Source organism: Streptomyces sp. NPDC006140 (assembly GCF_040628815.1).
Taxonomy (GTDB): domain Bacteria; phylum Actinomycetota; class Actinomycetes; order Streptomycetales; family Streptomycetaceae; genus Streptomyces.
Window position 1 is genome coordinate 799,293 of record NZ_JBEXTS010000002.1, and the last position, 113,712, is coordinate 913,004.

Annotated in this window: 97 protein-coding genes and 9 pseudogenes (2 of these 106 running past the window's edge); 30 read left to right on the plus strand and 76 right to left on the minus strand. The window is 70.5% G+C overall.

The features are described 5' to 3' along the window. Both mptB and ABZ386_RS08770 read left to right on the plus strand, forming a co-directional pair. Positions 1-1,117, plus strand: partial view of a polyprenol phosphomannose-dependent alpha 1,6 mannosyltransferase MptB gene (gene mptB / locus ABZ386_RS08765; protein WP_358964323.1) — the 3' portion only. 278 nt of this gene lie to the left of the window's left edge; the window shows 1,117 of its 1,395 coding nt (coding positions 279-1,395); its start codon lies off the left edge, out of view; it ends in the stop codon at positions 1,115-1,117. Next, positions 1,114-2,499, plus strand: coding sequence for a glycosyltransferase 87 family protein (locus ABZ386_RS08770; RefSeq protein WP_351344133.1), 1,386 nt, complete (start codon positions 1,114-1,116; stop codon positions 2,497-2,499). The genes mptB and ABZ386_RS08770 overlap by 4 nt, the downstream gene beginning before the upstream one ends. An 11-nt stretch (positions 2,500-2,510) precedes the next feature. Here the strand turns inward: ABZ386_RS08770 and ABZ386_RS08775 are convergent. The 3 genes and pseudogenes from ABZ386_RS08775 to ABZ386_RS08785 form a co-directional block, all read right to left on the minus strand. Then, positions 2,511-3,395 (minus strand): annotated as a pseudogene (locus ABZ386_RS08775) (serine hydrolase); the annotation flags it as partial. A 111-nt stretch (positions 3,396-3,506) separates the two neighbouring features. Then, positions 3,507-4,649 (minus strand): transcription termination factor Rho, encoded by a 1,143-nt coding sequence (gene rho / locus ABZ386_RS08780; RefSeq protein WP_358964324.1) that lies wholly within the window; start codon positions 4,647-4,649, stop codon positions 3,507-3,509. Positions 4,650-4,906: 257 nt separating this feature from the next. After that, positions 4,907-5,734: a class I SAM-dependent methyltransferase gene (locus ABZ386_RS08785; protein WP_358964325.1), complete on the minus strand. Its 828-nt coding sequence runs from the start codon at positions 5,732-5,734 to the stop codon at positions 4,907-4,909. Positions 5,735-5,775: 41 nt separating this feature from the next. Between ABZ386_RS08785 and ABZ386_RS08790 the strand changes: the two genes are divergently transcribed. Then, entirely contained in the window at positions 5,776-6,501 is a 726-nt protein-coding gene (locus ABZ386_RS08790) for a class I SAM-dependent methyltransferase (protein WP_351344142.1), read from the plus strand. On the opposite strand, the gene ABZ386_RS08795 is transcribed toward ABZ386_RS08790, so the two are convergent. Both ABZ386_RS08795 and ABZ386_RS08800 read right to left on the minus strand, forming a co-directional pair. After that, the gene (locus ABZ386_RS08795; RefSeq protein WP_356503655.1) at positions 6,502-7,323 is read right to left on the minus strand and encodes an alpha/beta hydrolase; all 822 of its coding nucleotides are present in this window, start codon (positions 7,321-7,323) and stop codon (positions 6,502-6,504) included. Positions 7,324-7,366: 43 nt separating this feature from the next. Next, complete coding sequence (locus ABZ386_RS08800; RefSeq protein ID WP_356617572.1) at positions 7,367-8,200, minus strand: alpha/beta hydrolase; 834 nt, start codon at positions 8,198-8,200, stop codon at positions 7,367-7,369. A 178-nt stretch (positions 8,201-8,378) separates the two neighbouring features. Here ABZ386_RS08800 and ABZ386_RS08805 point away from each other — a divergent pair, with 178 nt between their 5' ends. Next, on the plus strand, positions 8,379-9,338 hold the full coding sequence (locus ABZ386_RS08805; protein ID WP_356503651.1) for a helix-turn-helix domain-containing protein: 960 nt from the start codon (positions 8,379-8,381) through the stop codon (positions 9,336-9,338). Here the strand turns inward: ABZ386_RS08805 and ABZ386_RS08810 are convergent. The 7 genes from ABZ386_RS08810 to ABZ386_RS08840 all read right to left on the minus strand — a co-directional run bounded on the left by ABZ386_RS08810 (position 9,274) and on the right by ABZ386_RS08840 (position 15,486). After that, entirely contained in the window at positions 9,274-10,059 is a 786-nt protein-coding gene (locus ABZ386_RS08810; RefSeq protein WP_358964327.1) for a GntR family transcriptional regulator, read from the minus strand. The genes ABZ386_RS08805 and ABZ386_RS08810 overlap by 65 nt on opposite strands. Before the next feature lie 130 nt (positions 10,060-10,189). Further along, positions 10,190-11,431, minus strand: coding sequence for a serine hydrolase domain-containing protein (locus ABZ386_RS08815; RefSeq protein WP_358964329.1), 1,242 nt, complete (start codon positions 11,429-11,431; stop codon positions 10,190-10,192). A gap of 117 nt (positions 11,432-11,548) precedes the next feature. Beyond that, positions 11,549-12,517, minus strand: coding sequence for an acetylxylan esterase (locus ABZ386_RS08820; RefSeq protein ID WP_356503645.1), 969 nt, complete (start codon positions 12,515-12,517; stop codon positions 11,549-11,551). Between the two features lie 179 nt (positions 12,518-12,696). Further along, the gene (locus tag ABZ386_RS08825) at positions 12,697-13,281 is read right to left on the minus strand and encodes a hypothetical protein (protein ID WP_351344163.1); all 585 of its coding nucleotides are present in this window, start codon (positions 13,279-13,281) and stop codon (positions 12,697-12,699) included. 324 nt (positions 13,282-13,605) lie between these two features. Further along, positions 13,606-14,361, minus strand: coding sequence for a ferredoxin reductase (locus tag ABZ386_RS08830; RefSeq protein WP_355722630.1), 756 nt, complete (start codon positions 14,359-14,361; stop codon positions 13,606-13,608). Continuing rightward, positions 14,354-14,959, minus strand: a complete 606-nt coding sequence (locus ABZ386_RS08835) for a sulfite oxidase-like oxidoreductase (protein WP_355722627.1) — start codon at positions 14,957-14,959, stop codon at positions 14,354-14,356. Before ABZ386_RS08835 ends, ABZ386_RS08830 begins: the two co-directional genes overlap by 8 nt. 65 nt (positions 14,960-15,024) lie before the next feature. Continuing rightward, positions 15,025-15,486 (minus strand): MarR family winged helix-turn-helix transcriptional regulator, encoded by a 462-nt coding sequence (locus tag ABZ386_RS08840; RefSeq protein WP_355722624.1) that lies wholly within the window; start codon positions 15,484-15,486, stop codon positions 15,025-15,027. Between the two features lie 266 nt (positions 15,487-15,752). On the opposite strand from ABZ386_RS08840, the gene ABZ386_RS08845 reads away from it, so the two are divergent. Beyond that, positions 15,753-16,556 (plus strand): putative protein N(5)-glutamine methyltransferase, encoded by an 804-nt coding sequence (locus ABZ386_RS08845; protein WP_358964331.1) that lies wholly within the window; start codon positions 15,753-15,755, stop codon positions 16,554-16,556. Between the two features lie 6 nt (positions 16,557-16,562). Here ABZ386_RS08845 and ABZ386_RS08850 read toward each other — a convergent pair whose 3' ends face one another. Then, positions 16,563-18,641 carry a SpoIIE family protein phosphatase gene (locus tag ABZ386_RS08850; protein WP_355722618.1) on the minus strand — a complete coding sequence of 693 codons (2,079 nt, stop codon included), beginning with the start codon at positions 18,639-18,641 and terminating at the stop codon, positions 16,563-16,565. A 253-nt stretch (positions 18,642-18,894) separates the two neighbouring features. Between ABZ386_RS08850 and ABZ386_RS08855 the strand changes: the two genes are divergently transcribed. The 3 genes from ABZ386_RS08855 (at position 18,895) to ABZ386_RS08865 (ending at position 21,990) form a co-directional block, all read left to right on the plus strand. Further along, positions 18,895-19,263 carry a hypothetical protein gene (locus tag ABZ386_RS08855; RefSeq protein WP_114257243.1) on the plus strand — a complete coding sequence of 123 codons (369 nt, stop codon included), beginning with the start codon at positions 18,895-18,897 and terminating at the stop codon, positions 19,261-19,263. Positions 19,264-19,382: 119 nt separating this feature from the next. Continuing rightward, positions 19,383-21,398 (plus strand): NADPH-dependent 2,4-dienoyl-CoA reductase, encoded by a 2,016-nt coding sequence (locus ABZ386_RS08860; RefSeq protein ID WP_355722615.1) that lies wholly within the window; start codon positions 19,383-19,385, stop codon positions 21,396-21,398. Between the two features lie 31 nt (positions 21,399-21,429). Next, complete coding sequence (locus ABZ386_RS08865) at positions 21,430-21,990, plus strand: PadR family transcriptional regulator (RefSeq protein ID WP_351344182.1); 561 nt, start codon at positions 21,430-21,432, stop codon at positions 21,988-21,990. A gap of 96 nt (positions 21,991-22,086) precedes the next feature. Here ABZ386_RS08865 and ABZ386_RS08870 read toward each other — a convergent pair whose 3' ends face one another. Both ABZ386_RS08870 and ABZ386_RS08875 read right to left on the minus strand, forming a co-directional pair. After that, positions 22,087-22,626, minus strand: a complete 540-nt coding sequence (locus tag ABZ386_RS08870) for a hypothetical protein (protein WP_114250226.1) — start codon at positions 22,624-22,626, stop codon at positions 22,087-22,089. Positions 22,627-22,850: 224 nt separating this feature from the next. Further along, the gene (locus ABZ386_RS08875; RefSeq protein ID WP_358964333.1) at positions 22,851-23,834 is read right to left on the minus strand and encodes a fibronectin type III domain-containing protein; all 984 of its coding nucleotides are present in this window, start codon (positions 23,832-23,834) and stop codon (positions 22,851-22,853) included. Between the two features lie 437 nt (positions 23,835-24,271). Between ABZ386_RS08875 and ABZ386_RS08880 the strand changes: the two genes are divergently transcribed. Next, positions 24,272-24,955, plus strand: a complete 684-nt coding sequence (locus ABZ386_RS08880) for a glycoside hydrolase family 75 protein (protein WP_356503633.1) — start codon at positions 24,272-24,274, stop codon at positions 24,953-24,955. Between the two features lie 140 nt (positions 24,956-25,095). On the opposite strand, the gene ABZ386_RS08885 is transcribed toward ABZ386_RS08880, so the two are convergent. The 4 genes from ABZ386_RS08885 to ABZ386_RS08900 all read right to left on the minus strand — a co-directional run bounded on the left by ABZ386_RS08885 (position 25,096) and on the right by ABZ386_RS08900 (position 29,188). Then, the gene (locus tag ABZ386_RS08885) at positions 25,096-25,515 is read right to left on the minus strand and encodes a PTS fructose transporter subunit IIA (protein ID WP_356503787.1); all 420 of its coding nucleotides are present in this window, start codon (positions 25,513-25,515) and stop codon (positions 25,096-25,098) included. 1 nt (position 25,516) lies between these two features. Continuing rightward, entirely contained in the window at positions 25,517-26,116 is a 600-nt protein-coding gene (dhaL, locus tag ABZ386_RS08890; RefSeq protein ID WP_351344192.1) for a dihydroxyacetone kinase subunit DhaL, read from the minus strand. A 49-nt stretch (positions 26,117-26,165) separates the two neighbouring features. Beyond that, positions 26,166-27,158, minus strand: a complete 993-nt coding sequence (dhaK, locus tag ABZ386_RS08895; protein WP_356527968.1) for a dihydroxyacetone kinase subunit DhaK — start codon at positions 27,156-27,158, stop codon at positions 26,166-26,168. A gap of 1,064 nt (positions 27,159-28,222) precedes the next feature. Continuing rightward, complete coding sequence (locus ABZ386_RS08900; protein ID WP_358964335.1) at positions 28,223-29,188, minus strand: WYL domain-containing protein; 966 nt, start codon at positions 29,186-29,188, stop codon at positions 28,223-28,225. A 91-nt stretch (positions 29,189-29,279) separates the two neighbouring features. Here ABZ386_RS08900 and ABZ386_RS08905 point away from each other — a divergent pair, with 91 nt between their 5' ends. Both ABZ386_RS08905 and ABZ386_RS08910 read left to right on the plus strand, forming a co-directional pair. Next, on the plus strand, positions 29,280-29,645 hold the full coding sequence (locus ABZ386_RS08905) for a VOC family protein (protein WP_351344201.1): 366 nt from the start codon (positions 29,280-29,282) through the stop codon (positions 29,643-29,645). A gap of 113 nt (positions 29,646-29,758) precedes the next feature. After that, positions 29,759-29,950 (plus strand): annotated as a pseudogene (locus ABZ386_RS08910) (leucine zipper domain-containing protein); the annotation flags it as partial. Between the two features lie 289 nt (positions 29,951-30,239). On the opposite strand, the gene ABZ386_RS08915 reads toward ABZ386_RS08910, so the two are convergent. From ABZ386_RS08915 to ABZ386_RS08970, 12 genes are all read right to left on the minus strand, one after another. Continuing rightward, positions 30,240-33,752, minus strand: a complete 3,513-nt coding sequence (locus ABZ386_RS08915) for an indolepyruvate ferredoxin oxidoreductase family protein (protein ID WP_358964337.1) — start codon at positions 33,750-33,752, stop codon at positions 30,240-30,242. A 61-nt stretch (positions 33,753-33,813) separates the two neighbouring features. Then, complete coding sequence (locus ABZ386_RS08920; protein WP_355715743.1) at positions 33,814-34,413, minus strand: TetR/AcrR family transcriptional regulator; 600 nt, start codon at positions 34,411-34,413, stop codon at positions 33,814-33,816. A gap of 8 nt (positions 34,414-34,421) precedes the next feature. Beyond that, positions 34,422-35,069 (minus strand): RraA family protein, encoded by a 648-nt coding sequence (locus ABZ386_RS08925; protein WP_358964339.1) that lies wholly within the window; start codon positions 35,067-35,069, stop codon positions 34,422-34,424. Beyond that, a complete protein-coding gene (locus ABZ386_RS08930; protein ID WP_358964341.1) occupies positions 35,066-37,534 on the minus strand; it encodes a glycoside hydrolase family 2 TIM barrel-domain containing protein in 2,469 nt (822 codons plus the stop codon). The genes ABZ386_RS08925 and ABZ386_RS08930 overlap by 4 nt, the downstream gene beginning before the upstream one ends. A 22-nt stretch (positions 37,535-37,556) precedes the next feature. Then, the gene (locus tag ABZ386_RS08935; RefSeq protein ID WP_358964343.1) at positions 37,557-38,651 is read right to left on the minus strand and encodes a Gfo/Idh/MocA family oxidoreductase; all 1,095 of its coding nucleotides are present in this window, start codon (positions 38,649-38,651) and stop codon (positions 37,557-37,559) included. Continuing rightward, the gene (locus ABZ386_RS08940) at positions 38,648-39,394 is read right to left on the minus strand and encodes a sugar phosphate isomerase/epimerase (RefSeq protein WP_356503624.1); all 747 of its coding nucleotides are present in this window, start codon (positions 39,392-39,394) and stop codon (positions 38,648-38,650) included. The genes ABZ386_RS08935 and ABZ386_RS08940 overlap by 4 nt, the downstream gene beginning before the upstream one ends. Beyond that, positions 39,391-40,011 carry an alpha/beta hydrolase fold domain-containing protein gene (locus ABZ386_RS08945; protein WP_355715728.1) on the minus strand — a complete coding sequence of 207 codons (621 nt, stop codon included), beginning with the start codon at positions 40,009-40,011 and terminating at the stop codon, positions 39,391-39,393. The genes ABZ386_RS08940 and ABZ386_RS08945 overlap by 4 nt, the downstream gene beginning before the upstream one ends. Positions 40,012-40,058: 47 nt before the next feature. After that, entirely contained in the window at positions 40,059-40,955 is an 897-nt protein-coding gene (locus ABZ386_RS08950) for a carbohydrate ABC transporter permease (protein WP_355715725.1), read from the minus strand. Continuing rightward, positions 40,952-41,809: a sugar ABC transporter permease gene (locus ABZ386_RS08955; protein ID WP_355715722.1), complete on the minus strand. Its 858-nt coding sequence runs from the start codon at positions 41,807-41,809 to the stop codon at positions 40,952-40,954. The genes ABZ386_RS08950 and ABZ386_RS08955 overlap by 4 nt, the downstream gene beginning before the upstream one ends. Before the next feature lie 308 nt (positions 41,810-42,117). After that, positions 42,118-43,425: a sugar ABC transporter substrate-binding protein gene (locus ABZ386_RS08960; RefSeq protein ID WP_358964344.1), complete on the minus strand. Its 1,308-nt coding sequence runs from the start codon at positions 43,423-43,425 to the stop codon at positions 42,118-42,120. A 587-nt stretch (positions 43,426-44,012) separates the two neighbouring features. Further along, positions 44,013-45,059, minus strand: coding sequence for a pyridoxal phosphate-dependent aminotransferase (locus ABZ386_RS08965; RefSeq protein ID WP_356503615.1), 1,047 nt, complete (start codon positions 45,057-45,059; stop codon positions 44,013-44,015). Positions 45,060-45,414: 355 nt separating this feature from the next. Continuing rightward, entirely contained in the window at positions 45,415-46,110 is a 696-nt protein-coding gene (locus ABZ386_RS08970; protein ID WP_355715713.1) for a TetR/AcrR family transcriptional regulator, read from the minus strand. 296 nt (positions 46,111-46,406) lie between these two features. Here ABZ386_RS08970 and ABZ386_RS08975 point away from each other — a divergent pair, with 296 nt between their 5' ends. Together ABZ386_RS08975 and ABZ386_RS08980 are read left to right on the plus strand one after the other, a co-directional pair. Continuing rightward, on the plus strand, positions 46,407-46,670 hold the full coding sequence (locus tag ABZ386_RS08975; RefSeq protein WP_358964346.1) for an AAA family ATPase: 264 nt from the start codon (positions 46,407-46,409) through the stop codon (positions 46,668-46,670). 164 nt (positions 46,671-46,834) lie between these two features. Beyond that, a pseudogene (locus ABZ386_RS08980) lies at positions 46,835-47,129 on the plus strand (acetyl-CoA C-acyltransferase); the annotation flags it as partial. Between the two features lie 266 nt (positions 47,130-47,395). On the opposite strand, the gene ABZ386_RS08985 reads toward ABZ386_RS08980, so the two are convergent. Then, positions 47,396-48,691, minus strand: a complete 1,296-nt coding sequence (locus ABZ386_RS08985; RefSeq protein WP_358964348.1) for a sensor histidine kinase — start codon at positions 48,689-48,691, stop codon at positions 47,396-47,398. A gap of 156 nt (positions 48,692-48,847) precedes the next feature. Here ABZ386_RS08985 and ABZ386_RS08990 point away from each other — a divergent pair, with 156 nt between their 5' ends. Then, positions 48,848-49,660 carry a hydantoinase/oxoprolinase N-terminal domain-containing protein gene (locus ABZ386_RS08990; protein ID WP_356503609.1) on the plus strand — a complete coding sequence of 271 codons (813 nt, stop codon included), beginning with the start codon at positions 48,848-48,850 and terminating at the stop codon, positions 49,658-49,660. A gap of 93 nt (positions 49,661-49,753) precedes the next feature. On the opposite strand, the gene ABZ386_RS08995 is transcribed toward ABZ386_RS08990, so the two are convergent. From ABZ386_RS08995 to ABZ386_RS09010, 4 genes are all read right to left on the minus strand, one after another. Further along, positions 49,754-51,256: an alpha/beta hydrolase gene (locus tag ABZ386_RS08995; RefSeq protein ID WP_358964350.1), complete on the minus strand. Its 1,503-nt coding sequence runs from the start codon at positions 51,254-51,256 to the stop codon at positions 49,754-49,756. Between the two features lie 777 nt (positions 51,257-52,033). Next, the gene (locus tag ABZ386_RS09000) at positions 52,034-54,523 is read right to left on the minus strand and encodes an FtsX-like permease family protein (protein WP_358964351.1); all 2,490 of its coding nucleotides are present in this window, start codon (positions 54,521-54,523) and stop codon (positions 52,034-52,036) included. Positions 54,524-54,571: 48 nt separating this feature from the next. Continuing rightward, the gene (locus tag ABZ386_RS09005) at positions 54,572-55,342 is read right to left on the minus strand and encodes an ABC transporter ATP-binding protein (RefSeq protein ID WP_358964352.1); all 771 of its coding nucleotides are present in this window, start codon (positions 55,340-55,342) and stop codon (positions 54,572-54,574) included. A 478-nt stretch (positions 55,343-55,820) separates the two neighbouring features. Then, positions 55,821-56,663, minus strand: coding sequence for an SDR family oxidoreductase (locus ABZ386_RS09010; RefSeq protein ID WP_358964354.1), 843 nt, complete (start codon positions 56,661-56,663; stop codon positions 55,821-55,823). Positions 56,664-56,801: 138 nt separating this feature from the next. Here ABZ386_RS09010 and ABZ386_RS09015 point away from each other — a divergent pair. Then, positions 56,802-57,394, plus strand: a pseudogene (locus ABZ386_RS09015) (transposase); the annotation flags it as partial. A 40-nt stretch (positions 57,395-57,434) separates the two neighbouring features. Here ABZ386_RS09015 and ABZ386_RS09020 read toward each other — a convergent pair. The 16 genes and pseudogenes from ABZ386_RS09020 to ABZ386_RS09095 all read right to left on the minus strand — a co-directional run bounded on the left by ABZ386_RS09020 (position 57,435) and on the right by ABZ386_RS09095 (position 74,666). Further along, on the minus strand, positions 57,435-58,643 hold the full coding sequence (locus ABZ386_RS09020; protein ID WP_358964356.1) for an amidohydrolase family protein: 1,209 nt from the start codon (positions 58,641-58,643) through the stop codon (positions 57,435-57,437). A 169-nt stretch (positions 58,644-58,812) separates the two neighbouring features. After that, a complete protein-coding gene (locus tag ABZ386_RS09025) occupies positions 58,813-59,121 on the minus strand; it encodes a fumarylacetoacetate hydrolase family protein (RefSeq protein ID WP_358964357.1) in 309 nt (102 codons plus the stop codon). A 2-nt stretch (positions 59,122-59,123) separates the two neighbouring features. Further along, the gene (locus ABZ386_RS09030) at positions 59,124-59,315 is read right to left on the minus strand and encodes a hypothetical protein (RefSeq protein ID WP_358964359.1); all 192 of its coding nucleotides are present in this window, start codon (positions 59,313-59,315) and stop codon (positions 59,124-59,126) included. A 23-nt stretch (positions 59,316-59,338) separates the two neighbouring features. Beyond that, positions 59,339-60,298, minus strand: a complete 960-nt coding sequence (locus ABZ386_RS09035) for an MBL fold metallo-hydrolase (protein WP_356502916.1) — start codon at positions 60,296-60,298, stop codon at positions 59,339-59,341. Positions 60,299-60,789: 491 nt separating this feature from the next. Next, positions 60,790-61,002, minus strand: a pseudogene (locus ABZ386_RS09040) (ISAs1 family transposase); the annotation flags it as partial. A 397-nt stretch (positions 61,003-61,399) separates the two neighbouring features. Then, on the minus strand, positions 61,400-62,713 hold the full coding sequence (locus ABZ386_RS09045) for an RICIN domain-containing protein (RefSeq protein ID WP_358964360.1): 1,314 nt from the start codon (positions 62,711-62,713) through the stop codon (positions 61,400-61,402). 219 nt (positions 62,714-62,932) lie between these two features. Next, positions 62,933-64,864 carry a glycosyl hydrolase 53 family protein gene (locus ABZ386_RS09050; RefSeq protein WP_358964361.1) on the minus strand — a complete coding sequence of 644 codons (1,932 nt, stop codon included), beginning with the start codon at positions 64,862-64,864 and terminating at the stop codon, positions 62,933-62,935. A gap of 99 nt (positions 64,865-64,963) precedes the next feature. Further along, a pseudogene (locus ABZ386_RS09055) lies at positions 64,964-65,332 on the minus strand (carbohydrate-binding protein); the annotation flags it as partial. 678 nt (positions 65,333-66,010) lie between these two features. Continuing rightward, positions 66,011-67,168 (minus strand): annotated as a pseudogene (locus ABZ386_RS09060) (family 43 glycosylhydrolase); the annotation flags it as partial. Then, positions 67,155-68,504 (minus strand): right-handed parallel beta-helix repeat-containing protein, encoded by a 1,350-nt coding sequence (locus ABZ386_RS09065; protein ID WP_358964362.1) that lies wholly within the window; start codon positions 68,502-68,504, stop codon positions 67,155-67,157. The gene ABZ386_RS09065 and the pseudogene ABZ386_RS09060, both read right to left, overlap by 14 nt. A 116-nt stretch (positions 68,505-68,620) precedes the next feature. Then, entirely contained in the window at positions 68,621-69,457 is an 837-nt protein-coding gene (locus tag ABZ386_RS09070; RefSeq protein WP_358964363.1) for a carbohydrate ABC transporter permease, read from the minus strand. Then, a complete protein-coding gene (locus ABZ386_RS09075; RefSeq protein WP_358964364.1) occupies positions 69,447-70,463 on the minus strand; it encodes a sugar ABC transporter permease in 1,017 nt (338 codons plus the stop codon). Before ABZ386_RS09075 ends, ABZ386_RS09070 begins: the two co-directional genes overlap by 11 nt. Next, a complete protein-coding gene (locus ABZ386_RS09080) occupies positions 70,464-71,747 on the minus strand; it encodes an extracellular solute-binding protein (RefSeq protein ID WP_358964365.1) in 1,284 nt (427 codons plus the stop codon). Between the two features lie 559 nt (positions 71,748-72,306). Then, on the minus strand, positions 72,307-73,176 hold the full coding sequence (locus ABZ386_RS09085; RefSeq protein WP_358964366.1) for an SGNH/GDSL hydrolase family protein: 870 nt from the start codon (positions 73,174-73,176) through the stop codon (positions 72,307-72,309). A 35-nt stretch (positions 73,177-73,211) separates the two neighbouring features. Further along, positions 73,212-74,282 carry a rhamnogalacturonan acetylesterase gene (locus ABZ386_RS09090; RefSeq protein WP_358964368.1) on the minus strand — a complete coding sequence of 357 codons (1,071 nt, stop codon included), beginning with the start codon at positions 74,280-74,282 and terminating at the stop codon, positions 73,212-73,214. Between the two features lie 186 nt (positions 74,283-74,468). Beyond that, entirely contained in the window at positions 74,469-74,666 is a 198-nt protein-coding gene (locus ABZ386_RS09095; protein WP_351344249.1) for a twin-arginine translocation signal domain-containing protein, read from the minus strand. Between the two features lie 758 nt (positions 74,667-75,424). Between ABZ386_RS09095 and ABZ386_RS09100 the strand changes: the two are divergent. Then, positions 75,425-76,092: pseudogene (locus ABZ386_RS09100) on the plus strand (rhamnogalacturonan lyase); the annotation flags it as partial. A 304-nt stretch (positions 76,093-76,396) separates the two neighbouring features. On the opposite strand, the gene ABZ386_RS09105 reads toward ABZ386_RS09100, so the two are convergent. The 12 genes and pseudogenes from ABZ386_RS09105 to ABZ386_RS09160 form a co-directional block, all read right to left on the minus strand. After that, on the minus strand, positions 76,397-77,635 hold the full coding sequence (locus ABZ386_RS09105; RefSeq protein ID WP_355713544.1) for a glycoside hydrolase family 5 protein: 1,239 nt from the start codon (positions 77,633-77,635) through the stop codon (positions 76,397-76,399). A 194-nt stretch (positions 77,636-77,829) separates the two neighbouring features. Then, a complete protein-coding gene (locus tag ABZ386_RS09110) occupies positions 77,830-78,714 on the minus strand; it encodes an alpha/beta hydrolase (RefSeq protein WP_356617584.1) in 885 nt (294 codons plus the stop codon). Positions 78,715-79,238: 524 nt separating this feature from the next. Beyond that, positions 79,239-80,240 (minus strand): PaaX family transcriptional regulator C-terminal domain-containing protein, encoded by a 1,002-nt coding sequence (locus tag ABZ386_RS09115; protein WP_356617585.1) that lies wholly within the window; start codon positions 80,238-80,240, stop codon positions 79,239-79,241. A 797-nt stretch (positions 80,241-81,037) separates the two neighbouring features. Then, complete coding sequence (locus ABZ386_RS09120) at positions 81,038-82,297, minus strand: NAD(P)/FAD-dependent oxidoreductase (RefSeq protein WP_358964370.1); 1,260 nt, start codon at positions 82,295-82,297, stop codon at positions 81,038-81,040. Between the two features lie 36 nt (positions 82,298-82,333). After that, positions 82,334-82,969, minus strand: coding sequence for a CoA transferase subunit B (locus ABZ386_RS09125; RefSeq protein WP_358964372.1), 636 nt, complete (start codon positions 82,967-82,969; stop codon positions 82,334-82,336). After that, positions 82,969-83,748, minus strand: coding sequence for a CoA transferase subunit A (locus tag ABZ386_RS09130; protein ID WP_358964374.1), 780 nt, complete (start codon positions 83,746-83,748; stop codon positions 82,969-82,971). The genes ABZ386_RS09125 and ABZ386_RS09130 overlap by 1 nt, the downstream gene beginning before the upstream one ends. 358 nt (positions 83,749-84,106) lie before the next feature. Further along, positions 84,107-85,072 (minus strand): fumarylacetoacetate hydrolase family protein, encoded by a 966-nt coding sequence (locus ABZ386_RS09135; protein WP_358964376.1) that lies wholly within the window; start codon positions 85,070-85,072, stop codon positions 84,107-84,109. Between the two features lie 93 nt (positions 85,073-85,165). Next, entirely contained in the window at positions 85,166-86,104 is a 939-nt protein-coding gene (locus ABZ386_RS09140) for a VOC family protein (RefSeq protein WP_356617589.1), read from the minus strand. A gap of 41 nt (positions 86,105-86,145) precedes the next feature. Next, complete coding sequence (locus tag ABZ386_RS09145) at positions 86,146-87,174, minus strand: amidohydrolase family protein (RefSeq protein WP_355713568.1); 1,029 nt, start codon at positions 87,172-87,174, stop codon at positions 86,146-86,148. Beyond that, positions 87,171-88,310 (minus strand): FAD-dependent oxidoreductase, encoded by a 1,140-nt coding sequence (locus ABZ386_RS09150; protein ID WP_358964378.1) that lies wholly within the window; start codon positions 88,308-88,310, stop codon positions 87,171-87,173. Before ABZ386_RS09150 ends, ABZ386_RS09145 begins: the two co-directional genes overlap by 4 nt. Before the next feature lie 113 nt (positions 88,311-88,423). Continuing rightward, positions 88,424-89,021: pseudogene (locus ABZ386_RS09155) on the minus strand (cyclase family protein). After that, positions 89,018-90,022, minus strand: a complete 1,005-nt coding sequence (locus ABZ386_RS09160) for a fumarylacetoacetate hydrolase family protein (RefSeq protein WP_356504653.1) — start codon at positions 90,020-90,022, stop codon at positions 89,018-89,020. The pseudogene ABZ386_RS09155 and the gene ABZ386_RS09160 overlap by 4 nt, the downstream one beginning before the upstream one ends. Positions 90,023-90,150: 128 nt before the next feature. Between ABZ386_RS09160 and ABZ386_RS09165 the strand changes: the two genes are divergently transcribed. Beyond that, a complete protein-coding gene (locus tag ABZ386_RS09165; protein WP_358964380.1) occupies positions 90,151-91,086 on the plus strand; it encodes a LysR family transcriptional regulator in 936 nt (311 codons plus the stop codon). Here ABZ386_RS09165 and ABZ386_RS09170 read toward each other — a convergent pair. Further along, complete coding sequence (locus tag ABZ386_RS09170) at positions 91,061-91,552, minus strand: substrate-binding domain-containing protein (RefSeq protein WP_356617629.1); 492 nt, start codon at positions 91,550-91,552, stop codon at positions 91,061-91,063. The two genes, ABZ386_RS09165 and ABZ386_RS09170, sit on opposite strands and share 26 nt — an antisense overlap. A gap of 291 nt (positions 91,553-91,843) precedes the next feature. On the opposite strand from ABZ386_RS09170, the gene ABZ386_RS09175 reads away from it, so the two are divergent. Next, a complete protein-coding gene (locus tag ABZ386_RS09175) occupies positions 91,844-93,094 on the plus strand; it encodes a DUF418 domain-containing protein (protein ID WP_358964381.1) in 1,251 nt (416 codons plus the stop codon). Between the two features lie 5 nt (positions 93,095-93,099). On the opposite strand, the gene ABZ386_RS09180 is transcribed toward ABZ386_RS09175, so the two are convergent. The 6 genes from ABZ386_RS09180 to ABZ386_RS09205 form a co-directional block, all read right to left on the minus strand. After that, the gene (locus ABZ386_RS09180; protein WP_351344291.1) at positions 93,100-94,950 is read right to left on the minus strand and encodes an acyltransferase family protein; all 1,851 of its coding nucleotides are present in this window, start codon (positions 94,948-94,950) and stop codon (positions 93,100-93,102) included. Continuing rightward, positions 94,947-96,038: an LCP family protein gene (locus ABZ386_RS09185; protein WP_358964383.1), complete on the minus strand. Its 1,092-nt coding sequence runs from the start codon at positions 96,036-96,038 to the stop codon at positions 94,947-94,949. The genes ABZ386_RS09180 and ABZ386_RS09185 overlap by 4 nt, the downstream gene beginning before the upstream one ends. A 157-nt stretch (positions 96,039-96,195) precedes the next feature. Continuing rightward, positions 96,196-97,425, minus strand: a complete 1,230-nt coding sequence (locus ABZ386_RS09190) for a HAMP domain-containing sensor histidine kinase (RefSeq protein WP_356673773.1) — start codon at positions 97,423-97,425, stop codon at positions 96,196-96,198. Next, on the minus strand, positions 97,422-98,165 hold the full coding sequence (cseB, locus tag ABZ386_RS09195; protein WP_358964384.1) for a two-component system response regulator CseB: 744 nt from the start codon (positions 98,163-98,165) through the stop codon (positions 97,422-97,424). Before cseB ends, ABZ386_RS09190 begins: the two co-directional genes overlap by 4 nt. Then, positions 98,162-98,848, minus strand: a complete 687-nt coding sequence (locus ABZ386_RS09200; protein ID WP_351344303.1) for a hypothetical protein — start codon at positions 98,846-98,848, stop codon at positions 98,162-98,164. Before ABZ386_RS09200 ends, cseB begins: the two co-directional genes overlap by 4 nt. An 83-nt stretch (positions 98,849-98,931) precedes the next feature. Continuing rightward, a complete protein-coding gene (locus ABZ386_RS09205; protein ID WP_358964386.1) occupies positions 98,932-99,639 on the minus strand; it encodes a phenylalanine--tRNA ligase beta subunit-related protein in 708 nt (235 codons plus the stop codon). A 159-nt stretch (positions 99,640-99,798) separates the two neighbouring features. Here ABZ386_RS09205 and ABZ386_RS09210 point away from each other — a divergent pair, with 159 nt between their 5' ends. Together ABZ386_RS09210 and ABZ386_RS09215 are read left to right on the plus strand one after the other, a co-directional pair. Continuing rightward, positions 99,799-100,383, plus strand: a complete 585-nt coding sequence (locus ABZ386_RS09210) for an XRE family transcriptional regulator (RefSeq protein ID WP_355713598.1) — start codon at positions 99,799-99,801, stop codon at positions 100,381-100,383. A 127-nt stretch (positions 100,384-100,510) separates the two neighbouring features. Next, on the plus strand, positions 100,511-101,479 hold the full coding sequence (locus ABZ386_RS09215; RefSeq protein ID WP_358964388.1) for a cupin domain-containing protein: 969 nt from the start codon (positions 100,511-100,513) through the stop codon (positions 101,477-101,479). A 69-nt stretch (positions 101,480-101,548) separates the two neighbouring features. Here ABZ386_RS09215 and ABZ386_RS09220 read toward each other — a convergent pair whose 3' ends face one another. Then, positions 101,549-102,670 carry a PP2C family protein-serine/threonine phosphatase gene (locus tag ABZ386_RS09220; protein ID WP_356504671.1) on the minus strand — a complete coding sequence of 374 codons (1,122 nt, stop codon included), beginning with the start codon at positions 102,668-102,670 and terminating at the stop codon, positions 101,549-101,551. 232 nt (positions 102,671-102,902) lie between these two features. Here ABZ386_RS09220 and ABZ386_RS09225 point away from each other — a divergent pair, with 232 nt between their 5' ends. Both ABZ386_RS09225 and ABZ386_RS09230 read left to right on the plus strand, forming a co-directional pair. Next, on the plus strand, positions 102,903-103,574 hold the full coding sequence (locus ABZ386_RS09225; RefSeq protein ID WP_351344318.1) for a TetR/AcrR family transcriptional regulator: 672 nt from the start codon (positions 102,903-102,905) through the stop codon (positions 103,572-103,574). A 113-nt stretch (positions 103,575-103,687) separates the two neighbouring features. Continuing rightward, positions 103,688-104,767 carry a low specificity L-threonine aldolase gene (locus ABZ386_RS09230; RefSeq protein WP_356673343.1) on the plus strand — a complete coding sequence of 360 codons (1,080 nt, stop codon included), beginning with the start codon at positions 103,688-103,690 and terminating at the stop codon, positions 104,765-104,767. A gap of 47 nt (positions 104,768-104,814) precedes the next feature. Here ABZ386_RS09230 and ABZ386_RS09235 read toward each other — a convergent pair whose 3' ends face one another. After that, the gene (locus ABZ386_RS09235) at positions 104,815-105,792 is read right to left on the minus strand and encodes a zinc-binding dehydrogenase (RefSeq protein WP_358964454.1); all 978 of its coding nucleotides are present in this window, start codon (positions 105,790-105,792) and stop codon (positions 104,815-104,817) included. Between the two features lie 134 nt (positions 105,793-105,926). Here ABZ386_RS09235 and ABZ386_RS09240 point away from each other — a divergent pair, with 134 nt between their 5' ends. The 6 genes from ABZ386_RS09240 to ABZ386_RS09265 all read left to right on the plus strand — a co-directional run bounded on the left by ABZ386_RS09240 (position 105,927) and on the right by ABZ386_RS09265 (position 109,737). After that, complete coding sequence (locus ABZ386_RS09240; RefSeq protein WP_351344324.1) at positions 105,927-106,271, plus strand: ArsR family transcriptional regulator; 345 nt, start codon at positions 105,927-105,929, stop codon at positions 106,269-106,271. Positions 106,272-106,356: 85 nt separating this feature from the next. Next, entirely contained in the window at positions 106,357-107,106 is a 750-nt protein-coding gene (locus ABZ386_RS09245) for an SDR family oxidoreductase (protein ID WP_351344327.1), read from the plus strand. A gap of 34 nt (positions 107,107-107,140) precedes the next feature. Further along, on the plus strand, positions 107,141-107,800 hold the full coding sequence (locus ABZ386_RS09250) for a TetR/AcrR family transcriptional regulator C-terminal ligand-binding domain-containing protein (protein WP_358964391.1): 660 nt from the start codon (positions 107,141-107,143) through the stop codon (positions 107,798-107,800). 84 nt (positions 107,801-107,884) lie between these two features. Further along, positions 107,885-108,454: a hypothetical protein gene (locus ABZ386_RS09255; protein ID WP_358964393.1), complete on the plus strand. Its 570-nt coding sequence runs from the start codon at positions 107,885-107,887 to the stop codon at positions 108,452-108,454. Positions 108,455-108,718: 264 nt separating this feature from the next. Continuing rightward, positions 108,719-109,036, plus strand: a complete 318-nt coding sequence (locus ABZ386_RS09260; protein ID WP_351344336.1) for a helix-turn-helix transcriptional regulator — start codon at positions 108,719-108,721, stop codon at positions 109,034-109,036. Further along, positions 109,036-109,737 (plus strand): hypothetical protein, encoded by a 702-nt coding sequence (locus tag ABZ386_RS09265; protein WP_358964395.1) that lies wholly within the window; start codon positions 109,036-109,038, stop codon positions 109,735-109,737. The genes ABZ386_RS09260 and ABZ386_RS09265 overlap by 1 nt, the downstream gene beginning before the upstream one ends. Before the next feature lie 74 nt (positions 109,738-109,811). On the opposite strand, the gene ABZ386_RS09270 is transcribed toward ABZ386_RS09265, so the two are convergent. From ABZ386_RS09270 to ABZ386_RS09280, 3 genes are read right to left on the minus strand one after another with little or no spacing between them, the layout of a single operon-like run. Next, a complete protein-coding gene (locus ABZ386_RS09270) occupies positions 109,812-110,063 on the minus strand; it encodes a non-oxidative hydroxyarylic acid decarboxylases subunit D (protein WP_356617601.1) in 252 nt (83 codons plus the stop codon). A gap of 32 nt (positions 110,064-110,095) precedes the next feature. Next, positions 110,096-111,526 (minus strand): non-oxidative hydroxyarylic acid decarboxylases subunit C, encoded by a 1,431-nt coding sequence (locus ABZ386_RS09275; RefSeq protein WP_356504679.1) that lies wholly within the window; start codon positions 111,524-111,526, stop codon positions 110,096-110,098. Beyond that, entirely contained in the window at positions 111,496-112,170 is a 675-nt protein-coding gene (locus tag ABZ386_RS09280) for a non-oxidative hydroxyarylic acid decarboxylases subunit B (RefSeq protein ID WP_358964398.1), read from the minus strand. The genes ABZ386_RS09275 and ABZ386_RS09280 overlap by 31 nt, the downstream gene beginning before the upstream one ends. Before the next feature lie 104 nt (positions 112,171-112,274). Here ABZ386_RS09280 and ABZ386_RS09285 point away from each other — a divergent pair, with 104 nt between their 5' ends. Together ABZ386_RS09285 and ABZ386_RS09290 are read left to right on the plus strand one after the other, a co-directional pair. Then, on the plus strand, positions 112,275-113,168 hold the full coding sequence (locus ABZ386_RS09285; RefSeq protein ID WP_358964400.1) for a helix-turn-helix transcriptional regulator: 894 nt from the start codon (positions 112,275-112,277) through the stop codon (positions 113,166-113,168). 213 nt (positions 113,169-113,381) lie between these two features. After that, a protein-coding gene (locus ABZ386_RS09290) for a family 78 glycoside hydrolase catalytic domain (protein WP_358964401.1) crosses the window boundary here: on the plus strand, positions 113,382-113,712 show its 5' end (the start). Its footprint extends 2,633 nt past the window's final position; the window shows 331 of its 2,964 coding nt (coding positions 1-331); it begins with the start codon at positions 113,382-113,384; its stop codon lies off the right edge, out of view.

The following is a 113,712-nucleotide window of genomic DNA, read 5'->3' on the forward strand; positions in this document are numbered from 1 at the left end:
GGCCCCGCCGCTGTTCAGCCGGGACGTCTACAGCTACCTCGCCCAGGGGGCGATGGTCGAGGCGCACATGGACGTGTACGCGCACGGGCCGTCCCGGCTCGGCGGCCCGCTCGCCGACGAGGTCGCCCCGCTGTGGCGGCACACCGGCGCCCCGTACGGCCCGGTGTTCCTCGCCGTCGCGGCGGCCCTGTCCGGACTGACACGCGGTGAACTGCCCGCCGGACTCCTCGGGATGCGGCTCGTCGCGCTCGCCGGCGTCGGACTCATGGCGGCCGCGCTGCCCCGCCTCGCCCGGCACAGCGGCGCCGACCCGTCCGCCGCCCTCTGGCTGGGCGCCCTCAACCCGCTCGTCCTGCTGCACCTGGTCGCGGGCGCCCACAACGACGCCGTCATGCTGGGCCTGCTCGGCGTCGGCCTGGTGGCGGCGCTCGGCCGGTGGCCGGTCCTCGGCGCCGTCCTCGTCACGCTGGCCGCCCTGGTCAAGGCGCCCGCCGCCCTCGGGCTGGCCGCCGTCGTCGTCCTCCAGGTCCGCGCGGGCCGCAGCCCGGCGAAGGCCCTCGTGACCACCACCGTCGCGGCCGCCGGGACGACCGTCGCCGCCACGGCCGCGGCCGGCACCGGCTACGGCTGGATAAGCGCCCTCAACACCCCCGTGTCACCCCAGAACTGGGCCCTGACCACCCTGCTCGGCCGCGCCACCCGCGCCCTGCTGGAACACCTCGGCAGCGACCTCGCGCCGCTCGCGGTCCCCGCCTGGCACGCGCTGGGCATCCTCGCGGCCGTGGTCGCCATCGCGCTGATCTGGCTGCGGCTGCGCCCATGGCCGGTGTACGCGCTGGGCCTGAGCCTCGCGGCGGTGGCCGCCCTCGGCCCGGCGATCCGCCCCTGGTACGCCCTGTGGGGCCTGTTCCTCATCGCCGCCGCCGCGCCCAGCACCTCCGTACGCCACCGCATGGCCGCCGTGACCGGCGTGCTCGCGCTGTGCGTCCTGCCCAGCGGCGGGCCCGCGGACACCGGCCAACTCGTGCTGGCCGTCTCCGGCGGCGCCCTCGCGGTCGTCGTGCTGTGGCAGGCCCACCAGGCGGAACTCGCCCCGGCCCTGGGACGCGCGGCATGACCCCGGCCCTGCCGCGCACCGACCGGGGGCGGCTGCTGCTGGTGCTCGGTCTCGCCACGGCGGTGACCGTCTTCACCGCGACCGTCCCGCTGCTGCGCGACTGGTTCGACCTGCGCGTCTACTACGGCAGCATCGACACCTGGGTCCACCACGGCGGCCGGATCTACGACTACCGCGTGCCGGGCACGACCTACGGCTTCACCTATCCGCCGTTCGCCGCGGTCGCCATGCTGCCGATGGCCCTGCTGGACCTGCGGACCGCGATCGCCGCCGCCCTGCTGCTCAACCTGGCGGCCCTGGCCGTGGTCCTGCGCCTGCTCGCCGGGCCGGACCGGCATCGCCTCGGCTGGTACGGCTGGGCCCTGACCGCCTGCCTGCTCGCCCTGTTCGAGCCGCTCCGCGACACCTTCAGCTTCGGCCAGGTGAACCTGCTGCTCCTCGCCCTCGTCCTCACCGACGCGGCGCTGCTCGCCACCGGGCGCGGACGTCTGGCCGGCGTCGGCATCGGGCTCGCCGCCGCGATCAAGCTCACTCCGGCGCTGTTCATCGGACTGCTGCTGGTGGCCGGACGCCGCCGCGCGGCGGCGGTCGCCACGGCCGTCGCCCTCGGGGCCACCGCCCTCGCCGCCTGGGTGGACCCGGACGCCTCGCGCTTCTACTGGACCGAGGCGCTGTGGGACACCGACCGTGTGGGCCGCCTCGGCTATGTCTCGAACCAGTCGGTCCAGGGCATCCTGGCCCGGCTGGGCGAACCGGACCGGGCGGTGTGGGCGGCGGCGGTCCTGCTGATCCTCGGGGTGTGGGCCGTGCGGGCCCGCCGGGCGGCCGTGGCGGGGGACTGGACGGCCGCGTTCGCCCTGACCGGGCTCGCCGCCTGCCTCGTCAGCCCGATCACCTGGGTCCACCATCTGGTGTGGCTGCTGCCGTCCTTCGCCGTCCTGCTCCGCACGGGGCACCTCCGGATCGCGGGGGCCCTGTACGCCGTGCTGTGCACCAGCGTGGTGTGGCTGTGGTTCGACGACGCGTCCGGCGTCGACGGGTTCCTGGGCAGCAACACGTACGCCTGGATCACCCTGGGCCTGCTGCTGTGGCTGCCGGCCGGTCAGCTCCGCCCTGGCCTGCGGACCGGAAGCCGCAGCACCAGCACCACGACCGACGCACCCAGCCCGGCCGCACCCGCGATCAGCCCCGCCTCCGTCCAGACGGACCCGGGCTCCTCGGGGACGGCCGCGGCGACCGCCGGGGGCGTCGTCGTCTCCGGCCGCTCGGGAGCGCGCGACGCCGCGAGCGAGCCCACCGCCTCGACCCGCCCGGCCGACCTGAACCCCCAGTCGAGCAGGGAACGAGCCTCCTCGTACACGGCCGAGCCGCCGCCCTCCTGAGGGTTCATCACCGTCACGACCAGGGTGCGCCCGTCCCGGCGCGCCGCCGCGACGAGCGTGCTGCCCGCCTTGCTGGTATAGCCGTTCTTGATGCCGATCAGCCCCGGGTACGGCTCCACGCCCCGGGCGCCGCTCAGCAGCCGGTTGGTGTTGCGGATCGGGTACGACCAGTCGCCGCCGCCCGGGAACCTGGCCTCGACCGTGGCGCAGTACCGGGCGAAGTCGGGGTTGCGCAGCCCCACGGCGCCGAAGACGGCCAGGTCGAAGGCCGACGACACCTGGCCCGGGGCGTCGTAGCCGTCCGGTGACACCACGCGGGTGTCGAGGGCGCCCAGCGACCGGGCCTTGGCCTGCATCCGCTCGGCGGTGGCCCGCCAGCCGCCGTTGAGTTCGGCCAGGACGCGCACGGCGTCGTTGCCCGAGTTGAGGAAGACCCCGCGCCACAGGTCGGCGACCCGGTACGTACGGCCCTCGGTGACTCCGACCAGGCTGCTGCCCGCGCCGATGCCCCGGAGTTCCTCCGCGCGGACCGTGTGCCGGATGCCCGCCGGCAGCGACGGCAGCACCGTGAGGGCGAACAGGGTCTTCAGGGTGCTGGCCGGAGGCAGCCTGCGGTGGGCGTCGCGGGCGGCGAGCACCTCGCCGGTGCGGGCGTCGGCGACCAGCCAGGACAGGGCGGAGACCGCCGGGACGCGGGGCGCCCCGGCGCGCGGGCGGACCTGGACGCCGGGGCGGTGCAGCAGCGAGGGGTGCGGGGCCGCCGCCCTGGGCCCGGCCGGGGCACTGGGCTCCGCCCCGCCGGGGTCGGCCGCAGCGGCGGGCACCAGGGCCAGGAGGCACGCCGCGCAGAGCGCACCGGCTGACACGACAGCCCGGGAAGAGAATCCGATGATCATATGATCAACGTAGAAACGGTTGTGCTCCGTACGGCGACGACCGGGCCGCAGACGGCGCGCGAGCACCCGGATGCCGCACGGACGGCCTCGCACTCGGCTCGGGTGCGTCCGTCAGTCCGCGGGCAGTGTCGGCTGGATGCGCCGCAGGAACGTCGCGTTGTCCGGTGTCTCGCGCATCCGATCCAGGAGGGTCTCCAGACCGCCCTGCCCGTCCCGGCCCTGCAGCACGCGCCGCAGACCGTGCATGGCGGCCAACTCGCCTCGCGGCAGCAGGAGTTCCTCGCGCCGGGTGCCGGAGGGCGTGATGTCGACGGCGGGGAACAGGCGGCGGGAGGCCGGTTCGCGGCTCAGGCGGAGTTCCATGTTGCCGGTGCTCTTCAGCTCCTCGAAGTAGAAGTCGTCGGCCCGGGAGCCGGTCTCCACCAGGGCGGTGGCGAGGATGGTGAGGGAACCGCCCTCCTCGGCCGACCGGGCGGCGCCGAAGAACCGCTTGGGGCCGGTCAGCGCGGACGCGTCGACGCCTCCGGTGAGGATGCGGCCCCCGGAAGCGGCCGCGTTGTTGTGCGCCCGGCACAGCCGGGTCAGCGAGTCGAGGAGCAGGACGACGTCCTCGCCGGCCTCGACGCGCCGCTTGGCCCGCTCGATCACGAGGTCGGCGAGCGCGATGTGCTGCTTGGCGCTGCGGTCGAAGGTCGAGGCGTACACCTCGCCCCGCACACAGCGCAGCATGTCGGTGACCTCCTCGGGCCGCTCGTCGAGCAGCAGCATCATCAGCCGGCACTCGGGGTGGTTGCCGGTGACGGCCGCCGCGAGCTGCTGGAGGAGGACGGTCTTGCCGGTCTTGGGCGGGGCCACGAGGAGCCCGCGCTGGCCCTTGCCGACCGGCGCGATCAGGTCGACGACCCGCCCGGCGAGCCCGGCGGCCGGGTGCTCCAGGCGCAGCCGCTCGTGCGGGTGCAGCGGCGTCAGGTCCTGGAAGTGCCGGCGGCCGCGCAGGTCCGCGGGCGCACGGCCGTCGACCCGTACGACGTCGGTGAGGCCGCGCCGGTCGCCGAGGGGGCCCTCGACGAGGTCGCCCTTGCGCAGGCCGTGACGGCGGATCAGGGCGGGGGAGACGGCCGGGTCGGCGGGCGTGGGCAGACCGTCCTCGGCGCGCAGGTGCCCCTTCCCGCCCGGGTCGATGTCGAGGACGCCGGCGGCGGTCCGGGGCTCGGTGTGCTGCTGGACGGGCGGGGTGTCGAGTGTGGTGGTCATGGTGGGGTGTCCTTTCACGGACGGCAGGCCTGGGACATGCGAAGGGAAGGGAAGGGGAGAGGGCCGCGAGGGGAGGGGCCTGGGGCACGCCTCTGGCGGCGGGGAACAGCACCTCGGCTACGACAGAGCACATCAGGATGCTGGAAAGGAGAGAGAGAGCGAAATGCAGAACCGCACCGGCGCCCACAGACAGGGGCGTGCACGAGTGCTGTCTCCAGGCTATCACCCGACGACGCGCCGGGCGAGGGGAACGGGTTTCAGCGCGTGGCCAGGAGCCCGTACAGCAGGGGGATCCGCGGCTCGGGCAGCCGCCACCAGCCGTACTCCGTACGGACCATCCGGGGCCAGCGCGGCCAGGGAAGTTCGTCGCTCTCGCGCAGTCGCCGCACGGCCAGTCCCGCTCCGGTCAACGCGTTGACGACCTCTCCGATTCCGTGCATCCACTCGTAACTGTCCGTGGCGCCCTCGACGGCCGGGCCGTCCGTGTACGTGTGGGTCGCGTCCCGGTGCACCGGACCACCGCCGCCCAGGTAGTCGTGGCGCAGCAGCAGTTCGGGACCCTCGCCCGGAGCGGGTTTCGGGCCGAGGGAGTTGAGCAGGGGGTGGAACTCGACGACGTACAACCGGCCGCCCGGCCGCAGCAGTCGCCCGACGGTCCGCGCCCACCGCTCCAGGTCGGGCAGGTAGCACAGCGCGCCCTTGCCGGTGTACACGACGTCGAACCGCCGCCCGTCCAGGGCCTCCACGGCGTCGTACACGTTCGCCCGGACGTATGTCACGTCGGCTCCGGCCCGCTCCGCGATGCCGCTCGCGGCGGCCACGGACGCCGCGGAGAAGTCGAGGCCGACGGCCCGGGCCCCGCGCCGGGCGAACGCGATCGCCTCCGTGCCGAGATGGCACTGCAGGTGCAGCACGTCACGGCCGGCCAGATCGCCGAGGTCCTCCCACTCGAAGGGCGCGAACCAGCGCTCGGGATCGAGGTCCTGGTCGAGACCGTAGAACCGGCTGGCGAGGTGGACGGGCGTACGGGCGTCCCAGTTGGCCTGGTTGACCCGCATCAGCCGGTCGTGCTCGGCGGACGTCATGGCAGACATCCAAACACAGCGCACTGGCCTAGGCTGAGTCGATGTTCAGCCCCGAAGGCCCCAGTCTGCGCGAACTCGCCGTCCAGGCGCTGTCGTCCGTCGAACGCGGCTACGACCTCCTCGCGCCGAAGTTCGACCACACGCCCTTCCGGACGCCCGACGCCGTGCTCGACGCCGTCGGCTCGGCACTGCGGCGCATGGGGCCCTTCGACGCCGGGCTCGACCTGTGCTGCGGCACCGGCGCGGGCATCGGCGTGCTGGCCGGGGTGTGCCGGGAGCGCGTCACCGGCGTCGACTTCAGCGCGGGCATGCTCGACGTGGCCCGGCAGCGGGCCCGGCCGGCGGGGCCGCCGGTCTCCTTCGTCCGCGCCGACGCCCGCGCCCTGCCCTTCGCACCCGCCTTCGACCTGGTGGTCAGCTTCGGGGCCTTCGGGCACTTCCTGCCGCGCGAGGTGCCCGGGCTGTTCGCGCAGGTCCGCTCCGTGCTGCGGCCGGGCGGCTGCTTCGCCTTCCCGCTGGTCGCCCCGCCCCGCCCGGGCTCGCTCGGCCACGGGATGCTGCTCGGCTTCGACACGGTGATGCGGGTGCGCAACGCCCTGTGGCGGCCGCCGTTCGTCATGTACTACCGCGCGGTCCGCTTCGGGGACGTCCTGCGCGCGCTCGCGGAGGCCGGTTTCCGGGTGGAGCTGTACGCGCTGCCGGAGTTCGGGCGGCGCCGGGACGGCAGCCCGCGGGTGCGTCTCGTCGCCGCCCGGCCCCCGGGCTAGTCAGCCGCGCAGGAAGTTCAGCAGATCGTCGTTGAACGCCTTCTCGAAGTCGCCCACCAGGCCGTGCGGGGCGCCCGGGTACACCTTCAGCGTCGCGTCCTTGACCAGCTGGGCGGTGCGCTGGGCCGAGGCGGCGATCGGCACGATCTGGTCGTCGTCGCCGTGCGCCACCAGCGTCGGCACATCGATCCGCCCCAGGTCCTCGGTGAAGTCGGTCTCCGAGAACTGGGCGACGCAGTCGTAGGCGCCCTTCAGCCCGGCCTGCATGCTCCACAGCCAGAACGCGCGCCGCACGCCTTCCGAGACGGCGGCCCCGGGCCGGTTGAAGCCGTAGAAACTCTCGCTCAGCTCCCAGTAGAACTGCGAGCGGTCCGCCGCCACGGCCGCGCGGATCCCGTCGAAGACGTCCTTCGCGGTGCCCTCCGGGTTGGTCTCCGTCCGCAGCATCAGCGGCGGCACCGCGCCCAGCAGCACGGCCTTGGCGACCCGCGCGGTCCCGTGCCGCCCGATGTAGCGGGCCACCTCGCCGCCGCCGGTCGAATGGCCCACCAGGACCGCGTCGTTCAGGTTCAGCGACTCGATCAGCTCGGCCAGGTCGTCGGCGTACCGGTCCATGTGGTTGCCCTGCCACGGCTGGCCCGAGCGGCCGTGCCCCCGGCGGTCGTGCGCGATCGCGCGGAAGCCGTGCTCGGCGACCAGGCGGGCCTGCCCGTCCCACGCGTCGGCGTTGAGGGGCCAGCCGTGGCTGAACACCACGGCTGGCCCCTCGCCCCAGTCCTTGTAGTAGATCTCGGTCCCGTCGGACGTGGTGAACGTACTCATGTGCATCCTCTCGGCGGGGGTCGGCGGGGGCGGCGGCAGACGATCAGACGAAACGCCGTACGAACGTCAGCGCGGTGTCCGCGACCTCCTGCCAGCCGTGGTCGATGGTCAGGGCGTGGCCCCTGCCCTTGATCTCGATGATCTCCGTGATTCCGGGATTGCGCCGCTGGCGTTTGTAGGAGGCGTTCGACAGCGCCCAGGGCACGGTGTGGTCCTTCTCTCCGGAGATGATCAGCAGCGGACCGCGCTCCGGGTTCTCGGTGTCGACCTTCGCCTCGGTCCACGGGTCGAGGTTCGCCGTGGCCGCCTGGAACAGCGGCGCGCCCGGCGCAGGTACGGCGAACGTCTCGTACAGCTGCCGCGCCTCCTCGTCGCTGACCGCGTTGGCGAAGGAGTACCGGAACTGGTCGAACGTGAGCGGCACGGCACGGTTGCGGTTCGCCGGGTTGGTGAGCACCGGCGCCGCCGCGCGCAGCGACGACACGGGCAGCGGCAGCACGCCCCGGAACGGCGCCGGGTCGATGGCGACCGACGCGGCGGACAGGCCCCGCCCGGCGAGAATCTGCGTGAGCAGTCCGCCGAACGAGTGACCGATGACCGCCGGCCTGCGCTTGAGGCCGCCGATCAGTGCCGCCAGATGGTCGGCGACCTGCCCGACCGTCTTGCCGGCGAGGACCTCGGGGTGCCGGTTGGCCTCCTCGACGGTGTCCGGGTCGTCCGGCCAGGACAGCGAGACCGGGGCGTACCCGGCCCGTTCGAAGTGGTCCGCCCAGCGGTCCCAGCTGCTGGGCAGCAGCCACAGTCCGTGGACGAAGACGACGGGCGTGCGGCCGGCGGCGTCGGCCCGCTCGATCAGCTCCTCGTCATGCGTGGTCATACGGTCGTTCCCCCTGGACTCGGTGTCGGTCACGGAGACCCGTGGTCGGTCACGGCCACCCTGGTAAACGTGCACAGGGCGTTCACCTCTGGCCGATACTGGCAGCGGAGACGGTCGGCGGATCGGCCCTGGGTGCCCGGTCCTCGACTCACCGTGCCGGGGGCGGAGAGGACTGGGGATGATCCTTCTGGACACAAGCGAGTTACCGGTGGACGAGCGGGTGGAGGCGTTCCGGGCCGCCCTGCTCACCGCGTCCGTGCCGTCGCTGGTCAGGATGGAGGAGGGCGGGGAGCGGGCGTTCGCACGCATGGAGCGGTGGCACTTCGGCGAGCTGGCGCTCTTCACCAGCGGCTCGTCCGGCTGGGCCGTCAGCCGGAGCCCCCGCTACCTGCGCCTCGAAGGCGCGCCGATGGTCTCCCTGTCCCTCCAGGTCCGCGGCACGGGCCGGTTCGGCCAGTCGGGCCGGCAGGAACGGGTGGCGCCCGGCGAGCTGATGCTCAACGACCTGACGATCCCCTACGACTTCGCCTGGTCCGGCCGCGGCGGCGCACAGGCGCTCCAGGTGCCGTACGACGCCCTCGGCGTGCCGCCGCGCATCGTCCGCCGGGGCGCCGAACGGCTGCGGGCCAGTCCGCTGTACGACCTGGTCCGCGCGCACATCGGCCGCCTCCAGGCCGACGCCGACACCCTCGCCGGCGACCCGGGCGCCGCCGCCCTCGGCTCGGCCACCGTGGAACTCGTGCGCGCGCTGCTCACCTCGGCCGCCGGCGTGGACGCCTACGCCCGGCCCGCGCTGGCCGAGTCGCTGCTCCAGCGCGTCCTCGCCTACGCGCGCACGCATCTGACGGAGCCGGACCTCACGCCCGCCCGTATCGCACACGCCCACAGCATCTCCGTGCGCGCCCTGTACCGCCTGTGCGCGCGTGCCGGGCTGAGCCTGGAGCAGTGGATCATCGAGCAGCGGCTGGAGGGCGCCCGGGCCAGCTTGGTCTCCCCGGCAGGGCGCACCCGGACCGTCGCGTCGGTCGCCCGCGCCTGGGGGTTCACCGACCCGAGCCACTTCACGCGCCGCTTCAAGGCGGCGTACGGCGTGACGCCCCGGCGGTGGCGGGCCGCGCAGTCCGGCCCGGCAGAGTGAACTCGTAGACGAGCGCGTCCTGCCGGGCGTCCACGACGAGGTCGGTGATCTCCAGCGGACGCGCGTACTGGTCGTGCACCCGGCGGGTGACCCGCACCGACGGCGTGCTCGCGGACCGGGTGATGGTGTCGCGGTGGTGCAGGGTCAGGCCGGCCCGGCGCATCCAGTCGTAGGCCCGCCGCAGCTGCGCGGCCGCCGTGCCGTCGGCGCGGTCGCGATAGCGGGCCAGTTCCTCGACCTCCGCCAGCGCCACGGCGGAGAAGGATGTCACGGCGGTCCGCAGCCCGCGCCCGTCGGCGGTCGCGTACCGGTAGCGGTGGATCAGCGTCGGACGTCCCGGGGCCAGCCCCAGCGCCTCTGCGTGGTCCGGCGAGGGCGGCTCCCAGACGACGGTGGCGCGGGAGACGGTGCCCGGTGTCGCGGCGCGGGCACCGACCGGGAAGGTGAGCGAGGCAGGGCTCTCGACGGGCGGGCCGGGCAGGGTCGCGTGGCTGCCGCGCCGGTCGGTGGCGACGAGGCCGTCCCGGCGCAGCAGCTCCAGGGCCTGCCGCACGGTCTCCCGGCTGACCCCGAAGTGCCCGGCCAACCGCCGTTCCCCCGGCAGGCGTTCACCCGGTGGGACGGTGCCGTCGCGCAGTTCGCCGAGCAGCTCCGACGCGATCCGTCGGTACAGGGGCTCCTCTTCGGTCAGCGGGTGGTCGGGCGGGGTGGTGCGGGCCATGCCGCGCCTCCTGTCGGTGACGTGCGGTAGCCGTGCGGGCTCGGTGCGCCACCAGGTCTAGCATTGGTCTAAACCAGCAGGGAAGGGCGGCCGGGCGGTTCGGCCGGAACCGGACCGCCCGCGCTCACCGTCACAGCGCGCCGTACAGGGCGTCCACCAGCGCCATCTTCCGTGGGTCGTCCGCGATATGAGGCCCCATCCGGTTCATCACATAGCCCAGGGACACCTCCGCCTCCGGGTCGGCGAGCCCGCAGGAGCCGCCGAAGCCGTCGTGTCCGAAAGCGCGCGGGTTGGGTCCGTAGGAGCCGTTGGTCCCGCTGAGCCAGAGTCCGAGCCCCGCCTCCGTCTCGGCGGCGAGCCCGGCGCCGAGCACCAGGTCCAGGCACCTGCCCTGACTCTCGCGCACCCGCTCGGCAGCCTCGGAGGAGAGAACGCGGTGACCGCCGTAGACGCCGCGCCCCGCGAAGACGGCGTACAGCTCGGCGACCGCGCGGGCGGTGCCGTGCCCGTTCGCCGCGGGGATCTCGGCGGCCCGCCAGCCGGGTGTGCCGGCCGCGGCGGCCGACACCGCCGGGTTGGTCACCGCGGCGATCGCCGCCGGAGTCAACTGCGCGAAGACCGCGGCCTGTTCACTGGTCGTCGCGACCGGCGGCTGGACCAGCTCGGCCGCCCGGCCGTAGTCCTTCCCCGGCAGGCCGATGGTGAAGTCGATGCCGAGCGGCCCGGTCACCTCCCGCTCGAGGAACGCCCCCGGCCGCAGTCCCGACACACGCCTGACGACCTCGCCGACCAAGTGGCCGTAGGTGAGCGCGTGGTAGCCGGAGCGTGTGCCCGGCTCCCACCAGGGCTCTGTAGCCGCGAGCCGCTGCGTGGTCAGCTCCCAGTCGCAGAGCTGCTCCAGGGAGTGCGGTTCCCGCAGCCCGGCCAGGCCGGCGCGGTGGGACAGCAGGTGCCGTACGAGGACCTTCTCCTTGCCCGCCGCGGCGAACTCGGGCCAGTACGCGGCCACCGGCGCGTCGAGGTCGAGCAGCCCCCGGTCGACGAGGACGTGCGCGCACAGCGCCACCGGGCCCTTGGTCGTGGACCACACGTTGACCAGCGTGTCCCGCTCCCACGGCCGGGAGCGTGCCGCGTCGGCCCAGCCGCCCCACAGGTCCACCACGGTCCGGCCGCCGACGATGACGGTCACCGCCGCGCCCAGCTCGCCCCGCTCCCGGAAGTTCTCCTCGAAGGCCTCGCGCACCGCCGCGAAGCGCTCGTCGCAGTGACCGTGCACCCGCGCCTCGCGCTCGGGCGCCGCGTTCTCGGGCGTCCCAGGCTCGGATGCTTCGGGCTCGGATGTCTTGTGCTCGGCTACCTCGTGCTCGGGCATGGGCCCCACCCCTCCGCCGGTCGTCTCGGGCCCGGGCCGCCCTCTCGCGGCCCGGGCGCCAAGAACGTACCGACTGGTCGGACCAAGGTGGAAGCCCGTCGGCGGGGAACGGCCGGATCAGATGTACGAGCGCATCCAGCGCAGCTTGGCCGCCTCCTGGAAGGGACCGCCGCCCTCGTGGTCGTTGAAGTCGTACACCTCGATCGCCTTGTCCTCGTGGCTCCAGGCGTTGAAGGCCGCGAAAACGGTGGAGGGCGGGCAGGTCTGGTCCTCCAGGGCGGCCGAGAAGAGCGCGGGGGCCCGGCCGCGGGCGGCGAAGTGGACGCCGTCGAAGTAGGACAGGGTGCGCAGGGCCTCATCGGTGCGGCCGCGGTGCGTCTTGAGGTAGAGGCCGATCTCCCGGTAGGGGTGGCGGTCCGTGAGCGTCGCCGCGCGCGGGAAGTCGCACAGGAACGGCACGTCCGGGGCGATGCCCGCGAGGTCCGGGACCAGGCCGCCGACCGCGATCGTGATGCCGCCGCCCTGGCTCGAACCGACGGCCACCGTGCGCGCCGGGTCGGTGAGGGGGTGCGAACGGGCCGCCTCCACGGCACGCACCGCGTCCGTGAACACCCGGCGGTAGTAGTAGTGCTCCGGCGCGTCGATGCCGCGCGTCATGAAACCGGGGTAGGCGGGCGCGCCGCCCACCGGGTCCGCCGTGCCGCCGCCCGCGCCCCAGGCGCTGCCCTGCCCGCGGGTGTCCATCACGAAGTGCGCCCGGCCCGAGGATGCCCACAGCAGGTGCTCGTGCGGCAGCCCGCGCCCTCCGCCGTAACCGATGAACTCCACGACCAGCGGCAGCGGGCCCTCCGCCCCGGCCGGCAGGGTCAGCCAGCCCTTGACCGGATGGCCGCCGAAACCGGCGAACGTCACGTCGAGCACCTGCACGGTGGACAGGCCGGTGTCGACCGGTTCGAAGCGGGCGTCCAGGTCGTGCTCGCGCGCCTCCTGCAGGGTCTTGGACCAGAACGCGTCGAAGTCCTCGGGCTCGGCGGACGCGCTGCGGTACTCACGGAGTTCGTCGAGAGGAAGGTCGAACAGTGCCATGCAGGACCACCTTGGGTGAGGAGCGGCTGCGAAGACGGTGCAGATGATCACATTACGGGGGCGGCCGGAGGAACGGCAGGGCTTTCCAGCGGTCTGCGCCCTTCGACGGCGCCTGCGCAGGGAGGGCAGAACACTGGCACGGAGCACCGGGGGCGGGTGCGTCTGCGGGCACGGTCGCCTCACGCGTCGCGATGCGTCCACTCCGGCTCCGTACGGGCCCAGGCCCGCTCCCACTCGGCCAGCCGCCGGCGCATGGCCACCCGGCGGACGAGGCCGTGGCCGAGCAGCACCACGAGCACCGCACCGCCCGTGGCGCACGTGCCGATCGAGAGGGTGTGCTGCCAGACCGCGGTGCCGTCCACCGGCGGATTCACGTTCCGCCCCCGGGAGTCGAACCAGACATCGACGGCCTCGCCCGGCCGGGTGCCCGCGGAGACCCGTGCCGTCGCCGTGCGCGTGCCCTCGCCGGGCTCCGTCCAGCGCACGGTCGCCCGGTAGGCCTGCTGCCCGCCGGCCTGCACCGACGGCAGTGGGCCGCCGTTCCGGTCGACCACCTCGGCGCGTACGCGATGCCGCTCGGCGCGCTGCTCCGCCGAGACCGACCGCGCCTCGCCGTGGGCCCACACGGCGGCCGCCACTCCCACCAGCGGCGCGACCACCGAAACCAGGACGGCGACCACCAGCACCGTCCACGCCTCGACGACGTCCGACCGGCGCCGCAGCGGACTGCGCCGCCATCGCCAGCCGGGCACCCGGGTTCGCATGTCGACCTCCTCGCCGTCACCGCTGCCGGAGGGCCGGACCGGTGGTGCGGTGGCGGCGCCGCCGCTCCCTTCGCGTCACGCCACACGTGCGAGTGTCCACACGGATCTGGTACCCCCTCCGACGCACATCGATCGCTCACGGCCTCGTCGCCGCCTGACGGGCCGGCTCGGCCCACGCCGTACGGAGGCGCAACGCCGCACGGGAGGGCGAAGCCCTGCGGCCGGGGTGCCCGGACCGGCCGGGGCGAAACACCGGGCTCCGCCCTGTGGCAGGGGACACGCCACGGGCCGCGGCAACACCGGGAGCAGCAGCCCCCGTCGGGGTCAGCCGAAGCGCTCGATCCGGATGCGGTCCACCGGCTGACCGGCCGTCACGAGCAGGCGGGAAGCGTGCTCTGCGAAGGAGTTGGAGCCGCACACATAGGCCTCCCACCCACCAGGAGGCTGCTCGGCCAGGAGCGGCGCCACATGGGCGGCCGCCATACGTCCCACCGGCACACCCTCCGGTGCCCGCCGCGTGAAGACGGGTGTCGTCTCCGCCCCCAACTCCCGGGCATAGATGAGCTCCTCCGGGCTGCGCGCGGACACCAGCATCCGCAGCGGCACGGCCAGGTTCCGCGCCCGGTGGTGGCGGACCATCGACATCAGCGGCACGACGCCGGAGCCGGCGCCGATCAGCAGCGCGGGCCGGTCGCCCGGCCAGGCGAAGAAGCCGCTCACCGGGCCCCGTACCTCGACCCGGTCGCCGACCCGGGCCACGGTGTGGAACCAGCCCGAGACCTCACCGCCCTCGACGTGATCCAGGGTCAGCTCGACGTGCCCGGAGGCGTCCGGCGCGGAGGCGATCGAGTAGTGGCGCTGGGCCGTGTAACCGTCCTCGGCGGTCAGCCGCACCATCAGGTGCTGGCCGGGCACATGACCCGGCCAACCGGGCACGGCGAACCGGAACGTGGAGGCCCGCGGGGTCTCCCGGCGGATCTCGGTCAGCGTCGCGGTCTGCCACACGGAGGCGGCCTGCTCGCTCACGGCGATGCGCCCGGGCACGGCGAACCGCGTGGGCGGAACGAAGGTCTCAGTCACCGGAGTACCTCTGCTCCTCCCAGGGGTTGCCCCGCTCGTGGTAGCCGTTCCGCTCCCAGAAGCCCGGCTCGTCGTGGTCGAGGATCCGCAGACCCGCGATCCACTTGGCGCTCTTCCAGAAGTACAAGTGCGGCACCAGCAGCCGCGCCGGGCCGCCGTGTTCGGGGGCGAGCGGCCGGCCGTCGTACTCCCACGCGATCCAGGCGCGCCCGCCGGTCAGGTCGGCGAGCGGGAGGTTCGTCGTGTAGCCGGTGTGGGAGTAGGCGACGGCATGGGTCGCCGACCCATGGGGCCGGACCACATCCAGGAAGGCGTCCAGGGACACGCCCGCGAACCGCACACCGAACTTCGACCAGCTCGTCACGCAGTGGATGGCGCCCTCGTACGCCGACGACGGCAGCCGGTGCGCCTCCTCCCAGTCCCAGGTGCGGGGCTCGGCCACCAGACCGTCGACGCGGAACGTCCAGTCGGCGGGTGCGAGATCGGGCGTGACCTCGGCGGACAGGACCGGCCAGTCGTCACCGGCGTCGTACTGGCCGGGCGGCAGACCGGGGTCGTCGACGCGCGGTCGCCCGGTGAAGCCTCGGGTGATGTGCATGGGGTGGTGCCTCCGGGGCCGGGCCGGCGGTGCCCCGCCGGCCGGCGAACTCAGTGATTGCGTATTCAACCGTACGTGCCGTGCGGCCGTGCGTCCTGGCCCTGCCCCTCGGGCCACGCGTTGTACCGCACGAGGTAGTCGGCGAACCGCGCCAGATCCGCCGCCGGCCAGTGCGCCAGCCGCTCCCGGAAGGCCGCCCGGCGGCTCTCGGTGACCTGGGCCAGGATGCGCCGCCCGGCCCGCGTCAGGTGCAGCACCTGGACCCGCTGGTCCTGCGCGTCGGGGCGGCGCTCGATGAGGCCGGCACGCTCCAGCGCGGCCACCTGGCGGCTGACCGTGGACTTGTCCAGGGCGTAGTGGGCGGCCAGGTCGGTGGCGCGGCACCCGCCGCTCTCCTCCAGGTGCCCGAGCAGCGTGTACGACACCAGCGACAGCTCGGGGTGCATCCGCCCGGCCGCGGCACGGGCGCGGCGGGCGAAGACCGTCATCTCCCGCTGGATGGTCTCCACGGCGTCGGCTGTGTGCACGGGACCTCCCTCACGGCGCTGCTGCGTCCCCTCCCATGGTTGCATGATCCAACCAGTTGCCCCGGCGAGCACCGTGCCGTGCCGGGCGACCGGCCCGTCGGGTAGTGTGGCCGCCGGCTGTGGACGGACCCAGCCGTGCGAAGCCGGGGAGGTGAGACCCATTACCGCTGTGTCAGCTCGGGTGCTCTCCTCTCGATGTCGCGCGGATCGCCGACCGTAGGCGTCCGCCGGAGCGCCCTTCGGTTCCCGAAAGGCTCTGGGCTTCCATGCCGTCCGTTTCTCCCGTACCACCGTCCACGCCGCCGTCCCGTGACTCCGTCGTCGACGCCCTGCGCTCCGCGGGCTGCGTCTTCGCCGAGGACGAGGCCGAGTTGATCCTCACCACCGCGCGCACGCCCGCCGAGGCCGCCGCCATGACCGCGCGCCGCGTCGCGGGCGAACCCCTCGAACTCGTCGTCGGCTGGGCCGAGTTCGCGGGTCTGCGCATCACGATCGAACCCGGCGTCTTCGTGCCGCGCCGCCGCACCGAGTTCCTGGTGGAGCAGGCCCTGGACCGGGCGCCCGGCTCGACCGTCGTCGTGGACCTGTGCTGCGGCTCGGGCGCCGTGGGCGCGGCGCTGGCCGCCGGACTGGGCCCCGTCGAACTGCACGCCGCCGACATAGACCCGGCCGCCGTGCGCTGCGCCCGGGGCAATGTCGCCGCCGCCGGCGGCCACGTCCACCAGGGCGACCTGTTCGAGGCCCTGCCCGGCGAGCTGCGTGGCCGGGTCGGCATCCTCGCGGCCAACGTGCCGTACGTCCCCAGCGGCGAGATCGGGCTGCTGCCCCTGGAGGCCCGCGACCACGAGCCGCTGGTCGCCCTGGACGGCGGCGCGGACGGCCTCGACGTCCTGCGCCGCGTCGCCGCCGAGGCCCCTCACTGGCTCGCGCCCGGCGGCTGTGTCCTGGTCGAGACGAGCCGGCACCAGGCCCCGGCCGCCGTCACCGCCTTCGAGCGCAACGGTCTGACGGCCTCCGTGGCCGTCTCGGAGGAACGGCACGCCCATGTGGTGATCGGCGTCAGACCGTAGCGTCGGTCAGTCCGGAGCGGTCGCCCGCGCGATGAGCAGCGCCACGTCGTCGAAGTTGTCCGGCTCGTGCAGCGTGCGCAGCAGCAGGTCGCAGACCTCCTCCAGCGGCCGGTCGGGGCCGTCGAGCAGGGACAGCAGGGTGTCGAGCCGTTCGTCGAGCGGGTCGCGGCGGGTCTCGACGAGTCCGTCGGTGTAGAACACCAGCCGGTCGCCGGGTTCGAGGTCGACGGTGGTCGTGGAGAAGGCGACGCCGCCCACGCCGAGCGGCACACCGGTCGGCAGGTCGAGCAGCTCCGGCGGCCGGCCGGCCCGCACGCGCACCGGCGGCAGATGCCCGGCGTTGGCGATCCGGCACTGCCGCAGGTGCGGGTCGTGGACGGCGTACACGCAGGTGGCGATGGCCTGCTCCAGCCCCGTGGTGATCCTGTCGAGGTGCTCCAGCAGCACGGCCGGATCGAGGTCCAGGGAAGCGAGGGTGTTGGTCGCCGTGCGCAGCCGGCCCATGGCCGCCGCCGCGGGGATGCCGCTGCCCATCACATCGCCCACGACCAGCGCCGTCTTGCCGCCGTCCAACGGGATCACGTCGAACCAGTCGCCGCCCACCTCGCTCGTGGCCCCGGCCGGCTGGTAGCGGGAGGCGACCTCCAGCCCGCCCGTCACCGGCGGATGGCTGGGCAGCAGGCTGCGCTGGAGGGTGAGCGCGGTGTCGCGGGCGCCCTGGTACCAGCGGGCGTTGTCGATCTGCACGGCGGCCCGGGCGGCCAGCTCGCGGGCCAGCAGCAGGTCGTCCTCGGTGAACGGCAGCGGATTGCGGGTGCGCTTGAGGTCCAGGGCACCCAGCACCTCGCCGCGCGCGATCAGCGGCACCGCCAGATAGGAGTGCACCCCGGCCCGCCCCAGCAGCTCGGCCGCCTCCGGGGACCGCGCGATGCGCACCAGGTCCTCGTCCTCGACCTCCGGCAGCATCACCGGTCTGCCGGTGCGCACGCACTCGGTGACGAGCCGGTCGGGCGCGTACCGGGCCGCCTGCCCGGGAGGGTCGGCCGCCTCCAGCGCCTCGGCGGAGTCGTACCCCTGGACGGCCAGCGCTCGGATCACGGCCGCCTCGGTGGGGCCGAGGCTGGTGCGCCGGCCCTGCACCACCGCGTCCAGCAGGTCGACGGCCGCGATGTCGGCGAGCTCCGGTACGGCCACGTCGGCGAGTTCGCGGGCCGTGCGGTCCAGGTCCAGGGACGTGCCGATCCGCCCCGAGGCGTCGGCGATCAGGGCCAGGCGCCGCCGGGCGGCCTCGGCCTCGATGCCCGCCCGGTACTGCTCGGTGACGTCGACGATCGAGACGGCCACGCCCAGCACCGTCCCGAAGGCGTTCTCCAGCCGGTACAGCGAGATCGACCAGGCGTGGTCCTGGTGGGGATCGGCCGGGGTGCGGCCGATCGTGGACTGGTCGACGACGGGCCGGCCGGTGTCCAGCACCCGGCGCGCCGCGCTCTCCAGGGCGTCGACGTCCATCAGCGGCACCACCTCGCGGGCCGTGCGGCCCAGGTGCTCCTCGGCCGGCACGCCGTTGATCTCCTCCAGGGCGGGGTTGACCGAGACGTACCGCAGCTCCGTGTCGAGGACGGCCAGCCCGATCGGGGACTGCGCGATCATCCGCGTCGACAGCGCCACGTCCCGCTCCAGCCGGTGCACGGTCGACTGGTCGGCGCACAGCCCCAGCGCGTACACGTCGCCCTGGTCGTCCAGCAGGCGCATGTTGCGGAACTCCACGAGCCGCGTACTGCCGTCCTTGCACCGGACGGGGAAGGCACCCGCCCAGCTCTGCCCGGTGCCCATGACATCGGCGAACAGCTTGACCACCAGGTCGATGTGCTGCTCGTGGACCATGATCCGGGCGGCGTACTGCCCGAGCGCCTCCCTCGCCTCGTACCCGAACAGCTCCTCGGCCTGTGGGCTCCACAGCACGATCCGGCCCTCGGCGTCCAGCACCACCGAGGCCACGCGCAGGACGTCGAGCAGGCCGCTCGGCCGCGCGGACCCGCGCACCGGCTCGACGCCCTCGGACTCGGGATACTCGGCTGCACTCATCCCACGCCCCGCAATCGCCGATCCTCGCGGCACGCCGTCACGGTGCCGACACCCCATGTTCTACCGCGCGGAGCCGTCCCTCCGAGGCCCCTTCCGTCACCTACCACCATCTCCCAACCCGGCGCGGGCCGCCCCGCAAGAACCGCCACCACGGCAGGGGCACTGCCGGTAGTGCTCGCCGGAAGGTGGTGCTTTGCTGGGGTAGGGGCGGATACGGCATGTGGTGGCCGCGAGAGGAGCGATCACGATGGCGATGAACCACGAGCGACCGCACCCCCACTCCGTCTCGGTGGAGATCAGCGGGTGCAGCAAGGACGACGCCCGGATCGTGTTCGACACGCTGTGCGCCTGCTTCGAGTCCGACCGGTGCGCCGACGACGTCCCCGAGGAACTGCACGAGACGCGCCCGACCGTGTGGCTCGGCACCTTCGACGTCGCCGACGAGCACGAGGGCGCGCGGCCGGCCCGGCTGTCGTCCTCCGTCGAGGCCGACCTGCACGGCGGCTACTGGGCGATCGAGCGGTTCCGCACCACGCTGGACTCGCTGTTCGACGTGCACGACCTGAGCACGGTCTCCGGCGACCAGGAGAAGGAACTGCACGTGCGCCTGCAGAGTCGCTGAGCGCCTGTGCCCCGCTGTGCCCTGGGTCACTGTGCCCTCCATCACCTTATGCAACTAGTTGCATAAACCGTCGGTAGTCCTCTACAACTGCGGGTACGACACCGCGCACGGAGGGCCCGATGAGCCGTTACCCGCACCTGCTGACCCCCCTCGACCTGGGCTTCACGACGCTGCCCAACCGCGTCCTGATGGGTTCCATGCACGTCGGCCTGGAGGAGGCCGAGGGCGGCTTCGCGCGCATGGCCGCCTTCTACGCCGCCCGCGCCCGCGGGGGAGTGGGCCTGATCGTCACCGGCGGCATCGCCCCCAACGAGGAGGGCCGGCCCTACGAGGGCGGCGCCAAGCTCACCACCGAGGCGGAGGCCGAGCAGCACCGGGTCATCACCGAGGCCGTGCACCGCGAGGGCGGGCGGATCGCGATGCAGATCCTGCACTTCGGCCGCTACGCCTACCACCGTGACCTGGTCGCCCCGAGCCCGCTCCAGGCGCCGATCAGCCCCTTCCCGCCCCGCGAGCTCACCGACGCCGACATCGAGCGGACGATCGAGGACTACGTCCGTGCCGCCCGCCTCGCCCGGCAGGCCGGCTACGACGGTGTCGAGATCATGGGCTCCGAGGGCTACCTCATCAACGAGTTCACCGCGCCGCAGACCAACCGGCGCACCGACCGCTGGGGCGGTTCGTACGAGAACCGCATGCGGTTCCCCCTGGAGATCGTGCGCCGGGTGCGCGAGGCGGTCGGCGAGGACTTCATCATCGTCTACCGGCTGTCCATGCTCGACCTCGTCCCGGGCGGCTCGACGCTCGACGAGGTGATCACCCTCGCCAAGGCCGTCGAGACGGCCGGGGCGACGATCATCAACACCGGCATCGGCTGGCACGAGGCCCGCATCCCCACCATCGCGACCTCCGTGCCGCGCGGCGCCTACACCTGGGTGACCAAGCGGCTGATGGGCGAGGTGTCCGTGCCGCTCGTCACCACCAACCGCATCAACACCCCCGCCCTCGCCGAGGAACTGCTCGCCGAGGGCGCGGCCGACATGGTCTCCATGGCCCGGCCGATGCTCGCCGACCCGGACTTCGTCGCCAAGGCCGCCGCCGGCAAGCCGGAGGCCATCAACACCTGCATCGGCTGCAACCAGGCCTGCCTCGACCACACCTTCAGCGGCAAGATCACCTCCTGCCTGGTCAACCCGCGGGCCTGCCACGAGACCGAACTCGTGCTCTCCCCGACCCGCCTGCGCAAGCGCGTCGCGGTCGTCGGCGCCGGACCGGCGGGGCTGGCCTGCGCGGTCTCCGCCGCCGAGCGCGGGCACGACGTGACCCTCTTCGACGCGGCGAGCGAGATCGGCGGCCAGCTGAACGTCGCCCGCAAGGTCCCCGGCAAGCAGGAGTTCGACGAGACGCTCCGCTACTTCCGCACCCAGCTTGACTGGCACGGCGTCGACGTCCGGCTGAACACGCTCGTCACGGTCGCGGACGTCGACGGCTACGACGAGGTCGTCGTCGCCACCGGCGTCACCCCGCGCACCCCCGACATCCCCGGCGTGGACCACCCGAGCGTCCTCGGCTACCTCGACGTCCTGCGCGACGGCGCCCCCGTCGGCGACCGGGTCGCGATCCTCGGCGCGGGCGGCATCGGCTTCGACGTCGCCGAGTACCTCACCGACAGCGGCGACAAGGCCCACGAGAACCCGCAGACGTACTTCCGCCAGTGGGGCGTCGACCTCGACTACCGCGCCCCCGGCGGCCTCGCCGCGCCCGAGCGGCCCGCCCCGCCGCGCACCGTCCACCTGCTCCAGCGCAAGACGTCCAAGGTCGGCGCCGGCCTCGGCAAGACCACCGGCTGGATCCACCGCACCGAACTCAAGCACCGCGGCGTCACCATGGTCCCGGGCGTGCGCTACGACCGGATCGACGACGCCGGGCTCCACGTCACGGTCGGCGAGGAGAGCACGGTGCTGGAGGTCGACACCATCGTGCTGTGCACGGGCCAGGAACCGCGCCGGGGCCTGTACGAGGAACTGCTCGCCGCCGGGCGCAGCGCCCACCTCATCGGCGGAGCGGACGTGGCCGCCGAACTGGACGCCAAGCGCGCCATCAAGCAGGGCACCGAGCTGGCGGCGGCCCTGTAGGGGGCGGGCGGCCCGTCCCTAGGATGACTCCATGTCACTCCCGCACGCGATCCTCACCGCCCTCCTGGAGAAGCCGTCGTCCGGGCTCGAGCTGACCCGCCGGTTCGACCGGTCCATCGGCTACTTCTGGTCGGCGACGCACCAGCAGATCTATCGCGAGCTGGGAAAACTGGAGGCCGACGGCCTCATCAGGGCCCTGCCGTCCGAGCAGCCGGCCCGCGGGCAGAAGAAGAGCTACGAAGTCCTGCCCGCGGGCCGCGCCGAACTGGCCCGCTGGACCGCCGCCTCCCAGGACCCCAAGCCGCACCGCGACCCGCTGCTGCTGCGGCTGAGGGCGGCGGCCGTGGTCGGCACCGCGGGCCTGGAGGCCGATCTGCGCCGCCATCTGGAGCTGCACGAGAGGCAGTTGGCCGAGTACGAGGAGATCGAGCAGCGCGACTTCCCGCCCGGCCGGGACAGCGCCGAGGACCGGCTGCGGCACCTGGTGCTGCGGGCCGGCATCGACCTGGAGACGTTCTGGACCCAGTGGCTCAGGCGCGCTCTGGCGGACTTCGCCGAGCTCCCGGACGGCGGGCCGGCCGGTCCGGCCTGACGAGGGTGTGCCTACGCCCGTCCGGCCGGACGACGACGTGACAGCGGCCCGCCCGGCCGGAGCGCTTCGGCAGGGCGGACCGCCGTCCGTACCGGATCAGAGCCGGTACGGCTTGTTGCGCCGGCGCAGGTACCAGGCCGTCGCGAGGAGGCCCGTGCCGACCAGCGTGCCGCCCGCCACCAGGGTGACGGTGCCGTAGTCCGTCGACGAACCGCCGACCCCGCCCATGACGCCGCGGGACGGCGAGGCGGTCGGGGACGGGGACCGCGTGGGGGAGGGGGCGGGGGAGACGACGACGGACTGGGTGCCCGCGGTGGTGCCGTCGGAGCAGATGACGATGACGGTGTACGTGCCCGGGGTGACGTTCGACCAGGCGGCGGACTGACTGGTGGACGTCCCCGACAGGGTCACCTGCCGCCCTTGGGCGAAGCTGCCCTGGCTGCTGGTGAGAAGCGAGGCGGTGCCCCAGCTGCCGTTGACCTGGGTGCATGTACTGGTCGTGACCGAGACCGTGGAGCCCGTGGTGCTCACGGAGATGCCCGGGCCCGCGGCAGCGGGCACCGCCGCCAGGGCGAGGGGCAGCGCGGCGGCGGCCACGGTCAGGCCGGAGCGGAGAACTGACGATGAGTTGCGCATGTGACTGCCCTCCGGCGGCACGGTTGGCGGTACATCCCTAGCGCCGCCGAGGATCGGGAACGCCCGTGCTGCCTCAGGGTCAGCCAAGGCGCCCCGGGCCCGGGCCGCACGCCGGGCGCCACCGTGCAGGTGACGACGTCCACCGCCCGGCCGACGCCGGACCGGCACGTCATCACCGCGGGCGATCATCGCGGGCGATCAGCGTGGGCGATCACCGCGGGCGGTCACCGCGGGCGCGTCGTCACCGTCCGCTCCGCGGAGAAGCCGCCCCAACTGCCGTCCGGCAGCATCGCCCGGATCCGGACACGATGGCTGACACCGGCCTCACGCCCCACGTAGAAGCTGTACGTCGCCCGGTCACGCGGGGCACGCCCGCCGAACACCAGGGACGTGACGGGGCGGCCGTCCAGGTGGAGCTGGTACTCGGCGACCTCGCCGTCCACGCGCGGCGGCACCCAGCTCAGATCGACGTAGTACGCCCCGCCCTCACGGTGGCTCGTCGCCCGGAAGCCGGTGGGGGCCGTGGCACGTCCGTCGCCGCTGCCCGGGGTGGTGAGGCGGACGGCGGGGGTGGCGGGGGAGACGTTGCCCGCCGCGTCCCGGGCCCGGACGGTGAACGAGTAGGACGTGCCGGGGCGCAGCCCCGTGACGACGGTGACCGTCTGGCCGCCACCCACGCTGTGGATCTTCGTGTCCCCCTGGTGGATGTCGTACGACACCACGTCCCGGGCGTTCGCCGAGGCGGACCAGGACAGCTGCACCGCCCGGCTTCCGGCGGGCCGCCCGCTGAGCGCCGAGGGGCGCGCCGGTGCGGAGCGGTCGTCCGCGACGGCCGCCGGTGTCCTCGCCCGGACCTCCCGGCTGCGCGGCCCGAGCCGCCCGTCGGCGTCCCGCGCCCGCACCGTGAAGGCATACCGCGTGGAGGGGCGGAGCCTGGTGACATCCACCATGTGCTCCGAACCCGGCACTTCCCTGACCTTCGTGGTGCCGCGATACACCTCGTAGCCGTCGGCCTCAGGGATGGCGTTCCACATGACGTGCACGCTCGTCGCGCTGCCCGCGGTGGCGGTCACCCCCGTCGGCGCACCGGGCGGAGCACCGCCGTGCCCGTCGTCCGCACCGGCCCAGCCGCAGGAGGCCACCAGCGCGAGACACCCGCAGAGCGCGACACGGCGAAGGAGAGAGAGCGGAGCGGAACGGCCTCGCACGGCACTGCCTCCCGGGAGCGGCGCTCGGGAATGGTCCGGACCAATATGGCGCGACTGACGCGACCACATCAAGAGGGCGGTGCGGGAGGAGTTCGACGGAGGAGGGACGCCCCGGGCGCGCGGCGAGGGAGCGGCCCGCGCATGCGTCACCCCGCCGTGCGTGACCACTCGGGAGAGTTACGTATGCTGAAGTTCCTCACGGCCGAACACCTGGCGGACACCAGGGAGTTCGGGCCTGTCGCGCGGACCGCTGTCGTCGCAGATCCCGCGCCGGCGCGGGTGGCCGGGCGGCCCGGGTCTCACACGGACTCAGGCGCCCGGCCCCTGTCGGAGGTTGGGGCCGTGCACCGTCCGGCCCTCCAGCGGTGGCCGCGTGACTGGCCCGGGGCCAGATTGGGCTGAGTGCCCGTCAGGTTCCTAGGAGAGGCTCCCGTATCGTGCGTGTCCGGTCCCTCACACTGGCCGCTGCCAGCGCCGCCCTGCTCGCCCCGACGACACCGCCCGCCACCGCGTCCCAGTCGGTGGCCTGGCGCGACAACCCCGTCCGCGCCGCCGACCTGCTCGCCCGGCTGACAGACTGCGCTCCCGTCTCCCGCGGCCGGTACCGCAGCGACCAGGGCGCACCCGCCGACATCCCGGTCTGCGGCACACGCGACGCCGTGTTCTGGAAGGCCGACATGGACATCGACTGCGACGGCCGTCCGGGACCCCGCTGCAACCGCCGTACCGACCCGTACTTCGCCGCGAGCACGGCCTACGCCCAGTCCGACGGGCGGCCGTTGAGCGCCGAGAACCTGCCCTTCATCGTCGTACCGGCACCGAGCCGCATCTGGGACTACCGGAAGCACGGCGTGACCGGCGGCTCGGTCGTCGCCGTCGTGTACCGCGACCGAGTGCGGTACGCGGTCGTCGGCGACACGGGCCCGCAGGGCATCATCGGGGAAGCGTCCTACGCGGCCGCCAAGGCGATCGGCATCCGCCCCGACCCGCATGGCGGCGGCGCGCCCTCCGGCGTCACCTACATCGTCTTCAAGAACAGCCGGGTGTCCCCCATCGAGGACCACGCGGCGGCCGTGGCGGCGGGAGAGCGCCTGGTCAGACGGTTCGTGGGCAGGGACTGAGCGGCTGACGGCCCGTCACGGGCACACCTGCGGTCGGACACGCCTGCGGTCGGATACGCCTGCGGCCGGACACGCCTGCGGTCGGGCATATCTGCGGCCGGGCGCACCGCCGCTGTGGCGGGCCCGGCCGCATCCGTGTCTCACACCTTCCGGTACGTGTACGCCTCCGCGGCGGCCGACTCCACCGCCGCCAGATCCGCCCCGGTGGCCGCCGTGACGACCGCGGCCACGGCGCCCTCCACGAACGGGGCGTCCACCAGCCGCGTCTCCTCCGGGAGTTCGTCGCCCTCGGCGAGCAGCGCCTTCACGGTGAGCACCGCGCTGCCCAGGTCGGTCAGGACGGCGACCCCGGCACCGCGGTCGACGGACGCGGCCGCCGCGGCGATCAGTTCGGCGCTCGTGCCGAGCCCGCCGCCCTCGGTGCCGCCCGCCGGGGCGACCGGCACCGCCGTTCCGCCGCCCGCCAGCCCCTTCGCCAGCGCGGCGACCGACGCGGCCACCTCCGCGCTGTGCGACACCAGCACGATCCCCACGAGCCGCTCGTCACTCCCGTCACTCACGTCACTCACCGGCGGCCTCCGCGAGTCCGGCGATCAGCAGCGCCGAGGACGTGGCCCCCGGATCCTGGTGCCCGATGCTGCGCTCGCCCACGTAGCTCGCCCGGCCCTTGCGCGCCTGCAGGGGCGTCGTCGCCACGGCGCCCTCCTCCGCCGCGGCCCGCGCCGCCGCGAACGACTCGCCGAGCGCGTCCACCGCGGGCACCAGCGCGTCGATCATGGTCTTGTCGCCCGGTGCGGCACCGCCGAGCGTCATGACCGCGTCCACCCCGGCCCGCAGCGCCTCGGTCAGCTGCTCCGCGCTGACCTCGGCGGCGTCCCCGAGCGCTTTGCCGGTGCGGCGCAGCAGCGTCCCGTACAGCGGCCCCGAGGCGCCGCCGACCGTCGAGATCAGCTGGCGCCCGGCCAGGGTGAGGACCCCGCCGGGCGTGCCGGGGGCCTCCTTCTCCAGGGCGGCCGCCACGGCCGTGAACCCGCGCTGGAGATTGCTGCCGTGATCGGCGTCCCCGATGGGGGAGTCGAGGGCGGTGAGCCGTTCCGCCTCGCGGTCGACGGACGCGGCGGTCGCCGTCATCCAACGGCGGAAGAAATCGGCGTCGAGCACTGGATCTCCTTGCCTGGTAGGTACGTGGTGATCCTCTACCCCTTGTGTCTCACACGCCCCAGCGCAGCCCCGGCGTCTTCACCGGCGCGTCCCACAGCCGCAGCAGTTCCTCGTCGACCTGGCACAGGGTGAGCGAGGCGCCCGCCATGTCCAAGGAGGTGACGTAGTTGCCCACCAGGACCCGGGCCACCGCGACACCGCGCTCGGCGAGCACCCGGTGCACCTCGGCGTTGAAGCCGTACAGCTCGAGCAGCGGCGTCGCGCCCATGCCGTTGACCAGGACCAGCACCGGATTGCGCGGCCGGAGGTCGGACACCACCGCCTCGACGGCGACCTCGGCGATCTCGCCGGAGGTCATCATCGCCCGCCGCTCCCGGCCGGGTTCGCCGTGGATGCCGATGCCCAACTCCAGCTCGCCGGGCGGCAGATCGAAGGTGGGGCTGCCCTTGGCGGGCGTGCTGCAGGCGCTCAGCGCGACACCGAAACTGCGGGAGTTCTCGTTGACCTGCCGGGCGATGGCCTCCACCCGCTCCAGCGGCATGCCCTCGTCGGCGGCGGCACCCGCGATCTTCTCCACGAACAGGGTGGCGCCCGTACCGCGCCGCCCCGCCGTGTAGAGGCTGTCGGTCACCGCCACGTCGTCGTTGACCAGCACCTTCGCGATCTGGATGCCCTCGTCCTCGGCCAGCTCGGCGGCCATGTCGAAGTTGAGCACGTCACCGGTGTAGTTCTTCACGATGAACAGCACACCTGCGCCGCTGTCCACGGCGGCGGCCGCGCGCAGCATCTGGTCGGGCACCGGGGAGGTGAACACCTCGCCGGGACAGGCCGCCGACAGCATTCCGGGACCTACGAATCCACCGTGCAACGGCTCGTGCCCCGAGCCTCCGCCCGAGACCAGCGCGACCTTTCCGGCCACGGGAGCGTCCCGCCGCACGATCACCCGGTTCTCCACGTCCACGGTCAGCTCCGGGTGGGCAGCCGCCATACCGCGCAGCGCGTCCGCGACCACGGTCTCCGGGACGTTGATCAGCATCTTCACGGGTACCTCCTGGTGAGACTAGCAGATGTACCTCTGACCTTCATTTTTGCAGGTCAGGGTGCGGCAGGCCAGTTTTCGATCTTGGCGGTTCCTGGCGGTCGGGGGCGGTCCTTGGCGGTACTGATGCTGACTTAATGCTGACTTTGGTGACGGGGTGTCAGTTCCCTGTTGTCGGTCGGTGGCGGCCGGTCGGAGCGCTGCTGCCGGAAAGTATCAACCTTGCGGCAGTGAACGTCACGGCGTCGTGCTCTTGGGCGTGCCCAACTGCTCAGTGTCGGCGTACTGGCCTGACCTTGCGCGGGACATGATGATGGGCGAGACGAGCGTGCGGTTGACTTGGCGTGGCGCAGGGGGTGGGGTCGGTCATGAGTTTTTCGCGGATCTCGGCACTGACTGGGAGCACGACGGGTCGACCCGGCATCGCTGGGTTGCCGACGTGCTGGAAGCGATGCTGGCTGAGCCGCACGGCGGCCCGGATCAGCCTCCCGAGTCCTTCTGCCGGCTCATCGGCTATCTGATGAGCCCTGCTGACGCCCTCAACGAGGGGGTGACCGCCCTCATGCCCTTCGTCAGCTCAACCAAGTACCGCTCCGGTAGGGATTCGAGGCGTTCTATGTTGACGACGGACACTGCTACCTCCGCCATATCGGCTCGAATACCGTCTCGACCCTGACGGCTCGACGAAGATCATCGAGCGGCCGCTGTCCGCAGCCACGAAGCCAGCCTGGCGGACTTCGGTGAGGAGGTAGCCGTACAGGAGGCTCACGACCGTGCCCCCTGTAGGGGGAGGATGTGGCGTCCAGTGCAGGTCCCGCAGGACGATCCCGTACCGGTCGCCGACGTAGATCGGCGCCTCGGGGACCTCGGCGCAGCGCAGGACCGCACGTACACGTCGGCCAGTTCAGCGGTGCCCTCGTCGCAGCACTCGTCGTTGCAGGCGAACGCCCACCTGGTGTAGTCGGAGAAGATCTGCAACAGGTCCGGGGCAGGCGGCCGGCGAGCCCTCCGCAGTCGGTCTGTGCCAGCAGCCGGAGCGCGTTCGCTTGACGTACTGGTATTGCGGGTCAGGACGTTGGTGACGGCGCATAGTGGCGGGCAAGGCTGGTGGCGAGGTCGCGGAGGTGAGTCCTGGCTTCGGTGGGGCCGTGCACCGTGATGGTGCTCCCGAACGGCAGTAGTGCTCGCACGTCCTCCAGATGCAGGAAGCGGATCGTCACCTTGTGGCCGGTGGCGGATTCGTCATGGTCGTCCCGGACGAGTCGTTGGCCAAAGATCCGTCGCGCTCGCTCGATCTGGGTCTGGTCGATGGTGGCGCTGACCTCTATCGCGTGGTTGTGTTCCCACTGATCGACGAGTGCTGCAGCGACGGTGGCCAGGGTCTGGTTCTCGCGGATCCGTCGTGGCTGGTCGACTTCTTTCCACGCCGTGATCCGTTCGAGTCGGTACATCCGTGGCACGCGAGCACAGTCGGCGACGAGATACCAGATGCCGGCCTTGGCGAACAGCCCGTAGGGATCCACGACCAGGTCGCGTGGGCATGACTCGCGTGGGCTGTCGTACTCGATCCGCAGCCGGCGACCTCGCCGCACTGGGCCGATCAGCGAGGCCGGAGTCGTGCCGGAAGCCCGTGACTGGAGCCAGGGACGGCTGTCCACGTGCACTACGTCGGTGAGCGGCAGCAGCTCATGGACTCGACGTGACTGTGTAGCGGCGAGCTTGGAGAGCGCGCGCCGGCTTTCGACCGATGCGTTGAGCTCCGCACGTTGCTTCTCGTCCAGCCCGGTGAGCGAGAGATGATCACGCTCGCCCGGCGTGAGTCGCGTGAGGTCGAGCCCGGACCCGGGCAGCATGGTCACGCCTCCGAGGCGGCCCCGTTGTGCGGTCACCGGCAGACCGGCGTCGCGAAGCCAGTTCAGGTCCCGGGTGATGGTTCGCAGGGACACCCCGAGCGCCGAGGCAAGTTCCTGTGTGGTCAGGGCATCCCTCGATGCGAGGAGCAGCATCAGGGAGAAGAAGCGGTCTGGCGTCACACACCAAGTTTTTCAGGAATTGCGACACGATACGGCGCATATTCCGATCAGGCTGGTGGATGCGTACCTACCACCTGTGGGAAGGACAACCATGACCACGTCCGTCGTGTCCATCGTCTATGTGAACGACGCTCCCGCCGCAGCTCGTTTCTACGGCGACCTCCTCGACATGAGCCCCTCGTTCGAGACTCCGGGATACATCACCTTCGACCTCGGGCCAGGCGCTGACCTCGCTCTGTGGTCTGGCCAGTTCGAGGATCTGTCACCGGATGTCCCGCGTACCAGTGAGGTTTGCCTGGCCATCGACGGTGGACCCGACGAGCTCAACGCGATCTTCCAGCGGTGGCAGTCCAAGGGCGTCACGATCCTGCACGAGCCTCATGACGCCGGGTTCGGGCTGACCTTCCTCGCAGCCGATCCTGACGGGAACCGTATCCGCGTCGCACCGATGGACTGAAAGGCCGCCACGCGGCAGGCGCACACGATGGGGGTGTCGCGCCTGCCGTCGTCCGACTTCGAGTGGATGACGAGGGCCCCACGCGAACGCGCCCCTGAGCGTAGAGGGCCGCCTACGTCGCCGCTGAGATGGGCGTCTCCCGCGCATGCGCCAGCAAGTGGGTTAATCGCTGGCGGTTACAAGGTGATGCGGGACTGCAAGACCGACCGTCGAGCCCGCACCGGAGTCCGAACGCGACACCACCATGGGTCATAGAGCAGATCGAGTCCTGGCGCCGGGAGCACAAGTGGTCCACGCAACGGATCACCGACGACCATCGGCCGCATAGGGCTGCCGCCGGAAAGCCGCCAGCAGCACGCCTCCGCTAATTTTCTTTCGAGGCAGGCCCCTTTTTCGTTTCCGTGCTGACCTGCGAGTGTCGACGGTCAAATAATTCCCCGCGCTCTGCATGATCAACGTCAGTCAATTCCCCACCCCCGCGGTCAGCGGCACCATGGCCGGCGTCCGGTGCAGCGGGCGCCCCCAGCACCCGGCGTCACAGGCGCGCCTGGCACCGCATTCGCTACGCCACCGGGTTCAACGGCCCTGTCCGGCCTACGTCGAGACAGGGCGCGTGTTCCTCCGTAGCTCGCCGAGTATGCGCGCCTGCTCGGCCCGGTAGCGTTCGATGGCGGCCAGTTTGACGCCTTCGTATCCGCGAACGGCATCGGGCAGTTCCGCGAGCCGGCGGACTTCGGCCAGGTTCTCCTCGTTCAGGAGCACGAGCGAGGCGTTGATCGATTCGCGGTACTCGTCGACGAGTTCACGCTCGATGCGTCTCATGCGCTGGAGTCCGAACACATCGAGGCAGGTTCCTCGAATGGGTCGCAGCGCACGCAGCAGTCTGAACACTGGGCGGAACCAGCTCCCGAGAGCGACCTTCCTCTGCATGCCTGCGGCGCGCAGGACGGGCGGATGCAGCCGGTAGGTGCGCCGGCTCGCGTTTCCGAATACCGCGGTGATGTGGTCGTCCACGACGGGATCGAGGGCGAGCCGAGCGACCTCGTACTCGTCCTTATACGCCATGAGCTTGTGGAGATAGCGGGCGACGGCCTCGGTCAGCCCGGTGGAGCCGCCGGCGGCAGCGCGCTCCGCGGCCGCCACCGTCTTGAGAAAGTCGACGTACGTGCGGGCGTAGCGCCTGTCCTGGTAGTCGATGAGGTCGGCCACGCGCACGGTGAGGAGGCGATACAGCTCCGATTCCACATCATCGGTGACCGAGGCCACGAGCTCGGTGGTTCCGGCGGGGAGCCGTGGCAACGCCTCCGTTGGCATCGAGCCGGCCTGCGCGGCGCGCAACGCCTCGGGGTCGGCGACCGCCTGGCGGCCTCGCCGGAAGGCCTGCACGTTGCGCTCGACGGCGACTCCGTTCAGGGCGATGGCCTCTTCGACGGCCGATGCCGACATCGGTAGCAGACCGGTCTGGTACGCGGCGCCCACCAGCAGCATGTTGGCGTACTGCTCGTCGTCGAAGAGCTGCGTGGCCAGTGCGCCGGAGTCCAGCGCGACGAGTCGGCGCGTCGCGTCGTCGACGGCACGGCGCACGACAGCGGGAGCGGGGAAGCTGACGGCCGTGTCGACCACCATCCGCCCGGTGGGTATCTCGGTCGTGGCCATGACGGCGACCGTGCGGTCGACGGAGGCGACGGAGAGGTACTTCGGGTCGGTCGCGACCAGCGGATCGCAGGCGAGGCAGAGGTCGCACTGCCCTTCGGAGAGCTTCGCCCCTTGTTCCACGACGTCGGCAGTGATCTTGATGTCGGAGACGACCGCGCCACCCTTCTGCGCCAGTCCGGTCTGGTCGAGGCTACGGGCGTGGCGGCCGTCGATGACGGCCGCGGTCGCCAGCACCTGCGAGATGGTGACGATGCCGGTTCCCCCGATCCCGGTGATCCGCATGCAGAAGGAGTCGGTACCGGCCGTGCGGGCCGGCTCGGCGACGTCGGTGGCACCCAGGGCGGGAAGTTCGGCGCGCTTCGGCTTGCCTGCGGGTGTGATGGTCATGAAGGCCGGGCAGTCGCCGTCGAGGCACGAGTAGTCCAGGTTGCACGAGGACTGGTCGATGCGGGTCTTGCGGCCGAACTCGGTCGTGACCGGGTGGACCGAGAGACAGTTCGACTTGCGGCCGCAGTCGCCGCAGCCCTCGCAGATGCGCTCGTTGATCCACACGCGCGTCGTCGGCGCCTCGGCCTTGCCACGCCGGCGCGCACGCCGTTTCTCGGCGGCGCATTCCTGGTCGTGGATGAGGACGGTGACACCGGCAGTGGCCTTCAGTTCTGCCAGCGCGTCCTCGATCTCGGCCCGGTCCAGAACCTTCACCGACTTCGGAAGCCGGGCCCGGGGGATGCGGGCCCTGTCCTCGGTCGTGATGATCACCTTGGCGACGCCTTCGTCGAGGAGCGTGGCGGCGAGCCGGTCGACCGGCAGGGCGCCGACGGCGTCCTGGCCGCCGGTCATGGCGACCGTTCCGTTGTAGAGCAGCTTGAACGTGACGTTCACTCCCGCGGCGATCGCCGCCCGGACGGCCAGGCTGCCCGAATGCATGAAGGTGCCGTCACCGATGTTCTGCACGAAGTGGTCATGGTCGATGAACGGCTCCATGCCGATCCACTGAGCCCCTTCCCCGCCCATCTGGGTCATGCCGACGACCGAGCCGACCTGTTCGGGATCCATGAACACGACCATGGAGTGACAGCCGATCCCAGCGCCGACCAGTGAGTCCCCGCCGGCGGTGGTCGAGGTGTTGTGCGGGCACCCCGAGCAGTAGTAGGGGCTGCGGGCCAGGAGCGGCAGCGACAACGCTGTGCGGGCCCTGGGCCGTTGACGCCAGGCGCGGGCCGCTTCGATGCCGAGCGGAGCGAGCACCCTGGACAGGCCGGTGGCGATGCTGACCGCGTCGAGCTCTCCTGAGCGGCTGAACAGCGACCGCCCGTCCTTGTCCTGCTTGCCGTGGATGGCCGGGGCGTCGGGGCGGCCGTAGAGGATCTCCTTGACGGCGGCTTCGAGGAACGGCCGCTTCTCCTCGACGACGACCACCTGGTCGAGGCCGTCGGCGAAGTCGATGACGGCGTCGCGTTCGAGGGGGAAGACCATGCCGAGCTTGAGGATCCTGATGCCGTACCGTGCGAGGTCCTTGTCGGTGAGGCCGATGAGGCGGAGGGCCTCGCGGACGTCGAGATAGGTCTTGCCGGACGTCAGGATGCCAATGTTGTCCGACGGCCCGCGCTGGACCACGCGGTTGAGGCCGTTGAGCCGGGCGTACTCCACGGCGCGGGGGAGCCGGACGTCGTGCAGGCTGCGCTCGAGGGCCATGAGGTTGGCGCCCAGGAGCATCGAGCTCGGCTTGTGCGGGCTGGGGCCCGCGTCGCCCTCGTGGACGGTGATCCGATCGCGCGCCACGACGGCCGTGGACGCCGCGTCCGCCACTGCGGTGGTGATCTTCAGGCCCGTCCACAGGCCGCTGAAGCGGGAGAGGAACTGCGCGTGGAGCCCGAAGTCGAGGACGTCCTGCGCATCGGCCGGGTACATCGTCGGGATCACCAGGTCCGCGAGTGTGGCCTCGCTGGCACAGGGCACGCTGGACGACTTGGCCCCCGGATCGTCGCCGACCAGCGCGACAGCACCACCGGAGGGGCCGGTGCCCACCAGGTTCGCGTGGCGGAGGGCGTCGGAGGCGCGGTCGAGACCGGGGGACTTGCCGTACCAGATGCCCACGACGCCGTCGACGTGGGAACTGCCGATCTGCCCGGCCAACTGGCTGCCCATGACGGCGGTCGCGGCGAGCTCCTCGTTCAGCCCTGGCTTGTGGACGACGTCGTACTCGTGCAGCAGTGACCCGCGGCGCGCCAACTCGATGTCGTATCCGGCCAGAGGCGATCCCTCGTACCCCGATACAAATGTCGCGGTATGCAGTCCGTTCAGGCTGTCACGCCTGGAGCGGTCCAGCAGAACGCGGACGAGAGCCTGGATCCCGGAGAGGTGCACGACGCCTTCTTCGCGCCCGTAGCGATCGTCCAGACGGAAGCGCCTGCCGGCCGGCTGCCCGGCCTCGGGGATGGATGCAGTCATCGTCCTCTTCCTCACCAAGAATCTGTGACACGACATCGACCACGGGCCAGGTTGCTCACGGTCATCCGGGTTCAGTCAGCCGTGCAGTCGCCCAGCCGAGCAGTGCGCCGCGGAACGCCGATACCAGTCGGTGCGTGATCTGCGCGGGCGACAGCGCGAGCGTCTCCCGGAGGTCGAAGATCTCCCGGGGGTCGAAGAGGACGTTCCACAGGAAGGCCGCCTCCTCCTCGACTCCGGCGAGCTCGCTGACTCCGAGAATCGCCACGAGTTCGCGGATGGGGCGGGCGAGTGCCTCCGCCTGCCCTTTCAGGTACGGCTCATCGGCCTTGTGGCGCGCGAGGAACCCTTCCGATGATCGTCGGTGCACCAGCGCGGCGCCTTCGGCGAGGATGAGTTCCACCCAGTAGCCGCAGACACGCTCGAGCAGGAGGAGACCGTTGCCCGGCTGTTCGAGACTGTAGTCGCGGAACTTGCCCCCGATACCCCGTCGGTAGGCGCTGAGCGCGTCGTCCGCGGACTCGAAGTGCCGGTAGGCCGTCGCGACCGAAACGTTCGCCTGCCGGGCGATGTCGGCGAGACTGATCGGCTGCCGGCAACGCTCGAAGAGCTCCGCAGCGGCCTGGATCAGCTTGGTGTTGTTCTCTCGTTGGTCCTTGCGCACTACACGGCTCATTTCGCGGGTGCTTTGGCCTGCGCGCGCATGCTCTGCTCGGAATCCGCGATCCGCGCCAGTTCGGCGACGATGTCCCGTGCCTTCCTCAGGGGCACGGCGACGACGCCGTCGGAATCCGCAACGACGATGTCGCCAGGGTTGATGACGACGCCCCCGATGGCGACGGGTGTTCCGACGGCTCCCGGACCGTTCTTCCACGGACCCGCCGGCGTGACCGTACGCGCCCATACGGGGAATCGCTGCTGCCGGATTTCGTCGCGGTCCCTGACCGCTCCGTCGACGATCGCTCCTACGGCACCCCGTGAGGAGAAGTACTGGGCGAGGATGTCGCCCATCACCGCCCGGCCCGCGTAGCCGAATCCGTTGATGACGAGGAAGTCGCCGGGTTCGATGTGCGCGACGGCGTCGATCACGGCCAGATCGTCTCCGGCGACCGTGAGGACCGTCAGGGCGCTGCCCACGGCACGGCAGCCGTCCCAGATGGGGGTGATGCCGCCGTCGGGCATGCCGAGACGCCCGAGGGCGTCACCGATGTTCGCGACCGAGTGCCGCTGGAACTCCTCCAGCAGCTCCCTGTCGGGACGCTGCCACTTCGGGCCGACCTCGATGTTGGGCGAGCCGGCCGCTGTCGGCGCGTAGGTCATTTCTGCGGTTCTCCTGTCCTGTGCTGCGTGGGTGCCTGGACGGCGTCGATCTCGATGGAGGTGTCCGGGAGTCCGTGCGCCCGGGCTGTGACGGTGATTCGCCCCGGTTCCCCGGTGGCCCGGACGATCGCCAGGGCGCGCCCCCGGAACGATGTGGCGCAGGCGTCGAGGAAGCTCTCCTCGGTGGCCGGGGCTCCCGTACCGAACCCTTGAAGGACTCCGGGGCCGTCGACTTCGATCGTGATCTCCGTGTCCCGGTTCGGGTTGAGCACGCCGTTGTCGTCGACCAGGGCGATGTCGATGTGAGCCAACCGCTGGGGATCGGCGGGGAGTACGGTGCGGTCCGTCTCGAGGCTCAGGTGTGTGGGTTCGCCGGCGGTGCGCAGCGCCGAGCGTCCCACCTCTGCTCCGTTGCGGTACGCCACGACCTCCAGAACGCCGGGCTCGTAGGGAACGTCGGCCTCGGCGACGAAGTTCCGCTCGGTACCGACGGGCACGGTCGCGACGGTGGTGCCGTTGAGCCGGAACTCGACCTCGTCTGCCGCCGCGTAGGCCTCGACGTGCAGCGGCGAGCCGACGGGAACGTCGAATGTCCAGCTGGGCGAGACGTCGGTCCAGGTCCACGCCCTGGGCTTGATGACGTAGCCGTCCTCGCGGGGGCGTCGCACGGCGAGGTAGGGCTTGCTGGTGAGCCCGTAGACGATCTCGCGGTAGTACGAGATCGGGTGGCGCTGTCCGGTGATGTCGATGTCCCCGCACTCGGCGGTGAGCCAGGGGTAGGGGGCGCGGTGCACCTGCTGATCCTCGGGATAGACATGGCGTCCGGTTCCGACCTCACCGAGGAAGTCCCATGCGGTCCAGGTGAAGTCGCCGATGACGTGGGGGTTCTCGGTGACGAGCTGCCACAGTTGGTCGATCTTCGTCGGGAACGTCTCCGAGCCCACGACCACGCGGTTGGGATGGGTCTCCTTGTCCAGCACGTACCGGCTCTCGCCGTAGTTGAGCCCCACGACGTCGAGGACGGAGGCGGGCTCGGCGAGCCGCTCTCCGACGACAGGGGAGGCCATGAGGGCGTCGAGCAGGTGCATGGCCTGGCCCAGGTAGTCGTTCAGCCCGCGGGGAGCGGTGCCCAGCTGCAGCTCCGCCTTCAGCGCGGGGATCTTGTCACGGGCGATGTACATGCCCTGCAGAGCGTGGGTGACCAGGCGGGTGGGATCCTGCGCGCGGACCCTGTCGGCGATGCGGCGGCCCCACCGGGCACCGTGCGGGGTTCCGGCCTCGATGATCTCGTTGCCGATCGAGTACATGATCACGCTGGGATGGTTGACATCCTTCGCCACCATCGCGTCGACGTCGCGCTCCCACCACTGCGGGAACCTCCGCGAGTAGTCGTCGCCGGACTTCGGGACCGTCCACACGTCGAACAGCTCGTCCATGACGAGCATGCCGAGCCGGTCGCAGGCATCGAGCAGGGCGACGCTCATCGGGTTGTGAGCGGAGCGCAGGGCGTTGAAGCCCGCGGCCTTGAGCATCCGCACCCGCCGCTCGGCGGCGTCGGCGAAATCCGCGGCGCCGAGGATGCCGTTGTCGTGGTGGATCGCACCGCCGCGGAGCTTGACCGTCTCGCCGTTGACGCGCAGGCCGCGGATCGGGTCGGCGGTGACGGTACGGATACCGAAGTGCGTGGATGCCTCGTCGAGCGGGCCGTTGTCGTCGGAGAGGCGCACGGACGCGTGGTAGAGGTGCGGTGAGTCGACGCTCCACAGCGACGGCTGCCGGACGTAGGCCCGTTGACAGGTGCTGATCGTGTCGCCGGCCAGCAGCGTGACCCGGGACCGGTCCGAGGCCACGACCGTGCCCGCGGTGTCCCGGATCTCGAGTAGCACCTCTACCACGCGGGTCGATACGTCCTCGTTGACGATCTCGGTCGACGCGACCACGGTGGCGAGATCGGAGTCGACGTCCGGGGTGGTCAGTCGCAGGCCCGTCGGAGTGACGTGGACGAGGCCACCGACGAGGAGGCTGACGGGACGATGGATGCCGCCGCCGGAGTACCAACGGGAGTCCTGGTGCGCCTGGGCGTCCACCCGGACCGTGTTGACCTGGCCGTACTTCAGAAAGGGGTCCGCGCTGACGTGGAAGCGGGAGTAGCCGCCTGCCCACTGGCCGGCGAGAGCACCGTTGAGATAGACCATCGCATCGCGGTAGACACCTTCGAACTCGAAGGCCACTCGCTTCGCCGCCCATTCCGCCGGAACGTCGAACTGCTTCTCGTAGGTCCACTTTCCGTCGCGGAAGTAGCCTGTCTGCGGTCCGCCGGAGTTCTCTGCGGACCGTCCTCCTCTCAGCATCGCGTCGTGCGGCAGGGTGACTTCTTCCTCGCCGGCACCGGCGACCACGATCGCCTCGTGAACGGACACGAGAGGGCCGACGCGCCAGGCGTCGTTGAACGGGATGCGGATCATCGAAGTTCCTTGTTCGAGCGTGTCAGAGGGTCGCGGCCGTGGGGTCCCAGTTCTCATGCAGCGGGTCCGGCGATGCCACGGTGGATTCGAGGGGCAGCGATGTCCCGGCCCGCGCCGATTCCTCGATGGCGAGGAGCACATCGAGCACGTGGCAGGCGAGTGCGCCGGAGGCGCGTTCCGGTACGTCGTCGCGAATCGAGCAAGCGAGATCCAGGACGCCCACTCCTCGGCCCCAGGTGGACCCGATTGCGGGTACGTCTTCTGGCTCCGCGTGAAAGGGGACGAGCCTGCCCGTCCCCTCGAAGCGGTTGGGGTTCGGCACCTCCAGTGACGCCTCCATGCCGTGGAGTTCGAGCAGGTCGCGGCGGATTCCCGAATCGAAGCTCGTGACGAGCACGGCCCGAGCGCCGGAGGCGAACTCGAGCAGGGCCATGTGCTGACTGGGTACGCGCACCTCGAACTCGGTCCCCGCGTCCGCACCGAACAGGACTCGCCTGACGGCCCGTGCGGTCGAGGAAACCGCGCTCACGCGCCGCACGGCACCCAGGGTCTGCACGAGCGCCGTGACGTGGTACGGGCCCATGTCCAACAGCGGGCCGGCGCCCTTGTCGTAGTAGAAGGCGGGATTCGGGTGCGAGCCTTCCGGTCCCGGCGACTGCATGATCGCCAATGCGCTCTTGGGCTCACCGATACGGCCTGCGAGGACCGCTCGTTGTACCGTCTGCAGCGCACCACCGAGGAACGTGTCGGGCGCGCAGGCCACGCGAAGTCCTCGTCGACCGGCCTCGTCCAGCAGCGTCCGTGCGTCGCGGCGGCTGGTGGCCAGGGGCTTCTCGCTCCAGACGTGCTTGCCGCTCGCGAGGATCCGGGCCGACACATCGAAGTGAGCGGCGGGAATGGTGAGGTTCAGCACGATCTCGATGTCGTCGCACGTCAGGAGCTCCTGGACGAGCAGGGCCCGCAGCCCGAACTCCCGCGCGACAGCACCGGCGCGGTCCTGGTCGAGGTCCGCTATCGCCACCACGTTCAGATCGGGGAACCGCGTCATGTTCTCGAGGTAGTACCGGCTGATGACGCCGGCGCCGATGACACCGACGCCCACCCGCTTCGCGCTCATCGGTCGGTCTCCAGGAGGTGACGCAGACTCTGCCGCACGGCTTCGAACGGGTCGCCCGCGTAGTCGTCCAGTTCCACGATGCGGACCGCTTCCGGTGCTCCCCGCAGAATGTCCGTCACCGGCATCGCACCCTGGCCGACCGGCTGCTGCTCCGTGAGCGTCGTGGTGTACGGGCCGTCCTTGACGTGCAGGAACTGGACGCGCGTCCCGAGCCGGGAGATCAACTGCACGGCGGAGGCACCGCCGACCTCCGCCCAGAAGGTGTCGAGTTCCAGGACGACGTCGTCGTCGAGCGCCTCCGCGAAGACTTCGAGGCCGGTCCGGCCGTCGAAGTCCTGACGGACCTCGTGGTCGTGGTTGTGGTATCCGATGGTGACGCCCTCGTCCCGGGCACGCCTCGCGACGGCGTTCAGATCAGCGGCGGCCGCTTCGATGTCCCCGCGCGTGGTCCATCGCTCGGCGCCGATCCGCGGTTCGACGAGCGTGCCGATCCCGAACTCGGCCGCCGCGCGGACGACCGCGGAGGCGTCTGCGTCGTCGCCGACAAGGCCGGCGTGTGCGCTGAGCGGGCGCAGCCCTGTCTCGGCCAGCGCGTGCCGGTACTCGTCCCGGTACTGCTCGAACCTCCACAACTCCACGTTCTCGAATCCCATCGCGGCGACGCGCTCCAGCGTCCCCGGGAGATCCGTCTTGATGCCGTCCCGCAGCGTGTAGAGCTGAACTGAGTACACGTGCTCGGTCATTCGCCTTCCCCTGGTCCTTGGCCCTTCGCAGGACGTTCCTGTCGAGCGGCTGCGAAGGCCTCGCTGGAGGCGCGCAGGTCGTCGTACTCGGCGTCGAGCAGCAGGGTGGGGCACAGCCCGTCCAGGACGCCATGGGCGAGCAGGGCGTAGCCGTGAGGATCTGTGGCGCCGCCCTGGTAGTTGCCGGTCGTCGCGGCCATGTCCTCGGGCAGGATCCGGACCATGCGCGGCAGCTTCGCGAATGCCTCGGCCAGCGGCGGCGAGAGGGCCGGCAGGACGGAGTGCATGACCGAGCAGGCCGGTACCAGGGTGGCGGGCAGCCAGCCGTCGTCGTTGCGCAGGCGCAGTACGGCTCCGGCGGCGAGGTTCGCGCCCGCGCTCGCCCCGCCGACGGTGATCCGGGCCGGATCGGTCCCGAGCACCGCTGCGGGCACCGGGCCGTGCGGACCGGGAACGCTCTGGTCGGTGATGCCGACCGAGGGCAGGGCCGGTGCGGGCTCCCAGGTCCGGTGCTCCCGCAGACGAAGCCGCACGGCGGGATCGGCGAGGGCCTCGGGCCAGGATGGCAGGTCCTTGATCCGGCTGAGCCGGGCGGAGATGCAGGGGCGCAGGGGCATGTAGTCAGGGCTCCAGAGAGTGCGGGGGACGCTGCGGCGGTCGGCGCCTACTTCACGCTCCCGGCGGCCAGCCCGGAGCGCCAGAACCGCTGGAGGACGAGAAACGCGATGATCAGCGGGATCACCGAGAGGAACGCGCCCGTGATGGTGACGTTGTAGGGGATGCCCTGGTTCACCCCTTCCCGCCAGTTGGCCAGGCCGACGGTGACCGGCTGGAGCTCGTCGCTGTTGATCATGAGCAGTGGCAGCAGGTAGTTGTTCCAGATGCTGACGAACTGGAAGAGGAAGATGGTGACCAGGGCGGGCGACATGATCGGTATGGCGACCCGCCAGAAGATCCGGGCCTCGCCGGCACCGTCGAGCCGGCCGGCCTCGAGCAGTTCGTCCGGCACCGACGCCGCGGCGTAGATGCGCGACAGATAGACCCCGAACGGGCTGACGACGCTGGGCAGGAACACCGCCCAGTAGGTGTTGACGAGGTGGACCTCGCTGAACATCAGGTAGAGCGGCAGCGCGAACATGACGTCCGGGATCAGGACCGCACCAAGGATGATGTTGAAGGTCAGATCGCGGCCGCGGAAGGAGTACTTCGCCAGCGCGTACCCGGCCATGGCGGACAGCGTCGTGCTCACCGCGGCCCCGCCGATGCTGTAGAGGGCGCTGTTCAGGAGCCACCGCGTGAAGATGCCGTCCTGTTCGTGGAAGACGTCACGGATGTTGGTCCACAGGTCGAAGTGGGAGAACCACAACCCGTTCGTGGTGAACAGATAGCCCTGGTTCTTCGTCGCGGTGACCAGCAGCCACCAGACCGGGACCAGCGTGTACACCGCGAAGAGCGACATGACCGCGAACACGCCTGCCCGGCCGGCCAGCGGTGTTCTACGCGCTCGCCGGACCGCCACAGCGGTGGCGGCACTGGCTGGTGCGGGGGTGACGGTCGTCATGCGAAGGTGCCCTTCCGCTGGGTGAACTTGAGGAAGCCGAACGACAGCACGAAGGTCAGCAGGGCGAGGATGACCGACTGGGTGGCCGCGTAGTTGTAGTTGTTGACGTCAGCCGACTGCTGAGTCGCCAGGATCGGCGTGTAGGTGGGGGACACGGTCGGGGCGACCTGACTCAGAATCGCCGGCTCGTTGTACAGCTGAGCGGTGCCGATGATGGAGAACACCGTGGTGAGAATCAGCGCCGGACGTACCGCGGGGATCTTCACGTGCCAGGCCACCCGCCACCCGGAGCAGCCGTCCATCACCGCGGCTTCGGTGAGTTCGCCGGGGATCGCCTGCAACGCCGAGTAGATGATCAGCATGTTGAAGCCGGTCCATGCCCACGTCATCATGTTGCCGATCGAAGCGAGCACCAGGTCGCCGGACAGGAAGTTCACCTCGAGCCCGACGTGCCGCAGCGCCGCGGTGAACGGGCTGACGCTCGGCGCGTACAGGAACGACCACATGATCGCCGCGATCACACCCGGCAGCGCGTAAGGCATGAAGTAGATCTGCCGGAAGACCTTCTTGAACACGGCGGCACGCGAGTCCAGCAGCAGTGCCAGAAGAAGCGCCAGGCCCAGCATCACCGGCACCTGCACGATGCCGAGGGCGAACACCCGCAGGAACGACGACATGAACCGGCTGTCGTGCAGCGCCGTCACGTAGTTGTCGAGCCCGGCGAAGGCAGTCGTCGACGGTCCCAGTCCGAGGCCGCTGCGGTTCGTCTTGAAGAAGCTCTGATACACCGCGTAGCCGATCGGTGCGAGCAACATCGCCGTGAACAGCAGCCCGAACGGTGCCAGGAAGAGCACCGCGGAACGAGAGTGCCCACGGCCGGGGGTACGTTTCGCTGTCGAGCCGGCGATGGGGCGGGCGAGCGCGTCGCCAGGCGTTCTTGTCGCCATGCCTGCTCCCTAATCGTGAAGTGGTCCCGTCAGGTCAGGGACCCGTTGTCATTGGTGCTGGTCGGGCTGGTCGTCGCCCGGTGGGGGCGCGGGCGGTAGGGGCATCGGCCAGGAAGGACCACCCGCATGTCAGGGCCGCGAGTGTGAAGCCGCGGCGTCGGCACCCAGCAGGTCAGGAAGGGTGCCGGGCGCCCCGCCGTCGTTCACCGCCCGCATCAGTTCCCGACGCTCAGCCCCTGGTTCTTCATGGCGGCGACGGTGCTGGCCTGGACCGAGGTCACGGCCTTCGGGATCGTGCCCTGCCCGGCTCCGGCCTTCTTGAGCCCGTCCTTCATGTCGGACTGGACCTGGGTCATCGTCGGGCCCCAGACCCAGCCGGTGCTCGTGTTCGCGGCCGCCGTCTTGAAGACGTCATAGATGTTCTGCCCGCCGAAGTAGGCCGACGGCTGGTTCACGGCGGGCAGCTGCTGTCCGCTCGTCGCGGCCGGGTAGATACCCGTGTTCTTGATCAGGCTCGTGACGCTGTCGGTGTCGGTGCTCATCCAGGTGGCGAATTCTGTGGCTTCCTTCGGGTGCTCGCATCCCTTGAGCACTACGGTCGCCGAGCCGCCGCGGTTGCCGGCCGCGTTCTGTCCCTCGATCCACTGCGGCATCGGCGCCACGGCCCACTTGCCGGACAGCTCAGGCAGGTTCTGGGAGACCAGCGGTGCCGCCCACACGGCGCTGACCAGCGACAGCAGCTGCCCGTCCTGCACCTTCTTGAACCAGGCGGTGTCCAGCATCGGCTCGCTGGTGACCAGCTTCTTGTCCAGCAGGCCCTGCCAGTACTGCGCCACCTTCCTCGTCTGCGGGTTGTCGATGGTCACCTGCCACCGGTCGTTCGCCGTACCGAACCACTTGCCTCCGGCCTGCCAGGTCAGCGCCCCCAGGTCATAGGCGTCCTGCGGCGTGGTCGTCAGGTAGGCCGAGGGGTTGGCGGCGTGCACCTTCTGCGCGGCCGAAGCGAAGTCGTCCCAGGTCTTCGGCGGCGAGATCTTGTACTTCTTGAAGAGATCGGACCGGTAGAACAGCGCCATCGGGCCGGCGTCGACCGGGACACCGAACACGCGGTCGCCGACGCTGGACATCTGCCAGGTCCACGGCACGAACTTGCCCTTGCTGGCCTCGGCGTACTTGGAGATGTCCTCCAGCGCGCCGGTGGCGATGAAGTTCGACAGGGTGTCGTACCCCACCTGCCCGAGACAGGGTGCGTTGCCGGCCTTCACGGCGTTCTGCATCTTGGCGTAGCCGCCGATGCTGCCCGCGGGGATCTGGGTGTACTTGACCTTGATGTCAGGGTGCGACTTGTTCCACAGCGCTACGGGCTTGTCGTAGCCGACCGCCGATCCCCAGAACTCCAGCGTCACCGGCTTGCCGTCGGCGCCCGACTCGCCCGAGTCGCCGGAACCGCTACAGGCACTGAGCGTGACGAGCGAGGCAACGGCCAGTATGACCCCAGTCCCCTTCACCCACCGTGAAGCCATGGAAACTCCTTCCGCCGGCCGTCCGCCCTGCGGAGCCTGCCGGTTGATCTGTGAGCGGCGTGTCGTGCACGGAGCCGTTGAGAGCACCCGCCATCGGGCGCTCCTGCGCACGACACCGCCACGTGTATGTGCGATTCAAATCTCAGTTGATGTGTGCGCCGACCTCTCGTCGGCCCACTATGGCTGGCGCGATGCGGTGGCCGTGTGGGGCGGGGTCCGAGGTGGAGAGCGCTTGGGTTCGACCGAGCGGTTCGCTTGAAATGCGAAGCTCATCTCAGTTGCGTCGACTATGGGGCTCCGTGAGTCGCCTGTCAATACCTTCTCGATGGCTTATGACAAGGGGCGCGCCATCGGGAGACGGAGGTGCCGGTGTCAAGCCTGTCGAAGCCTCTGTGACGTGTTCGAGACTTCAAGGTCGCATATGTGTCGCGGCTACCGGCCGAGTCGATGCATGACTGCAGGTATCAGGCCGCGCAGCACCGTGCTGACAGCCTGACGGATTCCGGGCTCTGTGAAATTTTGCCGACAGGTTACGGGATATTGTCCGCGCATTTCATGTGCTGTTCGATCGTTGCGGCGCACCGGAGCTAAAGCGCCTTGATGACGCGCCCGAAGCGGCGCAGTCCCTCTTCGAGAGAGGCTTCGTCCGTGGCGAAGGACAGGCGAATGTGACCTTCGCCTGAAGGGCCGAACTCGGATCCGGCGCGTACGAGCACGCCCCCGTCGGCGAGGCGCTGTACGAGCTCGGCCGAAGACAGTGCGCTGTCGACACGTGGGAAGGCGTAGAACGCTCCGAGGGGCCGCACGACGCTTACGGTGTCGAGACTGTCGAGGTGTCGCATCACCAGATCGCGGCGGCACTGGTAACTCGCCGAGAGCGCGCACAGTTCACTGTCGGAGACGCGTAGTGCCTCGACGGCTGCGTCCTGGACGAAGGTGTTCAGGGGCCCGTTTATGGTGCGGTGAACAAGGTTGATTCTCTCGGCGACATCGGCGGCGGCGCAGACGAAACCGATTCGCCAGCCCGTCATCGCGTACGACTTGGAGAACGTGCCGACAAGTACTACGCGGTCGCGTACGGAGGCCAGTGTCAATGCCGACGTGAACGCGATGCCGTCGAAGACGATGTCGCTGTAAGCCTCGTCCGACAACAGGTAGAGGTCGGGGTGATCGCGGAGGATGTCACCGATTCCTTCGATGTCGGACCTCGAGAACACCATTCCGGTCGGGTTCACGGGATTGCACAGGATGAGCATGCGGGCCCCCGAGGCGGCCTCCGCGAGTGCCTGAAGGTCGAGGGAGCCGTCGGGTCGAGTGGAGATCCACTCGGCCTCGGCCCCTGCCATCGCCACATGGTCGGCGTACAAGGAGTAGGTCGGCTCGGGGAGCACCGCCCGATCACCGGGGTTCAGCAGAGTGAGGATGGTGGCCGCGAGTCCGGCGCTGCCGCCGTGAGTGATGACGACATTCGTGGGATCGAGCGCGTGGTCGTGGGATTGTGCCAGGTGGGAGGCGACCTGCTGACGGAGATCCGGTGACCCGGTGATCCGCGAGTAGCGAGTGCGGCCGGCGCGCAATGCCCGGACAGCCGCCTCCACCACTGGCGTCGGGGTGTCGCTGTCGGGTTCGCCCATGGCCAGGGAGATGGCACCCGGCACCGCGCCGCCTAGCGACTTCGGCCGCCTCGACGCTGCCCTGATGCGTTCCGGAAGGGGGGCGGCCGTTGGGCGAGGGAGGGCGCTCATCCGATCTCCATGGCGTCACGAAGGAAATAAAGTGCGATGAGATTCTCACATCGCGATGAGCGGTTCAAGGGTCGAGGCGCGGCGGATGTGGCGCGCGTGGGTGGCCGCACGTGCGCGAGCGACGTCGTTCGAGGGCACGCTCGAAGAGCACCGGAAGGTCGTCAGGTGGCGGTTGGTCTCTGGAATGCTCGAGCGGCGGCCCCGCCGTCCGGAGCCGCCGCTCATCAGCTGCCGACTGCCTGCTTCAGGCGCGGGCCCAGCCCTGGAGAGCGCCGTAGTAGGCCGCCGTCATGCGGCGGATCGCCGTCTCCTCCGTGAGGCCGGTGCTGACCAGGTCCAAGATCTCCCGCGGGTCGAACATCGCGTTGTACAGAAAGAGCGCATGATCGAAATGTTGATCCGGTACGTCCAGGTGCCGCATCACGCTGCGGATGGGGCGTTCCCAGGCGTCCCGGACCGGAGTGATCACCTCGTCGTTGTTGCGCAGGCGGGTGAGGAACCCCGTGCGCGACCGGATCTGGACCATGGCGGGGCCGTAGCTGCGGACCAGGCGAGCCCATTCCTGGACCACCTCCTCGAACAGGTCCGGTCCGGTCTTGGGGCAATCATGGCTGTAGTTGCGCAGCTGGACGATAACGCCCAGCAGATAGGCCTTGAGGAGCTCTTCGACTGAGGGGAAGTACCGGTAGGCCGTGGCCAGCGACAGGTTGGCTCGCTCCGCGATGGCTGCCATCGTCGCCGCACTGGGCTCTGTCCTGAGAGTTTCGCCGGCGGCCTCCAGGAGCTTGCGCCGGTTGCGGACGGCGTCGCGGCGCGGACTGCGCCCAGCACCCTGTTCCTCGTTCTTGACCGTCAGGGGGAGCCTCCCGGGATGCGTGGTCAGAGAGAGCGTCGTCTCAACTCTGACAAAACGATAGTCACGTCCTTCCGGGGCGCTCAAGCGCTCGGGGTCTGGCCCTGTGGCGGTGACGTGCCTGACTGGCGCAGCTGGCTGATGCCCAGGCTCCATGACGCGGGCGGTCATTGTCTCATCGGAGCTGAGACGGCCCTCTGAATTTTGGAATGTTGGTGGGCTGGTTCCAGCGGCCCGTGCCCGGCTCCGCACTGATCAGCCCGTCGGTGGTGGAGACCGGACCGCGCTCTCCTCGCCGAGCACGCCTACGTGCGCAGTGGGCGTTCGACGGGCGGGATGCTTCCCTCGGGGCCGAGATCGGGGGCTACAACAGTGCCCTGTTCATGGCGGCCGAACTGCTCCTGCTCGGCAACAGCGCCTTCGCGCCCCTGCTGCTGATCGAGGAACCCGAAGCCCACCTCCACCCGCAGCTGCAGACCCGCATCACGGACCTTCTGCGGGAACGCGCCGAGACCGCCACAACGGCTGGGGACACCGCCGGTCCAGGTCATCCTCACCACCCAAGCCGAACCTGGCCTCGGCCATCCCGGTGGAACACTTCACCCTCGTCGCCCGTGGGTCCACCTTCCGCCTGGCCCCATGGCTGACTCGGCTCGACGAGGGCGCCGCCGAAGGCATGCGCAGGGTTGCGGCGGAGTCAGGGTTGCTGCGGGGGACGCCGACGGCCACCGGGACGTCGGTCCCGGGCGCCACCGCCACGGACTCGAACATCGCGTAGGTGTCGGCGACGGCCGCGAGCTCGGCATCCGTCAGGGCACCGGTCCTCGGACCCGACTGGCTCGCCGAGTCAGGGGCCTACAGGGTCACCGGCGTTCGCCGGTGTGGTCCTCGCGTCCATGAGCGAGCTTGCGGTCGGACCCGACCGGGTCAACGTCACCGGCGGTGGCCTCGCCCTCGGGCTCCCCATCGGCATGACCGGTGCCCGCATGGTCCTGACGCTCGCCCTGGAGCTGCGCCGACGCGGCGGAGGCATCGGTGTGGCCACCCTCTCGGGAGGCGGCGGGCAGGGGGACGCCGTCCTCCTGCGCGCGCCCGGACGCGGGTGAACGCCCCCGCCGAGCTCTCGTCACACGGCCGTTGCCCCGCCGTCGACGGGTCTTGCGGATGCCTGCTCAGCCACAGGTCAGCGGCTCCGCTCGGTCAGCCCTGGGAACGCCCTTCCCTGAATTCGGGAACGCGTGGGGCATCGCCGCAGGTGGGATCGGGTTTCCGAGTGACTGCTGAGTGCCGTCATCTGCCGCCGCACAGGGCACTCACTGTTCGGCGAGACCGGTGTTCACTGCAAGCTCTCGGCCTGACCCCGCTGAGGGCTTCACTGATCATGTCGCGCCCGCGACACGGGCCGGAGGTTCTGCCCGGTGTCGGCGCGGGCGGCCGGGAGTACGGCGACGACCTCCCAGCCGTGGACGTTCTCGCGTGGGCGGGCCTGGATACGGCCGCCGAGCGCGGTGACGCGTTCGTTGAGGCCGACGAGTCCGAAGCCACCGCCCCGGGCCGCCTCGGGGAGGCTGGCGCCGCCGCGGCCGTTGTCGCGTACGGAGACTTCCAACTCGCCGTCGGCGTGGCGCAGGGCGACGGTGACCTCGGTGGCGTCGGCGGCGTGTCGGCGGACGTTGGTCAGGGCCTCCTGTACGACGCGGAAGGCGGCGGCCTCGATGTCGTGCGGCAGGTTGTCCGGGACCGAGGGGTCGCGGTGCAGCACGGCCCGGTGTCCGTCGGCGCCGCCGATTCCGTCGAATTGGTCGACCAGGTCGGTGAGAGCCGCCAGGTCACTGGGCGGGCGCTGGTCGGTGAACTCGGCCGGGTCGTCGTGGTCGCGCAGTACGCCGACCGTGCGACGCATCGACGCCAGCGCGTGGGTCGCGGCGTCCTCGATGCTCGCGAGCACCGGGTCGAGGCTCTCGGGTTCGGTGGTGGCCATCATTCGTGCGACCCGCGTCTGCACCAGGATCCCGGTGACGTGGTGGGCCACGAAGTCGTGCAGGTCGGCGGCCATGGCGAGCCGCTCGGCGCGGCGGGTGTCGGTGATGGCCTGGGCGCGGCGGTGGTCCATGGTGCGGAGGTAGGCGGCCGTGCCCGCCGTGCAGCCGGCCAGCAGCAGAAGCACAGCGATTGAGCCGAGGACGGGGCCGCCGGCGTCCGGATCGACGGTGTAGTACGGCACCGGGAGCGCGAGCAGCACGACGCCGTCGAGCAGGCCGCAGACCAGCGCCCAAACGGGCGGACAGGTGCGGACCGCGGTCATCAGCAGGCACAGCAGCACGGTGGCCTGGCCGGGACCGAAGCCGCCCGTCTGTCCGGCCACGGTCAGGAACAGAACGTTCGCGCCGGCGACGAGGGCGGGTACGCCGGTTCGTACCTGCGGCGTGAGCCAGGCCGGTCGGCGGCGCTGGGGCCACAGCAATGCCGCGAGCCCGACCAGCAGAGCGAACAGGTGCGGCCAGAGGTTACCGGCTTGCTCCCCAGCAGCCAGCACGGGGAAATCGGCCCCGCATGCCAGGGAGAGGACCACGACGGCACCGGTGCGTACGCAGCCGGGCTTCGCCGGACGCACCGGCCGTCCGGTGCCGCCACTTGCGGAGTCCTTGACGTTCGTCGTGAGGTTCACGCGGATCACAGTAAGCAGCCGCGCTGCTACCGGTATCAGCCGAATGGCCAAGAAGGGGGCTCGGCCGCCGTGAAGCCTGGCTGTTCGGCCGATGCAGCCGCCCGAGCCCACCGGAGAGATCGGGGTCGCACGTCTTCCCATACGGGTGGCGACCCCATGGAGGGCAAGCTCCGCGGTGTCCGGTCGGCGCTGTCCGACGCCGGGGTGGCGCCCGGCGCGGTCACCAGGGTCGTGCACGCCACCACCCTCGCCACCAACGCCATCCCGGAGCGCAAGGGCGTCCGCGTCGCCCATGTGACGACCCGCGGGTTCCGCAGCATGCTGCCGCTCGGCCGGTACGCGTCGGCCGACTGCTTCGACGTAGCGGAGCGGATCGACCACCAAGGCGGTTCGCTCGTCCCCCTCGACGAGAGTGGCGTGCGGCAGGTCGCCGAGCGGATCGGCGCCGCCGGAGTCGACGCGGTCGCCGTCTGCCTTGGCCCTGTCGGTGGCCCTGCGTACGTCCTTGAGGACTTCCCACCGACCTCCATGCGCCCGGGCGACGTCTTCATGACCGACGACGCCTACAGCGGCGGCATCCACACCAACGACCTGCTGGTCTTCCGGCCGGTGTTCGTCGACGAGCGCGTCGAGCACTTCACCGTCACCCTGATCCACGTCTCGGCACCGCATGGCAGGCGCGCACGTCCTGGTGGAGGCGGCGCGCTCGGCGGCTTTGGGCGCCGCCTTCCCGGCCGCAGAGAGCTCGCCGGAACTGAGCTGTCGCGCGGCCGGAGCCAAGTCCGCCTGCTCGGAGGCATTCTCGGCGGTGGCGGGCGAAATGATCTAGCTGCACGGCGGTATCGGCATCACTGGGAGCACGATGCCCACCGCTACTTCAAACGCGCCCACGGCTCGGCCCACCTGTTCGGTTCACCAGGATGGCACCGCGCACGGCGGTCGACCGAGCTGGTTCTGGTGCCATCCTGATTCCGACGTCCAAAGGGTTCAGCCGCTCGTGGCCGGCCCTTGCCAGCCGCGTTGCCGGTGGCACGGCGCCGAGTCGCGCGCCCCACCCGCGCGTTACGGAGTGGTCTTGCAGGTCACGTCCTTCGCCGGCAGCTTGCCGGTGGTCAGGTAGGCCGTGGCCGTCTTGTCCGCGCACGACTTGAAACCGTAGACGCCGTGTCCGACGCCTCCGGTGACCGTCACCATCTTGGACCCCTTCATCACGCGGCGCAGGCCCTGAGCGCCGGCCAACGGAGTCTGGGAATCCCACTGGTTCTGCAGGATCAGCGCGCCGACCTTGTTGTCGATCTTGGTGGGGGGCTCGCTGCCGGTCGTCTTCCAGAACGCGCACGGCTTGATGTTGGACGCGATGTCCCCGTACAGCGGGTACTTGCCCTTGTCCCGGATCGCGTCGCTGCGGTACCGCTCGGGATCGCGCGGCCAGTTGCGGGCGTCGGCACAGGCGACGCTCCAGAAGCCGGTGACCTCGTTGTCCTCGGGCACGGTGCCGCCGAGTGACGGCGCAGGCGACGTGAGCGTCCTGGTCTCGCGGTCACCGGACGGGCTCTTGCCCTCGGCGGCCTTCTTCATCTCGACGACCAACTCGGCGGCTTCGCGCGGGCTGTAGAACGCGCTGCGGCTCTCGGCGCGGATGCCGGCACCGGTCAGCTCGGTCCCGTCGAAGTCGACCGGCTCGCGGTCGGCGCGGGCGACCAGGTCGTAGAAGGTCTTGCGGACCGCCTGGGGGGTCTTCCCCAGCTTGTACGTGGAGTTCCGCTTGGCGGTCCACTCGGTCCACCTGGTGAAGGCGGGCTCGCTGTCCTGCGCCCAGAGCTGGATCACGCCGCGCCAGAGCCGGGCCGGGTCGACGGCGCTGTCCAGCACGAAGCGGTCGGCGTGCTGGGGGAACATCTGCGTGTAGACCGCGCCCAGGTAGGTGCCGTACGAGAGCCCGAGGTAGGAGATCTTCTTCTCGCCGAGCACGGCGCGGATCACGTCCATGTCCCGGGCGGTGTTGCGGGTGGTGATGTGGCGCAGCGTGTCGCCCTGCTTGGCGTAGCACTTCTCGGCGAAGGTGCGGGCCCACTTCACGTCCTTGGCGAACGTTGCGGCCTTGTATGCCCGTTCCCAGTTCTGTTCCCCCGTCGTCAGACCGCAGTCGACGGGAGAGCTCTGGCCGATGCCGCGCGGGTCGAAGCCTACGAGGTCGTACATGCGCTTCACGGAGTTCGGCAGCAACTCGCTCGCCAGCACCTCCGGCATGTCCAGGCCCGGAGTGCCCGGGCCGCCCGGGTTGAGCAGGAGCACACCGCGACGCTCGCTCCTGCCGCTCGTCTTCCACCTCGAAATCGCGAGATCGATCTTCTTGCCGCCGGGGCGGCTGTAGTCGAGCGGCACCTTGATCGTGGCGCACTGGTAGGCCGCCGGCTTCGAACTGTCGCAACGGTGCCAGGCCGGCTTCTGCTGGAGGTACTGGCCGAGGGGATTGCCTGCGGCGGATGCCGTAGCCGGGAGTCCGGGAACCAGCGCGGCGAGGGCACTGACTGCCAGGAAGGGGGCTATTCGACTGCTTCGCACTGGGGAAGGTCCTCAAGGGTTGGTGCATGTGGGACGCATTTACCTTCTCGTGGACAGGAGTTGGGCGAATCCATCGAGCGGGCAAAGTCCGTACGCCTGTGAGCTGACGGGCGGGGATGCCAGATCATCCTTCGGTCGCACAGCCGCGGCCGGCTCGGCGACGTCTTGCTCAAGTGGTCCGACTCCGCGAGGGATTCCTCGTCGGTCAGGGGCTTGTCCGCGTCGCCGGGGCGAGTGTGTCCGGCTCGGTGACTCACTACGAGTTCGAGCCGGTCGGAGTCGCCGGCGAAGGTGATGTCGACGTTGACGTCAGGCCGACGCGGGTCGCCCGCCACGTCCTGCCGAGAGCGGGGACCGGTCCCTCGCTCGTCACCACATCGGTGCTTGCAGCGGCAACCGGACTCGCAGAGAGTGCGGTTCCCTCCTGCCGGTCGCGCCGACCCGGGGCACAGCTGGTCCTGAGCGTCCGGGCCGACCGCGCACGCACGGTGCGGCCCCGCGGGGGCGTGGGTCCTGTGCCCGGCGCGGGAGAACCCGGTTGTGGCGCCTGACCCGCGCGTTGGGTGGCCGGGGCTTCGGACGTGGCGGACGCGACCGCATCGGCGTGGACCACGTACTGGCTGTGAAGATCCCCGAGTCCGCACGTGCGGATGCCCCTGCCGTCCCTACCTGACGTACCCGGCACGCCTGAACGGCACAAGGGCCCCGTTCCCTGCCCGGGAACGGGGCCCTTGCGTCGTGCGGCTGGTCCAGTGCGGCTGGTCCGGTGTTGTCCGGCTACTCGGCCTTGATCGCCTCCAGCATGTTCAGCCGGGCCGCCCGCCGGGCCGGCCACAGCGCCGCCAGGACGCCGACCGTCGCCGCCAGCGCCAGGAAGAGCGCCAACCGGCCCCACGGCAGGACCAGTTCGAACGTTGCCACGTCCTGCTTCCCCAATTCGCCCGCGGCCCAGCCGAAGAACACACCCAGGCCGATGCCCAGCACTCCGCCGAAGACAGAGATGACCAGGGACTCCAGGCGGACCATCCGCTTGATGCCCGTGCGGTCCAGGCCGACCGCCCGCAGCATGCCGATCTCCTGGGACCGTTCGACGACCGACATGGCCAGCGTGTTGACGACACCGAGGACCGCGACGATCACCGCCATGGCCAGCAGGCCGTAGAGCATGTTCAGCATCAGCGTGAGCAGCTTCGCGTCCACGTCGGCGATGTCCTGCCTGCTCTGGACATCGATCGCCGGGTTGGTGCCGAGGGCCTTGATCAGCTTGTCCTTCATGGCGCTCGACGCGCTGTCGGACGTCTTCAGCAGGACACTCGAAGCGGTCGGGTTGGACAGGTGCGGGGTGAGGGTGGCGTTGTCGACGAGGATGCCGCTGACCTGGTCGGTGTCCTCGTAGATCCCGGCGACCGTCAGCTTCTGCTTCTTGCCGTCCTCGTAGGCGACCGTGAAGCTCGAACCGGCCTTCCAGCCGTACTGCTCGGCGCTTGAGGTGTCCACGGCGACCTGCGCACCGGTCACTTCGAAGGTGCCGTCGGTCACCTTCAGGTCGATGAGGTGTTGCAGCGAGGCCCCGTTGACGCCGGTGAGGGAGCCGCTCTCGCCGTCGATGCGCACATCGGCATCGCGCAGGGGGCTGAGGTCGGTGACGCCGTCGACCCGGGCGAGTCGCTTCTGGGCGTCAGGGGAGAGTTTGCCGGACGTCGACACGACGAAGTCCGCGCGCAGCGACGCCGTCACCTTCTCCTGGGTCGCCTTCTGCAGGCTGCTCGCCACCACCGTCATGCCGGTGATCAGGGTGAGGCCGATCATCAGCGCGGAGGCGGTGGCGGCCGTACGGCGCGGATTGCGCAGCGCGTTCTGCCGGGCCAGCTTGCCCGCGACCCCGAAGCCCCGCAGGACCGGGGCCGCGGCCGCGATCAGCGGGCGGGACAGCAGCGGGGTCAGGACGAACACGCCGACGATCAGCAGGACCGCGCCGAGGATCATCGGATTCTGGGCCTTCTTGGTGCTCATCGACGTGGCGGCGACGGTCAGGGCGATGCCCGCGCCGGTGCACAGCGCGCCGAGGGTGTTGCGCAGCACCAGCGACTTGACGGTCGCCTTGGCGTGCACGCTGCTCATCGCCGCGACCGGCGGGATCTTCGCGGCCCGGCGGCCGGGCAGCCACGCCGCCACCATGGTGACGACGATGCCGACCGCGAGGGCGGTGACGATGGTGCCGGGGGTGATCACCAGCGGGCCGTCGGGCACGGTCGCGCCCAGCATGCCCAGCAGCGACCGCAGCACGGCCCCGATGCCGATACCGACGACCAGACCGGCGACGCCGGCGACCGCGCCGACCACGAACGCCTCGATCAGCACCGACCGGGTGACCTGCCCGCGCGAGGCGCCGACCGCCCGCAACAGCGCCAGTTCCCTGGTGCGCTGGGAGACCAGCATGGTGAAGGTGTTGGCGATGATGAACGTCCCCACGAACAGCGAGATGCCGGCGAAGGCCAGCAGCCCCTGACGCAGCTTGCTCATCCGGCCGTCGACCTGCCGCGCCTGGGCGTCGGCAAGTGCCTTGCCGGTGCTGAACTCCACGCGGTTCTTCGGGAGCGCCTCTTCCAGCGCGGCCAGCAGCGCGTGCTGCGAGGTGCCGGGGGCGGCCTGCACATCGATCCGGTTGTACGTGCCCGTCATGAAGAACAGCTTCTGCGCGGTCGGCGTGTCGAAGAGCACCAGGCTGCCCCCGGCCGTGACATCGCCGTCGTTGGTGGTGAAGATGCCGGCGATCTTCGGCGTCATGACCGGTCCGCCGATCGAGACACGGACGGTGTCGCCCACCTGGTAACCGGTGCGCCGTGCGGTCTCGGCGTCGATGGCGACCTCGTTCTTGCCGTGCGGCGCGGTGCCGGCCGTCAGCGGGTAACGGGGGTCCTTGTCGCCCCAGTAGTTCCCGCCCCGTTGCTCCCATGCCGAGCTGACGGGCCTGCCGTCCTTGTCGGCCATGACGGTGTAGCCGCTGACGACGCCGATCGCGCCGGCGGCCCCCGGCACCTTCGCGCTCTTGTCCAGCAGCCCGTCGGTCAGTTCGGAATACGCGGCCGTCACGGCCACGTCGACGTGGTCGAGGCTCTTGGCGGAACTCTTCTCGTAGGCGGCGGAGATGGTGTTGGTGAAGACCAGGGTCCCCGACACGAACGCCACGCCGAGCATCACGGCGAGCACGGTCATCAAAAGCCGGGTCTTGTGCGCGAGTACGTTGCGCACAGCGGTACGGAACATGGGGATGTCTCAGTCCAGTCGGGCGGGGTGCGGTGAGGTGAGGGAACGTCAGCTGGTGCGGGCCTGGCCGTCGAACTGCTTCATGAAGTCCAGGACCGACGCGGCCGTCGGCCCGTACATCTCGTCGACGAGCCGCCCGTCCGCCAGGAACAGCACCCGGTCCGCGTACGCCGCCGCCACCGGGTCGTGCGTCACCATCACCACCGTCTGGCCCAGCTCCCGCACGGAGTTACGCAGGAAGCCCAGCACCTCGGCGCCCGAGCGCGAGTCGAGGTTTCCGGTGGGCTCGTCGCCGAAGATGATGTCGGGCCGGGAGGCCAGGGCGCGGGCCACGGCGACGCGCTGCTGCTGGCCGCCGGAGAGCTGGGAGGGCCGGTGGCCGAGCCGGTCGGCCAGGCCCACCATCCGGATCACGGTGTCCAGCCACTGCTGGTCCGGCTTGCGACCCGCGATGTCCATCGGGAGCGTGATGTTCTCCAGGGCCGTCAGGGTCGGCAGCAGGTTGAACGCCTGGAAGATGAAGCCGATCTTGTCCCGGCGCAGCTTGGTCAGCTGCTTGTCCTTCAGGGAGCCCAGCTCGGTCTCGCCGATGCGCACGGACCCGGAGGAGAAGGTGTCCAGACCGGCGACGCAGTGCATCAGCGTGGACTTGCCGGAGCCGGAGGGGCCCATGATCGCGGTGAACTCGGCCTGCCGGAAGTCGACGGAGACCCGGTCCAGGGCGACCACCTGGGTCTCACCCTGTCCGTAGATCTTCGACAGATCCGTGGCGCGCGCGGCCACGGTGGTGGTTCGGTCGGCGAAGGGGGCAGTGGTCACGGATGACGCTCCTGTCGGGACGACGGTGGTATGCGGAAGGCGAGATTCATCGTCCGGGTCCCGAACCGCCCTGGAGTCAGCCGCTGTTCCGATCTGGGAGGACGACTCCGGACTGATCCCGAGGGCTCCGTGTCATACCCGAGGATGATGGTCAAACGTTCAACTGTGAAACGCCGCGTGGCCGGGGGCGGCTGTTGCTACCGCCGGCAGCCGCCGCAAGACCGGCGAGGAAGGTACGCGCTTCGGTGGCTTCGAGGTGGACGCCGGCGGGCGGTACACCGCTGAGCTCCGACCTGCGCCGATTCGCTGTACTGCCGCAGACATGGCGGTCTGATGAAACCGCTGTTGATCGGGTTGTCCGCCCTGAAGGGCACGCTACGGGCACGAAAAGCTCGTAGGCGTCCGGTTTCGGCAGGCGGTTGTCGAAGGCGACCTGTCTCAACCGGTTCCCGCCAGGTTCACATCTGGTCCGGACCGGTCAGTCGCCGCGTGCCAGGGCGATCATTCCTCTGAGGTCGAGTCCGGCTTTCGTGCCGCCGTCACAGAGGATGTCCACGCCGGTGAGGTAGCCGGGCTTGTCGCCCACGCAGAACGCCAGGAGCTCGGCGATCTCTTCGGGGCGACCGTAGCGCTTGAGCGCGGCGTAGCCGGTGAGCTTGCCCGAGCCGCTCTTCTCCTCGAGCCGCCCCATCGCGGTGTCGAAGCTGCCGGGCGAGACGGACAGCACGCGGGCGCCTTTCGCGCCGAACGGGGCGGCGATCTGCTGCGAGTACCAGATGACGAAGTTCTTGCTGAGCGAGTACGCCAGACCGGGTCGCATACCTTTCGGTGCCCGGCTCGTGACAGCGGCGAGCTTCGCCGTGAAGCGGTCGCGATCGGTCAGAGCAAGACGGAAGATCCGCTTGGGGATGACCAGCCGCGGCGTCATGTGCCCGGCGATGGAAGCGAGGTTGACCAGGGCGAATCCCTCGGTGGCGACCGCGAGGGCGGCTTCGGTGATGTTGACGGTGCCGAGCGCGTTGATCCGGATCATCTTGTCCGCGGTGCCCATCTGCGGGCTGATGCCCGCGGTGTGCACGACCGCCCGCACGGAGCCTTCGCGGTCGGCCTGCTGGAACAAGGCCTCGACCGAGGCCCGGCTGGTGATGTCGCAGGCGACCGCCGCCGCATCGACGCCGTGGTCGCGCAGTTCCGCCGCCGCAGCGTCGAGGCGTTGCCGGTTGACGTCGGTGATGACCACGCGGTGATCGCGGCCGAGGATCTTCGCGGTCGCGAGCCCCATGCCCCCTGCTCCGCCGGTGACGATCGCTGTCTTTGTCATTCATGCTCCATCTCGGTATTTCCCGACCGTAGCACCGGGGCAGCCCCTGACCTGCGAACTCCAGCTTGATGGCGAGGTGGATCGCCGCTTTCCGGGCAGCCCGCCGGGGGCCGGTACGTATACGCAGGTGTCGACGGCCGGCGCCGGGCGGTCGCGGTGGACGGCACGTGCCTGCGCGGCGCACGCCGACCGGACGGCAGCCGGGTTTTCGTGCTGTCCGCTGTCCGCTGTCCGCTGTCCGCCGTCCGCCGTCCGCCGTCCGTCACGGCCGTCGGCATCACCCTCGCCTCACGCGAGATCAGCGCGAAGACCAACGACATTCACGAGTTCGCGCCCTTGCTCGATCAGATCGACGACGCCGACCTCGCCGGGACGGTTGTCACCGCCGATGCCCCGCCCGCCCCACGCGACCACGCCACCTACCTGCACGAACGTGGCACCCACTACCTGCTGACCTCAAGAACAACCAGCGCGGCCAGGCCCGCCGACCCCGCGCTCTGCCCTGGAAGAAGAGCCCCGAGATTCACCGCGACGACGACCGGGGCCACGGCCGCCACGAACAACGACTCGCGCAGATCGTCACCGCCGACGGCCTGCTCTGCCCGCGCGCCGCCCAAGTCCTGCGCATCCAGCGCCGCCGTCTCTATGGAGCGAAGAAGTGGTCCGGCGAGACCGTCCACGCCATCACCGACCTGCCCGCCGAGCAGGCAAGAGCAGCCGAGATCGCCTCCTGAGCTCCATGGCCCTGCGCCCTCGTCGCTCCTGGCGGGTTCACCGGGAGCCGTGCGTGGATGCGGCCGCGAGGCGGGTGCCCTGTCGCCAGACAGCGCGAATCGACAGGCTGTCGTTGATGGTCGTGGTGGGATCACCGTCGACCAGGACGAGATCTGCCCGCAGCCCTTGCTCGACACGACCCCGGTCGTGGAGGCCGAACCGTCGTGCCGCCAGTGAAGTCGCCGAGCGCAGGGCTTCGGTGGGGCTGAAACCGGCCTGTACGAGCAGTTGCAGCTCGCCGTGCAGACTTGCTCCGTGGGTCACGCCGCGCACGACCAGAGCCGCGGCGTCGGTGCCTGCGATCACGTCGACCCCAGCCTCGCGCAGGGCTGCGATCGTGGCCAGTGCCATGTCGAAGTGCGAGGCGGGCAAGCCGCCGAACGTGTCGGAGAGGTGCGCCCGCAATTCCGGCGCGAGCTTTCCCGCAACACGGGGATCTTGCGCCAGGTCCGTGCTGTGCGACAGCCCGACGATGGAGGCCAGGGGAGTCAGAGTCGGCACCACGAACACGTTCGCGCTCGCGATGCGGTCGACGATCTCCGGGGTGTGGGCCGTGTCGGCGAACAGATGGGCGAGGCCGTCGGCGCCGGCGTCGACCATCTGCTCGGTCTCGTGCAGCGTCATGGCGTGCGCCATCACCATCTTCCCGCGAGCGTGCGCCTCGGCGATCACGGCGGCGTGAATCTCCAATGGGACGTGCGGCATCTGGAAGCCGAACGCCGCGCCACTCTCGGCTATCAGCTTGATGTAGTCGGCGCCCTCGCTGATCCGATCCTCGACGAACCCGGCCGCCTCCGCCACGGTGGTCGCGGTCGGCCAGACCGGATCGTTGAGGCCCTTCCGGAACTGATGAGGGTGGCCGTCGAGGTGGGTGAGCGAAAACGAGGCGCTCCGCACGTCCGCGAAAGTCCGGTCGGCCTCGACCTCGGCGCGCAGCGGAATCATGGTGGCGGGGACCGAGCCCATGTCGAGTTCGGTGGTGACACCGAAGGTCAGTGCCTGGCGCAGCATCGCGGCGTCTGTGTGGGTGTGTGCGTCGATCAGGCCCGGCAGCAGGGTTGCGCCGGTGGCGTCGACGACTTCCACCCCGGTGACACGCGGCCCGCCCACCGAGACGATGACGCCGTCGGCGACGTGCACGTCTACCTGGCCCAGGTTCTTCTCACCGTCGAACACCTTCGCACCGACGATGACGAACTCGTTCATGGGACTCTCCTCGCAATGCTGGACATGTACTGGTTCGGGCTTCACGGCTACGACGTCTGCCGGACCGGCACGATGACAGCCGAAGGGTGTCCGGGGGCGTGGCGACCGTCTGTTCGGCCAGGCGGGCGACGGCGACCCCACGGGGGTCGCCGTTCCGCACAGACCGGGCCTACCGGCCCTGTCGTGCGGGTGGGAGGGGAATCGGCTCGACTCCTGGCACGACGCGGGTGGTCAGGGTGCCGAGTTGTTCGACGGTGACGGTGACGACGTCGCCGGGGTGCAGGGGGCGGTGGGCGTTCAGGCCTTCGCGACCCCACCGTTCGGCGAGGCAGCCGCCGCCGCAGGTGCCGGAGCCGAGGATGTCGCCGGGGCGGATCTCGGTGCCGCGGGAGGCGTAGGAGATCATGTCGGCGTAGGAGAACGCCATGGACGACCAGCGGTCCTGCCCCAGCCGTTCGCCGTTGATGTCGACGGTCATCGTCAGGTCGAACGAGGTGGCGGTGCGGCGCCGACCGCCCGAGTCGCGGCAGGCGCGACAAGGGCCTGCTCCCCGGCCGACCGCAGGGTGCCGTCGCGCAGGAGGCCGAGCATCGTGACGCCGCGACCCAGGGGATGGACCTGGTCGTCGTGGAGGACGCCGACCCGATCACCGTCGTCGTCGGCGTAGGTCACGAACCGCACAGTCGCGCTTCCCTTCAGACGGAGGTGTGCATCGGGCGGCCGAGCCAGGCGACCGCGTCCCCGAAGGCGGCGATCACGTCGAGGTCCCGGCCGGCATGGTCGGCGTAGGCGCGGTGCAGGTTGAGCACGATCCGTTCGGCGTCGCCCCAGTCCGTGAACTCGCCCAGGTCGACCTGGCGGGCGGCCTGCAGGGGCGTCAGATCCCGGGAGAGCCCGTCCTGGGCGGTGTCGAGGATGAGCCGGTAATAGCGGCGGTGCTCGTCCAGGACCCGGGTGATGCCGGTGCCGGTGAGGACCGGGCCGTGGCCGGGGACGATGACGTCGGGCTGCAGGGACTCCAGCCAGTCGACCGCGGCGAGGGCCCCGTCCACGGAGCCCATGAAGACGAGCGGGGTGAGTCCGGCGAACACCAGATCGCCGGAGAACAGCACGCGTTCTTCGGGCAGCCAGGCGATCAGATCTCCGGTGGTGTGCGCCGGGCGGCCGGGGTGCAGCAGCTCGATCCGCCGACCTGCCACGTGCAGGGTGAGTGCGGAGCCGGCCGAGATGTCGGGAAGCCTGCGGGTCACCGGCCCCCAGTCCGGGACCGGGCTCCACAGCGGTGGGCAGCCGTCGATGACCGGGTCGGCCTGAAGCCCTTCCCGCATCCGGCTGTGCCCGACGACCACTGTCGTGGAGGGGAGGAGGCTGTTGCCGTAGGTGTGGTCACCGTGCTGATGGGTGTTCACCGCCAGCCGGACGGGCGCCCCGCCGGTGGCCGTGTCCACGGCGTCGAGAAACCGGCGGGTGCGAGCCGCGGTGGCACAGGTGTCGATCACCAGGACCCCGTCGTCGCCGGCCACCGCGCCGGCGTTGTTGACCCACCAGGTCCCGTCCGGCTGCACCCAGGCGTGGATCCCGGGAAGCAACTCCTGGAGTTCCGCCGCGTCCGCTGTGGGAGGAGGAGCGGAGTTCGTGTCCGGGGTGTCGGTCATGACCCGTCCTGTCCGTCGTCCGTCACGGTGGCGACGCGGCTGCGGCCGTGCTGTTCGTACGTGGCGAAGCGCATGGCATTCCTTGGGAGCTGGGTGGGTTGACGCGGGCCGGGGGCTCGGCGCCATGGCAGGGTGGGGGAGTGCGCCGGGCCCCCGGTGTCATGGGGTCAGACCGGCGGAGCGACGAAGACACCGCGGTCGACGTCGTTGAGCATTTCCTTGGCCGTCCGGGGCCATGAGGCCCGGGAACCTGGTCTCGCCCGCTGCCGAAAAGGTGCCGATGGCGAACGGTCCGGAGAAGGGATGAAGGGTGCCGACGACGCGGCTGCAGATGGCACGGAGACGTCCTCCCGATTGCGGTCCCACTAATCTGGCCCCTGGATTGCAATCAGGGAAATCGATTTCCTGTATACGGGAATCCAGCCGCTGAATACTGGTGGCGCCGGCTCCGGAATTGGGGCACGGCCGTGGCGTTTATCCGGGTCGTCCGGTTTGATCAGGTGATGCCGTGCGGCGGGCACGGCAGGCGTGTTACGGGTTCTGGCCTGGGGTTTGTCTTCTCCGGAGACGGCATCTCGCACCCGGTGGGGGGTGTTTCCCACAGTCCGGTGTCCGCGGGCTCAGGAGGCGATCTCGGCTGCTCTTGCCTGCTCGGCGGGCAGGTCGGTGATGGCGTGGACGGTCTCGCCGGACCACTTCTTCGCTCTTCCAGGGCAGAGCGTGGAGTCGGCGGGCCTGGCCGCGGTGGTGGGTGCCACGTTCGTGCAGGGCTGACGGTGTCTCAGGGACGGTTCAGGGAAACCGCGGTGGACGGCGGGCCGAGACGCGCACGGTCGCGGCCTGTTGGCGGACTTCGTCCGAGGACGCTGGAGCGCCGAGCTCGAGGACCTGTTCCTGTGAGTGGCCGGAAGATTCGGGTCGGCGCGGCGCGGGATGCGGGGCTACGTCCGGGTCAGCCGGCCGCATCCGCCGGAGTCGGTGTCCTGCTGATCCGGGTGTTGTTCGTCGACAACTCCGTCGCCCGGGTTTTCCGATGGGTGCGCGAAGGATTGTCGGCACGCTGTCGGGGCACCGCCCGAGCGGTGCCCCGACAGGTCCCGGTCAGACGCGGCGGCGGGTGAACCGCTGGTTGGGGTTGCCGCTGTAGGTGTACTGGGCGATTCGGGCGCCGTCGGCGGTCAAGTACTCCCAGACATCCATCGCCAGGCCGGACTCCCGGTTGACGAGGCTGATCACGTCACCGCCGTGGTCGACCACGCGCCACTGCTGACTGGTGGCACTGGTGCCGGCCTGTTGGACGACGTCCGCGCCGGTCGCGGTGCCCGTGGGCTGGAGGAACAGGCCACTGTGCAGTGCTTTGACGCGGACGTGGCCGTTACCGGCGTCGATGAACTCGAACTGCTGGTTGGGGCGGCTGTTGGGGGTCCGCTGGACGAGCTGTGCGCCGGCGGCGGTGGAAGCCGCGTTGATCTCGGCGGCCTTGCCGCTGTGCTGGGCCAGCAGGGTGTAGGGGCCCGGACCGCCGGGCGAGTCGCCCAGTTGGGCTTCCCACCTGGTGTTGGACCCGGACGCGTCGGCCGGGAGGCGGTCCCGTGCGGCGTTGTCGCCGTACATGGTCCAGCGGGCCCAGTCGACGACGGTCCTCGGGAAGCGCTGGTCGCTCCAGAAGCTGGTGTGGCTGCCGCCGACGAAGGTGAGGAACGCCTTGGGCCAGGTGATCTCCGTGTACGCCTGGCGGGCCGAGGAGTACTGCGTGGTCGAGTCCCGGTCGCCGTGGACGAACAGGACCTTGGCCGAGACCGAACCGGACGGGTTGCCCATGTCCACGCAGGACTGGGGGTTGGCGGACTTGATCCGGCTGTCGGGCCAGGAGGTCAGCAGACCGTGGGTGACCATGCCGCCCATGGAGTGGCCCGAGACGCCGACGCCGATGCCGGTGTTGATGTGTCCGGCCAGCGGTCCGCTCGCGTTGAGCGCGAGGGTGTTGGTGAGGATCTGCGAGACGTCCTTGGAGGTGTTGCCGTTGTTGACGTCGTTGAAGTTGTGGTTGAAGTGCGGGGCGGGGACGATGAAGCCCGCCGAGGCCAGGGCCCGGATGATGAACAGGGAGTTCTGCGGGCTGCTCCCGTAGCCGTGGGTGAAGTTGTAGACGGGGAAGACACCGTTGGCGACCGGGGCGTCCGTCACCGGGTTGCCGCCGGCGGTGCCGGTGGCCGGGTAGTAGACGTACGTGGTGCACGGGCGGCTGCCGCGGGTCCAGTTGTACCGGCGTACGCCGACCGCGAACGGTGTGGTCGGCGCCGTGTCCAACGGCCCGACGGCGGCGGGTGCCTGCCCCGCGCCGAGCAGGGACAGGCCCATGCCTGCCGCTCCGGCCGCGCTCATGCTGAGGAATGTCCGTCGTCGCACGGTCATGGAAGTCTCCTTGGGTGCAGGGACAAGTGCAGGGATAGGTGCAGCGATTGACGTTCGGCTGGGCCTGTTGCCGGGTGCGTCCGGTCGGCGGCGGATCGCCTGGACGCGCGGCGGGACGTGCCACCCGCGAGAGGCGGCGCGACCGGAAGAAGGCCCGTGGTGTACGGGTACGCGGTCTTGGCGCACGCCGCCTTCTGATCCTTCGCTCGGCGATGGGGGCTATGAGGTGGTCACGTCGTGTCCGCCGCGTCCGGGAACGACGTCGATGACCGCCGTGACCGGGCCTGTGCGGGTCGTCCCGGTGACTGTCACTTCACCCGGCCTGTCGGTCGCGCCGGGTGGCAACGGCTGCCAGCGGACCGGGACACCGGTGATCGTGTTGTTGGCGGTGGTGAGCATGCGGATGGAGGAGGGCAGCTTCGGGGCGGCTCCCACCGGGATGGCGGTGTAGACCATGTCCTGGAGGATGTGCTTGGCGCGGCTGGCGTTGAAGACGTTGATGGACGCGTGCGGCTCCCACGTGTTCGCCAGTCCGGGCACGGCCCGGAACATGGGCTGGTAGCCGGCCGGTTCCCACACCAGTGCCCCTGAACCTCGGTTGTCGACCACGTCGTTGGCGGCCTGGAACACCCTGCGGATCGCGTCCGCCTGCCCCTGAATGGTTCGCGGGTACGGCGAGTTGGGCAACGGCGAGCCGTCGCCGCCCGACGCGGGGTAGGCGGTTTCGGCGATGTCGATCTCGTAGCCGGGGTAGGTGGTGGCCATGGTGTTCAGGTTGAGATCCAGCGCCTCGGGCGTACCGTGCCACTCCGGGTAGTACGAGAGGGCCAGCACATCGGGGTTCTGGCCCTTCGCCTTCACCCGGGTGAGGAACTGGTGCCAGAACTCCATGGTTTTGGCGAGCTTGTCCTTGTCGACGATCACGTGTATCTCGACCTTGGATGTCGGTGACGCGTCGCGGACGGCTTTGATCCCGGCCGCGGCCAGGGTGGTGAACCGGTCCCACGCCTGGTCGTAGAGCTTCTGCTCCGCAGGGTCGGTTGACCTCCAGTACTTCCACAGCAGGCCGCCGCCGGGCTTGGACTGGTAGATATCGGCCTGGTCGACGAAGTACGGCGGATTCGTGGTGCCGATGTGGGCCGCCTCGCTGCCGTACATGAACCCATTGATGATCTCGTTGCCGACGGCGACCTTCTCCGGCGTGGTGCCCTGCCGGATCAGCCGCTTCAGATAGTCGGCGGTGAAGTCGTACACGGCATTGGACAGGTCCGCGAACTCCAGCTCGGCCCAGGCGCGTGGTTTGGGTTGCTTGCTCGGGTCCGCCCAGGAGTCCGCGTAGTGGAAGTCGATCCCCAGGCCCATGCCCCGCCGCTCGATCCACTTGGCTGAGGCCAGTGAGCGCTCCGGGCCCTGGCGCGGTATCGGCGTCGGTTGACCGGTGCTCTCGCTGCGCGGCTCGTTGAATATCCGCAGCCGGCTGTACTCGATGCCACGGTCCTTGGCCACGTCGAGCAGGTGTGGCCCGGCGCCGCGGTCTTCGGCCAGGGGGTCGACCCAGTACTGCTGGTTCTGGACGTCGTCCATCCAGGACAGATCGGCGCCGAGGGTGAGGTCGTCGCGCAGGTAGTTGAAGACCTGGAGCTCGCTGACACCTGCCCGGGCCCGGCCCGGCCCACCTGTGAACGTCAGCCGGACGAAGCGCGTTCCCGGCCGGGTGAACAGGTGCACTTCCCCTCGCGACACGGCTCGGTTGTGGGACCTGTCGGCGATGGCCTTCCACCGGCGACCGTCGGATGAAGCCTCGACGACGTACCGGTGGGCCACGCCACGGTCCGGGAAAAGCACCTTGACCTTGCGCAGGTTGTCGTAGGTTCCACCGAGGTCGACGGTGAGCCACTGCCGGGCGCCGGCACTACCGGGTTGCCAGGACGTCGTCGGATCGCCGTCGATGGCCAGACGGGTGCTGGACGAGCCGGAGGCGGCCGTCGCCGAAGCCCAGGGCTTGGCAGCGATATTGCTCTCGATCGGCTTGATGTCCGCGGTTCCGAAGGTCGCGTGGGCCGACTCGGGCACCATGAGTAGGTTCGCGGACACCATGGTGACCAACGTCGTCGCGACCGCGATGGCGCGGGGCAGACGCGTTCTGCTCATGTCCTTCTCCTGACGATGTCACGCACGGGCGGCATGGGCTGTTACCTACGCTCTGCCGGTCGCAAAGACCGGCAGAGCACGGGACGTCAGTCAGCCGACATCGAGGTAGTCGACGTTGGGCAGTCCTGTTGCCGTGGTCGGATCCAGCCGGATGGTGTTGCTGCCGGCGTTCAGCGGGACCGTCACGGTCTTGGTCGTCCACGTCGTCCACGCGCCGGTGGACTCGAACGAAAGCGCCCCTGCCGTGGCTCCGTTGACGACGAGGTTCGCGGGCCTGGCACCGGTGGTGGCGCCATTGGCGAACCGGATCCCCAACGTCGCCGTACGGGCGGTCGCGGAGTTCACGGTGAACTCCGCGAAGGCCCCCACAGCGCTGTCGCCGTTGCAGAACCCGCTGCCGGAATAGCCGGCCTGATTCGCGTCGATCGTGCCCCGGCACTGTGCCGGAGCGGTCTCTGCCTCGTAACGCCCCGGAGGCGCTGGTGTGTCGGCAGAGGTCTTGACGAGTGAGAGCTGGTCGACGGTGACGCCGCCCGAACCCGACGCCCGCACGGTGACGGTGGCGGCCCCGCCGGGCAGCGCGATGCCGGTGAGCTCGCGCTTGGCCCAGCCGCTCGACGACGGGATGCCGAGGGTGCGTTGGCTGCCGTTGGAGCCGGTGATCACGACCTGTCCGGCGCTGCCCCGAGCGTGCAGGGACAGGGTGTACGTGCCTGCGGGCACCGATGCGATCCGCTGCTCGACGCCGCCGCTGTTGCTCACCTGGAGGGCGAAGCGAGATCCGTTCGCACCACCGTTGACGTTGGTCACCGAACCGCCGAGGTTCCGCCATCCGCGCACACTGGAGACGATGATGCGGTCGGCCTGGATGTCGGGGTTGAGGATGTAGTTGTTCGCCGGCCCGACGCGCCACTCGCCGGTCGTGGCGTTGAACTGCCACTGGCTCACCGAGTGGAACTGCGGCCGCGCGCCGGTCTTGGTGATCGGCACCCACTGGTTGTATCCGATACCGTTCCAGGCGAAGTCTGCCCAGCGGTCGCCGGCGTAGATCACCGTGTTCTGCTTGGTGCCCTTGACCGTCACGAAGAACCCGGTCTGGGTCACGTGGCTGTAGTCCATCTCGGTGCCGGCAAGGACGTACTCGCTGCTGTAGGAGCCCTGGACGTTGCTGCTGGTCGACTCATTGACGTAGTTGACCGAGGTGTTCCAGCCGTGCAGGTCCGACGCCGCGTGGTAGTACTTGCCGTCGAGCTTGAACATGGCGTTGCCCTCGCGACCGGCGCCGCGGCGGATCTCCACGCCCGGCTCGATCCGCAGCGAGTCGGACTCCCGGAACTTGGCCACGAAGCCGCGCGACCGTCCTTCGCGGTTGGAGAAGATCAGGTAGTCCTTGCCGTCCTCGTCGGTGAAGACGGTCTGGTCTCCGGTGCCGGTCGTCGGCGAGTTGGTGATCTGGGTCTGGAAGTAGCCGTAGTCGAAGGTGTCGGTGGGTGAGTCGCCCTGCAGCAGCAGGACACCGTGCCCGCCTCCGACGTAGGCCTGGACGGCGAGCACGTACTTGCCGGTGTTCTCGTTGTACGAGACCCCGAGCCGCCCGACCCACCCTGCCTGAGCGAGGGTGGCGCCGCCTTGGATCGGTGTCGTCCGCGTCGCGACCCGGTTCTCGAACTTCCAGTTCACCAGGTCCTTGGACGAGTACACCGGAATGGACCTGAAGCTGACCTCGCCGTCGTACTTCCGCGTCGGATTGGCCCGGTAGGACTCGGCGCCGAGGTAGTGCACGCCGTACCAGTAGTAGGTGTCACCGAACTTGAAGACCCCACCGCCCTGCGAATAGATGGGATTGCCGCTGGTGTCGTTCCAGAAGGTGTTGTTCGTGATCGTCTGGAACGTGCCCTCGTCGGCAGCCTGCAGATCTCCGGCGGCGTTCATCAGGGCCGTCTTCGCCTCGGCGACCTCCGACTTGGTGGCCGATGTGTCGTCGGCTACCGCGTCCGCGGAACGCAACGCCTTGGCGAAGGGCTTCCAGGAGCCGGCCGTGTACTTCGACGGAGCGCGGGTCTTGTACTCGGACACCAGGTACTTCAGGCCACGATCCGCCACCGGTCCGGCAGCGGCGTCCTGGGCTGGGAGCTCCTGTGTCGATGTCTGCGCCGTCGATGTCTGTTGTGCCGGGGCCTGCGCCGACGCGGTGCCGGCCCAGACGGGCGCTGCTAACGACACGGACAACAAGGCGGCCGCGGCCAATTTCCAGTGCTTCGAGACGGCACGCATTCGGTATCTCAAGATGTCACCTTCCATCATTCTCGAAGGCGCCGAGGTCCGGCGCACTTCCGCTGAAGGGCAGTCCCACGTTGGTGCCCTTGTCGATCAGGGCACTGTTCGCCGCGAGGCGGAGGTGGGGCAGCACGGGCAGGCTCCCGTCGCTCTGGCGGGGCGCGTCCCAGCCGGACGTCGACACACTCCGGAACTGGGAGTCCGACAGGGGGATGCCGAGGTTCCAGGTGTTGTACGCGGCGTTCGTGCCGCTCATGTACGACGTCGCCGTTCCGGTGTAGGCGATGTTGTTGCGCAGGTTGCCCCGGCCGACGGCGGCACCGCTCGAGTCGATTCCCCGCATGCTGAAGTTGGGGTGGTTTCCGTAGCCGGTGTTGTTGAAGTAGTCGTTGGCCACCGGGTGGTGGTTGGCGTAGAAGCCGGCCGCCTTGTTGAGGAACGCGACCGAGGTGCGGACGGTGTGCTTCGGCGCGTTGGCCTGGTAGTCGCCCCCGTAGCCGCCCGACTTGAAGCCGGCTCCGTTGCCGGAGGGCGTCGTCGTCCCCGGCACGTATCCGTTGCGCCAGGCCCACGAGTTCTCGATGGTCACGGGCGAGTAGGTGGAGATGAGGTCGAACCCGTCATCGGCGTTCCACCATGCGCGGCACCCCCGGAACACATTCGCCGCGCGGCCGGAAGGCGTGTAGTGCGCACCGAACCCGTCGGCGTTCTCGCCGGGCCCGTCACTGCTGCGCAGGTCGTAGTTGTCATGCGCGTCCGAGTTGAGGACGAGGTTGCCGCCCCCGCCGCTGATGAACAGGCCGGTGCCCATGTGGTGGTGGGTGTTGATCTGCTCGAAGACGTTGTTGCTGCCGGAGACCCAGATCCCCCAGGACTCGGCGTTGCGGTTGTTGTTCTGGGGAACCCCCTTGACTTCCAGTCCTTTGAGGTGGATCCAGCTGCCGGTGACGTTGAAGCCCTTGATGCGGCAGTCGTCCGTCATCCGCGAGAAGTCGAAGACCGGTTTCTCGCCCGGATGGGCCCAGTACCGGATCGGGTTGCCCGAGCTGCCGCTCTTGTTGAGGGTGATCGCGTCGACCCTGGCGGTCTGGCTCGAACAGGCGCTGTTCGCGCGGGTGTAGGCGTAGGTGCCGCCCCGGAAGTAGACCGTGTCGCCCGCCTCGGCGACGGCCTGTGCACGGGCGATCGATGCCCACGGGGCGGCCTGCGTGCCTGCCGCACCGTCGTTCCCGTTCGGGGCGACGTAGTAGGTGTTTCCGGCCGCCGTGGCGTTCGCGGACGCCGAGCCGGGGGCCATGGCGAGGGAACTCGCCGTGACCACCGAGAGCAGGAGGGCAGGGGTGCCGAACTTCGCGGTTCTCACAGCGTCATCTCCGGAGTCAGGTGATTTCCCGTGCGGCAGTAGGGCTCGTGCCTGCCTGAAGAACTCGGCGCAGGCGCAAGCTGCTTTTCGAGGGGTGGGACCACGCGCGTGTTTCTTCAGAACTTCATGGCGCCGGCGGCCAGGTTGGCGATGAAGTGGCGCGAGCCGATCAGGAAGACCCCGATCAGCGGGATCACTGACATGAGTGCTCCGGCGATGACCATCGACTGGTCGGTGGTGTAGACGCCGTTCAGCTGCTGCACGGCCACCTGCAGTGTCACCTTGTCCGGGTCGGTCATCACGATCAGTGGCCACAGGTAGTCGTTCCAGATGTGGAAGAAGGTGAAGATCCCCAGGAACGCCAGCCCCGGGCGGAGCACCGGCAGTCCCACCGTCCACCACTGGCGGAAGAACCCGGCCCCGTCGACCCTCGAGGCATGGATCAGCTCGTCGGCGATCGCCCCTTGCGCGTACTGGCGCATCCAGAAGATCCCGAACGCGTTGGCCGCACCGGGGATGATCAGTGCCTTGAGCGAGCCGACCCAGCCGAGCCAGGCCAGGGTGACGAACTGTGGCACCAGCGCCAGCTGCATCGGAATCATGAAGGTGGCCAGCACGATCCAGAACAGCACGTTGCGCCCTGGGAAGTCGTATTTGGCGAAGGCGAAGGCGGCCAGCGAGTCGAAGAGCAACACCAGGAACGTCACGGATGTGGCGGCCACGACGGTGATGCCCATCGACCCCCAGAAGTCGATGCCGTCGAACACCTTGTTCATGTTCTCCCACAGGTGGGAGCCGGGGATCAGCTTGGGCGGGTAGGCGAAGATGTCCCCGGTGGTGTTCGAGGCCATCACGAACATCCAGTAGAACGGGAAGATCGTGATCAGCACGCCCAGCAGGAGCACGGCGTGGCCCACGATCGTCCGCGCCCTGGCGGCCGTCTCAGCGCGCACGGGACTTCCCCTTCCGCTTGCCGGTGCCGATCGCGTCCTCGTCCCGGCCGCCGATCAGCCGCCAGTTGATGACGGAGAACACCGCGATCAGGAGAAACAGCGCCCAGCCGACGGCCGCGCCGTAGCCGAACCGGTTGAAGATGAACGCCTGCTGGTAGAGGTAGAGCACGATGGTGGTGGCCTCTCCGCCGGGCCCGCCGACGTTCCCGTTGTCGTCCACCGGGAACAGCACCTGCGGCTCGGTGAACAGTTGCAGCCCGCCGATGGTGGAGGTGACGGCGACGAACAGGATCACCGGGCGGAGCATCGGGATGGTGATCCGGAAGAAGGTCTGGCGATTGTCGGCGCCGTCGACCTTGGCCGCCTCGAACACGTCGCTGGAGATGGCCTGCAGGCCGGCCAGGCAGATGATGGCGTTGTAGCCGACCCACCGCCAGATGGTGATCGCCGCCACGGAGACCTTCATCGCCCACGGGTCGGACAGCCAGCCGACCTCGCCGGCGTTGATCGCCCGCAGCGCGCTGTTGAGCAGCCCGGAGCTGTCGCTGAAGACCGAGCCGAGCACCAGGGTCATCGCCACGATCGAGGTGACGTTCGGGACGAAGTAGGCCACCCGGTAGAACGCCTTGAACCGCACTGCGGTGTGCAGCGCGTAGGCGATGCCCAGCGCCAGAAAGATCATCGGGACGGTGGACAGGATCCAGATGATCAGGGTGTTGCCGATCGACTGCCAGAAGTCGGAGTCGGTCACCAGGTACGCGTAGTTCTCCCAGCCGATCGACCGCATCTCTCCGATGCCGTCCCACGACATGAACGACAGGTAGATGGAGAAGCCGACCGGGAAGACGCCGAAGACGGCGAAGAGGAGGAAGAACGGGGAGACCGCCGTGTACATCGGCCAGTAGCGGCGCCAGCCGGGCAGCGGCCTGGACCCGTCCGGCGGCGGCTTGGCGGCGCTCCCTCGCGGCTTGACGGCCTTCCCGCGCGGCGCATCGGCGAGGCCCATTCAGATCGCCCCCTCGCGGGTCAGCTCGCGCTCGATGGTGTCCTGGGCGTCCCTCCATGCCCTGTCGACGTTCTTGCCCAACTCCACGTTGGCGAGCTCGGCGGCGAAGACGGGGTCCATTACCCGGTCGTACGGGCTCTTGTAGACGGTCCTGACCTGCCGCGCCGACGGTCCGAACACCTCGATGGTGCGCTGCCCGCCGTAGAAGGGCCGGGGCTCACGCATCTCCGGCCTCGTGAAGGAGTGCGGGGAGGACGGGAACAGCGACATCTCCGTGAACGCCTTGACCTGGTTCTCCGGAGACTGCAGCCAGGTGATGAACTTGTAGGCCGCCTCGGGGTTCTTGGAGTACTTGGTGATCGCCAGGAAGGAGCCGCCGACGTTGCCGGCGCCGCCGGGCGGGTCGGCCACCCGCCACTGGCCCTTGGTCTTCGGCGCGGCCGACTCCGGGAAGGCGAGGCCCCACCACACCGCGCCGATACCGACCGGCTGGCGGCCACTGGTGATCACTCCGTACAAGTCGGGGGAGCCCTCCGGGGCGCCGGCCGACAGGCCCTCCCTGCCGATCCGGTAGGCCAGTTCGAACGCCTCGCGCAGTTCGTCTCTGTCACCGATGTACCGGCCGTCCTCGGTCATGAACTTGCTGCCCAGCTGGCCCAGCCGGATGCTCCAGACGTGGCGGATGTTGGGGCAGATCACCGCGCGCTCCTGGGACCTCCGCAATTCCTTGCCCAGGGCGATGAAGCCGTCCCAGTCCGGGGCCCGGGCGGCGAGCTCCTTCGGGTCGGTGGTGATCCCGGCTTCCTGAAGCAGGTCGGCGCGGTAGAACAGCCCGGTGGGGCCGGTGTCCATGGGGAACGCGATCATCCGGCCCTCGGGCGTGATGCACTCGCTCCACTTCCAGTCCAGGTACCGGCTCTTCAGCTCGCCCGCGCCGAAGGCGTTGAGGTCGACGAACACGTCCTGGTTGGGGAAGTAGGTGGCCACGTCGGAGTTGATGCCGATGATGTCCGGCACCAGGGACTTGCCGGCGAGCGCGGTACGCACCTTGGTGTTGAAATGGCCCCCGATGTTGGTGCGGCTGAGTCTGAACCCCTGGGCCCCGGGAATGCCCTTCGTCTCCGCCCGGGCGACCAGCTCGTCGCTCACCGACCGGTCCCAGGTCCACAGAGTGATCTCATCCGGGTCGCCGAGCGAGCGCTGCGACCCGCAGCCGGCCGGCCCGAACCCTCCGGCGGCCGATCCGGCGCCCAGCGCCAGAAACCGTCTTCGTGACACTGCCATGGACGCGTGTACCACCTTCCGAGCGAGCGGCCCACCCCCTGATCGCTCAGGCGGTGGCCGAACAGACATCGCGAACGGCTGCTCTGGTTGAACGGGGGGCGACGTGCTTGAGGAGGCTCGGCACCGCCGCCGACACGCTGCACACATCGCTGCTCACGAGCGCCGGTGCGGACCTCATGGCCCACAGGACGAAGTGGCCGCGCAGCTCCGTGTCCGTAAGCCCGGGCGGCCGACCTCCGGCATGCCCCGGCCGTTGATTTCGGTGATCCACGCGAACGCGGCCACTGTGGTCGCCGATGATGGCCTTGGGCGAGCACCAGTCGTACGTGAGGCAGCCCAGGCCCGAAGCGGCGAACTGGCGGGCGTCCTGCGTGTGCCCGGTCGCACCCTCGCCCCGGCCTCCTTCTTCGTCGCACGCCGCGGCCTGGTCGGAGCCAAGCCGTTTCCGTACGCCATCGTCAGGTTCAGGTAGGGACGACTGCGTCCTCGGTCTGCTGCGCCGCCGTCGTTGAGGCCACCCGCGAACCGGCCGGCCTCGGTTCGCGCCCACCGCCGCGCGCTACCTGAGATACGCGGCGAGCGGGAGGTTCTGGCGGCGCACGTCACCGGCGACGAGCCCTGCGACCCGCTGGGCGCCGTGGGTGTCGAAGTGGGTGTGGTCGTTGCAGAAGAAGGTGCCCAGGGGACCGCTGCCTCCGTAGTCGCCGTTGTTCGGGCAGAAGCGCAGACTGTTGTAGAGCGAGACGCTGAGCGTCTGCAGGTCGATGACGGGGGCCCTCGTGGCGGATCCGGCGGCGAAGGTCTCGTTGACGAAGCCGCGGTTCTTGGTCGCTGTGCCGCCGGAGCAGGTGATGGCGGCCACCGGGGTGAGCAGCACCGGGTGCGCGCCCCGGGCCAGGGCGGCCTGCGCCATCATGGTCATCAGCTGCTGGTACCGGGCCGGGCCGACGTGTCGTGGGCAGGTCGAAGAGGAGTCGTTGATGCCGAACTGGATGAACAGGTAGTCACCGGCCTTCATTCCGGTGCTCGAATTCAGCATCGCCTGCCAGCGGGACGAGTACGTGGTGGACGTGAGGCGGCACTCACCGTCCGAGCCCTTGGTACCGCTCACGTTCCCCTCGTACAGCCAGGTCTGGATGCTGCGGCCTCCGACCGCATGGTTCTTGACGGTCACGTCGCTGTTGAACAGGGCGTCGAACTGGCTGCCCCAGCCGACCGGGCACCGGCCGGAGCTCGGGTTGGCCATGGTGGAGTCGCCGGCCAGCCACACGGTGACCGGCGCGGCGGCCGCCTGTGCGGCCGGGGCCTGGGCGCGGGAGGCACTGGTGCAGTCCGTGGCGACGCGGTCCGCCCCGGATGCGGCGCTGACACCGAGGCTCGACAAGGCGAGCATGAGCGCGGTCGTGATGAGAATCCGCAAGTTCCTCAACGGGTCCCTCCTTGGGACTGGCGCCGGGCGTTCGGTCAGCGCAGGTACGCGGCCAGGGGCAGGCGCTGCTCGCGGATGCTCTGGAGCACCAGCCCGCCCATCTGGCTCGCGCCGTACTGCGAGAAGTGGGTGTTGTCCGTGACACCGTCCACGGAGGAGCGCAGGAAGAGCTGTGCGGAGGCGGACGGGCCGAGGGACTCGACCAGCGTCTTGCTCTTGGTGGTCAGATCGATCACCGGCACGTTCTGCGCCGTACCGACCGAGCGCATCTCGGCGGGCAGGTTCACTCCGAGGCCGTTGACGTGCAGTGCTGTGGGCGTGAGACGACTGCCGTTGAACTGGCGGCGGACCGGCGGCGTGACCAGAACCGGGACGCCGCCCTTCGCACGGACCTGCGTGATCATGGAGGTGAGGTTGCTCCGGAAGGCCGACGCGCTGGTCTGCTTGTCGTTGTGGCCGAACTGGATGAAGACCGCGTCGTTTGCCTTGACCTTCGGCAGCAACGCCGGGAAGAGCGCCGAGTTCCTCAGGAAGCTGCCCGAACTCTCCCCCGAGTCGGCGTAGTTGGCGACGGACGCTCCGGGACCCACTGCCGGCGTGATCATCTGGCCCCATCCCGTGTACGGGGCCACGGGCTGGTCGCACACGGTCGAGTCGCCGGCCAGGTAGGCGACCATCGGCTGGTTCGCCGGTTTCACGGAGACGGCCGACACCTGCGGGTTGGCCCCCGAGAACCGGATGTCCAGACCGGGGTTTCCGGTGCCGCCCTGGCCGGTGGGCTGCCCCTCCGGCTGCCGCACGTTGACCGTGAACGAGTACGTGGCAGCGGCACCGGCCGCCGTCTTCGTCGCCGGAAGCGCCAGGCGCCGGGCCTCCACCCACATGTCCGTCTCGGCGGCACCGGCACCGCCGATGGAGACCGTCACGTCGTAGTTGCCGGGTGAGACCGTGTAGTGACACTTGATCGGCGCGGTGCCGGAACAACCGGCCGGCAGCGCCCGCGTGGCGGCATCGGCATGCGCCGCACCGGTGCCGACCAGCATCGCGAGGGTCAGCAGACCCACTGCTCCCGGCCTGACCCCGTGCCCTTCGAGACCCAATGTCATGCCCATTACAATCACCAATCCCATTTGTCGACCGGAGAGTTGCCCGGGTTGAGGTCCATGGCCCGTTGCTCAGGCCTGGGTGAAGCCGCTCATGATGGAGGTGGGGCGCTTGCTGGAGAAGTCCCAGGCGCCCATGGTGCAGCCGGTGAACGGGGACGTGCACTCCGGCTCCCAGTAGAAGATGCCCTACCCGTCGTCGGCCTTGAGGGCGTTGGTGTAGGCGACCAGTGCGGCCTGGGTGGCGACAGCGGTGGCGAGCGCCCCGGCGGTGGCGGTGGTGGCCTTGAGCAGGGTTCGCCGGCTGATGCGCCCGGCAACTGGTGTGGGGGTTGCAGGGACATGGTCGGTCCTTTCCTTGCGTCGGCCGCCGGGTGAGTGGGGCAACTGGCTCTCACGCCCGAGGAGTTGGTGTGGCCGCGTGCGATCCAGCCGATGAGCCTCCCCTCGGTGTCGCAGCAACTAAGGCAGGAGTGCTTACGAGTGGCACGTGTCGAAGGGCGCGGTCGTGGCAGGCCAGGGACGCTCCTCCAAGTCTGAACTGTGAGCGATCACAGAGGTGCGGGCGACGTATGTGCGTAATCGCATCACAACGAACTTGAGGTGCATCACGCAGCTTCTCGATCGGGCACGAAGCTGTCAACCATTGCTCACCAATCCATGGAAGAAGCAGTGCGATCCTGTGGGGAGGGGTGCGCCGCGCCTCGGCCGTGAGCTGTCTGAAACAGCGGGAGTCGGCGCAGTTCAAGTGCCCTTTAGAAGGAATGCGGCGACGGGGCGAGGCTGCGCACGGAGCATCTCGTTAACTCGCATCCGAACATGCGTGAACAGAAAAGCCCAACAAAATGCTTGACGGACTGTCAGTGAACATCTATCTTCCCAGCGATTGGGAACGTTCCCACATCTGTTGGGTGGACCGCCTTCTCCGCGATCTTCATACCCCCCACACCGGAGGTCGTAGTGACCGTCCCGCACCGGCGTCCGCGCACCGCATTGCGCCCATGGCGATTCCAAGGCAGGTCAAACAATTGGCTGTTCGGCGGCCTGGCGGCCGCCACCGCTCTGACCCTCTCCGCACTCACTGGCATACCGCAGACCGCGCACGCCGCGACCGCGCGGCAGGTGGAACGCCTCGACCGGGGCCGGACGCGATACACGTGGGCGACCTCGACCTGCCCCGGCCGGGTCTGGAGGAGTTCAAGGTCGACGAGGACAGCTCCAAGCCGGCCTTCTGGATGGCGGACGCGAGGACCGGCCAAGTCCTCTGGTCCGCCCCGGCCGGCGGTGACAACGGCCGGGCGTGTCCGGTGACATCTGGTCCGGCAGCGCGGGCGCCGAGTCGTGGTCGTCGCTCGTGAGTGGCGTCCGCAACCCCAAGGGCGCGGTGGTCGCCAGTCGTAAGTACGGCCCGGCAACTGCCTGGCGTGGTGGGACGGCGACACTACGCGCGAACTCCTCGACGGCACCGACATCGACAAGTACGGCGCCTCCGGGCGACACCCGCCTGCTCACCGGCGCCGGGGTCCACTCCAACAACGGCACCGTCGACGCCGTCCTTGTCCGGCGACATCCTCGGCGACCGGCGCGAGGAAGTCATCTGGCCGACGTCCGACAACACGGCCCGGCGGATCTACTCCACGCCGTACCAGACCAAGACGCGGATCACGACCATCCTCCACGACACCCAGTACCGCACGGCCCTGGCCTGGCAGAACACTGCCTACAACCAGCCCCCGGGCACCCCAGCTCCTTCATCGGCGGCAACATGCCTACGCCACCCCGCCCCACCGTCGCGCTGCCGAACAGTCACTGAGCTGGACAGCGGTGTGTCAGCGGGTCCCGTTCCTCCTCGGCCAGACGCAGTGCGTGGGCCACGGCGGCCATCACCTCGGTCGACATGGTTTCGCCGTAGCCTGTTCCAGGCGTGCGTAGTACGCGTATGACACTCCCGGTCCTCCGTTTGTCAAACGTGCTCCCAGATGCGGAGCGGCGTTGCTTCTCCGGCCGGTCGGCGCGCAGTTGACGAGATCGCACACCGGGTGGCATCACCACTCGGCCCGACTGCGCGCCCACGAGTTATCCAGAGGTATGTACCCGTCGCCGGGACTCGGGTCCTGTTACGTGCCGGACGGAAGGCCGGAGGCGGCGACACTGCCGCTGACGCCGGTCATGATGGCGTTGATGATGCCCTGCTGGGTGACCGTGAGGGAGCGCCGGTTGAACAGCCCGAACCCGTACCGATCGGTTGCACCGTTGTCCCAGTAGATGGAGGCCGCGCCGTACTTCTTGGCGGTGGCTGCGACGGCCCGTGCGAAGTCCGCGCGATACCTGTTGTTCGACGAATCGAAGGATGACTTGTCGATGGAGCCGTATTCGCCCACCACAACCGGATACCCCTTCGTGACGAACACGTCGCGCATCATCTTGAACTGCGCGTCCAGATAGTCCTCCTGTCCCCAGGTCGACGTCCTCGACGGGTTGGTCGCTGCTCGGCCCCATTGCGTGATGGTGCCGCTTTCCTCTCCGGCGAAGTCCCAGGGGGCGTAGTGATGAACGGAGATCATGATCCGCCGCTCATTGGCGGGAATGGAGGGGGAGCGGTACTGGTCGGACGGAAGTGCGAAGCCGTAGTTCCCGGCGGTGTAATCGATGTTCGTGTTCCAGCCGGCCACGAGCAGCCACCTCGAACTGTTGTTTCCGCCCGTTTTCCGTACGGTGTCCACGAAGATCTGGTTGTAGCTGTTGATGTTCGAGTAGCACGGTTGGGTCGGGCGGCCGTACTGCCCGTCGAACTCCTCGTTCATGGACTCCATGATCAGGCGCTGGTCGTAGTTCTTGAACCTGTTCGCGATCTGCTGCCAAGCCTTCTCGTACTTGGCCTTGATCGTCGCCTGGGAAGGTGAATCACAAATCAGCCAGGAGCCGTTGACGGTCTTGTACCCGTCGCCGTGCATGTTGATCAGCACATGCAGGCCCCTGTTGTAGGCGTAATTGACGACTTCTTGGACTCTGTTCAGCCACGAGGCGTTGATCGTGTAATTCGGGCCGGGCCCTATGTATCCCAGGTAGGAGACCGGGATGCGGATCGTCTTGAACCCCGCCGCCTTTACTTTGTCGATGAGGGCCTGTGATACCGTCGGCTGGCCCCACGCTGTTTCACTGGGGTATCCGTTGGTGGTGGCTTCGAGTTGGTTCCCCAGATTCCATCCCGCGCCCATGTCGGCCACGATCTGTGAAGCGCTCGACTGTGCCGTGGTATCGGCCGATGCCTGCGGCGCCGTGCCGTACACCGATGCGGCAACTGCCAACAGGACGGCAAGGAAAATGACTCTTGTCTTCCCTGCTAGTGAAGCCATGAACTTTCCTCTCTTGCGTCCTTGAGGGCGTCATACCCCCAAGTGGATCTATCTGTACGAGTGGGAGCGGCCGGAGCCGTCGGCTGTTCGTGCGGTGGCGTCCACGCCGGCCCGGAAACGAGCACAGTCGAACATCGCCCTGATGCGCGGCGATCACGGCAGCCGTGCGCACCCGGGCCGTGCATGGTTGCCCCTCAGCTCAGGGCGGATTCCCAGGTGGTCGTGCTGGACGCGGCGTCGGCGCGAAGGCGGTCGCGGGCGCCGGTGTCGCCATAGAGGCTCCATCGCATCCAGTCCACGGAGGTGTTGACGGTGCGGGAGTCGCCGAAGTAGTTGCTGTGCCCGGCGCCGCGGAAGGTCAGGAACGCCTTGCCGGCGGGCAGTTCCCGGTACGCCTGGCGGGCGGAGGAGATCGGGCACGTCCCGTCCCGGTCGCCGTGCGTGAACAGGACCTTGGCGCGAACCGACGGGCTCGGGTTGCCCATGTCCACACAGGACATGGGGATCGCGGCGGTGATCCGTGCGTCCGGCCAGGCCGTGAGCAGGCCGTGGGTGGTCATGCCGCCCATCGAGTGGCCGGAGACACCGACTCCGACCGCTGTGTTGATGTGGCCGGCCAGCGGATCGCTCGCCGTGTTGAGGGCGAGGGTCCGGGTGATGACCTCGGAGACGTCCTTGGACTGGTTGCCGTTGTAGACATCCTGGCCACTGAGGTTGGCGAAGTGGGGGGCGGGGACGATGAAGCCGGCCTCGGCCAAGGGACGGATGATCGCCAGGGAATTCTGCGGGCTGCTGCTCAAGCCGTGCATGAACTCACAGACAGGGAAGACGCCTTGGGCGACGGGGGCGTTGGTGACCGGGGAGCCACCGGGGGCGCCGGTGGCGGGGTAGTAGATATAGGTGGTCCACCGGCGGCTGCCGCGGCTCCAGGCGTACTGGCGCACGCCGACCGCGAACCGCTGGGTCGGAACTCCCGCCCGCGCGGTGGCACCTGCCTGGCCCGTGCCGAGCAGGGACATGCCTACGCTCGCGGCTCCGACCCCGCTCAGGGTCAGGAAGCTACGCCGCTGCATGGTCATGAAGACTCCTGGTGTGGGGGGTGTGCGGAGCGCAGCCCGGCCAGGCGCCGGGAAGAGACGTCGGTGATGCCGCGGCGGTGAGGCTGACCCAGGTGGTGGGGGGGAGTGGTCGTGGGGGGGGCAGGTCGGCGAATCGCGCACGGTGGAGGACGTTCCGGTCCTGCCCGTGGTGGTCATCGGCGTCGTGTGGCCTTGCCGGCAGAGACGCGGCGAGCCGCTGAACACCGGCCGAACGGTGACTCATTGTGGGAGCGGCCCTCCGCGCCCACCTGCCCGCCTGTCTGATGGGGAGGTGTTGATTCTGCGGAAGCGGCGCAAGGGTACCTCTCCTTCCACTCGTCGCGTGCCGCAACCCTGGGAGCGTTCCCACATGTCCTGCAACAGGTACATTCACGATCGGGCGCCGATCTGTCAATCGTTGGCGCCCAACTCTGTTGTCTTCGACGCGGATTCGACAGATCGCAGGCGCTGGAGGCACCGTGTGACGCCTTCGAAGCCCGCCCGATCACACTCGCGGCCTGCCGTCAGCCGTGGCCGACACCCGCACTCATGCCGGCGATCGTATGGGCCCTGATGTCGGGGTGCGGCCCCTGCGCGAATCTGGTCACCACGGAGCGGACATGGTCCTGGGCCGGCTGGAGCAGTCCGTCGTACACCGCGACGCAGACTTCCCGCGCCCGAGACCGGGGCCAGCCGGGCGGCAGCAGCCCGATGGGGAGCAGCGGGTCCAGAATGGGGAAGTGCCGGTAGGCGTGCATGACCTCGGTCCGTGCGCGCACCGCGTCGGCACCGGTGACACGGTCGGTGCCGATGTGCGGAAGCAGGCCGCTCCAACGGTCGATGAAAGCCCGGTAGTGCTCGGCGATGCCGGGCAGGTCCCACGCCTCGACCGGGTTGCGGTCGGCCTCCGTGTCCAGTTCCTCCTGCCGCGCGCGGAACACGGTCACCGCTCCCCGCGCCAGGTCGGCCACCTCGATCCGCCCCTTGGGGGTCAGGGGGTGCGGCGACACCCAGAGCGCGTCGTACAGCGGCACGAATCCGCGCCACCGCAGCGCGGTGCGCAGTGCGCGCCGCCGCGTGCTTTCCTGTTCCGGGACGGAGAAGGCGATCAGTGTCCACCGACCGTCCCATGAGTCGGGTTGGGTGGTGAAGGTGGCGATCGAACTGGCGCCGCTCCACAGATCGACGGCGGCCTGCGATGTCAGCCGGTAGGAGCTGTACCGCCCTCGTCGGCTGCTCTCCAGCACCCCTCGGCGCATCAGCCTGCTGATCGTCGTACGGGCGGCACCCACGGTCACGTTGAACTCTCCGAGCAGTGCCACGATCGCCGCCGACGGTAACCACGCCCGGACGGGGAACGTGTAGTCGGCGATCAATGTCACCGTGAGTCCCTGCGGCGATACGTCGGTTTGCCAGCCGGGCGACCGCACGGGGCCGGCGGCACCGTCACCCTCGTCGGAGAAGATCTCCTCGAGGTGGGACAGGTTCGGCAAGGTCGGCTCCGGCGCGGTGGACAGGGTCGGCATCACTGTAACGGTTGTGGAATCGCCGGGTGCAGCTCCGCCGCGATTGCTCCACCAGGCGGGATCTCCGCGCGCAGGCGAAGGCCGCCCCGGCAGCGCCCAGGTGTGTAACACCGGTAGTGCGTTGGGCGATGCGGGCGTTCGTGATCGTCACTGTGGTGGTCGTCGAGGTGCTGTTCCTCAGCGCCGGGTCGGGCGAGAACGAGGTGCTGGCCGTCGCCCTTCGTGACGACTCGCCACTACGGCGAAGTGGAGGAGCAACGCCAACGAGGTTCTGGAACTACGTGGGGCCCCGCGCGTACACGAGATGCACTCCACGACGGCTGCAGCTTCAAAAGGTGAGCGATACGGCGGCAGTCGCCCCGCGGATCGTACCGGTCGCCACGAGCGTCGTTCTGCGGACAAGCACACCCCCTCGATGACGGTGCCGGCTGATCGCGTGGTGAGCGTCGGCTGTCCGGCACCGAGCTGCTCCGCGGCCCGCCCGACGCCCTCATGGCGAGCGACGGTCTTCCGGCTTGCCGAGCGCGCCGTAGCCGATGAGCACGGTGCCGTCCTCGGGAGAAGCTCTGCTCAGATCAGAGCGCATTGTCGAGCCGAGCCGGGCGGCGGACCATGACCAGGCCCGGAGGAGGCTCACGGCGGTAGCCGCGAGCGAGCCGCAGTTCGGGGAAGCGCTCCAGCAAATTGTTCTCGACTGCCCGTTCAACGCTTGGCGTTCTGTGCCGGGGCGTGCGTCTGGCGGCCTGCTGTTCTGGGGCCGGCCCCGCCGGGCGTGGGCGCGGCCCCAGCAACGTGGTTCAGGAAGCGGTGTCGTGTGTCCCGCCGAGGCGGAGGAGTGCGGTGAAGCGGGCTTCGGCCCGGTCGATCTCCTCGAGCTGAGTGAGGATCGAAGTGGGGGTGGAGTCACCGACCACCTTCTGCATCAGTGGGGTGTGGTCCAGGATCGCGTCCCGGATCGGTTGCAGAGCGCGCGGCGCGTGATGGAAGATCTGCCCGAGGGCGTAGGCGTGCTGGGACTGCCGGGCGGTGTGCGGTTTGCGGGGGGCCTCGAAGGCGTCGAGTGCCTGGCGAACGGCGGCGTAGTCGCTCAGGTCCACCCCTGCCAGGCGGCGGCCGATGAAATAGCCGTCCTCGGTGGCCATACCGGCGCCGTACCCGGCGTACGGGGACGTGGGGTGAGCGGCGTCGCCGACGAGGGTGGCGCGGCCCTTGGACCACTGCTTCAGCGGCTTGCGGTCGCGGATCACCCAGCGCTGAACGTGCGCGGGGTCGGTCGCGGCGATCAGCTGGGGGAGCGGACGGGCGAAGGCCTGACCGAGGCTGGTCGCGGTCGAGTGCAGATCCCCGGTGAATTCCCGGCTTGCGTCGAACGCTTCGAGTACCCACCACTGGTGGCCGTCACGTCCCTTGTCGCGGATGGCGGTCCAACTGCCCTGCACCGTGCGGGTGTGGGAGAGGACGCACATCCCGGGCTCGGTCTCGACGCTGTCGTCGAAGGTGTAGCCGCCGAAGATGTGCAGGTTGTGCTCGCGCTTGGGGCTGTCGCCCCACAGAGTGCGGCGGACCAGGGAATCGATGCCGTCCGCGCCGATCACGAGGTCCGCCTCGTGGACTCGTCCGTCCGCGAGGAGCAGTCGCACACCGCTCTCGTCCTGCTCGACGCGCTCCACCGTGTGGTTGACCCGCAGGACTCCCTTGGGCAGCGCGTCGAGCAGCCGCTCGTACAGCTCGGGGCGCAGCAGCCCGACGAAGCCGCCGCCGTAGTCGCGGACAACCTGCTCCGGAAGGACCGCGCGGACCCGGCGGCGCCCGCGGGCGTTGCGGAACTCGGACGTACAGGGCGCACCCAGGTCCTCGGTGTTCACGCCGAGCAGCCCGAGTGCCTTGATGGGGGGCGGCCACAGGTTGAGGATGTTGCCGGCGGGTCTGGCGTGCGGGTAGCGCTCGAACAGCACGACGTCGTGGCCGGCCTGATGGACGGAGAGTGCGGCGGCCATGCCACCGGGTCCGGCACCGATCACGGCGACGCGGCCGCGCTGGGCGGGAAGTTTCTTCATGGTGGGTTCCTCAACCTTGGTCGTCGTTGACCTGCCTCAAGCCGCGGTGTGCAGTTTCGCGGCGGTGGCGGCGGTGATGTCGTGGTGGGTGACGCCGGGGGCGGTCTCGACGAGGAGCAGGCCGTCGTCGGTGACGTCGATGACACCCAGGTCGGTGATGACGCGGTGGACGCAGGCCTGGCCCGTGAGGGGCAGAGTGCACTCGTCGAGGATCTTGGGGCTGCCGTCCTTGGCGGTGTGATCCATGAGGACGATGACGCGGCGGGCGCCGTGGACGAGGTCCATGGCACCACCCATGCCTTTGATCATCTTTCCGGGGATCATCCAGTTGGCGAGGTCGCCGGTCGCGGAGACCTGCATGGCACCGAGCACGGCGGTGTCGATGTGGCCGCCGCGGATCATTCCGAAGGACAGGGCGGAGTCGAAGAAGGCCGCTCCCGGGAGCACCGTGACGGTTTCCTTGCCGGCGTTGATGAGGTCGGGGTCGACGTCGCCTTCGGTGGGGTAGGGCCCGGTGCCGAGGATGCCGTTCTCGGAGTGGAGGACGACATGGACGCCCGGCGGGAGGTGTCCGGGTATGAGGGTGGGCAGGCCGATGCCGAGGTTGACGTAGGAGCCGTCGGTGAGTTCGGCGGCGGCGCGGGCGGCCATCTGGTCGCGGGTCCAGGGCATCAGCTGTGCACCGTCTCTCGTGCGGGCGCGGAAATCGTACGCCGTTCGATCGGTTTGTCGGCGGACTGCGCGGGCGTGAGGGCGAGGACCCGCTGGACGAAGACGCCCGGCAGATGGATCGCGTCGGGGGGCAGCTCGCCGGGCTCGACGAGTTCCTCGACCTCGGCGATCGTGATGCGGCCGGCCATGGCGGCCAGTGGGTTGAAGTTGGCGGCGGCCTTGTTGAAGACCAGGTTGCCGTGAGTGTCGCCGCGCCAGGCGCGGACGAGCGCGAAGTCGGTGGTGATGCCGTGTTCGAGGACATGCGCGTGGCCGCCGAAGGAGCGCTTCTCCTTTGCGGGGGAAGCGAGGGCGATGCCGCCGTCCGCCGCGTAACGCCAGGGCAGGCCGCCGTCTGCTACCTGTGTGCCCACGCCTGCCGGTGTGTAGAAGGCCGGGATGCCGGCCCCGCCGGCCCGTAGCCGCTCGGCCAGGGTGCCCTGCGGTACGAGTTCGACCTCCAGCTCGCCGCTGAGGTACTGGCGGGCGAACTCCTTGTTCTCGCCGACGTAACTGCCGGTCACACGGCTGATACGGCCGGCGGCCAGCAGGAGGCCGAGTCCCTGGCCGTCTACGCCGCAGTTGTTGGAGACGACCTTCAGGCCGGTGGCGCCCTGGACGTGCAGGGCGCCGATGAGGGTGGCCGGTATGCCGGACAGGCCGAAGCCGCCAACGGCGAGCGAGGCACCGTCGCAGATGTCGGCGACCGCCTCGGCGGCGCTCGCGCTGACCTTGTTCACGTGCGGGTCCTTTCAGCCGGAGGTCGGCCGGGGGGGCGAACGGAGGAGCCGGGCAGAGCGCAGTCGCCCAGCCGCCTTCGATGCTGGCGCCGGTGAAGTACGAGGCCTCGTCAGGAGGGCCGGTCCGGCGGAGTGGGATGTGGTGGCCGACGGCGCGCATCGGGGTGGTCGTCGACGAGCACGTCGCCGCGCGTGGCCCTCGGCGTCGGTCATTCTGGGGGTGACGCAGTGGGCCGGGTGCCTGTGTCACATCGGTGGCGGTCGGCTCCCGCCCGGGCAGGTGCCTCGACCATGCCCTGCCCGTGCACGGCCCCGGTGACGACGACCTTGTCGGCCGGCCTGCTCTCCGCCGCGCGGTTCACGGGCGCGTTCGCGCGCGCCTACGGGCGCGAGGGACGGCCACCGGTTCGGCACCGGGTACCACGGTGTTGGAGACGGTGCCGATGCCCTCGACGGTGAGGGTGACCGTGTCGCCGGGCTTGAGCGGCGGCGGGTCCTGGCGGCCGCGCACGCCCCAGAGTTCGGCGAGGCAGCCGCCGTTGCCGCAGGTGCCGGAGCCGAGTACGTCACCGGGGCGGACCCAGGTGCCGCGGGAGGCGTAGGCGGTCATCTCCTCGAAGGTCCAGCTCATGTTGGACAGCAGGTCCTTGCCGACGACCTCGCCGTTGATCTCGGCGGTCAGCGCCAGGCGCAGGAACCCGTCGCTGTCGCGGTAGGGCTCCAGCTCGTCCGCGGTGACGAGGTAGGGACCGAGGGTGGTGGCGGTGTCCTTGCCCTTGCAGGGGCCGAGGCCGACCTGCATCTCGCGGGACTGGAGGTCGCGGGCGGACCAGTCGTTGTAGATGGTGTAGCCGATGATGTGGTCGCGGGCCTGCTCGGGAGTGAGGTCGCGGCCCTCGCGGCCGATGACCGCGGCGACTTCGAGTTCGAAGTCCAGCACCTGGCTGCCGGGCGGCACGGGGACGTCGTCGTGCGCGCCGATGACCGCGTAGGGGTTGGTGAAGTAGAAGGTGGGCGCGTCGTACCAGGCGTCCGGGGCGCCCGGGACTCCGTCGATGCTGCGCCGTACACCCTCGACGTGCTCCTCGAACGTGACGAAGTCGCGTACGGACGGCGGTTGGAGCGGCGGCAGCAGTCGCACCTGGGAGACGTGCGGGCCGCGGGGCACGTCCAGGTTTGCGTTGCCTGCCGCGCGCAGCGCCTCGGGACCGGCCTGGATCAGATCGAGAAGCGAGGCTCGGCCGGGGCAGGGGTAGAGGGCGCCGTCGTCCTCGACGGTGGCGAGACGGCTACGGCCGTGCTGTTCGTACGTGGCGAAGCGCATGGCAGTCCTAGGGAGCTGGGTGGGTTGACACAGGCCCGGGGGCCCGGCGGCATGGCAGGCGGGGGAGTGCGCCGGGCCCCCGGGATCAAGGGGTCAGACCGGCGGAGCGACGAAGACGCCGCGGTCGACGTCGTTGAGCATTTCCTTGGCGACCATCTCGTTCATCGGGTTGGACGTGCCCCACTGGTCGGCGTTCTCGGGCTTGGTCAGGTCGTAGATGTGCGGGTGCCAGGTGTCCTCGTCCAGCTTTTCGAGCTCGGTGGTGTACTCCACGGTGTTGCCGTTCGGGTCGAGGAAGTACGTGAAGGTGTTGTCGCCCGCCATGTGCCGCCCGGGGCCCCAGATCTTGCGGGCGCCGGAGCGCATCACGCGGCCGGAGCCGCGCATGTACTCGTCGATGCCGCGCATCTCGAAGGAGAGGTGCTGCAAGGAGGCGTGCGGACCGCTGGCGATGGCCATGGAGTGGTGCTGGCTGCTGATCCGCATGAAGTGCATGACCTCGCCCATGTGCGGCAAGGCCATCGTGTCGGACAGCCGGAAGTCGAGGTGCTGCTCGTACCAGGCGCGGGTGGCGTTGATGTCGGGGGAGTTCAGGACGACGTGCGAGAGACGGACCGGGATGGACTCCTTCTCCTCGATACGACGGTGCCGGCGCGCCTCGACGTCGGCCGAGACCTCGATGGTGCGTCCGTCGATGTCGAAGAAGCGGAAACCGTAGCCGCCGCCGGGAGTGTCGATCTTGCCCGGCTGGGAAATCAACTGCACTCCGCCCGCGAGGAGTTGCTCGGCAAGCGTGTCCACGTCGGCGGGGTTCGCCGCGCCGTAGGAGATGAGGTCGAGGCGCTTCTCCTCGGCCTTGCGGAGCCGGACGATGTACTGCTCGGGCGAGCCCTCGGCGGCCAGGAAGGAGATGCCGGAGTCCTCGGCGACCCTGGTCAGGCCCCAGACGCCGGCGTAGAAGTCGAGCTGCTTGTCGTAGTCCGGCACGGCCAGGGCGACGTGCCGCAGGTGGGTGAGCAGACGTGTGCTCATGGTGGGGTTCTCCTCTGTGCGGTTCGGACGGTTCGGACGCTTCAGACAAGGCGGAGCAGCGCTGCCGCGTTGCCGCCGCGTACGGCGTGGAAGTGGGGGGCGGGCAGGTCCGTGACGTCGCGCAGCGCGCCGAGCGGGTCGTCGGTGCCCATGTCGAAGGGGAAGTCGGAGCCGAGCAGGACTCGGTCGGGGCCGGCCACCCGGATCAGCTCGCGCAGGACGTCCGGGTCGTGGACGAGGGAGTCGAAGTACAGCTGCCTGAGGTAGCTGCTGGGCGGGTGCGCGCAGCCGCGGGTGTCGGTGCGGGCGCGCCAGGCGTGGTCGGAGCGGCCGATGTGGGTGGGCAGATAGCCGCCGCCATGGGCGGCGACGATGCGCAACCCCGGGTGCCTGTCCAGGACCCCGGAGAAGATCAGATGGGACAGGGCGACGGCGTTCTCGGTCGGCTGGCCGACGGTGTTGGACAGGTACCACCGGTTGAGGCGCTCGTCGAGCGTGCAGCCGAAGGGGTGCAGGAAGAGGATCGCGCCGGTTTCCTCGGCCCGTGTCCAGAACGGCTCGTACGCGGGGTCCGACAGTTCGCGTCCCGGTGCGTGGCTGGAGATCTCGACACCGCGCAGGCCCAGGCCGAGGGCGTGTTCGAGGGCCTCGACGGCGAGGCCCGGGTGCTGGAGCGGGACGAGGCCGAGGCCGTGCAGCCGCTGCGGGGCCTGGGCGACGTGCGCGGCGGTGCCCTCGTTGGCCAGTTCCCACACCGTACGGGCCAGGTCCTCGTCGGCCCAGTAGTGGTAGTGCGAGGGAGAGGGCGAGACCAGCTGGACGTCGACCCCGGAGGCGTCCATCGCGGCGAGCCGGGCCTTGACGTCGGTCAGCCTCGGGAAGCGGTCCCGGAACATCGGGCCGCTGACGGCGATGGCCTCGGGGCCGTTGCGGCGGGCGTCGAGCTCGCGGGCCGCGGCCAGCCCGGGGTGCCCGGCGACGGCGTCCTCGACCTGAGGGAGCAGGACGTGCGCGTGGACGTCGATCGTGGGTGTGCTGTTCTGGGAACTCACGGGGTTCACGGCGTTCACGGGGTCTCCTGCAGGGCGGACATCGTGCGGCTCATCAGCCCGGGTGCGTCGGCGTCACGGGCGCCGTCCAGCTGCCACTGACCGAGTTGCACGGATGCTTCGACCACCATGCGGACACGGCCGATCCGGCGTTCGTAGAAGCCGGTCAGCAGGGCGTCGAGGGAACTCCAGTCCTGCTCCTCGCTCAGCATCTCGGCCAGTACGGAGGCGTCCTCCAGCGACATGGCCGCGCCCTGGGCGATCGTGGGGGGACAGACGTGGGCCGCGTCACCGATCAGGACGACCCGGCCGCGGTGCCAGGAACCCTCGACGAGCAGCCGGTCGAACCAGGTGTAGTTGACCTCGGCGGGGTCGGTGATGCTCGCGGCGATCTCCGGCCACGCACCCCCGTAGGGCGCGGCCAGGCGGCGCATCTCGTCCGCGTACGAGGCCGGGTCGATGGAGGCGCGGTCGCGGTTGGCCTCGACGAGGTAGGCGTAGATGGTGTTCTTGCTGGTGGGGCAGTAGCCGGCGATGTAGCACGGTCCGCCGTAGGCCAGCTGCATGCGCTCCACGCTCTCGGGGCGGGGCACGGGGACGCGCCAGATGGCCATGCCGGTCGGTTCGGGCTTGTCGCTGATGCCGATCATCGCGCGCGTGCGGGAGCCGACACCGTCGGCGGCGATGACCAGGTCGTAGCGGCCCTCGGTGCCGTCGCTGAACCGGGCGGTGACGCCGGACGCGTCCTGGACCAGTTCCTCGGCGGTGGTGCCGAGGCGTACCGTCGCGCCGCTCTCGAGGACGGCCTCACACAGAATCTCCTGGAGCCGGGGCCGCTGCATGCCGAAGATCGGGGGCAGGTCGTCCCCACCGGTGCGGATGTCCTGCTGGACGTGGAACACGGTCCCGTCGGGCGCGGCCAGGCCGACGGCGTCGACGGCGTAGCCGCTCTCCCGGACCTTGTCCCATACGCCCACTTCGCGCAGCACGCGCAGCGCGTTGCCCTGGAGGGTGATGCCGGAGCCGAGCATGTTCCAGTCGGGTTTGGCCTCGATCAGTTCCACGGCGATGCCCGCCCGCTGCAGCAGTACGGTCACGGCGTTGCCGGACGCGCCGCCGCCTATGACGAGGACGGTGCGGGGACGGGGGTCGTTCATGGGTTCTCCCTGAGATGGTGCCGCGCGACTTCGAGCGGCAGAGGGGTGTTGCGGGCCGGGCGGGCGAGGGTGGCGTAGCCGTCCGGGCGCGGCCCGCCCGGCGGACCAGGGCGTTACATGACGGCGATGGGATTCACGGGTGAGCCGACGGAACCGGTGATGGGCAGTGGCGCTGCGGTGAGCCAGAACTCGTACTGGAAGGCGTGGTCGAACTCGTTGGGCCGCACCTCGAAGCCCCGGTGTCGGTGGCGATCCCGGCGATCTCGCTCCGGTGCAGCCAGCCGGCCGTGCTGAAGCTCAGTCCCGGCGCCGGTCCGCCCGCGTAGTCGCCCCAGCCTTCGTGACGGGCGCGCGCCGGCCGCCCGGTGCGCACGAGGACCAGGTCGCCACGACCGACGGACCTTCTCCGCCGGGCGGCCGTTCCACGCCGTGCCGTGGTCGAAGATGTGCCCGAGCCCGTCCCACTGGGTGGAGCACTGCAAGGGCATGGCGATCACGTCGTCGGCGCCACCGAAACCGTGCGGAAAGCCCTGGCCGCCCAGAGCGGCGTCGGTGCCGGTGGCGAGCATCGTGTGCACCGGGTTCGTACGCCGCCGCCAGCCGTTCTGCGGGCCGTCCATGTCGAAGGCCGGTGACAACGTTCGAGTACGCCTTCGCGGCCTCGGCGATCGCCCCCTCGGGATCCGTACGGTCGATATGGGCGGGGCTCATTGCTCTTTCTCCGCGACACAGCGGGTGCGCTGGGCGCCGAGCCCGGTGACCGAGCCGTCCATCACGTCGCCGTCGCGCAGCAGCCGGCCCCAGTGGATGCCGTTGCCGGCCGGGCTGCCGGTGAGGACGAGGTCGCCGGGGAGCAGCCGGGCGGTCTGGGAGATGTACGAGACCAGCCGTGCGACGCCGAAGATCATGTCGCTGGTGGACTCGTCCTGCATGGTCTCGCCGTTGAGTTTCAGCGTGACCTGGAGGTCGGAGGTGTCGGCGATGGAGCCGGCCGGGACGATCCACGGGCCGAGCGGGGTGAAGCCGGGGGCGTTCTTGCTGCGCAGCCAGTCGGTGCCGATCGGGGGCATGTCCCGGCGGAAGACGGTCGCGCGGTCGGTGAGGTCGTTGGCGATGGTGTAGCCCGCGACGTACTCCAGGGCCTCGTCCACGGTGACCCGGTAGGCGGGGCGGGAGATCACCGCGGCCAGTTCCAGTTCCCAGTCGGGCTTCTCGGCCCAGGTGGGAAGTACCACGTCGTCGTAGGGGCCGCTGATCGTGGTCGGCAGGCCGATGAAGACGTACGGGAGGTCCTCGGTGGCCCGCTTGTCCATGACCGCCGCGACCTGGGCGCGGGCCTCCTCGACGGTGCCCGGGGCGTCCGGGGCGCGGTGTGCGACCGCCAGGTCGATCACGTGCTGCCGGTAGTTGGCGCCGGACTGGAAGATCTGCCGGGGCTCGACGGGCGCGTGCACCGTCAGGTCCGCCAGCGGTCGCCAGTCGCGCGTCGGGTCCCCGGCGAGGGTGTGCAGCCGCGGCAGCTCCTCGTCCCAGCGCTCCAGGAGCGCGAGCGTGGTCAGCGCGGGTTCGTCCAGTGCCGTGCGCAGGTCGAGCGCTCGGCCGTCCGGCGTCACGAGGCTCGGGAACCTGGTCTCGCCCGGTGCCGAAAGGGTGCCGATGGCGAACGGTCCGGAGAAGGGGGTGAAGGGTGCCGACGTGGCTGCGGATGTCACGGAGATTTCCTCCCGATTGCGGTGCCACTAATCTGGCCCACAGATTGCAATCAGGGAAATCGATTGCCTGTATATAGGAATCCAGCCGGTGAATACCGATGGTGCCGGCTCCGGAATTGGGATGCTTCGTGAACTTGGCCAGCCTGGACCTCAACCTCGTCGTCGCCCTGCGCGCCCTCCTGCAGGAGCGCAACGTCACCAGGGCCGGCCAGCGCATCGGGCTCAGTCAACCCGCGATGAGCGCGGCCCTGGCCCGGCTGCGCCGCCACTTCGACGACGACCTGCTCGCCCGGGTGGGCGGAGGGTACGAGCTGACCGCCCTCGGGCAGGCCCTCCTCGACCGAACCACCACCGCTTGCGACCTGCTGGAGCGCGTCTTCGCCAGTCAGGCCGAATTCGATCCCTCCCGCGAGGAACATGAGTTCACGCTGATCGCCTCGGACTACGCGGTTGCCGTTTTCGGCGTCGAACTCGCCCGCACCATCCAAACCGAGGCCCCAGGCATCCGGCTCAGGTTCAAGCAGGTACCGAACGAAATCATCGACAGCACCGGGTCTCTGCTCAGCACCGTGGACGGGCTACTGCTGCCCCACGGCATCATTCGCGGCTTCCCCATGGTCGAGCTCTACCAGGACAGCTGGGTTTTCCTCGTCGCGGACGACAACCCCGAAGTCGGCGAGCAGCTCACCCTCGACGACCTGGCCCGACTGCCGTGGGTGACGTACCAACGAGCCTACGACGCCTCCGCCGCCCGCCAGATCGCCATGCTCGGCATCGAGCCGCGCGTGGCGGTCGCCGTCGACGGTTTCCAGCTGATGCCACTCCTGGTCGCGGGCACCCGCCGGGTAGCTCTCCTTCAGAGGCGTCTCGCCGACGAGCTGGACGGACTCGCACCCGTCCGCATCATGGAACCGCCCTATGACGCCGTACCGATCCAGCAGGCCTTGTGGTGGCATCCGGTCCACATGCACGACGCGGCGCACATGTGGCTGCGGGAGACGGCGGCCCGGGTCGCCGAGATGATGGAGGCCGGTCGGCCTACGATCTCCCGTCCGCCGAAATGAGAGTGGGGCTTTGCCCTGCATCGGCAAAAGACACCGCCGAGCCGCGGCCGACGCCGAATGGCGGCCGCCGCGTTGAGCCGGGTTGAGTAGTTGCTGGGTATCGGGTCGCGCCCCGGGATGGGCGTGCAGGTAGTCCCGGAAGATCCGCTCGTTCCGACTCCGCAGTCAGGCAGGAGGGCCGCTGCTGCCCCGTGCAACCAGTTCGGGCTCCCGCGACCAAGGTTCCTGTTCTCGGCTCGCCCTCGATCTGGGTGACAAGGAGTTCCCGCGCGCGACGTCCGGCCTCGCCGAAGTCCTGCCGCACCGTGGTCGACGGAGGCCATACGTATGCGGCCTCGGGGATGTTGTCGTAGCCGACCAGGCAGATCGGCGAGTGCGGTCGTCGCCGGGCAGGCCGCGGCGATCTGCCACCGAGCCCGCAGATGGCGGTACTTCCGGTCCGTCCGTATCCGGCCTGGCTCGACAGCGCACGCGTGGTCGAGCGTCAGGTCGGCCGGTCAGCGTAGGAGTCTGCGGATGATGGTGGTGGCGGCGCTGATGTCGGTGGGGCTGCCCGGTGAGGAGCTCGCGGTAACAGAAGGACTCGGCGACCCGGACGACGGCGGCGTGGCCGGAACCTCGGGTCCCCCGCGACCGACACGTGACGGATACACAACTGAGTGGGGATCGAGCCGTGGCCGCTACCGAGGGCAAGAGGAGCGGATACCTGGAGTGTCGATCATCGACGGCACCACAGATCCAGCACCACAGGAGTGCCATGAATGCCTTGCCTGCCACCGAACGGCTCCAGGCGCCCGCAGCCCCGCTCCCTCGTATCGTCGGGCTCGATGTCGCCCGCGGACTCGCGGTGATCGGCATGCTCGCCCAGCATTTCGCCTCGCTGCCCCCCAGCCCACCGACGCTGTTCCGGCCCGGCAGTTGGGTCGGGCTGGTCAGCGGCGGCTCGACCATCCTGTTCGCTGTCATAGGCGGGATCTCGATCGGCATCATCACCGGCGCCGCCCGCCGGCTCGACGGTCAACAGCTCCTCCGGGCCAGGATGAAACTCCTCGCCCGGGCGGCGGTCATCTTCCTTCTCGGCGCGGTGCTGAATGCCATCAGCCCCGGCGTCGGCGTGATCCTCTGCGTGTACGCGCTGTGCTACATCGCGGTGATCCCGCTGCTGCGCGTCCGGCCCCGGACGCTCGCCCTCGCCGCCGTGGCCGGCATGGTCGTGGTCCCCGTCCTGCTCGCCTACCTCGCGGCGTTCAAGCAGTGGCGCCTTCCGGTCAACGCGTCCTTCGAGGAGTTCGATCTGCTCTTCGCCCCCAACGGGCTGTCCGTGGCCCCGCTGACGCTGTACTTCCTGCTGGGCATCGCCCTCTCCCGGTTCGACATCTCGTCGGCCCGGACGGTGCTCGGCATGCTCGTCGGCGGGGTCGTCCTGGTCGTCGTCGGCTACGGCGGTGGCTGGGTGGTGACCGAAGGGGCGGGTACCGGGACGGCTGCTGCTGTTCCCCCGGCGCCCGCAGGCGGGCCCGCCACGGCTCCGCCCGACAACGCCGCCCTTACCCGCGGTCTGCTCTGTATGCCGGAGCCCGGCCAGGTCACCTGCGTCGACCCGGCCTTCGACCCCGACACGTACAAGCCGGCGTGGCAGGCTCCCGACCTCGCCGATCAGGCCCGGCGGGTGCCGCACTCCAACCACGTCGCCGAAATGCTGGGCGGAACGGGAGTGGCGCTGCTGGTCACGGGGCTGAGCCTGGTCGTCACCCCACGGGTGCGGCGCCTGGTCGTGCCCTTGGCGGCGCTCGGCACCATGGCACTGACGGCGTACTCGCTGCAGTTCGTGCTGCTGTACACCGTCTCCTACCTCGGCGGCTCCGACCTGCTGTCCGACAACCAGAGCTTCCTCGTCATGACGGTCGCCCTGCTCGCCGTCTGCCCGGTCTGGCGGCGGCTGCTGGGACAGGGACCGTTCGAACGGCTCCTGTCCGCCGCAGCCCGCCGCGCCGCTCAGGTCGGCTGACCCGGTTACTTCTTCTGTTCCAGCGCTCGCGCCACCGTTCCCGCGTACAGCCTCGCGCCCGCGGGACCGGGGTGCACGCCGTCGTCCGCCAGGAGGTCGTCCCTGCCCCGGACGGCACGGTCCCAGTCCGCGACCACGACGTTCGGATGTGCCGCGGCGGTCTGCCGGACGGCGGTGTTCACCTGGTCCTTCCAGGCGAGCGGGCCGTGCACGGTGACCAGGACGACCGTGCGGCGGGCGCCGGCTTCCCGGACGACCTGTTCGAGGTCCGTACGGCCGCCGACGCCGTTCGTGCCGAGGCCGACGAGCAGGACCGGGTTCAGACGGCCCTCGGCGCCGAGGGAACGCAGCTCGGAGGGGGCTGCGGACAGTTGGCGGCTGACCTTGGCGTCGATGCTGATGCCGGGGAAGCGTTCCTTCAGCGCCGGGGCCGCGGCGAGCATGACGGAGTCACCGACGGCCGTGATCCTTCCCGCCCGGGCGCGCGCGGACGTGCCCGGCGGTACCGGGGCGTCGCCCTGTACGGCGCGTTCACCGGCCGCGATCCGGTCGGCGGCGCTGTCGCCGCCGCGGGCCGAGGCGATGCCCCAGGCGGCGACGAGAACGGCCGTCCCGGCGAGAACCGCCACCGCACGGGGACGCCAGGAGCGCCGGGTTCCGGTCCTGTTGCCTTCCCACGACCCCTGGCGCCTTCCGGACAGTGCCTCGCGCACCGCTGCCGCGGTCCGGCGCAGGCCATGCCGGCGTACGGGCTTCTCGACCCAGCGGTAGGAAGCGGCGGCCACGGCGACGGAGACAGCCGCCGCGAGCAGGCCTCGCAGAGGTGCCTGGCCCGGCCCGTGCCCGTCCGGCACGGCCAGCGCGATCAGCGGCATGTGCCACAGATAGATCCCGTAGGACCGGCGGCCGATCCAGCGCAGCCACGGGGTGCTCATGAACCTGACGAAGACCGATCCGCTCTGCGCGGCGGCCAGGACAACGGCGCCGGCGGCACACGCGGCGGCGGTGAAGCCCCACGGGTACAGGTGCGGGGTGTCGGAGTGGATCCCCCCGGCCAGCACTCCGAGGACCACCGACCCCATGACACCGGCTGCTCCGTACAGGAGAGGCGCCCGACGGTGCTTCCAGGCACCGGCCGCGGGAACCGCGAGGGCGAGCGCCGCGCCGAGCAGGAGGCCGAAGGCGTGGGTGTCCGTGCCGAAGTAGGCGCGGGACGTGTCCTCGCCGGGCCGGTGCAGCGTTGCCATCGCGGTGAGGGACGCGATCGCCGCCGCCGGCACGACGGCCACCCGGATGCGGGTACGGGGGCCGGGGCCGGTCATCCGCAGCAGCCCCAGGATCACCAGGGGCCAGGCGAGGTAGAACTGCTCCTCCACGCCGAGGGTCCACAGGTGCTGGAAAAGGGGCGGCGGCCCGAAGGAGGCGAAGTAGGAGGCATGGGTGCTGATCTGCCACCAGTTGTTGGTGAAGGTCAGCGCCGACAGCACGTCCCGCCCGGAGGCGTCGATCCGCTCCGGGCGCCACAGCGCCGCGACGGCGGTCACGGTGACGAGGAGGACGACCAGCGCGGGGAGCAGCCGTCGCGCTCTGCGTATCCAGAACCGCGCGAGGTCGATCCGGCCGGTGCGGTGCCGTTCGGCGCACAGCAGGTCGGTGATCAGCCAGCCGCTGAGGACGAAGAACACGTCGACGCCGAGAAAGCCGCCGGGCAGCCATGAGGGGGCGACGTGGTAGACGACCACCAGGAGCACGGCCACCGCGCGGACGCCGTCGAGTCCGGGCCGGTACGGGCGTGGGGCCTCAGGCGGCTCAGGAGCGGCGGGGCGCCGCATCATCAGGGTCGCGGAGTCGCTCACGACTGCTCACCTCCTGGCAGCGGCCGGTCCTCGATGAGCGCTTTCCATATGGCGTTCGCCTTCGGTTCCTCGGGGACGACCCGGTTGGGGTCGTGCGGGGCGGGGGCGACCGGCAGGGTGCGGAACTCGACCTGGTCGGCGTCGAGGCCGTCGAGGGAGCGGGCGAAGGACGTCAGCGACGAGAGGGAGCCGAGGCCCTTGTCCGTGGTGATGGCGCTGGTGAGGTCGTCGAGCAGCCGGTAGAGCCGCACGGGGTCCGTCAGCAGGTCGGTGGAGCGTATCTGGCCGATCAGGGCTTTCATGAAGGTCTGCTGGAGCTTGATGCGGCCGAGGTCGCTGCCGTCGCCGATGCCGTGCCGGGTCCGTACGAGCCCGAGGGCCTGCTCGCCGTTCAGGCGCTGCCATCCCTTGCGGAGGTGGGTGCGGCTGTCGGGGTCGTCGATGTCCTGCGGGACGTTCACCCGGAACCCGCCGAGCGTGTTGATCATCTTTTTGAATCCGGTGAAGTCGATCTCCACGACATGGTCGATCCGCAGCCCGGACAGTTGCTCGACCGTGGCGACCGAGCAGGCCGTGCCGCCCACGGAGAAGGCGGAGTTGAACATGACGGATTGCGCGGCCGGTACCACACCGGACCCGGTGGCGCAGGCGGGCCGGTCGATCAGGGTGTCCCGGGGGAGGCTGATCACCGAGGCGCTCCTGCGGCCGTCGGCGAGGTGGACGACCATGGCGGTGTCGGAGCGGGCGCCGCCTTCGTCGCGGCCGTACTCGCTGTTCGCCCCCGACCGGGAGTCCGAGCCGAGCAGCAGCACGTTCACCGCTCCCGGTGCCTGCCGGTCCGGTCGGGATCCGGCGTTCAACTGCCCGTCGATGTCCTGGGAGTCGATGTTGCCGTTGAGGTTCTGGTAGGCGAAGGCGGCGCCGGCCGCCACGAGGGCGACGAAGACGGTCGTCGTCACCAGGAGCCGGCGTGTCCGGCGGCGGGACCGGCCCCGGGAGGACGGGCGGGCCGTGGTTCGTCGCCGGTGCGTCGAGGGGTCTCTGGCGTGCCGGCGCGGCTCACGGACCGGAAGGCGTGGGTCGGTCATGCGCTCCTCCATCGGACAGCCCGCGAACGTGCTTCGCGGTGGGTGCTGCCGATGGTCGATCGCGCAGGTCTACGGCCTGCCTCCGGCGGCCGTCAGCGGGCGATCGAAACCCGCTCCGTTGTGTATCCGTTCTGTACCGGCGGGAGTTCGCCGAGGATCACGAGGGCTCGTCAGGGGCCGCGGGCAGGGTGAGAACGGCCTGGGCACCGCCGTCGGGCGCGTTGCCGAACCGGAGCCGGGCACCGATCACCTCCGCCTGCCCCAGGGCGATGGTCAGCCCCAGACCGTGTCCCTTGCCGCGTTCCGGAGCGTGCGAGCGGAAACGCTGGGGACCATCGGTCAAAAGCTCCTCGGGGTATCCCCGCCCGTGGTCGCGCACGGTCACCGAGGTCGCCGTGACGCCGACCTCCACCGGGGGCCGGCCGTGCCGGTGCGCGTTGGCCAGCAGATTGGCGAGGATACGGTTCAAGCGACGGGGATCGGTGCGGACCAGCGTGGCCGTGTGTTCGTCCTCCACCGGGTCCATGCGGACCGGGAAGTCGGCGCGTGCCACGGCCTGTTCGACCAGCAGGCGCAAGGGCCAGGCGGACAGGTCGGGTTCCTCGGCGCCGCTGTCCAGCCGGGAGATCTCCAGCAGATCGTCGGTCAGGGAGCACAGGGCCCGCACCCGCTCGCGCACGTGGTCGGTGATCCGCCCCTCGGGCAGGTTCTCGGCCGCCGTCAGCAGCCCCATCAGGGGCGTACGCAGCTCGTGGGCGACGTCGGCGGTGAACCTCTGCTCCGTCAGCAGGCGGGACTGCAGGGCCGCCGCCATGGTGTCCACCGCGTGAGAGATCTCGTCGATCTCGTCCCGGGGCCGTTCGGGTACGCCGATCCGCGCGTCGAGCTCGCCCTGGCTGATCCGCGTCGCCGTGGCCGCCGCGAGCCGCAGGCGCCGGCTCAGGCGGGAGGCGGTGAAGGCGCCGGCCGGGAGCAGCACTCCGGAGGTCAGCGCCCCGGCCACGGCGATGCTCGCGTCCAGTGCCTCCAGGTCGCGCAGCGTCGGCTCCACGTTCGCGGTCACCGACAGCGTCCGGTCACCGGCCGGGCGGGCCGCCCACATCTGTCGCCCCCGCGGCCCGTCGACCAGTTCGGTGCCGCGATGCCCGCGGCGCACCAGCCCGGCCAGTCCCTCGGGGAGTTCGGCGTCCAGGCGGGCACCCGTCCCGCGTACCTCGCCGGTCCGGGCGTAGATCGACGCGGCCCGGTCGAGATCCGTGCGGACGGCTGACCGGGCCTGCTTCAACTCCCGGTCGTAGGCGTCCACATGCACCCACACGCCCACGCACGCCACCGCGGCGGCCGTCGTGGAGACGACCAGCGTGCCGATGCGCCACCGGAGATTCATCGGCGCATCTTGTAGCCGAAGCCACGCACCGTCTCGATGAACCCGCCGCCGATCTTCGCGCGCAGCCGCTGCACATGCAGGTCGACCACCCGGGTGTCGTGGTCCCACTCGTGTTCCCACACCCGTCGCAACAGGGTGCCCCGGTCCAGCACCGTGCCCGCGTGCGCGGCGAACTCCAGCAGCAGCCGCAGCTCGGTCGGGGTGAGGGTGACCGGCACGCCCGCGCGGGTCACCTCCATCCCGTCGGTGTCGATGCACAGCTCACCGAACCGCAACAGCCGCTCGGATCCGTCCTGCTCCGGTGCCGGGGACGGTCGCCCGTTCCGCTCGGGGGAGGCCTGGGCCGCGTAGGAGACCCGCCGCAGCAGCGACCGGATCCGGGCGACGACGACCGAGCTCTCGCACGGCTTGACGACGTAGTCGTCGGCTCCCGACTCCAGACCGGAGACGACATCGAGGGAGTCGCCCCGGGCGGACATCATCAGGATCGGCACGGTGCTCGTCTCCCGGACCCGGCGGCACAGGCCGATCCCGTCGAGTTCGGGCAGCATCACGTCCAGCAGCAGAAGATCGGGCCGGAGCTCGCGGAACAGCTCCAGCCCCGTCAGCCCGTCCCCGGCGGAGAACACGGTGAAGCCGTAGCGCTCCAGCGACACCTGGAGCATGTCGCGGATCACCTCGTCGTCCTCCACCAGCAACAGGCGGGCCTCGACCGGCGTACCGGAGGCATGCGACGTCACGACGCCCCCGGCTCGGGAAGGTCGGTCCGGTCGGACCGGGTGGCGTCGCGCAGGGACAGGATCTCTCCGTTCCAGCGGTAGCGGCTGACCGTGGTGGTGCGCGTGCCGGGGTCCGACGACGTCACCAGCAGCTCCCCGCCGACCGTGGACGCCGTGGTGCCCAGCGGCAACCAGGTCGACAGCACGGGGCGGACGTCCGCCGGACCGTTGATCATGTAGACCTCCAGAAGGGTCCGGGAGTCGACGGGATCGTCCAGCGCCACCACCGCTTCGGCCTCGCCGTCCCCCGTGAGGTCTCGGTGCGCCACCGGCCGCATCCGGGGGCACTCCTCCCTCGCCGCACCGGCGCAGGCGCCCGCGGCCCTGCGGAAGTAGGAGGACAGATTGGTGTCCGCCGCCACCAGTTTCCAGGCGTCGGCGCGGCTCACGGGCGTCGAGACCCGCACGCCGACGATCGGCGCGTACCGGTCCTCGTACGGCGGATTCTGGCCGGGCGTGGCGGGAGGGGTGTAGCCGGGCCACAGCGGCTCGGGTTTCGCCGGGGGTGTCAGCGACGCGGCCGGGCCGTCGTCCACCGTGCCCTTCCCGCCCGCGCACGAACTCAGGACCAGTGCGCCCGCCACAGCGGCGACGACGGCACACCAACCGCGCACACGCCCGAAGCGCTGCTTTGCTGACGACATCCCGGGTATCACGACGAGCTTGTACACCTCACTCGGCGAGCGTACCAACAGCACCGGAGGACACTCTGGCCCCATGCGCGGCCTCAGGGGGTGGCCTGGGGCTGTGCCGGGCTGAGGTAGTGCACGGTGGTCTGGCCGGCGTGCGGGGCGAGCAGGCCCCGCAGTTCCTCCGCCGCGGTCTTCAGGAGGTGGCCGTCGGAGGTGGCGCGGAGCGTTTCCAGGACGAAGGCGACATGGGTGGAGTCCGCGGTGACGCGTGTGCGGTGGGCGTCGCGGTGGTTCCAGTGACGCGTCAGGACGCCGGTGCTGTCCGCGTAGATGATCTCGCCGGGCCTGGGGTTCTCGACGGTGCCGGGTTCGCCGAGCGGGGTGAAGGTCTCGGTGCCGTCCGCGTGGCGGATGTCCACGTCGCCGGTGACCTGGTCCAGGTCGAAGGCGCCGGCGGGCAGGCCGTGGCGGACGGAGACGGCGTTGTAGGAGTCGACGGCCGGGTTGATGCGCGGCAGCGTTCCCTTCTTGGCGAGGCGGCGGCCGAGCGCGTCGACACTGGGGCGGACGCGGCGCGGGTTGGTGCCGAAGGAGCGGTAGGCGGAGTGCCAGGCCTCGACGCGGGGATCGTTCTCGTCGGCGGGCTGCCAAATGCCCTCGGCGAGCCGCTGCTCCAGTTCGTCCAGGGCGGTGGCGGTGTGGGGCCAAGGCTCGTGGCCGCGCAGGCCGGTGGCGGTGACCAGGGCGATGAGGGTGTCGGGGAAGGCGTCCGCGACGGCGGGGGCGATGCGGAAGGCGGGCATGGCGGGGTTTCCGTTCCGGTGGGTGTGCGGTGGGGCGGCGCGGTACTCTCCCCCCCTGGTATCGTCAGAACGACCGCAAGGTACAACGTAACGACCGGCCCCTGTCAATCGAACGACAGCGCGGTGCATTCCGGTGACCTGTCGGCGAGGAGAGAGCAGATGGTCGAGACGGGCGCAGCCCTGCGGACGGTCGCGCACAACGTCCGGGCCGCCCGCACCCGCGCGGGCCTGTCCCTGGAGGAACTCGGCCGCCGCGCCCAGGTCAGCAAGGGGGCCCTGGTGGCGCTGGAGAAAGCCCAGGGCAACCCCAATCTGGCCACACTGGTCCGGCTGGCCGACACCCTCGGTGTCCCGGTGTCCGCCCTGATGCAGGGACCCGCCGAAGGCCGCGTCCGCGTCGTGGCCGCCGACGCCGTCGCACCGCTGTGGACCGGAGAACGAGGCGGCGAGGCCCGGCTCTTGCTGACCACCTCGGGCCCGGCCCCGGTCGAGGTCTGGCGCTGGCGCCTGGAGCCGGACGAGGAGTACCCCAGCCATCCCCACCAGCCCGGAGTCGTGGAGACCGTCAGTGTCACCTCCGGCCGGATGACCCTGGTCGTCGACGGCACCGAACACACCGTGGAAGCCGGCCAGACCGCCACGTTCGACGGAGACACCCCGCACACCTACCGCGGTGCCGGTACCGGGACATGCCACCTGATCATGACGGTCCACCTGCCGCCGGGCCCCGCCGGGACGACCTGACCGGCACCGCCGGCAGCGGCCCCCACGGGACCAGTGGCGCGCAGCAGAGGGAGAACCAGGCGGCTTCCCAGCCGTGGGCCTCACCGCACCGAACCCGCGGCCTGCCCGTCGGGCCGGGGGAGACGCGATGAGTTCCGCTTCCACGCCGACGGCCCCGGGACCCGCGCCCGACACCGCCCTCACCACGTTCCTGACCGCCCACCGGCTCGCCGAGCCCGGCGAGGCCGGCGAGTGGGCCTGGATGCGGTTCGCCTCCCGGCACCGCCCGGACAGCGTGCCGGAACTGCTGGCCCACGACCCCGAGGCCGGCCTCTTCGCCATGGCGTACCTGCCGCCCGAGCGGTACCCGGTGCGGAAGGCGCAGCTCCTGTACGGCGAGGTGCGGGTGGCGACCGCGGCGGCCGTCGGGGAACTGCTCGGCAGCCTGCACGCGGCCAGTGCGGGCGACGCCGCCCTCGCCGCCCGGTTCGCCACCGACGACAACTTCCACGCGCTGCGCATCGAGCCCCACCTGCTGGAGACAGCCGCCGCGCACCCTGCCCTGCGCCCCGTCCTCCAGGACCTCGCCGACCGCACGGCCAGGACCCGTCCGGCCCTGGTGCACGGCGACGTCAGCCCCGAGAACATCCTCGTCGGCCCGGCGGCGCCGGTGCTGCTGGACGCCGAGTGCGCCTGGTACCCAGCCGAGTCCGCCGAGTCCGACGGTGCCCTGCCCCCAGTGCCCGAGGGGCCGGCGGGCCCGAGACAGGAGAGACGCATGCGTAGCGAGGACAGAGAGGATGGGTCTCCGCGTACGGAGGACACAGGGGACAGGCGCATGCGCAGAGTCGTCACCGGCCATGACCAGGAGCAGCGCGCCGACTCGTCCGGCCTCGCCGAGCTCATCGAGCCCGACGGCATGCACGCCACCCCGACCGTGGACTACGGCATCGTGCTCCAGGGCGAGATCCTCCTCGAACTCGACGACGGCCACCGCACCCGGCTCTCGGCCGGGGACATCGTGATCCAGAACGGCACCCGGCACGCCTGGCGCAACCACAGCGGCCGGCCGGTCACCATGGCTTTCGTCCTCATCGGCGCCGAGCCCGGGGCCTGACGGGGCCAGGAGCCGGCGGGCCGGACCGCCGAGGCCATCGGCGGGCGACGGTCGGCGTGGAGCCGCCGGTCAGCGGTGGGGAGAGCGGCGGACGGTCAGGACGGCGACGTCGTCGTGCCCGCCTTCGTCGGCGGCGAACGCGCGGGCGTCTTCGTACAGGGCCCGGGGCAGTTCGGCGGGGGAGAGGCCGAGGTGCCCGGTCAGCCGTTCCTCGACCGGGTAGAACGTGCCGTCGGCGGACCGGGTCTCGTCGAGCCCGTCCGTGGTCAGCAGCAGCGTCGAACCCTCCGGGAACGCACACCAGTTGACCGTCGTGGGCGCGTCCGCCAGCTCGGCGAGACCGAGCGGGACGCCGGAGTCCAGCGGCGGTGTGGAGACGACGCCGTCCCGCACCAGCCGGGGCGGGACGTGCCCGCAGTTGACGATCTGCGCCTCCGGGCCGGCGTCGACGCCGACGACGAGCGCGGTCACGAAGCGCTCGTCGTCACCGGTCTGTTCCGCGTGGGAGTTGTGGCGGACCACCGCGGCGTCGAGGGCATCGATCAGCGCGGTGAGCGTGGGCTCGCGGTAGGCCGCCTCCCGGAAGGCCCCGATGACGGCGAACGCGGCGCCGACGGCCGCCAGGCCCTTGCCCTGCACGTCCCCGATCAGCACGCGGCTGCCCCAGGGCGAGTCCACCACGTCGTAGATGTCGCCGCCGACGAGACGGTCCTCCTGCAGGGGCTCGTAGACGCCGTTGACGAGGACGTCGTCGGTCAGGACGGGAAGGGGGTGCAGGATGTGCCGCTGCATGGCCGCGGCGGTGGAGCGCAGACGGAGCATCTCGTGCTCGCGTCCGAGGCGCCGGCGGCAGGCGTAGACGGAGGCCGCGCCCAGGGCGAGGGTGAGCAGCACCAGCAGGGCCCGGTCGAGCCACCGGCCCACCTCGGCGCCCCGCACCAGCAGGGTGAACAGGACGACGAGCGTGGTCCACACGGCGACGAAGGCCGTCTGCCGGACCGTGCACAGCGCCGACGCCGTGCCCGGCAGGAAGACCAGCAGCCCGAGGAGCCACACCTCGGATCCGGAGACCAGGCCGAGGAACTCCACCAGAACCGTCACCGACACCACGCCGACGAGTACCTGGATGTTGTCCGGGGGCTCGATGGCGTCCAGGGCGTCGACGGATCGTGTGCGGCGGATACGGGCCATGGGGACTCCCGGACAGAGGGGGATCTCTCCGTACGTTGTACAGGTCGCGGGATGCCCCGGCCGTCAGTGTCATCAGTCCGGCGGACAGACGGGCGGGGCGACGGCACGCCGGAGCGCGTCCCGCCATGGTCAGCCCCTCGGCCGGCAGCAGCTCCGCCACGATCTCGCTCTCGATGTGCCGGGGCAGGCTCCCGCCGTGGCGATCGATACGGTGTACCGTACGATGACTCGCATGCCCCGTCACTCGCCCTCCCTGGATCGCGCCACCCCGGACCGCATCGCCGAGACCGCCCTGCTCCTCGTCGACGAGGGCGGTCCGGAAGCCCTGACGTTCCGGGCGCTGGCGGCGCGGCTGGAGATCTCCCTCGCCTCGCTCCAGCGCCGGTGCGTCGATCTCGCCGGACTGCTGGACCTGTGCCTGGACCACCTGGCCACCCAGCTGCCCGAGACACAGCCGGGCACCGACTGGGCCACCGCCACCGAGGTCAGGTTCACCGCGCTCTACCGGCTGCTGGCACAACGCCCGGGGCTGCTCGCCCTGCGGGGTACGCGGCCCTGGCTCGGGCCGCACCTGCTGGCCCGCCTGGTAGAGCCGCAGCTCGCCGACAGTCTCGCCGCCGGCATGAGCCCCGAGGAGGCGATCACGGCCTACCGGCGCATGTATCTGCTCACCCTCGGCAGCGCGGGCTTCGTCGACCACGGGGACGCCAAGGCCGCGCGGACGGCCACCCGTACCGCCCTGGCCGCCCTCGACCCGGAGGAGTTCCCGGTGCTGAGCGGCAACCTCGCCGCGATCGTGCCCGCGGTGACCGACCACGAGGTCTACTACGGCGCGCTGCGCCAGCTCATCGCGGCCGCGGATCCGGCCCGACCGCCCCTCCCGCCGGAGCGCCGCGACGCCTGACTCGCCGGAGCGCCGCGATCCGCCGGAGCGCCGCGACCTGCCCGACCCGCCGGCGGCACGACGCCGCCCACGGAAACGCCCGAACGGGAACACCGACCACGAGGACCTTCGCCATGAGCCTCACCACGACCACCGCCGCCACCACCCGGACCACTCCCACGACACGCATCTTCAGCAGCGACAACGCCGCCGGCACCTCACCGGAGATCGTCGAGGCGATGGCCGCGGTCAGCGCCGGCCCCGCCCTGCCCTACGGGGCGGACGACAGCACCGCCACGGTCCGGCAGGGGCTGAGCGAGATATTCGAGCGTGACGTCGACGTCGTGCTGGTCTCCACGGGAACCGCGGCGAACGCGCTGAGCCTGGCCGCGCTGACCCCACCCTGGGGCAGTGTGCTGTGCCACCGCGACAGCCACATCAACAACGACGAGTGCGCAGCGCCCGAGTTCCACACGGCGGGCGCCAAGCTGGTCCCGCTCGGCGGCGACGACGCCAAGATCGACCCGGAGGAGCTGCGGGCCGCCGCCCGGCACAAGGCCGGAGACGTGCACAGCGTGGAACCGTCGGTGGTGAGCGTCACGCAGGCCACCGAGACCGGAGCCGTCTACACCCTCGACGAGATCCGCACCCTCGGGTCGATCGCCCGGGAAGCCGGGCTGCGCCTGCACATGGACGGTGCGCGGTTCGCCGGAGCCGTCGCCGCCCTCGGTTGCGCGCCCGCCGAGCTGACCTGGCGGGCCGGGGTCGACCTGCTGTCCTTCGGTGCCACCAAGAACGGCACGATGACCGCCGAGGCGATCGTCGTCTTCGACCGCTCGCTCACACCCGAACTCGCCTTTCGCACCAAGCGGGCCGGCCAGCTCACCTCCAAGATGCGCTTCCAGGCCGCCCAGCTGGACGCCTACCTCCGCGGCGGCCTGTGGCTGCGCAACGCGGGGCACGCCAACGCCATGGCCGCCCGTCTCCAGGAGGGCCTCAAGACGGTGCCCGGTGTGGAACTGCTCGGCGCCGCCGAGGCCAACATCCTCTTCTGCCGCCCGCCCCGGCAGATCACCGAGGGGCTCCTGGCCGAGGGCTACGCCTTCTACCACGACCGTTGGGCGCCGGGTGTGGTCCGCTTCGTGACCTCCTTCGCCACCACGGAGCAGGACATCGACGACCTCGTCCGGGCCGCCGCCCGCCTCGCCGCCTGACCGAAGGGGGGCCGGTCGCGCCCGCGGGCCAGGTCCTCGGCGTCCGGTCAGTCGGTGATCCGCAGCAGCAGCTTGCCCGTCGAGGTGCGACCGCCCATCAGCCGATGGGCCTCGGCCGCCTCCGACAGCGCGAACTCCGCCGTGACCGGAAGGCGCACCGTGCCGTCGGTGACCTTGCGGAACGCCCGCTCGGCCAGCGCGCGCAGCGCCTGGGGCGCGGACTGGGCGAGCGCCAGGATGGAGAACCCCGCGACGGAACGGCCCTGCGGGTACAGCTCGGGCTGTCCGACGCGCCACGGCTCCGCGCCGCTCGCGTTGCCGAAGGACACCAGGCGTCCGAACTCGGCCAGGACGCCGAGGCCCCGGCGCAGGGTCTCGCCGCCGATCGGGTCGAGGACCAGGTCGACGCCCCTGCCGCCGGTCGCGCGCCGGACGTCGTCGTCGAAGGTGCCGGTGGTGAACACCTCGTCGTAGCCGTGCTCCAGGGCGTGCCCGGCCTTCGCCGCGGAGGAGACCACGCCGTAGACCGCGCCGGCTCCCGCCGCCCGGGCCAGCTGCCCGGCCACCGTGCCCACGCCTCCTGCGGCGCCGTGCACCAGCACGCTCTCCCCGGCGTTCAGCCGGCCCACCTCGTGCAGCAGGGCGTGCGCGGTCGGCACCACGGTGGGGAGCGTGGCCGCCGTCCGCAGGTCCAGGCCCTCGGGGAGCGGGAAGACGGTGGCGGTGTCGGCGACGACCACCTCCGCGTAGGCGCCGCTGCCGACGAAGGCGGCGACGTCCTGCCCGGGGTGGAGCCCCTCGACGCCGGCGCCCACGGCCCGGACCCGGCCGGAGACCTCCAGACCCGGGCGGTAGGGCAGCGACTGCACGCGGTAGCCCTCGGCGCGGGCTTTGAGGTCCGCGAAGTTGACGCCGGCGTAGGCGGCGTCGATGGCCACTTGGCCGGGGCCGGGCTCGGGGACCTTGGTCTCGACGACCTTCAGCACCTCGGGATCGCCGTACTCCTCGAACTCCACCGCACGCATCATCGGAACGCACCCTTCGACTGAGTGTTCAATGGAAAGCGAACACTCGGACTGTAAGATATTCATCGAACACTCGGCAAGGGGCTCGGATGCCCGACGGGGCGCCGACGAGGTCGCAGGGCGGGGAGAGGGGCATGGCGAATCAGACGGCGGGTGGCAGTCACCGTGCCGCACCGGTGCACACGGATCCCGAGGACGTCTCCGTCCTGGCCGCGCTGTCCGCGCTCGCCGACCCGGTGCGCATCCAGTTGATCCGCGAGCTGGCGGGTTCCCCGGTGTGGACGCGCAGTTGCGGCAGTTTCGACGTGCCGGTCGGCAAGGCCGCGCTCAGCCACCACTTCTCCGTCCTGCGGAGTGCCGGCCTGGTCGAGCAGCGGGATGAGGGGCCGAAGCGGGTCAACCGGCTGCGCCGCGAGGAGTTCGACGCACGCTTCCCGGGGTTGCTCGACCTGGTCCTGCGCGCCGACGACGTGGAGTGAGGCATCCCTGGTCAACTATATGGACGGGTCGTTCATATTCTGTTTATATGGACTCACCGTCCACTTCTTGCGGGGAAGGCAGACCATGACCAGCACGCCCCACACCAGCACCCCTCGTGTCGCGCTCGTCGCCGGCGGCTCCGGCGGCATCGGCCGGGCCGTCGTCGAGCGGCTCGCCGCGGACGGCTTCGCCCTCGCGGTGCACTACGCCGGCAACAAGGCCAAGGCCGAGGCCCTCGTCGAGGAGGTCACCGCATCCGGCGGGCAGGCCCTCGCCGTCAGCGGTGACGTCGCCGACGAGCAGGAGATGCAGGCCGCCTTCGACGCCGTCGAGACGGCGTTCGGCGGGATCGACGTGGTGATCAACACTGCCGGGATCATGGTGCTCGCGCCGATCGCCGACCTGGACCTGGACGACCTGGACCGGATGCACCGCACCAACATCCGCGGCACCTTCGTCGTCGCCCAGCAGGCCGCCCGCCGGGTGCGCCGCGGCGGCGCGATCATCAACGTGTCCACGTCGGTCACCCGCACCCAGCTGCCCGCCTACGGGGCCTACGTCGCCAGCAAGGCCGCCGTGCAGAGCATCACGCTGATCCTCGCCCGCGAACTGCGCGGCAAGGACATCACCGTCAACACCGTCGCCCCCGGCCCCGTCGCCACCCCGCTCTTCCTGGAAGGCAAGGACGAGGCCACCGTCGCCCGGTTCGCCCAGGCCACCCCGCTGGAGCGGCTGGGCGAACCGCGTGACATCGCCGAGTCGGTCGCCTTCCTCGCCGGCCCCGCCCGCTGGGTCAACGGCCAGGTCCTCTACGCCAACGGCGGCCTCGCCTGACCCCCCGGACGGGCACGAGCGAAGGAGAGACATCGTGACCGAGCAGGCCGAGGGCGCCGAGGAGCGCCCGGCCCGCAGGCGCGGGCGCCGCCCCGCCGACGAGGTTCGCGCGGACGTCTTCCGCGCGGTCGGGGAGGTGCTCCTGAACGAGGGAATCGCCGACCTGACCTTCGAACGGGTGGCCCGCCTGTCCGGCGTCAGCAAGACGACGCTGTACAAGTGGTGGCCCTCCAAGGGCGCCCTCGCCCTGGACGGCTACTTCCACGCCGTCGAGGAGACCCTCGCGTTCGACGACACCGGCGACATCCGCGCCGACCTCACGCGTCAACTGCGGTCGTTCGCGCACCTCATGACCCGGACGCCGGCCGGGCGGGTGCTGACCGAGCTGATCGGCCAGTCCCAGACCGACGAGGACCTGGCCACGGCCTTCCGCTCCCTGTACTCCTCCGGACGCCGGCGACTGGCCGGGGAGCGGTTGCTGCGCGCCAGGGAGCAGGGGCAGATCCGCGACGACATCGACGTCCAGGTCCTCGTCGACCAGCTCTGGGGCGCCGTCTACCACCGGATGCTCATCCCGGACGAGCCCGTGACCGACGACTTCGTCGTCGCCCTGGTCACGAACCTGTTCGACGGCATCACCCCGCCGACCGAACACCGCCCGACCGCCCAGGACGACCACCGGGACGGCACGTAACGGAGCCGACGGCGAGGCCGGTGGTCCTCCGACCCCCTACGGCGCCCTGCCGGCCTGCGACGCGGCCTGGCAGACTCCGCGCTCATGGAGTCGGAAGTGATGGCCGCACTCATCGGCACGCCGGCGGTTCTCGTCACAGCGGCGGCGGCATGGGCCGCCGGGCGTACGCAGAGCCGTGGCGCGTACCACGGGCCCGTCGACGCCGTTCGTCGTACGGCCCAGCGCGAGGCCTACGCCGACCTGTATCGCTCGGCCCGCCGGTTCATCGACGCCTTCGAGAACGCCGAAGAGGCGCTGGACCGGGTCCCCCGGAACGAGCCGGATGATCTGCCGTCGGACGTGCGCGAACTGGTGAGTGAGATGCACGAGGCTCAGGACGCCCTCGAACGGGCCGCGGACATGGTGCGGTTGGAGGGTCCCGAGAGCCTCGCGCGGATCGCGGACCGCATCTGGGACAGCGCCGCGGGACTCGGCGGGCAGCGACTGGGCGCGCGGTGGGGACGGACCGCGCCCTTGTTCACCGCCACCATCGCCACGCCGGAGCAGAACGTGGCCAGGGACAAGGCGATGACGGAGTTCACTGCCGCGCACCGGGGGCTGCTGCCGGCGGCTCGCGCGTATCTGAACGGGGGGCCGCCGGGCCGACGGGGCTGAACCGGTCGATCGGCTCACGCTGTGCGCGGGCGCAAAGGAGGAGGGGAGTGGTGGCGTCGCCCTTGGTGACACCGAGGCCGGGGGTCTGCACGGCGAGGGGCTCCTTGACGCCCGCGTCCGCCCGTTACGAGCCTGTACAGGCATTCGGCCGGCCCACCGGCGGTCGAACGAACGTCGCATTCCCGTCAGTTGCCGAAGCGTGCTCCATCTCTACCTAGCCCTAAGTAGAGTTCGAGCATGCCTCACGAGCCGTCAGGTCCCCGGATGACGCTGCCGACCCAGTTGGTGCTGCGCGCGTTCCTGGAGGAGCCCACCGAAGAGCTGTACGGGCTGGAGCTCTGCGCCAGAGCCCAGCTGGCCAGCGGCACGATCCACCCGATCCTGGCCCGGCTGGAGTCCGTCGGCTGGCTGGTGTCCCGCTGGGAGGAGGCGGATCCGCACGAGCAGGGCCGCCCCCGGCGCCGCTACTACCGGCTCAGCCCGGACGGCGTCGTATCGGCCAGGGCCGCGCTGGCCCGCGCCACGGCCGGCAGGAACGCGCTCGGCGCACTCCGTCCCGGCCTGGCCGGAGGCGCCGGCTGATGAACGCGGAGCCCCTTCCCGGCGGTCCGAGCCTCGCCGGCGAGTCACCGTACAGTCAGGCGGTCAGGCTGGCCGGCGACCTCGTCCGTACGCTCGCTCCCGCCGACATCCGCGCCAAGGACCTGGCGCACCGTCTCGGCCTTCGGCGCTCCAGCGCCATCAGCAGCGACATCGACCTGGCGCTCGACCTGGCCGAGGCCGTCGGCCATCTCCATGTCGCCGCCGTCCGGCTCCCCGCCGTGATCGGCAGACCCCGGGCCGTCGCCGCGCGCACCGCGTACCTCGTCAAGGGGCTCGCCTACGCCGCCACGGCCGCCGGCGGACTCGCGCTGCAACTCGACCGCGTCGACCCCCGAGGGAGCGCCCAGGCCCGACGCGTCGCCCGGGCCTGCGGTGAGGCCATGACGCTGCTGGACAGGTTCACCACCGCCCTGCACAGCCCGGAGGAGGCCGCCGCTCCCCGCACCGCCCGACGCCGGGTCAGTCCGACGGCCCAGTGGCTCATCGGCTCCGCGGCGCGCGTCCTGCCGGCCGCGGACCGCTCGCGCTACGTCGAGGAGTGGGGCGGCGAACTCTGGGACCTCGCGGCGGAGCCGCGCCGCCGCCACCTCGTGCACGCCCTCCGCATCGCGGTCCACGCCTGGTCCACCCGCCGGGCGGTCCTGTCCGCGCGGCGGGACGACGGCGGTGAGGAGTGGTGAGGCGAGCGGGGTGAACCGGCCCCCAGCCTGGGGTACACCGCCTGATGCCCACCACCTCAGGGAGGAGAGGAGGCTCAGGCGTGGTAGCCCGGCGCGCGCAGCGGCGGGACGACGGGTACTTCCATCGCGTTCTCGATGTCCGCCGCGGTCATCCTGAACTCCTCGGGATACGCCTCGCGCGTGGTGCGGCGGGCGGGCTCGGTGGTGCGCCAGGTGTACAGGCACCGCTCGCACTGGCGGACCAGCCACACGTCCGCCACCGGCGAGGCGGCGAGCGTCCGAACGGCATCGAAGGCACAGCGGGGGCATACGGCATGGGTGGTCATGAGAACTCCTTGAGCGGGCCGGGGGGGGCGGGTCACCGGGCGGAGGCGGCGCGCAGCCGCCGGAGCCGGGCCGTCCACTCCCGGGTCTCCGGCAGGTCCCGCGCGGGCGTCGAGAAGTTGCCCCGCGCATCGGGGGCGACCGGAGTCGTCGCATCGATGATCATCTTGCTGGTGATGCCGGCGGGCCGGGCCGCGGGGGCGAGTTCGACGACCGACAGGTTGGGGACGACGACCACGTCCTCCCGGGGGTCGACCTTCGCGGACATCGCCCACATCACCTGCGGCAGATCGAAGGGATCGACGTCCTCGTCGACGACGATCACCTGGCTCACGTAGCCCAGGCCGTGCCGCGTGGTCATGGCGCGCATGCCGACGGCCTTGGCGAAGCCGCCGAACCGCTTGGCCGTGGAGATGACCACCAGCATGCCGTGCGTGTACATCGCGTTCACGGCCCGCACCTCGGGGAACTCCGCGCGCAACTGCTTGAGCAGCGGCACACAGGTGTTGGGGCCCACCAGGTAGTCGACCTCGGTCCACGGCTGGCCCAGGTACAGCGACTCGAACACCGGGTCCGTGCGGTACGAGACGCGGTCGACCCGGATGACGGGCATCCGCCGGCCCCCGGAGTAGTGCCCCGTGAACTCGCCGAAGGGCCCCTCGATCTGCCGCTTCCGCGACTCGACCACCCCCTCGATGACGACCTCGCTGCCCCACGGCACGTCGAAGCCGGTCAACGGGGCGGTGGCGAGGGGAGCGGGCGCCCCGCGCAGGGCTCCGGCCATCTCGTACTCGCTCCGGTCGTACGCCATGGGCATCCCCGCCACGATCGCCATCACCGGGTCGTTGCCCAGCGTGATGGCGACGGGCAGGTCCTCGCCCTTCTCCTCGGCCTCGCGCAGGTGCAGCGCGACGTCGTGCACCGGCACCGGCTGGAACGCGAGCCGGTCGGGGCCGATGACCTGGATGCGGTACGTGCCGACGTTCTGCTTGCCGAAGTCGTCCGGTGCCTCGGGATCGCGGGAGACGACGGCGGCCTTGTCGAGGTAGAAGCCGCCGTCACCGTCGTTGAGCCGGAACAGGGGCAGCACGGAGAACAGGTCGACGTCCGCGCCCTCCTGGGTGTTCTCCCGCCAGGGGGCGTCCTCGCGGCGCTCGGGGGCGACGGGGAAGGCGTCCCAGCGCGAGGCGAAGACCTCCACCTGCTCCTTGACCGGAGTGTCCTTGGCCAGCCCCAGGGCGAGGGCGTGGTTGGCCCAGGAGCCGTGCACGTTCAGCGCGATGCGGGCGTCGGTGAAGCCCTTGACGTTGTCGAAGTACAGGGCGGGCGCGCCCTCGCCGATCCGGCCGGCGGCGTTCGCGGCGGCGGCCAGATCGGGCTCGGGGAGCACCTCGTCGGTGACGCGCAGCAGTTGTCCCTCCTCGTCGAGAGCGGTCAGGAAGCTGCGCAGGTCGTCGTATGCCATGGGGGATGTCCTTCGGTACGAGGCGGGGGCCGCCTGCCGGGGGCGGGGCAGGCGGCGGGCCGGCCGGCGCCGGCGCGGGCCGTGCGCATCCCCGCCCAGCGCCGCGCGGCGGGCGCGGGCAGGTCGAACTGGTCGAGGACGCGGGCGGTGATGTGGTCGACGATGTCGTCGACGGAGGCCGGGTGGTTGTAGAAGGCCGGCACGGGCGGCACCATCCGCACGCCCATACGCGCCAGGGCGAGCATGTTCTCCAGGTGGATCTCGCTCAGCGGCGTCTCCCGTGGCACGAGGACCAGCCTGCGCCGCTCCTTGAGCACCACGTCGGCGGCACGGGCCACCAGCCCCTCCGCGTATCCGGCGCGGATTCCCGCGAGCGTCTTCATGGAGCAGGGCGCGATCACCATGCCGTCCGTGCGGAACGAGCCCGAGGAGATGGCGGCGCCCTGGTCGTCGGGCTTGTGCGTGACGTCGGCCAGGGCGCTCACGTCCGCGACCGACAGGCCCGTCTCCAGTTCGAGGGTGCTGCGCGCCCACCGGGACAGGACCAGATGGGTCTCCACGTCATCCAGCCCGCGCAGAGCCTGCAGGAGCCGCACCCCGAAGATCGCGCCGGTGGCGCCGGTGATGCCCACGATGAGCCGCACGGTTGTCCTCCTCAGCCGGTGTGAACTGCGCCTTTCGCGGTGACGCAGCAACTTCGAACCTAGGTGGTGCACCGGCACCGGCCTGGGTACGCTCGGGACTCACGATGGGGAAAAACAGACACCTTGGCATCAGGGACCTGCCGTACACGGCGGCGGTCGGCGCGCCGGCGGGTGTCGAGGTGGTGCCCCTGGGCGGACTCTTCGACCGGGCCCGGCGCCACGGCAACGACCCCCACGCCTCCCTGCGCCCGGCCTTCCACCAGCTGATCGCCGTCCGCGAGCGGCCCCTGCACCTCACGGTGGACTTCGTCGAGCACGAACTGCCGCCCGGCGCCTGGCTGTGGATCCGCCCCGGGCAGGTGCAGCGGTTCGGGCGGGACCTGCCGGCCGCCGAGGGCACGATCGTGGTCTTCCAGCCGGGATTCCTGCCGCCCGCGACCCTCGCCGCCGCCGGGATGGACCCGCCGTACCGGCAGGCGCCGGTGCTGCCCTCGGGGCAGGACGCGCGGGCGCTGCGCCTGGGCCTGGACCACCTGGCGTTCGAGTTCACCGCCCTGACCTCACTGCCGCTCGCCTCGCACGTCGAGGTGCTCCGGCACCTGGTGTCCGTACTGGTGCTGCGCCTGGCCAAGGCGACGGGCGGGTCCGCGGCGCCGGGCCCCGCGACGGAGGTCTTCCGGCGCCTGTCCGACGCGGTGGAGCGCGACCACCGGGTGACGCGGCGGGTCGAGGACTACGCCGCCGCGCTGGGCTACAGCCCCCGCACCCTGTCCCGCGCGAGCCTGGCGGTCACCGGCATGAGCGCGAAGAAGTACATCGACGAGCGGGTCCTGCTGGAGGCCAAGCGCCTGCTGCTGCACACCGACCGCGCGGCGAAGGACGTGGCCGCGGAGCTGGGGTTCGCCGATCCCAGCGACTTCACCAAGTTCTTCCGGCTGCGCACGGGCACGACGCCCGGGGGGTTCCGGGCGCGGGCACTCCGCGCCGACACCACCTGAACGCGCCTACGCGGGAGGCCGGTCCGTGCCCATGGCGACGATGTCCGCGCCCGCGAAGACGGCCGTCGAACCCGGAACCGGCCCCGAGGTCCGTGGACTTCGTGATGTCTCCCGAGGGCATGAACCACGCCGGGACTCTCCTCGCCGAGATGGATACCGACCACTAGACCGGCTCGTGAGCACACCACAGGCACCGACCGAAGGGACGCCACCGTGTACGGACTGACCGTGGAACACCGCACCGACCCGCTCGGCGTGGACACCGCGCGCCCCCGCTTCGGCTGGCGCATGCGGGCCGCCGGACGCGGGCGGAGCCAAAGCGCGTACGAGATCCTCGTGGCCACCTCGCCCGGCAGGCTGAACAGTGCCCGCGCGGACGTCTGGAACAGCGGCCGCGTCAGCTCCGACCGGTCGGTGGCCGTGCCGTACGCGGGCGAACCCCTCAAGCCCTCGACCCGCTACCACTGGACCGTCACCGTCTGGGACACCGACGGCCGAAAGGTCGGCAGCGGGGCCGTCGCCCGGTTCGAGACGGGCCTGATGA

What these genes read in the sequence shown, in the direction of transcription:
- ABZ386_RS08770 (WP_351344133.1), top strand. Translation starts at nt 1,114, where the DNA reads ATGACCCCGGCCCTGCCGCGCACCGACCGGGGGCGGCTGCTGCTGGTG.
- rho (WP_358964324.1), bottom strand. Translation starts at nt 4,649, where the DNA reads ATGACCACCACACTCGACACCCCGCCCGTCCAGCAGCACACCGAGCCC.
- ABZ386_RS08785 (WP_358964325.1), bottom strand. Translation starts at nt 5,734, where the DNA reads ATGACGTCCGCCGAGCACGACCGGCTGATGCGGGTCAACCAGGCCAAC.
- ABZ386_RS08790 (WP_351344142.1), top strand. Translation starts at nt 5,776, where the DNA reads ATGTTCAGCCCCGAAGGCCCCAGTCTGCGCGAACTCGCCGTCCAGGCG.
- ABZ386_RS08795 (WP_356503655.1), bottom strand. Translation starts at nt 7,323, where the DNA reads ATGAGTACGTTCACCACGTCCGACGGGACCGAGATCTACTACAAGGAC.
- ABZ386_RS08800 (WP_356617572.1), bottom strand. Translation starts at nt 8,200, where the DNA reads ATGACCACGCATGACGAGGAGCTGATCGAGCGGGCCGACGCCGCCGGC.
- ABZ386_RS08805 (WP_356503651.1), top strand. Translation starts at nt 8,379, where the DNA reads ATGATCCTTCTGGACACAAGCGAGTTACCGGTGGACGAGCGGGTGGAG.
- ABZ386_RS08810 (WP_358964327.1), bottom strand. Translation starts at nt 10,059, where the DNA reads ATGGCCCGCACCACCCCGCCCGACCACCCGCTGACCGAAGAGGAGCCC.
- ABZ386_RS08815 (WP_358964329.1), bottom strand. Translation starts at nt 11,431, where the DNA reads ATGCCCGAGCACGAGGTAGCCGAGCACAAGACATCCGAGCCCGAAGCA.
- ABZ386_RS08820 (WP_356503645.1), bottom strand. Translation starts at nt 12,517, where the DNA reads ATGGCACTGTTCGACCTTCCTCTCGACGAACTCCGTGAGTACCGCAGC.
- ABZ386_RS08825 (WP_351344163.1), bottom strand. Translation starts at nt 13,281, where the DNA reads ATGCGAACCCGGGTGCCCGGCTGGCGATGGCGGCGCAGTCCGCTGCGG.
- ABZ386_RS08835 (WP_355722627.1), bottom strand. Translation starts at nt 14,959, where the DNA reads ATGCACATCACCCGAGGCTTCACCGGGCGACCGCGCGTCGACGACCCC.
- ABZ386_RS08845 (WP_358964331.1), top strand. Translation starts at nt 15,753, where the DNA reads ATGCCGTCCGTTTCTCCCGTACCACCGTCCACGCCGCCGTCCCGTGAC.
- ABZ386_RS08850 (WP_355722618.1), bottom strand. Translation starts at nt 18,641, where the DNA reads ATGAGTGCAGCCGAGTATCCCGAGTCCGAGGGCGTCGAGCCGGTGCGC.
- ABZ386_RS08855 (WP_114257243.1), top strand. Translation starts at nt 18,895, where the DNA reads ATGAACCACGAGCGACCGCACCCCCACTCCGTCTCGGTGGAGATCAGC.
- ABZ386_RS08860 (WP_355722615.1), top strand. Translation starts at nt 19,383, where the DNA reads ATGAGCCGTTACCCGCACCTGCTGACCCCCCTCGACCTGGGCTTCACG.
- ABZ386_RS08865 (WP_351344182.1), top strand. Translation starts at nt 21,430, where the DNA reads ATGTCACTCCCGCACGCGATCCTCACCGCCCTCCTGGAGAAGCCGTCG.
- ABZ386_RS08870 (WP_114250226.1), bottom strand. Translation starts at nt 22,626, where the DNA reads ATGCGCAACTCATCGTCAGTTCTCCGCTCCGGCCTGACCGTGGCCGCC.
- ABZ386_RS08905 (WP_351344201.1), top strand. Translation starts at nt 29,280, where the DNA reads ATGACCACGTCCGTCGTGTCCATCGTCTATGTGAACGACGCTCCCGCC.
- ABZ386_RS08915 (WP_358964337.1), bottom strand. Translation starts at nt 33,752, where the DNA reads ATGACTGCATCCATCCCCGAGGCCGGGCAGCCGGCCGGCAGGCGCTTC.
- ABZ386_RS08925 (WP_358964339.1), bottom strand. Translation starts at nt 35,069, where the DNA reads ATGACCTACGCGCCGACAGCGGCCGGCTCGCCCAACATCGAGGTCGGC.
- ABZ386_RS08930 (WP_358964341.1), bottom strand. Translation starts at nt 37,534, where the DNA reads ATGATCCGCATCCCGTTCAACGACGCCTGGCGCGTCGGCCCTCTCGTG.
- ABZ386_RS08935 (WP_358964343.1), bottom strand. Translation starts at nt 38,651, where the DNA reads ATGAGCGCGAAGCGGGTGGGCGTCGGTGTCATCGGCGCCGGCGTCATC.
- ABZ386_RS08940 (WP_356503624.1), bottom strand. Translation starts at nt 39,394, where the DNA reads ATGACCGAGCACGTGTACTCAGTTCAGCTCTACACGCTGCGGGACGGC.
- ABZ386_RS08945 (WP_355715728.1), bottom strand. Translation starts at nt 40,011, where the DNA reads ATGCCCCTGCGCCCCTGCATCTCCGCCCGGCTCAGCCGGATCAAGGAC.
- ABZ386_RS08950 (WP_355715725.1), bottom strand. Translation starts at nt 40,955, where the DNA reads ATGACGACCGTCACCCCCGCACCAGCCAGTGCCGCCACCGCTGTGGCG.
- ABZ386_RS08960 (WP_358964344.1), bottom strand. Translation starts at nt 43,425, where the DNA reads ATGGCTTCACGGTGGGTGAAGGGGACTGGGGTCATACTGGCCGTTGCC.
- ABZ386_RS08965 (WP_356503615.1), bottom strand. Translation starts at nt 45,059, where the DNA reads ATGGGCGAACCCGACAGCGACACCCCGACGCCAGTGGTGGAGGCGGCT.
- ABZ386_RS08975 (WP_358964346.1), top strand. Translation starts at nt 46,407, where the DNA reads ATGGCGGCCGAACTGCTCCTGCTCGGCAACAGCGCCTTCGCGCCCCTG.
- ABZ386_RS08990 (WP_356503609.1), top strand. Translation starts at nt 48,848, where the DNA reads ATGGAGGGCAAGCTCCGCGGTGTCCGGTCGGCGCTGTCCGACGCCGGG.
- ABZ386_RS09000 (WP_358964351.1), bottom strand. Translation starts at nt 54,523, where the DNA reads ATGTTCCGTACCGCTGTGCGCAACGTACTCGCGCACAAGACCCGGCTT.
- ABZ386_RS09010 (WP_358964354.1), bottom strand. Translation starts at nt 56,663, where the DNA reads ATGACAAAGACAGCGATCGTCACCGGCGGAGCAGGGGGCATGGGGCTC.
- ABZ386_RS09020 (WP_358964356.1), bottom strand. Translation starts at nt 58,643, where the DNA reads ATGAACGAGTTCGTCATCGTCGGTGCGAAGGTGTTCGACGGTGAGAAG.
- ABZ386_RS09025 (WP_358964357.1), bottom strand. Translation starts at nt 59,121, where the DNA reads ATGACCGTCGACATCAACGGCGAACGGCTGGGGCAGGACCGCTGGTCG.
- ABZ386_RS09035 (WP_356502916.1), bottom strand. Translation starts at nt 60,298, where the DNA reads ATGACCGACACCCCGGACACGAACTCCGCTCCTCCTCCCACAGCGGAC.
- ABZ386_RS09045 (WP_358964360.1), bottom strand. Translation starts at nt 62,713, where the DNA reads ATGACCGTGCGACGACGGACATTCCTCAGCATGAGCGCGGCCGGAGCG.
- ABZ386_RS09050 (WP_358964361.1), bottom strand. Translation starts at nt 64,864, where the DNA reads ATGAGCAGAACGCGTCTGCCCCGCGCCATCGCGGTCGCGACGACGTTG.
- ABZ386_RS09075 (WP_358964364.1), bottom strand. Translation starts at nt 70,463, where the DNA reads ATGGGCCTCGCCGATGCGCCGCGCGGGAAGGCCGTCAAGCCGCGAGGG.
- ABZ386_RS09080 (WP_358964365.1), bottom strand. Translation starts at nt 71,747, where the DNA reads ATGGCAGTGTCACGAAGACGGTTTCTGGCGCTGGGCGCCGGATCGGCC.
- ABZ386_RS09090 (WP_358964368.1), bottom strand. Translation starts at nt 74,282, where the DNA reads ATGACATTGGGTCTCGAAGGGCACGGGGTCAGGCCGGGAGCAGTGGGT.
- ABZ386_RS09105 (WP_355713544.1), bottom strand. Translation starts at nt 77,635, where the DNA reads ATGGCTTCACTAGCAGGGAAGACAAGAGTCATTTTCCTTGCCGTCCTG.
- ABZ386_RS09110 (WP_356617584.1), bottom strand. Translation starts at nt 78,714, where the DNA reads ATGACCATGCAGCGGCGTAGCTTCCTGACCCTGAGCGGGGTCGGAGCC.
- ABZ386_RS09115 (WP_356617585.1), bottom strand. Translation starts at nt 80,240, where the DNA reads ATGCCGACCCTGTCCACCGCGCCGGAGCCGACCTTGCCGAACCTGTCC.
- ABZ386_RS09120 (WP_358964370.1), bottom strand. Translation starts at nt 82,297, where the DNA reads ATGAAGAAACTTCCCGCCCAGCGCGGCCGCGTCGCCGTGATCGGTGCC.
- ABZ386_RS09125 (WP_358964372.1), bottom strand. Translation starts at nt 82,969, where the DNA reads ATGCCCTGGACCCGCGACCAGATGGCCGCCCGCGCCGCCGCCGAACTC.
- ABZ386_RS09135 (WP_358964376.1), bottom strand. Translation starts at nt 85,072, where the DNA reads ATGCGCTTCGCCACGTACGAACAGCACGGCCGTAGCCGTCTCGCCACC.
- ABZ386_RS09140 (WP_356617589.1), bottom strand. Translation starts at nt 86,104, where the DNA reads ATGAGCACACGTCTGCTCACCCACCTGCGGCACGTCGCCCTGGCCGTG.
- ABZ386_RS09150 (WP_358964378.1), bottom strand. Translation starts at nt 88,310, where the DNA reads ATGAACGACCCCCGTCCCCGCACCGTCCTCGTCATAGGCGGCGGCGCG.
- ABZ386_RS09175 (WP_358964381.1), top strand. Translation starts at nt 91,844, where the DNA reads ATGAATGCCTTGCCTGCCACCGAACGGCTCCAGGCGCCCGCAGCCCCG.
- ABZ386_RS09185 (WP_358964383.1), bottom strand. Translation starts at nt 96,038, where the DNA reads ATGACCGACCCACGCCTTCCGGTCCGTGAGCCGCGCCGGCACGCCAGA.
- ABZ386_RS09190 (WP_356673773.1), bottom strand. Translation starts at nt 97,425, where the DNA reads ATGAATCTCCGGTGGCGCATCGGCACGCTGGTCGTCTCCACGACGGCC.
- ABZ386_RS09200 (WP_351344303.1), bottom strand. Translation starts at nt 98,848, where the DNA reads ATGTCGTCAGCAAAGCAGCGCTTCGGGCGTGTGCGCGGTTGGTGTGCC.
- ABZ386_RS09205 (WP_358964386.1), bottom strand. Translation starts at nt 99,639, where the DNA reads ATGCCCGCCTTCCGCATCGCCCCCGCCGTCGCGGACGCCTTCCCCGAC.
- ABZ386_RS09210 (WP_355713598.1), top strand. Translation starts at nt 99,799, where the DNA reads ATGGTCGAGACGGGCGCAGCCCTGCGGACGGTCGCGCACAACGTCCGG.
- ABZ386_RS09215 (WP_358964388.1), top strand. Translation starts at nt 100,511, where the DNA reads ATGAGTTCCGCTTCCACGCCGACGGCCCCGGGACCCGCGCCCGACACC.
- ABZ386_RS09220 (WP_356504671.1), bottom strand. Translation starts at nt 102,670, where the DNA reads ATGGCCCGTATCCGCCGCACACGATCCGTCGACGCCCTGGACGCCATC.
- ABZ386_RS09225 (WP_351344318.1), top strand. Translation starts at nt 102,903, where the DNA reads ATGCCCCGTCACTCGCCCTCCCTGGATCGCGCCACCCCGGACCGCATC.
- ABZ386_RS09230 (WP_356673343.1), top strand. Translation starts at nt 103,688, where the DNA reads ATGAGCCTCACCACGACCACCGCCGCCACCACCCGGACCACTCCCACG.
- ABZ386_RS09235 (WP_358964454.1), bottom strand. Translation starts at nt 105,792, where the DNA reads ATGCGTGCGGTGGAGTTCGAGGAGTACGGCGATCCCGAGGTGCTGAAG.
- ABZ386_RS09240 (WP_351344324.1), top strand. Translation starts at nt 105,927, where the DNA reads ATGGCGAATCAGACGGCGGGTGGCAGTCACCGTGCCGCACCGGTGCAC.
- ABZ386_RS09245 (WP_351344327.1), top strand. Translation starts at nt 106,357, where the DNA reads ATGACCAGCACGCCCCACACCAGCACCCCTCGTGTCGCGCTCGTCGCC.
- ABZ386_RS09255 (WP_358964393.1), top strand. Translation starts at nt 107,885, where the DNA reads ATGGAGTCGGAAGTGATGGCCGCACTCATCGGCACGCCGGCGGTTCTC.
- ABZ386_RS09260 (WP_351344336.1), top strand. Translation starts at nt 108,719, where the DNA reads ATGACGCTGCCGACCCAGTTGGTGCTGCGCGCGTTCCTGGAGGAGCCC.
- ABZ386_RS09265 (WP_358964395.1), top strand. Translation starts at nt 109,036, where the DNA reads ATGAACGCGGAGCCCCTTCCCGGCGGTCCGAGCCTCGCCGGCGAGTCA.
- ABZ386_RS09270 (WP_356617601.1), bottom strand. Translation starts at nt 110,063, where the DNA reads ATGACCACCCATGCCGTATGCCCCCGCTGTGCCTTCGATGCCGTTCGG.
- ABZ386_RS09275 (WP_356504679.1), bottom strand. Translation starts at nt 111,526, where the DNA reads ATGGCATACGACGACCTGCGCAGCTTCCTGACCGCTCTCGACGAGGAG.
- ABZ386_RS09285 (WP_358964400.1), top strand. Translation starts at nt 112,275, where the DNA reads ATGGGGAAAAACAGACACCTTGGCATCAGGGACCTGCCGTACACGGCG.